Source organism: Paenibacillus sp. NPDC057967, assembly GCF_042887015.1.
In the GTDB taxonomy this organism is placed as follows: Bacteria; Bacillota; Bacilli; order Paenibacillales; family Paenibacillaceae; genus Pristimantibacillus.
On the sequence record NZ_JBHVQB010000005.1, the window covers coordinates 56,098 to 169,152 of the forward strand.

The 113,055-nt window shown below is 52.2% G+C and carries 116 protein-coding genes and 1 riboswitch (2 of these 117 cut by a window edge); of the genes, 85 read left to right on the forward strand and 31 right to left on the reverse strand.

What is annotated here, in order from left to right; genetic code table 11:
- Positions 1–1,920, reverse strand: the 5' portion of a protein-coding gene (locus ACFVSO_RS13820) for a transglycosylase domain-containing protein (RefSeq protein WP_387474413.1). Its footprint begins 1,191 nt before the window's first position; 1,920 of the gene's 3,111 nt are visible here — the first part of the coding sequence; the start codon lies at positions 1,918–1,920; its stop codon lies off the left edge, out of view.
- Positions 1,921–2,570: 650 nt separating this feature from the next.
- Between ACFVSO_RS13820 and ACFVSO_RS13825 the strand changes: the two genes are divergently transcribed.
- Both ACFVSO_RS13825 and ACFVSO_RS13830 read left to right on the forward strand, forming a co-directional pair.
- Entirely contained in the window at positions 2,571–3,104 is a 534-nt protein-coding gene (locus ACFVSO_RS13825; RefSeq protein ID WP_387474415.1) for an NfeD family membrane protein, read from the forward strand.
- A 30-nt stretch (positions 3,105–3,134) separates the two neighbouring features.
- A complete protein-coding gene (locus ACFVSO_RS13830) occupies positions 3,135–4,676 on the forward strand; it encodes a flotillin lipid rafts scaffold protein FloT (protein ID WP_387474417.1) in 1,542 nt (513 codons plus the stop codon).
- Between the two features lie 110 nt (positions 4,677–4,786).
- Here ACFVSO_RS13830 and ACFVSO_RS13835 read toward each other — a convergent pair whose 3' ends face one another.
- Positions 4,787–7,126, reverse strand: coding sequence for a helix-turn-helix domain-containing protein (locus ACFVSO_RS13835; protein ID WP_387474419.1), 2,340 nt, complete (start codon positions 7,124–7,126; stop codon positions 4,787–4,789).
- Between the two features lie 116 nt (positions 7,127–7,242).
- Between ACFVSO_RS13835 and ACFVSO_RS13840 the strand changes: the two genes are divergently transcribed.
- From ACFVSO_RS13840 to ACFVSO_RS13880, 9 genes are all read left to right on the forward strand, one after another.
- Positions 7,243–7,452, forward strand: a complete 210-nt coding sequence (locus tag ACFVSO_RS13840; protein WP_387474421.1) for a hypothetical protein — start codon at positions 7,243–7,245, stop codon at positions 7,450–7,452.
- 53 nt (positions 7,453–7,505) lie between these two features.
- Complete coding sequence (locus tag ACFVSO_RS13845; RefSeq protein ID WP_387474423.1) at positions 7,506–8,462, forward strand: ABC transporter permease; 957 nt, start codon at positions 7,506–7,508, stop codon at positions 8,460–8,462.
- Between the two features lie 11 nt (positions 8,463–8,473).
- The gene (locus ACFVSO_RS13850; protein ID WP_387474425.1) at positions 8,474–9,355 is read left to right on the forward strand and encodes a carbohydrate ABC transporter permease; all 882 of its coding nucleotides are present in this window, start codon (positions 8,474–8,476) and stop codon (positions 9,353–9,355) included.
- Between the two features lie 50 nt (positions 9,356–9,405).
- Positions 9,406–10,944, forward strand: a complete 1,539-nt coding sequence (locus ACFVSO_RS13855) for an extracellular solute-binding protein (protein ID WP_387474427.1) — start codon at positions 9,406–9,408, stop codon at positions 10,942–10,944.
- Positions 10,945–11,028: 84 nt separating this feature from the next.
- Complete coding sequence (locus tag ACFVSO_RS13860) at positions 11,029–11,847, forward strand: PIG-L deacetylase family protein (RefSeq protein ID WP_387474429.1); 819 nt, start codon at positions 11,029–11,031, stop codon at positions 11,845–11,847.
- Between the two features lie 68 nt (positions 11,848–11,915).
- Positions 11,916–12,953 carry a sugar phosphate isomerase/epimerase family protein gene (locus ACFVSO_RS13865; protein WP_387474431.1) on the forward strand — a complete coding sequence of 346 codons (1,038 nt, stop codon included), beginning with the start codon at positions 11,916–11,918 and terminating at the stop codon, positions 12,951–12,953.
- Positions 12,950–14,425 carry a chlorohydrolase family protein gene (locus tag ACFVSO_RS13870; protein WP_387474433.1) on the forward strand — a complete coding sequence of 492 codons (1,476 nt, stop codon included), beginning with the start codon at positions 12,950–12,952 and terminating at the stop codon, positions 14,423–14,425. Before ACFVSO_RS13865 ends, ACFVSO_RS13870 begins: the two co-directional genes overlap by 4 nt.
- Positions 14,426–14,456: 31 nt before the next feature.
- On the forward strand, positions 14,457–15,374 hold the full coding sequence (locus tag ACFVSO_RS13875) for an EamA family transporter (protein ID WP_387474435.1): 918 nt from the start codon (positions 14,457–14,459) through the stop codon (positions 15,372–15,374).
- Between the two features lie 19 nt (positions 15,375–15,393).
- A complete protein-coding gene (locus tag ACFVSO_RS13880; protein WP_387474437.1) occupies positions 15,394–16,377 on the forward strand; it encodes a Gfo/Idh/MocA family oxidoreductase in 984 nt (327 codons plus the stop codon).
- Between the two features lie 343 nt (positions 16,378–16,720).
- Here the strand turns inward: ACFVSO_RS13880 and rpsD are convergent, their stop codons facing one another.
- On the reverse strand, positions 16,721–17,320 hold the full coding sequence (gene rpsD / locus ACFVSO_RS13885) for a 30S ribosomal protein S4 (protein WP_119798108.1): 600 nt from the start codon (positions 17,318–17,320) through the stop codon (positions 16,721–16,723).
- A gap of 358 nt (positions 17,321–17,678) precedes the next feature.
- Between rpsD and ACFVSO_RS13890 the strand changes: the two genes are divergently transcribed.
- From ACFVSO_RS13890 to ACFVSO_RS13915, 6 genes are all read left to right on the forward strand, one after another.
- Positions 17,679–19,583 (forward strand): diguanylate cyclase, encoded by a 1,905-nt coding sequence (locus tag ACFVSO_RS13890; protein WP_387474439.1) that lies wholly within the window; start codon positions 17,679–17,681, stop codon positions 19,581–19,583.
- Between the two features lie 227 nt (positions 19,584–19,810).
- Positions 19,811–20,530 carry a hypothetical protein gene (locus ACFVSO_RS13895; protein WP_387474441.1) on the forward strand — a complete coding sequence of 240 codons (720 nt, stop codon included), beginning with the start codon at positions 19,811–19,813 and terminating at the stop codon, positions 20,528–20,530.
- A 97-nt stretch (positions 20,531–20,627) separates the two neighbouring features.
- Positions 20,628–21,743, forward strand: coding sequence for an aminopeptidase (locus ACFVSO_RS13900; protein WP_387474443.1), 1,116 nt, complete (start codon positions 20,628–20,630; stop codon positions 21,741–21,743).
- A gap of 102 nt (positions 21,744–21,845) precedes the next feature.
- Positions 21,846–22,088, forward strand: a complete 243-nt coding sequence (locus ACFVSO_RS13905; protein WP_387474445.1) for an HPr family phosphocarrier protein — start codon at positions 21,846–21,848, stop codon at positions 22,086–22,088.
- 141 nt (positions 22,089–22,229) lie between these two features.
- Complete coding sequence (locus tag ACFVSO_RS13910; RefSeq protein WP_387474447.1) at positions 22,230–22,523, forward strand: Fpa/YlaN family protein; 294 nt, start codon at positions 22,230–22,232, stop codon at positions 22,521–22,523.
- 134 nt (positions 22,524–22,657) lie between these two features.
- Positions 22,658–23,038, forward strand: a complete 381-nt coding sequence (locus tag ACFVSO_RS13915) for an Asp23/Gls24 family envelope stress response protein (protein WP_116043270.1) — start codon at positions 22,658–22,660, stop codon at positions 23,036–23,038.
- A gap of 58 nt (positions 23,039–23,096) precedes the next feature.
- On the opposite strand, the gene ftsW is transcribed toward ACFVSO_RS13915, so the two are convergent.
- Complete coding sequence (gene ftsW / locus ACFVSO_RS13920; RefSeq protein WP_387474450.1) at positions 23,097–24,257, reverse strand: putative lipid II flippase FtsW; 1,161 nt, start codon at positions 24,255–24,257, stop codon at positions 23,097–23,099.
- Between the two features lie 10 nt (positions 24,258–24,267).
- Complete coding sequence (locus tag ACFVSO_RS13925; protein ID WP_387474452.1) at positions 24,268–24,612, reverse strand: YugN family protein; 345 nt, start codon at positions 24,610–24,612, stop codon at positions 24,268–24,270.
- Positions 24,613–25,082: 470 nt separating this feature from the next.
- Between ACFVSO_RS13925 and ACFVSO_RS13930 the strand changes: the two genes are divergently transcribed.
- Positions 25,083–26,228, forward strand: a complete 1,146-nt coding sequence (locus ACFVSO_RS13930; RefSeq protein ID WP_387475329.1) for a M20 metallopeptidase family protein — start codon at positions 25,083–25,085, stop codon at positions 26,226–26,228.
- A 26-nt stretch (positions 26,229–26,254) separates the two neighbouring features.
- Here the strand turns inward: ACFVSO_RS13930 and ACFVSO_RS13935 are convergent, their stop codons facing one another.
- Positions 26,255–27,106 carry a thermonuclease family protein gene (locus ACFVSO_RS13935; protein WP_387474454.1) on the reverse strand — a complete coding sequence of 284 codons (852 nt, stop codon included), beginning with the start codon at positions 27,104–27,106 and terminating at the stop codon, positions 26,255–26,257.
- Positions 27,107–27,279: 173 nt separating this feature from the next.
- Between ACFVSO_RS13935 and ACFVSO_RS13940 the strand changes: the two genes are divergently transcribed.
- From ACFVSO_RS13940 to ACFVSO_RS13975, 8 genes are all read left to right on the forward strand, one after another.
- Positions 27,280–28,983, forward strand: coding sequence for a DNA repair helicase XPB (locus ACFVSO_RS13940; protein ID WP_387474456.1), 1,704 nt, complete (start codon positions 27,280–27,282; stop codon positions 28,981–28,983).
- Positions 28,980–30,992 (forward strand): helicase-associated domain-containing protein, encoded by a 2,013-nt coding sequence (locus ACFVSO_RS13945; RefSeq protein ID WP_387474458.1) that lies wholly within the window; start codon positions 28,980–28,982, stop codon positions 30,990–30,992. Before ACFVSO_RS13940 ends, ACFVSO_RS13945 begins: the two co-directional genes overlap by 4 nt.
- Positions 30,993–31,065: 73 nt before the next feature.
- Positions 31,066–31,554, forward strand: a complete 489-nt coding sequence (locus ACFVSO_RS13950; protein WP_387474460.1) for a YlbF/YmcA family competence regulator — start codon at positions 31,066–31,068, stop codon at positions 31,552–31,554.
- A gap of 49 nt (positions 31,555–31,603) precedes the next feature.
- Positions 31,604–31,867, forward strand: a complete 264-nt coding sequence (locus tag ACFVSO_RS13955; protein ID WP_387474462.1) for a YlbG family protein — start codon at positions 31,604–31,606, stop codon at positions 31,865–31,867.
- A 197-nt stretch (positions 31,868–32,064) separates the two neighbouring features.
- A complete protein-coding gene (locus tag ACFVSO_RS13960) occupies positions 32,065–32,502 on the forward strand; it encodes a hypothetical protein (protein WP_387474464.1) in 438 nt (145 codons plus the stop codon).
- Between the two features lie 153 nt (positions 32,503–32,655).
- Complete coding sequence (locus ACFVSO_RS13965; protein ID WP_387474466.1) at positions 32,656–33,567, forward strand: selenium metabolism-associated LysR family transcriptional regulator; 912 nt, start codon at positions 32,656–32,658, stop codon at positions 33,565–33,567.
- Positions 33,558–34,415 carry a PHP domain-containing protein gene (locus ACFVSO_RS13970; protein ID WP_387474468.1) on the forward strand — a complete coding sequence of 286 codons (858 nt, stop codon included), beginning with the start codon at positions 33,558–33,560 and terminating at the stop codon, positions 34,413–34,415. The genes ACFVSO_RS13965 and ACFVSO_RS13970 overlap by 10 nt, the downstream gene beginning before the upstream one ends.
- Before the next feature lie 165 nt (positions 34,416–34,580).
- Positions 34,581–34,904: a DeoR family transcriptional regulator gene (locus ACFVSO_RS13975; RefSeq protein WP_387474469.1), complete on the forward strand. Its 324-nt coding sequence runs from the start codon at positions 34,581–34,583 to the stop codon at positions 34,902–34,904.
- A gap of 112 nt (positions 34,905–35,016) precedes the next feature.
- Here ACFVSO_RS13975 and ACFVSO_RS13980 read toward each other — a convergent pair whose 3' ends face one another.
- Positions 35,017–36,771, reverse strand: coding sequence for an Rqc2 family fibronectin-binding protein (locus ACFVSO_RS13980; protein WP_387474471.1), 1,755 nt, complete (start codon positions 36,769–36,771; stop codon positions 35,017–35,019).
- Positions 36,772–36,925: 154 nt separating this feature from the next.
- Here ACFVSO_RS13980 and ACFVSO_RS13985 point away from each other — a divergent pair, with 154 nt between their 5' ends.
- The 21 genes from ACFVSO_RS13985 to spoVM all read left to right on the forward strand — a co-directional run bounded on the left by ACFVSO_RS13985 (position 36,926) and on the right by spoVM (position 58,787).
- Positions 36,926–39,709 carry a calcium-translocating P-type ATPase, SERCA-type gene (locus ACFVSO_RS13985; RefSeq protein ID WP_387474473.1) on the forward strand — a complete coding sequence of 928 codons (2,784 nt, stop codon included), beginning with the start codon at positions 36,926–36,928 and terminating at the stop codon, positions 39,707–39,709.
- A 118-nt stretch (positions 39,710–39,827) separates the two neighbouring features.
- Entirely contained in the window at positions 39,828–40,658 is an 831-nt protein-coding gene (gene dapF / locus ACFVSO_RS13990) for a diaminopimelate epimerase (protein WP_387474475.1), read from the forward strand.
- Positions 40,659–40,742: 84 nt separating this feature from the next.
- Positions 40,743–42,548, forward strand: a complete 1,806-nt coding sequence (locus ACFVSO_RS13995) for a bifunctional homocysteine S-methyltransferase/methylenetetrahydrofolate reductase (RefSeq protein WP_387475331.1) — start codon at positions 40,743–40,745, stop codon at positions 42,546–42,548.
- Positions 42,549–42,760: 212 nt separating this feature from the next.
- A complete protein-coding gene (gene remA, locus ACFVSO_RS14000; RefSeq protein ID WP_005548256.1) occupies positions 42,761–43,021 on the forward strand; it encodes an extracellular matrix/biofilm regulator RemA in 261 nt (86 codons plus the stop codon).
- 19 nt (positions 43,022–43,040) lie between these two features.
- Complete coding sequence (gene gmk / locus ACFVSO_RS14005) at positions 43,041–43,652, forward strand: guanylate kinase (RefSeq protein ID WP_387474485.1); 612 nt, start codon at positions 43,041–43,043, stop codon at positions 43,650–43,652.
- 16 nt (positions 43,653–43,668) lie between these two features.
- Positions 43,669–43,878 (forward strand): DNA-directed RNA polymerase subunit omega, encoded by a 210-nt coding sequence (rpoZ, locus tag ACFVSO_RS14010; protein WP_119798088.1) that lies wholly within the window; start codon positions 43,669–43,671, stop codon positions 43,876–43,878.
- Positions 43,879–44,257: 379 nt separating this feature from the next.
- Positions 44,258–44,695 (forward strand): DUF6157 family protein, encoded by a 438-nt coding sequence (locus ACFVSO_RS14015; RefSeq protein WP_387474488.1) that lies wholly within the window; start codon positions 44,258–44,260, stop codon positions 44,693–44,695.
- A gap of 261 nt (positions 44,696–44,956) precedes the next feature.
- On the forward strand, positions 44,957–45,145 hold the full coding sequence (locus ACFVSO_RS14020; RefSeq protein ID WP_387474490.1) for a hypothetical protein: 189 nt from the start codon (positions 44,957–44,959) through the stop codon (positions 45,143–45,145).
- Positions 45,146–45,454: 309 nt separating this feature from the next.
- Positions 45,455–45,979, forward strand: coding sequence for a YfiT family bacillithiol transferase (locus tag ACFVSO_RS14025; RefSeq protein WP_387474492.1), 525 nt, complete (start codon positions 45,455–45,457; stop codon positions 45,977–45,979).
- Positions 45,980–46,031: 52 nt separating this feature from the next.
- Complete coding sequence (gene coaBC, locus ACFVSO_RS14030; RefSeq protein WP_387474494.1) at positions 46,032–47,246, forward strand: bifunctional phosphopantothenoylcysteine decarboxylase/phosphopantothenate--cysteine ligase CoaBC; 1,215 nt, start codon at positions 46,032–46,034, stop codon at positions 47,244–47,246.
- The gene (gene priA / locus ACFVSO_RS14035) at positions 47,243–49,729 is read left to right on the forward strand and encodes a primosomal protein N' (protein WP_387474496.1); all 2,487 of its coding nucleotides are present in this window, start codon (positions 47,243–47,245) and stop codon (positions 49,727–49,729) included. Before coaBC ends, priA begins: the two co-directional genes overlap by 4 nt.
- Before the next feature lie 36 nt (positions 49,730–49,765).
- Positions 49,766–50,251, forward strand: coding sequence for a peptide deformylase (def, locus tag ACFVSO_RS14040; RefSeq protein ID WP_387474498.1), 486 nt, complete (start codon positions 49,766–49,768; stop codon positions 50,249–50,251).
- A gap of 3 nt (positions 50,252–50,254) precedes the next feature.
- Positions 50,255–51,202, forward strand: a complete 948-nt coding sequence (gene fmt / locus ACFVSO_RS14045) for a methionyl-tRNA formyltransferase (protein WP_387474500.1) — start codon at positions 50,255–50,257, stop codon at positions 51,200–51,202.
- Positions 51,199–52,695 (forward strand): 16S rRNA (cytosine(967)-C(5))-methyltransferase RsmB, encoded by a 1,497-nt coding sequence (gene rsmB / locus ACFVSO_RS14050; RefSeq protein ID WP_387474502.1) that lies wholly within the window; start codon positions 51,199–51,201, stop codon positions 52,693–52,695. Before fmt ends, rsmB begins: the two co-directional genes overlap by 4 nt.
- Before the next feature lie 114 nt (positions 52,696–52,809).
- Positions 52,810–53,856 (forward strand): dual-specificity RNA methyltransferase RlmN, encoded by a 1,047-nt coding sequence (gene rlmN / locus ACFVSO_RS14055; protein ID WP_387474504.1) that lies wholly within the window; start codon positions 52,810–52,812, stop codon positions 53,854–53,856.
- A gap of 7 nt (positions 53,857–53,863) precedes the next feature.
- On the forward strand, positions 53,864–54,634 hold the full coding sequence (locus tag ACFVSO_RS14060) for a Stp1/IreP family PP2C-type Ser/Thr phosphatase (protein ID WP_387474506.1): 771 nt from the start codon (positions 53,864–53,866) through the stop codon (positions 54,632–54,634).
- Positions 54,631–56,724, forward strand: a complete 2,094-nt coding sequence (pknB, locus tag ACFVSO_RS14065) for a Stk1 family PASTA domain-containing Ser/Thr kinase (RefSeq protein ID WP_387474508.1) — start codon at positions 54,631–54,633, stop codon at positions 56,722–56,724. The genes ACFVSO_RS14060 and pknB overlap by 4 nt, the downstream gene beginning before the upstream one ends.
- A complete protein-coding gene (rsgA, locus tag ACFVSO_RS14070) occupies positions 56,699–57,643 on the forward strand; it encodes a ribosome small subunit-dependent GTPase A (protein ID WP_387474510.1) in 945 nt (314 codons plus the stop codon). Before pknB ends, rsgA begins: the two co-directional genes overlap by 26 nt.
- Positions 57,644–57,648: 5 nt before the next feature.
- Positions 57,649–58,308 carry a ribulose-phosphate 3-epimerase gene (rpe, locus tag ACFVSO_RS14075; RefSeq protein WP_387474512.1) on the forward strand — a complete coding sequence of 220 codons (660 nt, stop codon included), beginning with the start codon at positions 57,649–57,651 and terminating at the stop codon, positions 58,306–58,308.
- The gene (locus ACFVSO_RS14080) at positions 58,305–58,574 is read left to right on the forward strand and encodes a hypothetical protein (RefSeq protein ID WP_387474514.1); all 270 of its coding nucleotides are present in this window, start codon (positions 58,305–58,307) and stop codon (positions 58,572–58,574) included. The genes rpe and ACFVSO_RS14080 overlap by 4 nt, the downstream gene beginning before the upstream one ends.
- 132 nt (positions 58,575–58,706) lie before the next feature.
- Complete coding sequence (spoVM, locus tag ACFVSO_RS14085; protein ID WP_010345573.1) at positions 58,707–58,787, forward strand: stage V sporulation protein SpoVM; 81 nt, start codon at positions 58,707–58,709, stop codon at positions 58,785–58,787.
- Between the two features lie 95 nt (positions 58,788–58,882).
- On the opposite strand, the gene rpmB is transcribed toward spoVM, so the two are convergent.
- A complete protein-coding gene (rpmB, locus tag ACFVSO_RS14090) occupies positions 58,883–59,071 on the reverse strand; it encodes a 50S ribosomal protein L28 (protein WP_068683988.1) in 189 nt (62 codons plus the stop codon).
- Positions 59,072–59,323: 252 nt separating this feature from the next.
- On the opposite strand from rpmB, the gene ACFVSO_RS14095 reads away from it, so the two are divergent.
- The 6 genes from ACFVSO_RS14095 (at position 59,324) to ACFVSO_RS14120 (ending at position 65,657) form a co-directional block, all read left to right on the forward strand.
- Positions 59,324–59,683 carry an Asp23/Gls24 family envelope stress response protein gene (locus tag ACFVSO_RS14095; RefSeq protein WP_116043323.1) on the forward strand — a complete coding sequence of 120 codons (360 nt, stop codon included), beginning with the start codon at positions 59,324–59,326 and terminating at the stop codon, positions 59,681–59,683.
- A 57-nt stretch (positions 59,684–59,740) separates the two neighbouring features.
- Positions 59,741–61,477, forward strand: a complete 1,737-nt coding sequence (locus ACFVSO_RS14100) for a DAK2 domain-containing protein (RefSeq protein WP_387475334.1) — start codon at positions 59,741–59,743, stop codon at positions 61,475–61,477.
- 33 nt (positions 61,478–61,510) lie between these two features.
- Positions 61,511–62,365, forward strand: a complete 855-nt coding sequence (locus tag ACFVSO_RS14105) for a DegV family protein (protein ID WP_387474517.1) — start codon at positions 61,511–61,513, stop codon at positions 62,363–62,365.
- 10 nt (positions 62,366–62,375) lie between these two features.
- Positions 62,376–64,427, forward strand: coding sequence for an ATP-dependent DNA helicase RecG (recG, locus tag ACFVSO_RS14110; RefSeq protein ID WP_387475336.1), 2,052 nt, complete (start codon positions 62,376–62,378; stop codon positions 64,425–64,427).
- 82 nt (positions 64,428–64,509) lie between these two features.
- Positions 64,510–64,797 carry a stage VI sporulation protein F gene (locus ACFVSO_RS14115; protein ID WP_387474519.1) on the forward strand — a complete coding sequence of 96 codons (288 nt, stop codon included), beginning with the start codon at positions 64,510–64,512 and terminating at the stop codon, positions 64,795–64,797.
- Between the two features lie 77 nt (positions 64,798–64,874).
- Positions 64,875–65,657 carry an SDR family NAD(P)-dependent oxidoreductase gene (locus ACFVSO_RS14120; protein ID WP_387474521.1) on the forward strand — a complete coding sequence of 261 codons (783 nt, stop codon included), beginning with the start codon at positions 64,875–64,877 and terminating at the stop codon, positions 65,655–65,657.
- 99 nt (positions 65,658–65,756) lie between these two features.
- On the opposite strand, the gene ACFVSO_RS14125 is transcribed toward ACFVSO_RS14120, so the two are convergent.
- Positions 65,757–66,350: a TetR/AcrR family transcriptional regulator gene (locus ACFVSO_RS14125; RefSeq protein ID WP_387474523.1), complete on the reverse strand. Its 594-nt coding sequence runs from the start codon at positions 66,348–66,350 to the stop codon at positions 65,757–65,759.
- A gap of 270 nt (positions 66,351–66,620) precedes the next feature.
- Between ACFVSO_RS14125 and ACFVSO_RS14130 the strand changes: the two genes are divergently transcribed.
- The 7 genes from ACFVSO_RS14130 (at position 66,621) to ACFVSO_RS14160 (ending at position 73,266) form a co-directional block, all read left to right on the forward strand.
- Positions 66,621–67,823, forward strand: a complete 1,203-nt coding sequence (locus tag ACFVSO_RS14130; protein ID WP_387474525.1) for an MFS transporter — start codon at positions 66,621–66,623, stop codon at positions 67,821–67,823.
- Positions 67,824–68,047: 224 nt separating this feature from the next.
- The gene (locus tag ACFVSO_RS14135) at positions 68,048–68,452 is read left to right on the forward strand and encodes a CBS domain-containing protein (RefSeq protein ID WP_387474527.1); all 405 of its coding nucleotides are present in this window, start codon (positions 68,048–68,050) and stop codon (positions 68,450–68,452) included.
- A gap of 196 nt (positions 68,453–68,648) precedes the next feature.
- A complete protein-coding gene (locus ACFVSO_RS14140) occupies positions 68,649–69,086 on the forward strand; it encodes a MerR family transcriptional regulator (RefSeq protein WP_387474529.1) in 438 nt (145 codons plus the stop codon).
- Complete coding sequence (locus tag ACFVSO_RS14145) at positions 69,070–69,312, forward strand: glutaredoxin (protein WP_387474531.1); 243 nt, start codon at positions 69,070–69,072, stop codon at positions 69,310–69,312. Before ACFVSO_RS14140 ends, ACFVSO_RS14145 begins: the two co-directional genes overlap by 17 nt.
- 198 nt (positions 69,313–69,510) lie before the next feature.
- Positions 69,511–71,124 carry a helix-turn-helix domain-containing protein gene (locus ACFVSO_RS14150; RefSeq protein WP_387474533.1) on the forward strand — a complete coding sequence of 538 codons (1,614 nt, stop codon included), beginning with the start codon at positions 69,511–69,513 and terminating at the stop codon, positions 71,122–71,124.
- A 124-nt stretch (positions 71,125–71,248) separates the two neighbouring features.
- Positions 71,249–72,214, forward strand: a complete 966-nt coding sequence (locus ACFVSO_RS14155) for an ABC transporter substrate-binding protein (RefSeq protein WP_387474535.1) — start codon at positions 71,249–71,251, stop codon at positions 72,212–72,214.
- 227 nt (positions 72,215–72,441) lie between these two features.
- Positions 72,442–73,266, forward strand: a complete 825-nt coding sequence (locus tag ACFVSO_RS14160) for a hypothetical protein (protein ID WP_387474537.1) — start codon at positions 72,442–72,444, stop codon at positions 73,264–73,266.
- Between the two features lie 271 nt (positions 73,267–73,537).
- Here the strand turns inward: ACFVSO_RS14160 and ACFVSO_RS14165 are convergent, their stop codons facing one another.
- The 6 genes from ACFVSO_RS14165 to ACFVSO_RS14190 form a co-directional block, all read right to left on the reverse strand.
- A complete protein-coding gene (locus ACFVSO_RS14165) occupies positions 73,538–74,905 on the reverse strand; it encodes an epoxide hydrolase family protein (RefSeq protein WP_387474539.1) in 1,368 nt (455 codons plus the stop codon).
- A 172-nt stretch (positions 74,906–75,077) separates the two neighbouring features.
- Complete coding sequence (locus tag ACFVSO_RS14170; RefSeq protein WP_387474541.1) at positions 75,078–76,193, reverse strand: GerAB/ArcD/ProY family transporter; 1,116 nt, start codon at positions 76,191–76,193, stop codon at positions 75,078–75,080.
- 18 nt (positions 76,194–76,211) lie between these two features.
- Positions 76,212–76,454, reverse strand: coding sequence for a hypothetical protein (locus ACFVSO_RS14175; protein WP_387474543.1), 243 nt, complete (start codon positions 76,452–76,454; stop codon positions 76,212–76,214).
- A 2-nt stretch (positions 76,455–76,456) separates the two neighbouring features.
- Positions 76,457–77,626 carry a Ger(x)C family spore germination protein gene (locus ACFVSO_RS14180; protein ID WP_387474545.1) on the reverse strand — a complete coding sequence of 390 codons (1,170 nt, stop codon included), beginning with the start codon at positions 77,624–77,626 and terminating at the stop codon, positions 76,457–76,459.
- On the reverse strand, positions 77,623–79,185 hold the full coding sequence (locus ACFVSO_RS14185; RefSeq protein ID WP_387474547.1) for a spore germination protein: 1,563 nt from the start codon (positions 79,183–79,185) through the stop codon (positions 77,623–77,625). Before ACFVSO_RS14185 ends, ACFVSO_RS14180 begins: the two co-directional genes overlap by 4 nt.
- Positions 79,186–79,301: 116 nt before the next feature.
- Complete coding sequence (locus tag ACFVSO_RS14190; protein WP_387474549.1) at positions 79,302–79,997, reverse strand: SOS response-associated peptidase; 696 nt, start codon at positions 79,995–79,997, stop codon at positions 79,302–79,304.
- Between the two features lie 180 nt (positions 79,998–80,177).
- On the opposite strand from ACFVSO_RS14190, the gene ACFVSO_RS14195 reads away from it, so the two are divergent.
- Entirely contained in the window at positions 80,178–81,569 is a 1,392-nt protein-coding gene (locus tag ACFVSO_RS14195) for a DUF2515 domain-containing protein (protein WP_387474551.1), read from the forward strand.
- A gap of 164 nt (positions 81,570–81,733) precedes the next feature.
- Here the strand turns inward: ACFVSO_RS14195 and ACFVSO_RS14200 are convergent, their stop codons facing one another.
- Complete coding sequence (locus ACFVSO_RS14200; RefSeq protein WP_387474553.1) at positions 81,734–82,063, reverse strand: YolD-like family protein; 330 nt, start codon at positions 82,061–82,063, stop codon at positions 81,734–81,736.
- The gene (locus ACFVSO_RS14205; RefSeq protein WP_387474555.1) at positions 82,060–83,325 is read right to left on the reverse strand and encodes a DNA polymerase IV; all 1,266 of its coding nucleotides are present in this window, start codon (positions 83,323–83,325) and stop codon (positions 82,060–82,062) included. Before ACFVSO_RS14205 ends, ACFVSO_RS14200 begins: the two co-directional genes overlap by 4 nt.
- Positions 83,326–83,640: 315 nt before the next feature.
- Here ACFVSO_RS14205 and ACFVSO_RS14210 point away from each other — a divergent pair, with 315 nt between their 5' ends.
- Positions 83,641–84,114 (forward strand): hypothetical protein, encoded by a 474-nt coding sequence (locus tag ACFVSO_RS14210; RefSeq protein WP_387474557.1) that lies wholly within the window; start codon positions 83,641–83,643, stop codon positions 84,112–84,114.
- Between the two features lie 145 nt (positions 84,115–84,259).
- Here ACFVSO_RS14210 and ACFVSO_RS14215 read toward each other — a convergent pair whose 3' ends face one another.
- Positions 84,260–85,330: a glycosyltransferase gene (locus ACFVSO_RS14215; protein WP_387474559.1), complete on the reverse strand. Its 1,071-nt coding sequence runs from the start codon at positions 85,328–85,330 to the stop codon at positions 84,260–84,262.
- A 135-nt stretch (positions 85,331–85,465) separates the two neighbouring features.
- Between ACFVSO_RS14215 and ACFVSO_RS14220 the strand changes: the two genes are divergently transcribed.
- The 11 genes from ACFVSO_RS14220 to ACFVSO_RS14270 all read left to right on the forward strand — a co-directional run bounded on the left by ACFVSO_RS14220 (position 85,466) and on the right by ACFVSO_RS14270 (position 95,866).
- The gene (locus ACFVSO_RS14220) at positions 85,466–87,001 is read left to right on the forward strand and encodes a spore germination protein (protein WP_387474561.1); all 1,536 of its coding nucleotides are present in this window, start codon (positions 85,466–85,468) and stop codon (positions 86,999–87,001) included.
- Positions 87,002–87,028: 27 nt separating this feature from the next.
- Complete coding sequence (locus ACFVSO_RS14225) at positions 87,029–88,237, forward strand: Ger(x)C family spore germination protein (RefSeq protein WP_387474563.1); 1,209 nt, start codon at positions 87,029–87,031, stop codon at positions 88,235–88,237.
- Positions 88,238–88,280: 43 nt separating this feature from the next.
- Complete coding sequence (locus tag ACFVSO_RS14230) at positions 88,281–89,396, forward strand: GerAB/ArcD/ProY family transporter (RefSeq protein ID WP_387474565.1); 1,116 nt, start codon at positions 88,281–88,283, stop codon at positions 89,394–89,396.
- Between the two features lie 62 nt (positions 89,397–89,458).
- Positions 89,459–89,566, forward strand: a riboswitch (TPP riboswitch).
- A gap of 193 nt (positions 89,567–89,759) precedes the next feature.
- Positions 89,760–90,797 carry an ABC transporter substrate-binding protein gene (locus tag ACFVSO_RS14235; RefSeq protein WP_387475338.1) on the forward strand — a complete coding sequence of 346 codons (1,038 nt, stop codon included), beginning with the start codon at positions 89,760–89,762 and terminating at the stop codon, positions 90,795–90,797.
- 93 nt (positions 90,798–90,890) lie between these two features.
- Entirely contained in the window at positions 90,891–91,193 is a 303-nt protein-coding gene (locus ACFVSO_RS14240; RefSeq protein ID WP_387474567.1) for a thiamine-binding protein, read from the forward strand.
- On the forward strand, positions 91,183–91,980 hold the full coding sequence (locus ACFVSO_RS14245; protein WP_387474569.1) for an ABC transporter permease: 798 nt from the start codon (positions 91,183–91,185) through the stop codon (positions 91,978–91,980). The genes ACFVSO_RS14240 and ACFVSO_RS14245 overlap by 11 nt, the downstream gene beginning before the upstream one ends.
- Positions 91,967–92,743 carry an ABC transporter ATP-binding protein gene (locus tag ACFVSO_RS14250; RefSeq protein WP_387474571.1) on the forward strand — a complete coding sequence of 259 codons (777 nt, stop codon included), beginning with the start codon at positions 91,967–91,969 and terminating at the stop codon, positions 92,741–92,743. Before ACFVSO_RS14245 ends, ACFVSO_RS14250 begins: the two co-directional genes overlap by 14 nt.
- Positions 92,733–93,557, forward strand: coding sequence for a TatD family hydrolase (locus ACFVSO_RS14255; RefSeq protein WP_387474573.1), 825 nt, complete (start codon positions 92,733–92,735; stop codon positions 93,555–93,557). The genes ACFVSO_RS14250 and ACFVSO_RS14255 overlap by 11 nt, the downstream gene beginning before the upstream one ends.
- 121 nt (positions 93,558–93,678) lie before the next feature.
- Positions 93,679–94,449 carry a glucosaminidase domain-containing protein gene (locus ACFVSO_RS14260; protein ID WP_387474575.1) on the forward strand — a complete coding sequence of 257 codons (771 nt, stop codon included), beginning with the start codon at positions 93,679–93,681 and terminating at the stop codon, positions 94,447–94,449.
- Between the two features lie 78 nt (positions 94,450–94,527).
- A complete protein-coding gene (locus ACFVSO_RS14265; RefSeq protein ID WP_387474577.1) occupies positions 94,528–95,193 on the forward strand; it encodes a peptidoglycan recognition protein family protein in 666 nt (221 codons plus the stop codon).
- A 280-nt stretch (positions 95,194–95,473) separates the two neighbouring features.
- Positions 95,474–95,866: a zinc ribbon domain-containing protein gene (locus ACFVSO_RS14270; protein ID WP_387474579.1), complete on the forward strand. Its 393-nt coding sequence runs from the start codon at positions 95,474–95,476 to the stop codon at positions 95,864–95,866.
- Positions 95,867–96,002: 136 nt separating this feature from the next.
- Here the strand turns inward: ACFVSO_RS14270 and ACFVSO_RS14275 are convergent, their stop codons facing one another.
- Positions 96,003–96,488 carry a hypothetical protein gene (locus tag ACFVSO_RS14275; protein ID WP_387474581.1) on the reverse strand — a complete coding sequence of 162 codons (486 nt, stop codon included), beginning with the start codon at positions 96,486–96,488 and terminating at the stop codon, positions 96,003–96,005.
- 195 nt (positions 96,489–96,683) lie between these two features.
- Between ACFVSO_RS14275 and ACFVSO_RS14280 the strand changes: the two genes are divergently transcribed.
- Genes ACFVSO_RS14280 through ACFVSO_RS14300 form a run of 5 tightly spaced genes read left to right on the forward strand, consistent with a single transcriptional unit; the run spans position 96,684 to position 98,986 of the window.
- Entirely contained in the window at positions 96,684–97,307 is a 624-nt protein-coding gene (locus tag ACFVSO_RS14280; protein WP_387474583.1) for a hypothetical protein, read from the forward strand.
- A gap of 34 nt (positions 97,308–97,341) precedes the next feature.
- The gene (locus tag ACFVSO_RS14285) at positions 97,342–97,890 is read left to right on the forward strand and encodes a hypothetical protein (protein WP_387474585.1); all 549 of its coding nucleotides are present in this window, start codon (positions 97,342–97,344) and stop codon (positions 97,888–97,890) included.
- 1 nt (position 97,891) lies between these two features.
- Entirely contained in the window at positions 97,892–98,299 is a 408-nt protein-coding gene (locus tag ACFVSO_RS14290) for a hypothetical protein (RefSeq protein WP_387474587.1), read from the forward strand.
- Between the two features lie 30 nt (positions 98,300–98,329).
- Positions 98,330–98,704, forward strand: a complete 375-nt coding sequence (locus ACFVSO_RS14295; protein ID WP_387474589.1) for a hypothetical protein — start codon at positions 98,330–98,332, stop codon at positions 98,702–98,704.
- Positions 98,705–98,737: 33 nt separating this feature from the next.
- The gene (locus ACFVSO_RS14300; RefSeq protein ID WP_387474591.1) at positions 98,738–98,986 is read left to right on the forward strand and encodes a DUF7336 domain-containing protein; all 249 of its coding nucleotides are present in this window, start codon (positions 98,738–98,740) and stop codon (positions 98,984–98,986) included.
- 91 nt (positions 98,987–99,077) lie between these two features.
- On the opposite strand, the gene ACFVSO_RS14305 is transcribed toward ACFVSO_RS14300, so the two are convergent.
- The 4 genes from ACFVSO_RS14305 to ACFVSO_RS14320 all read right to left on the reverse strand — a co-directional run bounded on the left by ACFVSO_RS14305 (position 99,078) and on the right by ACFVSO_RS14320 (position 100,945).
- Positions 99,078–99,647 (reverse strand): manganese catalase family protein, encoded by a 570-nt coding sequence (locus tag ACFVSO_RS14305; RefSeq protein ID WP_387474593.1) that lies wholly within the window; start codon positions 99,645–99,647, stop codon positions 99,078–99,080.
- A 66-nt stretch (positions 99,648–99,713) separates the two neighbouring features.
- Entirely contained in the window at positions 99,714–99,977 is a 264-nt protein-coding gene (locus tag ACFVSO_RS14310) for a spore coat protein CotJB (RefSeq protein ID WP_387474595.1), read from the reverse strand.
- A complete protein-coding gene (locus tag ACFVSO_RS14315) occupies positions 99,977–100,207 on the reverse strand; it encodes a spore coat associated protein CotJA (protein WP_387474597.1) in 231 nt (76 codons plus the stop codon). The genes ACFVSO_RS14310 and ACFVSO_RS14315 overlap by 1 nt, the downstream gene beginning before the upstream one ends.
- A gap of 126 nt (positions 100,208–100,333) precedes the next feature.
- Positions 100,334–100,945 (reverse strand): hypothetical protein, encoded by a 612-nt coding sequence (locus ACFVSO_RS14320; RefSeq protein WP_387474599.1) that lies wholly within the window; start codon positions 100,943–100,945, stop codon positions 100,334–100,336.
- Positions 100,946–101,187: 242 nt separating this feature from the next.
- Here ACFVSO_RS14320 and ACFVSO_RS14325 point away from each other — a divergent pair, with 242 nt between their 5' ends.
- Positions 101,188–102,900: a MutS-related protein gene (locus tag ACFVSO_RS14325; protein ID WP_387474601.1), complete on the forward strand. Its 1,713-nt coding sequence runs from the start codon at positions 101,188–101,190 to the stop codon at positions 102,898–102,900.
- Between the two features lie 107 nt (positions 102,901–103,007).
- Positions 103,008–103,742, forward strand: coding sequence for a suppressor of fused domain protein (locus ACFVSO_RS14330; RefSeq protein ID WP_387474602.1), 735 nt, complete (start codon positions 103,008–103,010; stop codon positions 103,740–103,742).
- Between the two features lie 53 nt (positions 103,743–103,795).
- Here ACFVSO_RS14330 and ACFVSO_RS14335 read toward each other — a convergent pair whose 3' ends face one another.
- The 4 genes from ACFVSO_RS14335 to ACFVSO_RS14350 all read right to left on the reverse strand — a co-directional run bounded on the left by ACFVSO_RS14335 (position 103,796) and on the right by ACFVSO_RS14350 (position 107,255).
- Entirely contained in the window at positions 103,796–104,311 is a 516-nt protein-coding gene (locus tag ACFVSO_RS14335; protein ID WP_387474604.1) for a hypothetical protein, read from the reverse strand.
- Between the two features lie 70 nt (positions 104,312–104,381).
- A complete protein-coding gene (locus ACFVSO_RS14340; RefSeq protein ID WP_387474606.1) occupies positions 104,382–105,287 on the reverse strand; it encodes an ATP-dependent DNA ligase in 906 nt (301 codons plus the stop codon).
- Positions 105,284–106,150 carry a non-homologous end joining protein Ku gene (gene ku / locus ACFVSO_RS14345; protein WP_387474608.1) on the reverse strand — a complete coding sequence of 289 codons (867 nt, stop codon included), beginning with the start codon at positions 106,148–106,150 and terminating at the stop codon, positions 105,284–105,286. Before ku ends, ACFVSO_RS14340 begins: the two co-directional genes overlap by 4 nt.
- A gap of 856 nt (positions 106,151–107,006) precedes the next feature.
- Positions 107,007–107,255, reverse strand: coding sequence for a DUF3951 domain-containing protein (locus ACFVSO_RS14350; RefSeq protein WP_387474610.1), 249 nt, complete (start codon positions 107,253–107,255; stop codon positions 107,007–107,009).
- A 227-nt stretch (positions 107,256–107,482) separates the two neighbouring features.
- On the opposite strand from ACFVSO_RS14350, the gene ACFVSO_RS14355 reads away from it, so the two are divergent.
- Entirely contained in the window at positions 107,483–107,713 is a 231-nt protein-coding gene (locus tag ACFVSO_RS14355; RefSeq protein ID WP_387474612.1) for a phage holin family protein, read from the forward strand.
- A gap of 336 nt (positions 107,714–108,049) precedes the next feature.
- Here ACFVSO_RS14355 and ACFVSO_RS14360 read toward each other — a convergent pair whose 3' ends face one another.
- The gene (locus ACFVSO_RS14360) at positions 108,050–108,334 is read right to left on the reverse strand and encodes a hypothetical protein (protein ID WP_387474613.1); all 285 of its coding nucleotides are present in this window, start codon (positions 108,332–108,334) and stop codon (positions 108,050–108,052) included.
- Positions 108,335–108,591: 257 nt separating this feature from the next.
- Entirely contained in the window at positions 108,592–108,849 is a 258-nt protein-coding gene (locus ACFVSO_RS14365; RefSeq protein ID WP_387474615.1) for a hypothetical protein, read from the reverse strand.
- 15 nt (positions 108,850–108,864) lie between these two features.
- Here ACFVSO_RS14365 and ACFVSO_RS14370 point away from each other — a divergent pair, with 15 nt between their 5' ends.
- A complete protein-coding gene (locus ACFVSO_RS14370) occupies positions 108,865–109,023 on the forward strand; it encodes a hypothetical protein (RefSeq protein ID WP_387474617.1) in 159 nt (52 codons plus the stop codon).
- A 145-nt stretch (positions 109,024–109,168) separates the two neighbouring features.
- Here the strand turns inward: ACFVSO_RS14370 and ACFVSO_RS14375 are convergent, their stop codons facing one another.
- Positions 109,169–109,507: a L,D-transpeptidase gene (locus tag ACFVSO_RS14375; RefSeq protein WP_387474619.1), complete on the reverse strand. Its 339-nt coding sequence runs from the start codon at positions 109,505–109,507 to the stop codon at positions 109,169–109,171.
- A 142-nt stretch (positions 109,508–109,649) separates the two neighbouring features.
- Here ACFVSO_RS14375 and rsmD point away from each other — a divergent pair, with 142 nt between their 5' ends.
- Positions 109,650–110,270 carry a 16S rRNA (guanine(966)-N(2))-methyltransferase RsmD gene (gene rsmD, locus ACFVSO_RS14380; RefSeq protein ID WP_387474621.1) on the forward strand — a complete coding sequence of 207 codons (621 nt, stop codon included), beginning with the start codon at positions 109,650–109,652 and terminating at the stop codon, positions 110,268–110,270.
- Complete coding sequence (gene coaD, locus ACFVSO_RS14385; RefSeq protein ID WP_387474623.1) at positions 110,257–110,784, forward strand: pantetheine-phosphate adenylyltransferase; 528 nt, start codon at positions 110,257–110,259, stop codon at positions 110,782–110,784. The genes rsmD and coaD overlap by 14 nt, the downstream gene beginning before the upstream one ends.
- 40 nt (positions 110,785–110,824) lie before the next feature.
- On the opposite strand, the gene ACFVSO_RS14390 is transcribed toward coaD, so the two are convergent.
- Complete coding sequence (locus ACFVSO_RS14390; protein ID WP_387474625.1) at positions 110,825–112,048, reverse strand: nucleoside recognition domain-containing protein; 1,224 nt, start codon at positions 112,046–112,048, stop codon at positions 110,825–110,827.
- 97 nt (positions 112,049–112,145) lie between these two features.
- Between ACFVSO_RS14390 and ACFVSO_RS14395 the strand changes: the two genes are divergently transcribed.
- On the forward strand, positions 112,146–113,055 hold the 5' portion of the coding sequence (locus tag ACFVSO_RS14395; protein ID WP_387474627.1) for a S16 family serine protease. 170 nt of this gene lie beyond the right edge of the window; 910 of the gene's 1,080 nt are visible here — the first part of the coding sequence; its start codon is at positions 112,146–112,148; the stop codon falls past the right edge of the window.

Below are 113,055 nucleotides of genomic sequence, written 5' to 3' on the forward strand. Positions count from 1 at the left end.
CGTGAAGCCCATGAACCATACGTCGCCATAGCTTTGGGTGGAGCCGGTTTTGCCGGCTACCGGAATCTTGCCGTATTGCTTGAATTGCTTCGATACCTGATGGCCGGAGCCGGAAGGATCGGATATAACCGTCTTCAGCATGTCAGTCATAAGGAAGGCCGTTTGCTCCGAGAAGACACGTTTCGGCTGTTCTTTGTGCTCAAAGATCATTTTGCCGTTCGCATCCGTAATTTTTTCAATCATGTAAGCGTCCTGGAAGACGCCCTGATTCGGGATAGAGCCGTAAGCGTTCGTCAACTCTTCCACAGAGACGCCAATGCGCAGACCGCCGATAACGCCCGTCTGGGAATAAGCATCCTCAGGCTGCAGCGTAGTAATGCCAAGCGATCTTACAAATTCCCATGCTTTTTCAATCGTGACATCTTCGTTAAAAATCTTAAGCGCTGGAAGGTTAAGCGAGCGGTTAAGCGCATCGCGTGCCGTCACAAGTCCTCTGAACTTGTTCGTTACGTTCATCGGGATATGGAAGCCCTTCTGGCCGTCCTTCATTACGATCGGCGCATCGTCGATAATGCTTGCCGGCTGAATGATGCCTGCGTCAATCGCGGGCAAATAAGCGGCTAGCGTCTTCATCGTGGAGCCCGGCTGACGAATCATTTGCGTCGCAAAGTTCATCTGCTCCTCGTAGAAGTCGCGACCCTCCAGCATCCCGATAATGGCGCCTGTTTTGTGATCCAGCATGACGCCTGCGATCTGCTCGATGCCTTTCTTCTCGCTGTATGGCGTGAAGTTGTCTTCATTGCTGGCAATCTCGCGCATTATGGTATAGACATCTTTATCGATCGTCGTGTAGACGTGATAGCCGCCGCGCAGCAGCTGCTCCCGCGCTTCCTCGATCAGACCGGCGTTCTCCTTCTTGCGAAGGTCGGCTTTGGTCAGTGTCGGATCGCTCTGCATAAGCAGTACTTCCGCCGCTTGACGCTCTGCTTCAAGCATCAGGTACGGATAGGTCGTATACGCCTTTTCGCTTGGCGGAGCGACAGAAGAGCGGATATCGAATTTGAGCGCTTCTTCATACTGCTGCTGATTCAGCCTTCCAGTTTCCATCATACGCTTCAGAACGAGCTGCTGGCGCTTCACGGCACGCTCGAATCCGGCTTCATTGAACTTGCCTGAGCCGGTGAAGGCGGTGTAGAGTGAAGGCAGCTGCGGTAGGCCTGCCAGGTAAGCGGATTGGGCCGTATTAAGCTTGGACAGGTCGGTAATGCCGAATATGCCCTTGGCTGCGGCTTTGATGCCGAATACTTGATAACCATTGGATCCATTGCCGAACGGCATTTTGTTCAGATAAGCTGCCAGAATTTCTTTTTTCGTCAGATAACGCTCCATGCGCAGCGACAGGAAGATCTCCTTGATTTTGCGGCTGTCGGTCTTATCCAGGCTAAGGAACACCCGGCGCGCAAGCTGCTGTGTCAGCGTACTGCCGCCGGTTTGCGTATCTTCATTAAAGAGCTTCTGTTTGACCGCGCGGCCGAGGCCGTTAATATCAACGCCGTCATGCTCGAAGAAGTTGTTGTCTTCTGTAGACAGCAGGGCGTCAATGACGGATTGCGGAATTTCGTCGTATGTAATGACGATCCGGTCCTCGTCGGTCCGCAGCTGTCCCACCAAGGAGTCATCGTTGAAGTATACATAGCCGGTCATGGAATATTCGCCAACCTTATCCTGGATGACGCTTTGCGGCCTGATTTCTTCATCCTTAACCAGAGCGGCCACGTAGCCTGTCATGACGCCGCCTGCCAGCAAGCCAAAAATTATGCCAAAATAAACAATCCATTTTACAGTAATGAATGATACCAATCCGAATAATCGCCATCTGCTGTAAGGTGCCTTCGGCGATGGTTGACGATCTTCTTGCATGCTTATAACTCCTCCTCCAAAATAGCATTACCATTATAGCACAAAACCCATTATGGTACATGCCTCGTGCCTGGATATTCCATTTCTGTCCATATGACAACTCGATGACGCTGCGCTAATTCAGCTTGGAGTGCAGCAAACAGCAGAGGGTGCTAAAGCAAGGACTGTAATTTATTCTTCATCTATAGACGAAGAAACAGGGGGAAAAGTTTTGTTAGGCTATTGCATGAAATGAAATTGTCGTTATGAAAGCAGGCTTAAAGCAATGTTTACGTAGTTTTCGCGGAACAGAGTCATTGATGCAGCTGTTGATATTCGAATCACGCTGCTGACCAGTTGTGAACATTGCCGCGGCCTGACAGATACGAATAAGAGTCTTGCCGCATTTATCGTTCAAGTGTACCATGGAGAAGGGCGACCCGCCGCCGCAACATACATCGTACAAGGGCGTTCAGAACGGATGCCATGCGATTCCACAGCGCGATAAACAAGCCTTTTTCAAGTAAATGGAAGAAGGGGCCGTATTCATCGCATCATTAGTGAATTATGTGTTGTCGTTTTTACTTAATTTTAGAAACTATTTTACAACTAAAACGTAATAAATAACGGAAGCGATAACAGGTTATGCCTTTTGAGAGAGGAGGAGGAAAATGGAGACGATCTATATGGCATGTCTCATCGGCGGTATTCTTTACGCGCTCGTCAGCGTTATATTCGGGGATTGGCTGAGCCAGGCGATGGACGGAGTGCTTGACTTCCTGTCGCTAGACGGTCCGTCCATATTCCAGCCTATGACGCTTGTAGGCGGCATTACGATCTTCGGAGGAGCCGGGCTGCTGCTGGAGAGATACAGCGGGCTTGGTATATGGGTTATTGCGCTGATTGCTCTGCTCATCGCCATTGTAGGCGCAATCGCCGTTTTCTTCCTATATGTGAAGCCGATGGAGAACAGCGAGAACTCGATTGCGTTCACGATTGGCTCGCTTGCCGGATCTCGAGGCGAAGTACTCGTTCCGATTCCGGAGAACGGTTACGGAGAGGTGCTGGTTAAGGTAGGGGCGGGCAATACGAATCAGATCGCCGCCAGTTATGACAAGAAGCCGATTGCCGGCGGAGCGCAAGTCGTTGTGATTGACGTCAGGGAAGGCGTATTGTATGTGTCGGAGCTGAACCTGTCGATCTAATAAAACCTTAGAAGAGAGAGGAGAAAGTGAATGGAACAGTACTTAACAATTCCTATTATTGTAGTTGGGGTTCTGGTCGTCCTTGGCCTCGCATTCTGGGCGCGCTACAAGACCGTAAGCCCGGATGAGGCGATGCTGGTAACAGGGTCATTCCTCGGGACCAAAAATGCCCTTGTAGACGAGTCCGGCCGCAAGGTGAAGATTATTCGAGGCGGAGGCGCATTTATCCTTCCAATCTTCCAGAAAGCAGAGTTCCTGTCGTTACTGTCGCATAAGCTGGACGTATCGACACCGGAGGTCTATACGGAGCAAGGTGTTCCCGTTATGGCTGACGGCGTTGCGATTATCAAGATCGGCGGCGCGATTGAAGACGTAGCGACGGCTGCCGAGCAGTTCCTGGGCAAGCCGACGGAAGCGCTGAAGGGTGAAGCTCAAGAGGTTCTGGAGGGTCACCTGCGGGCGATTCTGGGCTCCATGACCGTAGAAGAAGTGTATCGTAACCGCGACAAGTTTGCTCAAGAGGTGCAAGGAGTAGCGGCGAAGGACCTTAAGAAGATGGGACTGCAGATTGTCTCCTTTACGATCAAGGATCTGCGCGACAAGCATGGTTATCTGGATGCGCTGGGCAAGCCGCGTATTGCAGCGGTTAAGCGTGACGCAGAGATTGCCGAAGCGGAAGCGGTGCGGGATGCCCGTATCCAGAAGGCGCTTGCGTCTGAAGCGGGTCAGAAAGCGGAGCTGCTGCGCGACACGAATATCGCGGAAGCCGAGAAGGATAAGGAGATGAAGGTCGCTTCCTTTAAGCGCGACCAAGATACGGCGAAAGCGGAAGCAGACCAGGCGTATTCCATTCAGGAAGCGCGCGCGAAGCAAAGCGTAGTCGAGGAGCAAATGAAGGTCGAGCTCGTCCGGAAGGAAAGAGAGATCGATCTGGAGGGAAAAGAGATTCTTCGCCGCGAGAAGCAATACGATGCGGAAGTGAAGAAGAAAGCGGACGCCGATCGTTATGCCGTCGAGCAAGCGGCAGAAGCGAACAAAGCGAAGCAATTGCGTGAAGCGGATGCCATGCAGTACCGAATCGAAGCGGAAGCGAAAGCGCAAGCGGCTCAGAAGCGTCTGGACGGTCTGGCGGAAGCCGAGGCTGAACGCGCCAAAGGTACAGCAGAAGCCGAAGTTATCCGTCTGCGCGGTCTGGCAGAAGCGGAAGCGAAGGAAAAGCTGGCCGATGCGTTTGCGAAGTTCGGCGAAGCCGCCGTTCTCGATATTATCGTCAAGATGCTGCCAGAGCTGGCGGGCAAAGTGGCGGAGCCGATCAGCTCCATCGACAAGCTGACAGTAGTCGATACAGGCAATGGCGAAGGCGCAGCGCGGCTTAGCAACTATGTGACGTCGCTGATGTCAACAGCGCCAGAGATGCTTAAGAGTGTATCCGGCATCGACGTGAATCAGCTGATTCAAGGTCTGACCTCCAAGGCGATTGCGCCGAAAGCGGTGCTTACGGCTCCAGCTCCAGCGGCAGCTAGCAAGCCTGCTGCACAGGTGCCGATCAAGCCGGTAGATCCGACTGAATAATAGCTCCAAGAAGAAAAGGCCGAGACAGAGAAGACAAACTTCCCTGATCTCGGCCTTTTGCTGCGCTTATGGCATTGCTGTGGCGTAACCTAACCTGGCGCAGCGGTGCGCTAATCGCCAGGACGATGGCATCTCCGATAGTCGGTTGGTGAGATGCCTTCCTGATTTTTGAACGTGCGGATAAAGGTATTGCGGTTGTTGAAGCCCACTTGCTCCCATATCTCATGGATCGGGGCTGAGGAGGAGGTAAGCAGCTCCTTGGCTCTGTCGATGCGCAGCTGCTGCAAGTACTTGTGGAAGGTTGTGCCCAGCTCTTTCTTGAGAAGCCGCGACATGTACTTGGGTGTCGTATTGTATTTGTCCGCCAGAATGTCGAGCGTAATCTCCTCGGCATAGTGGTTGTCCAGATAGGCGCGGAACAGCTTAATATTGAAGGCGTCCGAAGGAGGTGACTCGCATAGCTCAAGCACCCGATCAAAAAACCGGTGTAAGTGCTCCGTCATTTCCTGTGTGGACCCTACATCTGCTGAGAGCAGGAATTGCGTCATATCGAGCTCTTCTTCATGATCTTCGGCGATATTTTTGCTCTTCAACGTTTGGATGCCGATCAGATACAAGTGAACGAACAGCTGCTTCATGTTAGTCCCCGTCATATAGCGATCCGTATTGGCGGATATGACACCATCCAACTGCTCCCTGAACTCCTCGCGCTTGCCTGCCACAAGCAGGTTGGCCAGTATTTTCTCGTCCGTCCGGCTTAGCACGTAACGTGGCTCATGGGGCTCATACTCCGAATATTGCACGATTCGGTTGGAATCGAAGGGAGACACCTGCCACAATGCCTTCATGGCTTCTACATAAGAAGATTGCATCCCCGTATAATTTTCATAGACCCGGCCCATGCCAACGTGAATGCGCAGCTCGGCTTCGTCTTGGCGGAACAAGCTGTCGATTTGCTCGAAGTAAGCCGAATAGGCTTCCAAGTCATCCTTCGTTGCCGGGTTAATCAGCACGGCGAACATATGGGCATCCAGCTCCAGGATATAGACGGGATGCTCTTGCGGCAATAACGCATTCAGTATGCGGAAGATCGTATCCGTCGCTTCGTTCTGGAACTTCTCTGAATACAGATCATAAAACGGCTTCCGGAAGTTACACTGAATCAAGCTGACCTGAAAATACGTATTCGGAAACCGGAAATCCAGCTTGTTCAAATACGAATCGATGACATCATGATCGTACGGGAAGTTGGATTGCAGCACCTTGGCCAAAAAATGCTTGGTTGCGATAGGCAGCGAGTAGGACAAGGTCCGGTTCAGATCATCGACATCCGTCAGAATTCGTTTGATTTCCGTATTCAGAAATTCCAGCTCGTTGAAAGGCGAATGCGATTTATCCTTTTTGGGACCGGGACCCTGCAAGGTTTGTACCAGCGAGCGGATCGGCGAGTAGAAGCGCCGGCTGAACAAGATCGACAGCAGCAGAGAAACAAGGAATAGAATGCCGGTAATCGTGAGATTCCAGCTTTTCATCTTGGTCAGGGCGGAAGTCAGGTCCGTATGGGGAACCGCCACCACCATCGTTACGTCACGGAAAAAGAAGTTGGTCGTGTACTTGATAATATGCATGTTCTCGCCCCCATGCACGGCGTCAAATTTCGTCTCCGGATTCAGCAGCAGCTCGTTCATAAAGGATTGCATCGTGACATTGATCATTCGGGTCGAAGCCAGCAGATTTCCTTCTGTATCGGCGACCATGATCAGGCTGTTCGGTGTCTGCATATAGCTTTGCAGCAAAGTGCGGACAGCCTCTGCTTTCATATTAATGACGTACAAATTATTGGAGTAATGACCGCCGACCGTCGATTGCACGACCGAGATCGTTGATTCACCCCTATTGCTATAACTGCCTGAGACGACGGAAGGAGGCAGAATCGTAAATAAATGATGGTTCGTTTTGTATTCCTGCCAGAAGGACAGCGGATATTGCTCCATCTTGTATACGCTTTCATAGAATGACCCCGGTTCATAGGTGCCGTTATCACTAATAATGACGGATTCATCGCGTTTATAGATATAGGCATTGTCAATGTAGTTGCTGCTTGCCTTGATGCGAGAGAGCGAGCGCACGGCTTGCGAATAATCCGCGTATTTGCCGATATCGTCCTCCGCATATTGGGTCGTGATAACCTTCAGAATGTTCGGATCAAGCGCCAGCAGGAAATTCGATTGATAAATGCCGTCGAACAGATTGTTCATTGTAGAGGACAGGTTGGACAAGGAGCGGTCATAATTCTCCCTGAGCTGCCCTTCCATATAGTTCATAGAAATGCTGGTGCTCAGAAACAATGCAATCTGAATGAAGGCGGACAGCGATACGAATAAAATGATTAGCCGGTAGAAAATACTCCGGAAGCCGAGCCGTGACCATCTGTGACGGATATTTCGCATGTTCTCACCTCATCGACATTCTGTACTCGTAGCTGGTTGGATTGAACAGGTCGATCCGAATAGACAAGTTTGGTTCAAATTATAGGTAACCTCCCGTGTAAAAGCAATGCGCAGCCGTGCGAATTCTGCAACAAAGTAGAATTGTGGGACATGGGGAAATATGCAACATCGGCATAGAGCTTGTCCGCACCGCTGGGGTAGCGAATGCTGTGACATGGGCGAAAAGAGTGACAACAGCCTGCGCCCGTCTGCAAAACAGCAAAGGCGAAAAGCGTGACCGGCAAGCGAACTTGGCTATTACGGGCGAACCCTACGATGTGGTTTGATGGATTCACGGACCTGACGGCCGAATTAACCGCACATGAAGGGGAGTAACGACATGAACAACGCCGCCGCATCGCCGCGATCGAATGATCCCGTACCGTACATCAAGCGTGCCAGGCGCTCATACTGGAAACGAAATTATTACTATTATGTATTGCTGGCATTGCCGCTGCTTTATTTTGCCATCTTTCGTTACGGACCGATACTTGGCAATATCCTGGCCTTTCGGAAGTACATGCCGGGCGGACCGGCTTATGGCACGGAATGGGTAGGCTTACGCTATTTCCGAATGTTCATGGAAGATCCGAACTTCTGGCTGGCTTTCAAAAATACGATCTTTCTTAGCGTGATGAACCTCAGCATCAGCTTCCCGCTTCCGATTATTTTTGCGCTGCTGATTAATGAGATCATGGGTGCGCGGCTGAAGCGATTCATTCAGATCATCTCGTATTTTCCGAACTTCATCTCCATCGTTGTCGTAGTCGGACTGATTAAGGAGCTCCTGTCGCCTACGAACGGCATCGTCAACAAGGTGCTGGGGTCGCTTGGCATTGATCCGATCTTCTTCGTGAATCAGCCGGAGTGGTTCCGCTTCATCTATATTAGCTCGGATATTTGGCAGTACATGGGCTGGAATGCCGTCATCTTCGTAGCGGCGCTGGCTTCAGTCGACACGCAATTATATGAAGCATCGGAGCTGGACGGGGCAGGCCGCTGGAAGCAGACGATCCATGTGACGATTCCGCAGATTTTGCCAACCATCTCGGTTGTATTCATTATTTCGCTCGGCTCGCTGCTCTCGCTCGGCTTTGAGAAGGTATTGCTTCTCTATACGGCAAGCAACTCCGCAACGAGCGATATTATCGATACCTTTGTATTCCGCATGGGACTTGAGAACAACAACTACAGCTACGCGACAGCAGCAGGCCTGTTCGGCGGATTAATCGGCTTCGGGCTTGTCTCGGCGGCCAATTATATCTCGCGCAAACTGTCGGGCGTATCGCTTTATTAAGGAGGGGTCGTATGTTATACCGGAAAAGCAAAGGCTATCGCGTATTTATGATCTTCAACTTTTGCATACTGAGCTTGGTCATGCTCGCCATCGCATTTCCATTTATTCATCTCATTTCGATTTCATTCAGTGAATCGGCGGCTATATTAGGCGGGAAGGTTGTCGTCTGGCCGATCGGCTTCAATATTGACGCTTACCTCAGAATCTTCGATCATCCGACGATATTGCAGGGGTTCAAAAACTCCATCTTCCAGACGCTGCTTGGCACGTCGATCGGATTGTTTATGACGGTCATATGCGCGTATCCGCTGTCCAAAACGTTCCTGAAGGGACGCAAGGCTTTTGTCTTGATCGTGATGTTCACGATGTTCTTCAGCGGCGGCTTGATTCCGACGTATCTTGTAGTGAAGAGTGTAGGCTTAATCGATACGATCTGGGCCGTGGTCATTCCATTTTGCATCACGCCTTATTACTTGCTGCTTATGATGACGTTTTTCCAGGGGATACCGGACAGCCTGGAGGAGGCGGCCATGGTCGACGGTTTGAATCCGATGCAAATTTTGTTTAAAATCGTTATTCCGTTATCCAAGCCGGTCATTGCGGCGATTACGATGTTCCTGATCGTGTATTATTGGAACAACTGGTTCAACTCCATGATCTATTTGAATTCAAGCGATATGCATCCGGTTATGATGATCGTACGAAATATTGTCGCCGGGGCCGATCTGGCCTCCATGGGGTCGGGCATTGGTCAAAATGATTTGACAACGCTCTCCTCCGCTTCGCTCAAGGCGGCTGTTATTATGGTCACGACGATTCCTGTCGTCTGCGTATTTCCCTTTGCGCAAAAGCATTTTGCCAAGGGGGTGATGCTCGGCGCGGTCAAGGGCTGATTCATCTCATATCTCACTTGTGCTACTACAAAAAAAGGGAGGATTCACCAATGAATACGAAATTTCGCAAAGGGGTCATGACGACGCTGGCGGCTTTGCTTGTGGCGCTGCCGATTAGCGCTTGCTCTCAATCACCCAAGGAGCCGAGCTCCGATTCCGCTGGTCCGACTGGACTGTCCATGATGTACAGCGATTCTTCCGCTTATCCGTTCAATAAGGAATGGGCGCTCTTCAAGCAATTGCAGACTAAAGGCAATGTGCAGATCGATGTGCAGGCCGTTCCTTCGCCTGATTATAAGAATAAGCTCAAGATCGTTCTAAGCTCGGGAACTATTCCTGATCTGGTGACAGAAGTAACGCAAGAGATCGTACTGGAATTTGCTCAAAACGGCGTACTGCTTCCGCTTAGCGACTATATGGATAAGCTGCCGAATCTCGAGAAAAAAATCAAAGAATACGAGATCGAGGATGAGCTCGACAACTGGCGTACGAAGGACGGCAAGCTGTATGTGGCTCCAGTCATGAACGAGGCGGCTCTCTATAATACAGCGCCGGTCATTCGGACGGACTTGCTGAAGAAGTATGACCTTAGCATACCAGAGACAATGGATGACTTGTACAACGTGCTGAAAGTGCTGAAGGAAAAGGATCCTGCGTCGTTCCCGATGGCGAACCTTGTCCGGGCGGAGAATATCCGCAACTTGTCTGGCGCGGCATGGGGCATCGATCCTTCCTATAACGGCTTTGTCTACGACGAACAGAAGCAATCTTATACGTACCTCTATACAAGCGAGAATTACAGGCAATATGTGACGTTCCTGAACAAGCTGGTGTCCGAGAAGCTGGCTGATCCAGAACTGTTCACCTCCAGCCTGGATTCTTGGAAGCAGAAGATGGTGACGGGCAAGAGCGTATTCACGTATACGTGGATCAGCGAGCTTGCGCAGATTAATGCAGACGGCAAGAAAAATGTCAGCCCGGATTTTGAACTGACTCCGATTCCGCCGATTGCAGGTCCTGGGGGCAAGCTGGCTGCCAGCACGCAGCGCATTCCGCATGGCATCGTCATTCCGGCTTCGGCGGCCAATAAGCCATATTTTGAAGAACTGCTGGCATTCGTGAACTACTTGTACAGCGACGAAGGCAATGAGATCGTGACATGGGGCGAGGAGAACGACTCCTTCACCGTTGTGGACGGCAAGAAGCAGTTCACGGACAAAATTACAGGCGCAACGAGCATCCAGCGCGCCCTGTGGGACAGCGGCGCTTCCAATCAGAACTACACGATGCTGTACACCTACGACTGGTTCACCAAGGTTTTGGACAATCCGCTTGTAACGTCGCTTACGGAAGAAGCGCGGGCGAACAATTGGTTCCCGGCGATTGTGAAGGTGCCGAAGCTGACCTCGGACGAGAAGGAAGAAGAGAATATGCTGCTGACGACGCTTAAGGACAGCTATGCGAAAGCGCATGACGGGTTTGTATTCGGACGGCTTGGCAATGACGCCGATTGGGACAACTATGTGAAGGATATGGAAAATAAAGGCGTGAAGAAGCTGATCGAGCTCTACAATAACTCCATGAAGTAATCGGGATACAGGGCATGCGATGCCCTGTTCTCAACCTTACCATTATGACACCTGTAATAGGGTTCTGCGAAAGGAATGGGTGAAATGAACGAAGTGTTGAATGTTTTGGTAATCGGAGCGCATCCCGACGAGCCGGATATCTATGCAGGCGGAACAGCGGCGCTATTCGTCTCTCTGGGTCACCGCGTCAAATTTCTGTCCCTGACAGACGGCTGCTGCGGTCATCCCACGATGGACCGTTCCGAACTGGTGGAGCGGCGCAAGGGGGAGGCGGAGCTGGCGAAGCAGCGGCTAGGGCTTGTCGAGTATGAAGTGCTGGATACCCACGACGGGGAATTGCTTCCAACCATTGAGCTGCGTCAAGAGGTCATACGCCAAATTCGCCGCTTCCAGGCCGATGTGGTCATCTCGTTCCATCCGGAAGGCGGCAGGCATCCTGACAACCGCTATGCCGGCCATATCGTCGGCGACGCCGCGCCGTTCATCCGTGTGCCGCTCACGGTTCAAGATACGCCTATTCCGAAGAAAAATCCGATCTATCTGCTCATGCCGGACTACTCCATGAAGGAACGATATTCAGCCGATCTTGTTGTAGACATTGGAGAAGCGGTAGAGCAGAAGCTGCTCGCCTGCGATGCCCATGCCACCCAGTTTTACGAGTTCAGTTCCTGGGGCGAAGATCATCCCGTTCCAAAGGATTGGGAGGGCAAAAAGCAATTTCTGCTCGCAGGCTGGGCTTCCTTCTTCGATGCAAGTGAAGAGATGCTGCCGGCTCTAGAGCGCGGATACGGCAAGGAGCGGGCGTCGCAAGTACGGTATGCGGAGCCGTTCGAATTCGCGCCATACGCCAGCCGTCCGACAGAGGAGCAGCTGCAGCGGCTATTCCCGATGATTCGTTCCTAGTCTCGTTGTACGATGAATCGTAGATTGCAAGATTTTGATATTAACAGGATTGGGGCAGGTGAACGTATATGAAATTAGGCATTGATATGCATCACGGTTTTTTGCAGGAAGAGCTGCCTGTTGAGCAGGCGCTTCAGAAGGCGAAGGATGAAGGCTTCGACGGCGTATATTACAAGCTGCCGCTTTCCGTATCTCCGACGCTGGATCGTTCCGAGCTTAAGGCTGCGGCCGATTGTGCAAGAGAGCTGGGTTTGTATGTGGACTTCGGCATCGGGCGCGTCAATCCGTTCAACACGAATGAAACGCCAGAGGCATGGACGATTGGCGGCGGCGATTACAAGCGTGCCGTTGAGAAAATGCTTGAAGCGGCGGCATACATGGGCGCCAAGGAGCTAATCGGGGTGACGGCCGGATGGAAAGGACAGCACTCTGGTTATCACGTCTACGACCGATTCCGGACGGATGTGACATGGGATGAGCAGCTGCAGGCGACCGCCCGGTTTTTGAAATCGCTCGCACCCGCGCTCAGAGATACCGGAACCCGGATCAACCTGGAGACGCATGAGGAAATCACGTCCTTTGAAATCTTGCGTCTGATCGAGGAAGTTGGCGAGGATGTGCTCGGCGTGGCGTTCGATACCGCGAATGTCGTGTCGCGTGCGGAGGACCCGGTCAGCGTAGCGCGCCGAACGGCTCCGTACGTGCATCAGATGCATGCCAAGGACTGCATCCTGTATTTCTCGGATACAGGATTGGTTAGACAAGTGAAGCCGGCGGGCGAGGGCTTCATCGACTTCCGCGAAATCTTCTCGATCATCTCGGCGCATCAACCGGATCTGCATATCCAGATCGAAGACCATAAAGGCCTCATGCATCTGGATCTGTATGTGCCGGAGTGGCGCAACAGCCATCCTGATCTGACGGTAGAGGAGACGGCCGAGCTCGTCAGGCACGCATGGCGCTGCCAGCAGCGCATTCAAGCCGGCTTGCTTCCTGATCCCGCCATTTACGAGGGACCTTCCTATGCGGAGCAGCGCGATCAGCGGCTGCAGCAGGCGACGAGTCATCTGGGCGGCTTGCTTCAGGAGATGGGGCTGCGCTCATGAAGACAAAGCTGAAAGGCGCTTACGTTATCGGCTATGAGGGCAATGACCACGTCGTTTATAGAAACGGCGAAGTCGTCTACGAAGGCGACACGATCCTGTACGTAGGCAAGCAATACCCCGGAGTCGTGGATGAAGAACGGGATATGGGGCTGGCCATTATCAGCCCCGGCTTCATTGATCTCGATGCGCTGGTCGATATCGACCACGGCATTCTTGATGTCGCGGTGCCGAGGACACCGGGAGACCGGTATCGGCGCAATCCGGATACCTTCCGAAGATCCGAGCTGTTCAACCGGGAGGAGCTGCGCACCAAGCATCGACTATCCTATGCCCAGCTTATTATGAATGGCATTACGACCGGCATGCCGATTGCCGGCGACGGATTCCGGGCGTGGGCGGAGACGTACGAGGAAATGGCCGACGGGGCAGAGATCGCCGCCGAGCTAGGCATGCGCATGTACCTGGGACCAAGCTACCGAATGTCGCCTTCCCCGCATGCTCCGGTCGATACGGTCAGAGGTCCCGCAAGCGTTCGGGATGCTTTCCGGTATGTGGAAGATTTCGACGGCTCGTTTGACGGACTAATCCGAGCATTCCTATCGCCCTGCCAGCTGCCGAATCTGACGGAGGATGTCTTGAAAGAGACAAAGGCATTCAGCGACAGCGCAGGGGTTCCGATTCGCCTTCATTGCGCGGAATCACCTCAGGAAGCGGCATATTTGCTGGAACGGTACGGGCTTTCGCCGATGGAATATTTGGCCCATCTGGAATTCCTGGGCGCCAGAACGCTTATTCCGCATGCTATCCTGACCGGACCGATGCTGGGAAGCGGCAAACCCAAGACGGATGAGCTGGCTTTGCTCGTGAATTCCGCTACTTCTGTGGTTCATACGCCAATCGCGGAATCGCATGGCGGCCAGGCACTCTATTCGTTCAGCCACTACCTTGCGGCTGGCGTCAATATGACGATGGGAACGGATACACATCCGGCCGATATGATCCAGAACCTTAACTTCGCTTGGAACTTGACGCGAATTATCGAACGCGGCGAGCTGTTCAATCCGTATGGCGGGGCAATCGAGGCCGCGGCGCGCAAGACGACGGAAGCGGATCTGTTCCGCGCTGCAACGACGAATGGAGCGAGGGCGCTTGGGCGCGATGATCTGGGCAAGCTGGCGCCGGGCGCCAAAGCCGATATCATCGTCGTTGAGCTGGATTCGCTGCGCGTCACGCCGATTGAGGACCCGATTCGTACGCTTATTATGAATACGACCGGCGCGAATGTCCGTGACGTCGTGATTAACGGGCGTACAGTCATGAGAAACTTTGCGCTGCCGGATCTGGATGCGGAGGAGCTTCGGGAGAAAGCCCAGCAGTGCTTCGATAAATATAAAGCCTGCTATACAGAGACCGATCAGGAGCGCCGTTCCGGCGATGTGTTGTTCCCGTCAGCTTTTCCCATTATCGATTAGCATCTATGTATAGTTGAAGGAGTTTGTTTCCGTGGTCTTATTATTGCCTTTTGCGGCAGCTTCCTTGTTCTTGCTTCAATCGCTTCTGCTCAAGAGGCTGGGCGGCAGAGGGCAGGATACATTAACGGTTCACGCCGCTTACATGTTTCTTGTTGCAGCTGGTTGTCTGGCGGCATGGGCGCTGACGGACAGCAGTCTGCAAGTCAGCCCGGCATCGATCGGGACGGGTCTGCTGTACGGCATCGACTTCGCCCTGACGATGATCTTGTACGCCAAGGCGTTGTCATGCGGGCCGTTATCTTATTCTTCATTCTGTTTCTCGGCAAGCATGCTCATTCCGGTAGCCGCAAGCAGCGTGCTATGGGGAGAACAGCTTAGTTTTCTCCAAGCGATCGGCCTTGTGTTGTTCTTGTTGTCCTTCTATTTCATTCTGGTTGTGGATGCCGGGAGGAAGGGAGCGTCTGCGCGTCCTGAGAAACGCTGGTACGGCTATGCGCTTGGTGCATTTGTATTGAACGGGCTGCTGTCTGTATTCGGCAAGCTTCAGCAGATTGCGGTTGGCGGAGAGACGGCCGCATTTCTCGGCATCGGATTCCTGTCGGCTGCTGCTGTGGCGCTGCTGGCAGCGCTAATCATTGCAGGGCGGAAGCGGAGAACGGGCTTAGCCCCAGAGAGGGTGGCTCAAAGGATCGCTCCATGGCATACACCGCCTAGCAGCTTCCCGTGGCTGGTCATCATTGCCCTGGCGGCGACGACAGGCATTGGCAACGGATTGGTGGTATGGCTAACGCCGAAGCTTGCCGGAGCTTATTTATTTCCAACGGTCAACGGAAGCGTAATCGTCGGGTTGCTGTTCGCTTCCAGAGCGGTGTACGGAGAGCGTCTGACCGCCGCAGGCTGGACAGGGGCATTGATCGGGGTTGCGGCTGTTATTCTAGTCAGCTTATAAAGATAGAAGGAGTGGCGAGATGATTCAATTAGGAGTGTTAGGCAGTTGGAACGGATTTCATGTGAAGGAATATGCGGCTATGCTGTCGGGGAAGGGCGAGGCACAGCTTGTATCGATTAGCGATGACCGTCAGGAGCTGGCCGTTGCAGCAGCGGAGGGACTGAATCTTGCAGTCAAGTCGCATGAGGAGCTGCTCGCCGATCCCGCTATTGCGGGCGTCATTGTGACAGCTGCGCCCGATCGCGCAGCCGCTTTAATCGCGGATGCCGTGGCAGCGGGTAAAGCAGTGCTGGCCGACAAGCTGATCGCGGTGAATGGCACGGATGCGGAGCGGGTGGCGGAGGCAATCCGCGCGGGAGGGGTTCCATTCGCTCTTGATCTTCCCCTTGCCCAGAAGCCGGTATGTCTAGCAGCTAAGCAAATTGTGGATTCGGAACGTCTGGGGCGGCTAACCGGCGTGCGTATCCGCAATGCCCATGGCGGGCTGCTGAAAGGCATGCTGCCGCCGCATTTTGTTGAAGATCCAACAGGCTTGCTAACGGACATCGGGCTGCACGGCATCTATATGGCTTGTCTGCTGCTGGGGCAGCCGGTAGCGGTCACGGCCCTGTCTGCCGGCGCTTCGGCTTCTCGTACACCTGAGACGGCTGTCTGCGTGCTGGAATTTAAGGATGGGCTGCTTGTAACGGTGGAGATGGGCTACGTATCCCCGGTATCTCCGTTCACGCTGGAGCTGTTCGGGACAGAGGGCATGTTCACCGGGGGCGGTTATGCGGGTTCGGCGCGGATCAAGGGGCTGAGCGACGAAGACTGGACGGATCTGCCGCTCCTGCAGGAGAGCGATCGTCCGCTCACGATGCTGGAGCAGTGGCTTCACGATATCGAGGCTGGAGGAAACGATAGAGGGGCCTGGAATTTAAGTCAGGGCATTGTTATCGGGCGCGTGCTGGAAGCGATCACACGCTCGCTGAAGCAAGGCGGAAGCGTATCCGTACAAGCTTGATTTCCGAGAGGGTACAGAGCGGTCTTGAAGGAGGAGGGCTCACAGCAGCCTTCCTCCTTTTTATTGAACCCTGACTCTGGGGCAACTCCGGTTGGAATTGACCGTCGTCAAGCCCGCATGTCCGCAGCAGCCTCTCCTGACGTTGCCAGCGTCGCTTATTGGCTTTTGGAAAGTCTTACAATGGCGGCACAATGACAGGAATGCATAATTCAAACGTAAAAGCCCTTTCGTACTCCGCAATGGAGACGAAAGGGCTTCAAGTGTTGTTGTTTTTCATGAACAACCGCCGCAGTAGACGAATAAAGAAAAGAGAGGCCAAGCGGCCTCTCCCTCATCCCAACTATTAACGGCTGTAGAATTCGACGATTTGTTTCTCATCGATTTCTTGGCTCAGCTCAGCGCGCTCAGGCAGGCGAATGTACTTGCCTTCCATTGCTTGCTCGTTGAATTCCACGTAGTTCGGAAGGTGATGACGGCCTTCCAGAGCTTCTTTGATCGATTTCTGACCGCGGCTGCGCTCGCGCAGACCGATTACGTCGCCAATAGCAACCGTGTAGGAAGCGATGTCGACTTTCTTGCCGTTTACTGTCACGTGGCCGTGAGCTACCAGCTGACGAGCGCCAGCGCGGGAGTTCGCGAATGCCAGACGGTAAACAAGGTTGTCCAGACGGCTTTCAAGCAAAGCCATGAAGTTTTCACCGGCTTTACCTTTTTGCTTAGCCGCTTTGTCGTACAGGTTGCGGAATTGCTTCTCGTTCAAACCGTACATGTGGCGAAGCTTTTGTTTTTCTTGCAATTGAACGCCGTAGCCACTCATCTTTCTGCGTTGGTTAGGGCCGTGCTGTCCTGGTGGGAAAGGGCGTTTCAAGTCTTTGCCAGTTCCGCTCAGGGAGATGCCCAGGCGGCGGCTTAGTTTAAATTTAGGTCCTGTATAACGTGCCATGTGTCGTGTTAACTCCTTCATCAAATGTAATTTTGAGAATGGGGTTGTGTTGCGCGGATAAACGTTCTATGGATGAATGCCATCCCTGTCAAGCACTTCAGCCGCAGGCTTGTCAGTGAACGAATGTCCTGAGGGTGACACAAAACCGTACGCCCATGTTTTCATCAATTAATATTATATGAAATTGGAGCGAAAAGTCAAGATTGTTCCTCGAATGATTATAAAGGCCTGATTCGTGATAAAAGCGTCTAAAGTCCTATAAATTTTGGGAACGATAGTGCAAAATTCTTAAAAATAAAGTATGATATTGTTAATGAGTGAGCTGTCCCTTGCATTCACGGAAAGGGTTAGGTGCTGCATGGTTAATGAAAGAAAGGCGGAACTTCCCGTTTGGTTTGCCAATGAAGATATTCATGATGCGGACGAGCCCTATCTCCCATCTCTATTAGAAGAGAGTTTTTTTCGATGGAGACAGGAGGCTTCGGGGCTGGTTTCTTTGCGTATGGGCCAATTCGGGATTTATACGAGAGATGTCCTGTGCCATGCCTTCACTGATTTCACTGACCCAGCCCATCAGCCGGACACAGTCATACGTGACCGGTTGGCAAGAGAAGCTGTACCGGAGGCGTTCAGCGAAGGCGTAACCAGCAAGATTAGCGCTGAGGGCTGTCATGCGATCTCCATTCCGTTTCGCCGCCGTTCGGACGATGCGGTATTCGCTGTACTGCTGTACACATACGCGGGCGAACCGGATGCTCCCCATACAGGCGAACTTGAATCCGCCGCGCTTCATATGAGAAGCTGCTTCTATTATGCGTTCGAGCAGCTGTATGTGCGGGACTTGATTCAGCAGCAGCACCGCAAGGATCGCGAAGCGAACCACAGGGATGCGTTGTTTCTTGCGGCCAAGCGTCTCTATGACCAGATTGACGTCTCTTCTGTACTGTCGGAGATGCTGGCGAGCCTGGAGTCGCTATACCCAAATTCCGAGATACATCTCTATCTTTCACAGGATTATGTAGATGGAGACCCTAGAATAAAGCCCCTGGCCTTCAAGAATACTGCGCATGACATTGTCGCCCAGGCGTTCCTGGAGAGTAAGCCGGCCATGGAGCATGAGCGCGACGGCACGATGCGGCTTGCGGTCCCGATGACCGGCAAGCAAGCGGCATACGGCGTGTTATGCATGACGTTAGGGCGGGGCAAATGGGATGAGTCGGACATGCCGGCATTCCTACTGCTTGCAGACACGGCGGGGTCCGCGTTCGAGAACGCAAAGCTGTACGAGCAGTCCAATCTGCTGATTAATGAACTGCGTTTGATCAATGAAATGACCAAGAGACTGAACCAATCTCTTCGGTTGAAGGAGATCTTTCAATTTGCGACTAGCGAGCTTCTGACGATATTCGATGCCGACTACTGCTGTGTGCTTCAGCTTGACAAGGTAAGCAACGAATTTGTAGTGAAGTCCAGCAATATCCCCGCCATGGCAAGCGAGCACTTCTCGCCGGAATACGGATTTTGCGGAATGATCTATCGGACGAAGGAACCGCTTATTATATCGGACTACTGGAATACGCGCGTCGTGACATCCAAGCTAATGGACAATACGGGATCGCGGTCTCTTATTGCCGCTCCGATCTTCGTCGACGGCGAAGTGGTCGGCGTTATCCTGGTGACTCACAAGGTTGCCAATTTTTTCTCTTATGACAACTATAAGCTGCTTCAAGTTATGAGCACGCATATTGGGCTTGCTGTTGCGAACGCTTCCCTGCATGCGGAGGTGCGAAGAATGGTCATTACCGACACGCTGACCGGACTTCACGCTCGTCATTATCTGAATGAGCAAATCCAGAGCAGGCAGCGGAAGGATCCTTTCGGCTCGTTGATTCTGGTCGATATTGATTATTTCAAGCGCATCAACGATACGTACGGCCATCAGGTCGGCGATCGCATCCTGATCCAGGTCAGCAGCATCATCTCTGCGTCGATTCGCCAAGGAGACATTGCGGCAAGATGGGGCGGGGAAGAGCTTGCGGTCTATTTGCCGGGCATTCGGACGGAGCAAGCGCTTCGCATAGCCGAGCGGATACGCAATCAGGTAGCCGAAGAGACGGACCCCACTGTGACTGTCTCATGCGGTGTGTCGGAGTGGACGTTCGACAATGAGAAGATTAGTGTAGAGTCGTTGTTTTATCGGGCGGATATGGCACTGTACGAGGCCAAGAACAAGGGCCGCAACTGTATCATTGTTGGCGAATGACAATAATAGCTATTCAAAAAGCGTCTCCTGCGGAGGCGCTTTTTTCTATGCCGTCCTCATGGAGGGCAGCTTTTTGCAGGGGTCCTTTTTTGACCATAAAGGAAGAGGGTTCGTACACCAAAAGGCGGTTTGGAATAATCCAGAGGAGAATAAGAGACGCTAGTGGCAAAGAGAACGGCAGAATGCGCTAGAAGCGTCTGTGCCATGGTTAGACAGGAGGAGATATCATGTATGGACGTCACAAGATAGGGGCTCTAATCGCTGCGCTGCTGCTTGCTGCAGGACTAACCGGCTGTTCTGTCTCTGATAGGAACAGAACGCCGGAGGAGTGGCTGAGCTTATCGTATGCGGGCCTCGCGGCAATGGATCAATATGCATTTAGCGGATCGATGAGCATGGGGCTGGAGGAAGGCGTCATGTTCAAGCCGCAAATGTTCGAAGGCAAGGTGGTGAATCATCATCAGCTCACCATTCAGTCCGACAAGCAAGATCCGCTGTACTGGAATCCGGTCGAGGTGCTGGATTCACTCAAGCGTTCCCATGAATCGGTGGAAATCGCCGAAAATGGCGTGCGGGATGCAAGCGGAGCGGATACACTGGTGCTGCGTGCCGTCGAGAAACGGGATGCGGCCAAAAACCGCTGGACCGGCGTGCTGAAGCAGGAGCTGGAGCAAGTGACGGGAGAGGTAATAATTGAGAGCGGGTCAACCAGCGCAAAGCGCAAGGAAGTGGCCGAGCAAGCGGAGCGGGAGCTGGATGCGATGCTGCGCTCGCTTGAGGTGCGCACGGAGTATGAGATCGTGGTAGACAAGCAGAGAATGCTTCCGCTTAAGATGGAGGAGAAAACAACCTTTAACTATGAACGCGATGGGCGAAAAAGGAGGGAAAACCGGCATACATCCGTCCGTTTTCAGGCATTTGACAGCACTGCCGCGCGAACGGACTAAAGTGCGCAAAGAGGCCGATCATGATACGATAATGAGAGATACAGACTCATTTTTTTCGTTATGAGGCAACATGACAAGAAGGAGTAGATGAAACACGATGCGTGATCCAAGATTGAAGAAGCTGGCACAAAATTTGGTGCAATATTCGGTAGACGTTCAGCCAGGAGAGAACGTTCTGATTGATATGATCGGATCTGAAAGCGAGCTGGCCAAGTGCTTGATTGAAGAGGTCGCTGCACGCGGCGGCAGACCGTTCCTGGAGATGAGCGACCGCTCTGTTCTGCGTACTATGCTGATGCATGCGACGAAGGAGCAAATTGAGCTGTGGGCGAAGCTGGATCTGGAGCGGATGAAAAATATGCAGGCCTACATCGCGGTGCGCTCCGGCGACAACGTGAATGAGCTGGCGGATGTGCCGGACGACAAGATGCGTCTGTATGAGCAAGTCTACCGCAACCCTGTACATATGGAACAACGCGTGAAAAAAACAAGATGGGTCATCCTGCGCTACCCGACGCCATCGATGGCTCAACTGGCCAATATGAGCACAGAGGCGTTCGAGGACTTCTACTTCGATGTCTGCAATCTGGATTACAGCAAAATGGAAAAAGCGATGGACCCGCTCAAAGCGCTTATGGACCGTACGGACAAGGTGCGCATCGTATCGCCGGGAACGGATATTGCATTCTCGATCAAAGACATCGGCTCAAAGAAGTGCTCCGGTCACCGGAACATTCCAGACGGCGAAGTATTCTCCGCTCCCGTGCGCGATTCCGTCAACGGAACGATTACGTACAACGCGCCTAGCGTATACTCCGGCACGACGTTCCAGAATATCTCCTTTACCTTCGAGAACGGCAAGATCGTGAAGGCAGAGAGCAACGACAATGCGCGGCTGAACGAAATTCTGGATATGGACGAAGGCGCCCGTTATATTGGTGAGTTCGCAATCGGCTTCAATCCGTATATTCTTCATCCGATGAACGACATTCTGTTCGACGAGAAGATTGCGGGGAGCCTGCACTTCACGCCTGGTCAGGCGTATGAGGATACCGACAACGGCAACCGCTCTTCGGTGCATTGGGATCTGGTGCTTATTCAGCGTCCGGAATACGGCGGCGGCGAAATCTATTTTGACGACGTTCTGATCCGCAAAGATGGCATCTTTGTGCTCCCCGAGCTGGAAGGTCTAAATCCAGAGCACTTGAAATAATGGAATAGACTGCGTTTTTTTCGCCAAACCTCTTGATGGATGTAAGGTTTCAGGGTATCATGGTGACAGGAAAGCTTTACTAATCATATGGAGGGATTCCCCATGTCCAATAACGCAGCAATTGTAGAAATTTCTCAGGCGGCTAGCCAATTCACTTCTTCCATCGTACTGCAAGCCGACAGCAAATATATCGATGTAAAGAGCATCCTTGGGCTGTTCACGACATTGGTGGGAGGCCACGCCTACGAACTGCATGTGCATGGTCCTGACGCTGAAGAAGCGAAGAAAGCAATGGCGGAAGTATTTTCCAAGCACAACCTGAACGTAACCGTAATCGGCGGTTAATATTGTTTGATCAAGGATAAGAATGGCGTCTCTTTCAATTGGAAGAGGCGCTTTTCTGTTTTGTCCTTGTGTATTCCCTACTTTTCGTCTAATATAAAGGGTATAGAGTTTGACAGGTTACGCGCATAGGAGGGGAGAAGAATGTCTGCACCGGAAGTTACGGATCTATTGCATGAACGAGCGCTTCGTCTTCTTCAGGAGGACGCGAGTAAGATAGAGAAACTGATCGAAGTACAGATGGAGAATTTGACGACTCGTCAATGTCCCTTGTATGAAGAGGTCTTGGATACACAGATATACGGTTTTTCCAAAGAGGTTGATTTCGCCATTCGGGCGGGCTTGATTACCGAACCGGCGGGCAAAGATATCGTTAACCGGCTGGAACGTAATTTGGCTGTATTATATGAAGCTTTGGATCGCAAAGCGAAGGGGTAGCCCCCATATACGGGCTGCCTTTTTTTATGTCCGCCTATGCCGTTAGACCTAACGCAGAATATAGGGGCAATCCTTGCTTCATGTCGTCTGTTCTATTACAATGAACATATATGGCAAATTGAGGAGTGGATGACATGACCGAGAACCTTCAAACTGGATTAATCCGTATTTCTGACGATGTAGTAGCTACGATAGCGGGACTTGCAGCACTCGAGACGCCAGGCATTGCGGCGATGTCTGGCGGTATATCTGAAGGGCTTGCCAAGAGATTAAGCGGCAAGAACGTGCAAAAGGGCGTGTCGGTCGAGGTAGGTCAACTGGAAGCAGCCATTGATCTGCGAATCATCGTTCATTATGGCATTCCGATTCAAGAGGTTAGCCGCCAGCTGCAGTTGAATGTGCGCGAGTCGGTGGAGAATATGACCGGACTGCAAGTGGTCGAAGTGAACGTGAAGGTGGAAGGCGTTGCGTTCAAGGAAGAAGAGCCGGATGAACCACAGCAACGATTGAAATAATCGATCATACGCAATACGGCACTTTCCGATTATCGGAAAGTGCCGTATTTTTGTTGAATTAGTGTTTAACCTTCTCCGGCCTATTGTACTCTCTGGATATGCTGAGCAAGACGCCCATGCACATGAGACAGACAAGCAGCGATGATCCGCCGTAGCTGATGAAGGGGAGCGTAACGCCAGTAAGCGGTATCGTTGCCGTAACGCCTCCAATATTGATAAAGGCTTGTACGGCGAATAAGCTTACAATGCCAACACCGACCACCGTGCCGTATAGATCCGGGCATCTGAGTGCTACAATTAGCCCTCGCCAGAGGAACAGCAGGTAGAAGAGCAGGAAGATGGCGCTCCCGATAAATCCGAGCTCTTCCGCGATGACCGCAAAGATAAAGTCATTATAGGGATAAGTCAAATAATGCAGCTTTTGTACGCTTTCCCCAAAGCCCGCTCCGGTTAGCCCGCCGTGGCTCATCGCTTGCAGCGAGGAGATCAACTGGAAGGCGCCGTCCTGTGAGTTGGATATGGGATCCATGTAAGAGGTAAAGCGCGCGACTCGGTATTGCCACGGATCCGGATTAATCGCCATAGAGATGCTGACCATCACCGTTACAGCAAGTATCGCGAGCGTCGCTGCAAGAAACACATGCTTCAGATTGGAGCCTCCTGCCAAAATCATAATCGAAGCGCAAGCGGCCAGAATCATGCAAGAACCCAGATCGGGCTGGAGCATGATAAGTCCGCAGACCAGGCAGACCACGATAATGACAGGGAGCAGGCCTTTCTTGAAGTCACGGAACTTCTCGCCCTTCTTCGTAATCAGCGCGCCCAGATACAAAATAATGGCCAGCTTCGCAGGTTCGGTAGGCTGAATGCCCCGTGATCCGACGCCGAACCAGCTCTTCGCGCCGTTGATCTCAACACCGATGAAAGGAACGAGTACGAGCATGATCAGCACGGGCAGAAAGAGGAGCATATACGCTTTCTTGAACACCTGGTAACGTAGATTCATCATGAAGAACATGATGAATATGCCGAATACGGCCCAAGCAAGCTGAAGCTTGGTGAAATAAAAGGCGTCGTTACCGTATCTAGGCGATACGACAGCGACGCCGGAGCTGGCGCTAAACACCATGACGAGCCCGAAGCCAACCATCAGCAACGTCATGATGAGAAGCAGGAAGTCCGGCCTTCCACGACTGACGTTCTGCGAGGCCTTCTTCATAGAAGCCCCGTTACACGAGCTGTTGCTTTAACTGCCCGAGTCGTTGTGTAGCCGTCTCCAGGATATGCTTTGGAATCGGCGATTCGTATTCCATTCCGTGCGGGAACGTAGCGCGGCCGATGTATACGGCTTCAATATGAAGTACGGCGTGGGGATTCTCAAGCTTGCCTTCAACCGCGCGTGTATTCATGCGAAGGAAGTATTCGCTGCCGCTCGTGCGGTCTATCAATTTCAAATCGTATGTAGCGCGATAATATTCCCATTGCCAACGCACAAAGCCGACTTTCTCAGCGGCTTCGTCCAAATGGCCAAGTTCGCTCTGAACGCCATTCAAACCGGAGTTTTCAATAATCATTTCAGTTCCTCCCAAATTCACAAGACATAGTTGTAGTTCGTGTTCAATAAGTCCGGTTTTCAGCACCGAGAAGATTGGATGAAGCTGGGAAGTGAGGAGCGAAGCGTAGTGGAAGCTACGTGAGCACCCGGAAGTTCCCGCTGAATGCAATATTCGATGAAAAGGCGTCCTGATCCCCTTCGTGATCAAAAATGGACTTCTTGAACAACCTCTTGTACATTCTTTTCTCATGATAGTATGTTTCCCCAGTCAGCGCAAGCCTTACTCCTAATCGTCAAGGCAAAGTTTCGTGACATTTTTGAGAACGAAGACCTCGCATTGCGCCATTATACGGGCAAGGCTCCACAAAGCAACGGGCATCTGATACACTATACCAAACAGGAAAAAACGATCATGCAAATAGATAGGAGGTTTGCGATTTGCGGCTTGAATCGATTGCGGAGAAATGGCTAAGCGAACGTTATCCGGACATGGTTCGCTGGCGCAGGCATCTCCATCAGCACCCTGAATTGTCATTCAGGGAGAAGGAAACCTCGCAATGGATCGCGGACCGATTGGAAGAGCTGGGCTGCGAGGTGCGGGGGAACGTAGGCGGCCATGGTTTGATTGCGACGATTAAGGGAGAGCGACCTGGCCCGGCCGTCGCCCTGCGGGCGGATATCGACGGTCTGCCTATTCAGGATGAGAAGGAATGCGAATACGCTTCCAAGGTGCCAGGTGTCATGCATGCTTGCGGGCATGATGGTCATACGGCAGCTTTGCTGGCTGTTGCGGACTTCTACAGCAGGAATCGGGATCACTTGGCAGGGGAGCGGAGGCTCTTGTTCCAGCCGGCTGAGGAAGTGACGCCAGGCGGAGCGATCGAGATGATCAAGGACGGCGCGCTTGAAGGAGTTGACGTCATCTACGGCGTTCATCTATGGACGCCGCTCCCGTACGGCAGCGCAGCAAGCCGTCCAGGACCATTCATGAGCTCAGCCGACGAGTTCATAATCGATATCGAAGGCAAGGGCGGCCATGGCGGCCTGCCGCATGGAACGATTGATGCGATTGTGGCGGGTTCGGCGCTTGTCCAAGGCGTTCAGTCGATCGTCAGCCGCAATGTCAATCCGCTGCATCCTGCGGTCGTCACAATTGGCTCCTTCCAGGCAGGGACGACCAACAATGTCATTGCGGAGCGCTGCCAGCTGAAAGGCACGGTCCGTGCTTTCGACGAAGGGACCCGATTCTTGATTCATGACCGGCTGGAATCGCTGGTACGGCATACGTGCGAGATGTACGGCGCCAAACATGTTTATCATATGCGCGTGGGTTATCCGCCTGTTGTGAATGATGAGACAGAGGCGGAGCGCTTCTTCAAAATTGCAAGGCCGATCTTTGGAGACGAGCAAGTCCTAGAAGCAGAGGCCATTACGGTAGCCGAGGACTTCTCTTATTATTTGAACCAGAAGCCGGGCTGCTTCATGTTCGTGGGCGCCGGCAATCCGGAACTCGGCGCGGTATATTCGCATCATCATCCCAAATTCGATATGGACGAGAGGGCTATGCTGCATTCGGCAAGATTGCTCATTGGCATGGCCGAGGGATACGCCGACGATTATCCAGACAGACAATGAGCTTGCCGCTTTGCGGAGGAGGACGATTATTCGTCCTCCCACAAGGCGACAAGCTCATTGTTTTCATTATATAGCTCCGCAGGATCGGGCTCCGTATTGTTCCACACATTATCGACTTCCCATAAGAGAACGAGTGAGTCCTTGTCCTTGACATGGCTTTCTCCGGAAGAGACCAGCAGCTTGCTCTGCGCAGGCAATTCAATTTCCGGGAACGTATACGTCTGATTGCCCCGCACGCTCACGAGCTTCCAGCCATCCATATCGATAGGCAGTCTCGTCGTATTCGTAATGGTAACCAGCTCTCCCCGCTTATCTACTTCAATGACAAGTCCCATTTGATACGACTTCTGAACCGATATTTCCGCTTGGCTTGTCTCCTTGCCGGAGCTCCAGAGCCCTACTTTGTTCTGCTTCGCGGTTTGTTCAAGCTGCTTGTATACATTCTCCATCTTCACATTAGGCTCTACGATAAGCACCTTGGCCAGTCCTTCCTGAAGCAGAAGCTCGTTCAGAATGCGGCCGTCCTTCAGCTCGACAATGGCAAGTGTCCGATCGTAGCGGTCCTTGTTTTCCTTATCGAATGTAAGCTTGACCTCGCCGGATTCCTTCAGCAACTCCTCCGTGAAAGCGGAGGCTTCAGGCCCGTATGCCTGTACCGGTGTATTCGCCTTTTTGGTCTCGGGCGTATCAATATAGAGCATACGAATCGTGTTGTTCGTATCTCCGACTTTGATTTTGAACGTATCGCCGTCTACGTAACCAGATACCGGATACCATGTATCCGATTTCACATTTTTGTCCGCAGATATGGAAATGGCAGAGCAGCCTGCCAGCATGATGGAGAGCATCAGAAGTAGCAATTGCAATGAACGTCTCATAGAAGTATAGCCTCCAGCTCCGTTTAAAAGGTTGCATTCAAATAAATCCTTTTCTACTATACCACAGATTGGCCTTAATAATCGATGAAGGAAAAGCAGGTTACAGGGATAAAATCCTACGGAAACTTTCATACTGTGGAGAGAGAAAGCGCAAAATGGGAGGCGGATGCCCGTTGAAAACCGAAGGAGCAATCATTGTACAGTCTGATTTGACTGTATTGCTGGATGAAAGAAGTCTATCCGCACATGCGGCTCGCGAGCAGCTTCACCGGTTCGCAGAGGCGCGCAAACGGGCGGGCACTATCCATACCTATCGCATCACGCCGATGACGTTATGGCATGCCCTTGATGAAGGATGGACCGGCGAGCAGGTAGTCGAGGCGTTAAAGACGCATGCCAAATACGATGTGCCTCTTCAAGCGGAGGGGTTCATTCGGCTGTGGGCGAGTCGTTACGGGAAGCTAAGGCTGTATGCCGAAGATGCGGTGCTATTTTTGAATGGCGATGCCGACATACTGGAGTCGCTAGGGCGGATTCCAAGCGTAATGGCTTGGGTGCAGACGGTCAGAAGCCCGGAAATATGGCAGCTGGCGCCGGATTGCCGTGGACTGCTGAAGCAGGAGCTGGCCAAGCAGGGATATCCCGTTATGGATCAGGCCGGCTATCATGCGGGCGAGTCCCTGTCTCTTCGTTTGAGAGAGCAGACTGTAAGGGGAACTTTATTCGCTTTGCGAGATTATCAGGAGCGGGCTGTAGGCTCCTTCATCCAGGACGGCGCAGCAAGAGGCGGGAGCGGCGTTGTTGTGCTCCCCTGCGGAACAGGGAAGACGGTTGTCGGCATAGCGGCGCTTGCCCGGCTTTGCACCGCGACGCTTATTCTGACCTCCAGTCGCACCTCGGCTGAGCAATGGAGGGAAGAATTATTAGATAAGACGACGCTTGCGCCAGACAGCGTCGGACTGTACAACGGGAAAGTCAAGGAAGTGAAGCCGGTGACCATCGCGACGTATCAGCTGCTGACCCGCCGCAAGTCCAAGGCTGGAGACTTTACTCATATGGGGCTGTTCAACGAAAGAGATTGGGGGCTCATCATCTACGACGAAGTACATCTTCTGCCGGCCCCTGTATTCCGCATGACCGCATCCATTCAGGCGACGCGCCGCTTGGGACTCACGGCTACACTTGTGCGCGAGGATGGATGTGCGGAAGATGTCTATTCCCTGATCGGGCCCAAGCAATACGATATGCAATGGAAGGAAGCGGAGAAGGGAGCTTATATCGCATCGGTCAGTTGCGCTGAAATCCGGATACCGCTGGATGCCTCCCAGCATCACAGCTATTCGGCGGCTGCGGCGCGCAGCCGGTTGCGCATCGCAGCGGAGAATCCCGGCAAGCTGCCCGTCGTTAGAGAGCTGCTGGAGCGTTACCGGGACAAGCAGACGCTAGTCATCGGCCAATACCTGGGCCAGCTTCGCAAGGTAGCCAGTGAGCTAGGAGCCCCGCTCTTGACTGGTGAGACGCCGCATGAGGAGCGGCTGCGGCTGTATGATCAATTCAGGAGCGGAAGAATAAATGTGCTGGTCGTATCCAAGGTGGCTAATTTGGCTATCGATCTGCCGGATGCCTCAGTAGCGATTCAGTTGTCGGGCAGCTTCGGCTCCAGACAGGAGGAAGCCCAGCGCGTAGGACGGCTGCTCAGGCCGAAGCAGGGTGATAATCGGGCATGGTTTTATACGCTGGTAACGGAAGGGACGAAGGAAACAGAATTTGCTCTTAAGCGGCAGCTGTTCCTGCTGGAGCAAGGGTATGAATACATGCAACTGTCGGGGGCGGAAGCCTGCGGCAGCGGATTGCGATCGGAGGCGGCTAACGGATGAACCTGGCACAAGCAAGCGTCAAGCTATCGGATGAACGCATGAAGCAATTTGCAAGATCGGCTGTATGGGTGGAAGCCTCTGCGCAAGAAATGTCCTGGCGAGAAGCCATGCTGGACAGACGTGCAGTGAATGCGGCGTCGAACCGTCTGTCTTCGCTTGCCAAGGCATCGCTGGTTTCCTTGATATTGCGATTTGGAGCTGCGCCGGTTGAGGAAGAACGGCTTTTGGCCGAACTTCGGGAGCATACGACACTTTCGGGGGCGGAGGCCCGTATGGGGTTAAGCCAGCTTCAGGAAGCAGGCATCGTACTCTTCGCAGCCAAAATGTGGGGGGATCGGAGCTGCTTCATACCGTTAGACTCTTTCATGATCTGGCAGCAAAGTCTATTCCCTTGCCCATGGGCGGGATCGGCAGCCCCCGTTCAGCCGCTGATGGATGGCTCCGGCGGTTTTCTCGGCGTGAAGGAGCCGTTTGGCCGCAGAGTGTTGTACATGCTGGCAGCACTAATGAAGTCAGAGACGGCCTTCACGTCCAAGGGCGTTTTGTCCAAAAAAACGCTCCAGCGTCTGCAGGCTGCGCTGGAGCTGGAGGAGGGGCCTCTCAAAGCTCTTTCATGGCGTGTTGCGCGCGGAGAGAGCTACCCTGTCCCGGTTGCCGTTGGCTTGGCTGCTGCCGCCGCGCTCGGATTGCAGAGACGGGAAGAGAAGGGTATCAACGTTGATCAGGAAAGGCTGCAGAGCTGGTGCGCTATGAGCGATTGCGAACGGGAGCAAGGGTTGTTTCATTGGATTTGCGGATATTTGCTGAGAGGCTCCAGAGAAGACGCGCATATTGGCTCTGCATTGGCAAACGCTCCATCAGGCGAGTGGCTCTCAGCGAGCGAAGTGGCGGAATGGGGTACGTTATTAATAGAGAGAAGCGGGATAGTTGATGTGAATGGCTCCATGCGGAATCAGGTTGAGCGCTGGCTGTTTCTCATGCAGGAGCTAGGCTGGATGGAGCTGGCCGAGCGGCAGCACCCAAGCAAAGGGGCAGAGCTTATGTTCCGCCGGCGCGGCTTCTCGTCTGTTCTGGAGGGCCAGCTCATCCTGCAGCCGACCGGAGAGCTGCTTGCTGCGCCGGGAAGCTCCTTCGGGATGAGATGGGAGCTGGAATTGATTGCGGAGCGAATCCACCGCGAAGAGCCGGTCTTGTATCGATTGACGGCTGCCTCCGTCGCAGCGGCATTGGAGCAGGGACGAACTAAGGAAGGGATTTCCAGATTTTTGAGGGAGGCCAGCAGAGAGCAGGAATTGCCAGTGCAGCTCAGATCGATGCTGGATCAATGGGCGAGTCGAGCTTGCCGGTATACATTCGAGCAGGCTACACTTCTGCGATGCGATACGGCCGAGCTGGCGGAGGAAGCGATGAAGCTGTCCGGATCTGCCCCGGATCTGCTCGTTCGAATCAGCGAAAAGGATTTTATCATACATCCCTCTGCGGTTGGCGAGATCAGGCTGCTTCTGAATAAGGCGGGATATCCGCCTCGCAAGAAGATCATTGAATCATTTGAGGACAAGTGTGCGGTTTATCCGGCTCTGAATGTTCTCAGCGCAGAGCTTCAGTCCTATCCGGAATTTGCCGCTGACCGGTACTTTGAGTCCGGCGAGTGGCTCTATGAATCGATGTCATTACGGCATCACGAACTGGAGCAGGCGATGGAAGCCAAAGCTGTTAAGCTTCTTTCGGGATTAGATCAGGTACCCGCTGCATGGTGGAGACAGCTGCGCAGCTACCACGCCTCTACACGCAAAGAGCTGATGCAGCAGGCAGTTGCCATGGAAACGGCTGTACAGCTTAAGCTGGAGGGGCAATTACGGCATTTCATACCGGAGCAGATCGACCTTCGCGGCGAACAATGGTCAGTTACAGGCAAGCTGGTTGACGACGATCAATCGGAGCGAAGCCGCCTGACTCCCGATATGTGGGAAGAGATGAAGCTGATGCTGCCAAGCGGTGTAATCCTTTAACCTCCTCTTTCTATTGGCTTAGGGGCTATGATATGATAAATTAATAGCAAGCGAATTGAAAAGAGGTGGATCAATGCCTGTTGCCGAATCATGGACAGCTCAGTCGGTGCAAGAAGATGGCGTCAGATCTTCGCTCGATATGGCGTCGCTGCTTTTGTCCGCTTACGAGCTGGGGGACTGGATTAATCAATCGGCGGAAGTGTCCGATTATTTATATTGGAAGTCGGTAGTGAATGAGAACGATGAAGTGAAGAGCTTGCAGATCAAATTCGCCAAGGCGAAGGAACTGTTCGAGGAATGCCAGCGCTTCGGACGTTTCCATCCGAATTACCACGAAGCGAAAGACAAGGTAAAGGAAATTGAGAAGCAGCTTGCGGACCTGGAATGCGTTAGCAAATTCAAGGCGTCCGAGCAAGCTGTGGACGATATGCTGTATGAGGTATCCCGCATGATTGCGGAGTCGGTATCCGATTTGATTAAGGTGCCGGGCAACGAGAGGAACAAGGGAGGCGGTTGCGGCAGCGGCGGATCATGCGGCTGCGGCAGCGGCGGGTGCGGATAACTAGCCGCACCATGAAAGCTTCGGGAGGTTATGGAGGAGGAGCAAGCTGATGTTACCGGATCGAACGGGGTTTATCGTATGGGTGAGCGATTTGAAGGCAGCTAGGGCTTTGGAGCGGTTCGGGACGATTCACTTCATGTCGCGGAAGCTTCATTATGTCGTGCTGTATATGAATGCCGACAAGACAGAGGAATCCTTGAAGCAGATGAGCCGTTTGTCCTTCGTGCGGAAGGTAGAGCGTTCCTACCGCACCGAGATTCCAACGGAGTACAGCAAGGAGAACGAAGATAAAACAAGATTTTACAGCCTGTAATTCGGGAATACAACAGAAGTAACCGCTTCTTGGCGCATAATTAGCGCTGAGAGGCGGTTTTTTTATGTGCTAATTTACATATTAAGACATATATGGCCTGAGTTTATTTTATTGTTGAAAAATCGGACAATCATGGTAGAATGGAAGTAAATAAATAGGATAAAAGCCCTGGTTCCTTGGAAGGAGTAGGTTGCGAGATGAAGGATAAAATGACGAGAAGATGGAGTACCTATGAGTCGTTTTATGTCGAACTTGGCGACAAAAAGGTGGTTGACGTCATTATTACCAACCATGCCAAAAGTCGCTGGCTAGATCGGATCGAGAGCGAAAAGACCGGATACGAAGATATTGCCGAGTATTTGTGGGAATGCTTGAAGAAGGGCCGGATCGTACCTTACTATCGCAATGAGCAGGATGTTTATTTAATTGACGAGGATCTCGTGTTTGTCGCGGAATTCGCGGATTCGCTTACGGAGCTTGATTTGCTGGGCAACCCGCTCCATAAGATGATCATCGTTACCTTCCTGGGCAGAATGTCGGAGACCATTGAGCTTCGAGACCTAAAGTCCTATTATTCCTGGCTGAGGCATTCCAGAAGAATGACGCTTGTGAAAAACAGCCGGAAACGCAAATGACGATTTACTTTTCAAAAAATAATCGGTACATAATACAAATATTGGAATTAGGGCGCGATCCACAGGGTTCGCGTTTCTTCATTTTCCCATAATCATGTCGCTTCTTTCAGGGACACTAGTATATAATAAGGCCAAAGAAAGGACGGATTGCATATGGCGCTTAACTTTCATCAATTGCATATATTTTATACCGTTGCAGAGCGCGGAAGCTTCTCTGCCGCAGCGCAAGCCCTTCATATGACCCAGCCTGCGGTTACGATGCAGGTACAGTCGCTTGAGGATTATTTTGGCACAAAGCTGCTGCTTCGCTCTACGAAGAGGATCGATCTGACGGAAGCCGGGAGGGCGCTTTTGCCTTACGCGAAAAACAGCATTGATCTGATTCGGGACACGGATCAAGCGATGTCCACTTTTACCAAGCAATTGAAGGGACGTTTGCAGCTCGGCTCTAGTCTGACGATCGGCGAATATGTGCTGCCTCGTCTGCTGGGGCCTTTCGGCCAGGAATATCCCCATATCTCCATAAGCATGAAAGTGATGAATACCGCACAGATTATGGAAGATATTTTGAACCATCAATTGAACTTCGGGCTGATCGAAGCGCCCGTCAATCATCCCGATATGCATATGGAAGCGGTCATGAGCGACGAGCTGATGCTTGTTGTTCCAAGCGGCCATCCATTGGCCGAGAACAAGTCCGTCACGCTTGCTGAGGCGATGCAATATGCTTTTGTCCTGCGCGAGCAAGGTTCAGGCACCCGACTCGTGATGGAAGAGCAGCTAAAGAAGAAGAAAATCGACCCGGCTTCCATGAAGATCGTGATGGAGCTTGGCAGTACGGGGGCAGTGAAATCCGCGGTGGAAGCGGGGCTCGGCATCTCCTTTCTGTCGGCGTCTTCGGTGAAGCATGAGGTTGCCTTAGGGCTGATTAAGGTCGTCAAGGTGTCGGATACCAAGTTCTTGAGGCATTTTTATTCCATCTATCTAAAATCTGCTTTGCTTCCGATCTCAGCTGTCACCTTCTTGACTTTCCTGAGAGAGAGGGATCTTCAGCAATGGCTGTAACAGGCAGAGCAGACCTGCATGCCCACACCACGGCGTCGGACGGCATGTATGCGCCCGCGGAAGTCGTCAGAAGAGCGAAGCTTGCGGGATTGTCCGCTATCGCGATTACGGATCATGACACGGTTGCCGGCGTAGAAGAGGCAATAGCGGAGGGTGATAGAATCGGCATGATGGTCATACCGGGAGTGGAGATTAGTACGGTCACTGACCATACAGACATCCATGTGCTGGCTTATTATACCGATAACGCGGATCCCGTCTGGCAGAACAGGCTTGCTTGGATCGGAAGCGCCCGCGACCGGCGCAATGACGAGATGCTCCATAAGCTGCAAGAGCTTGGTATTGACATCTCCATAGAGGATGTTCGCGAAGCAGCTAAAGGCAAGAAGGGGAGCATCGGTCGTCCGCATATTGCGGAGGCGTTAATCCGGATGGGTGTCGTCGCCGATATGAAGGAAGCGTTCGCGCGTTATCTGGGCTCGGGAGCGGCAGCTTATGTACAAGTGCAGAGTGTCACGACGACCGAGGCGCTGAGCTGGATTCGCGAGGCGGGAGGCGTTAGCGTGATTGCCCATCCGGGACTGTACGGACGGGACGAGCTGCTAGGCCGCTGGGCAGCAGAAGGCGCCCACGGCATAGAAGCGTTCCACTCTGATCATAGTGCGGAGGACGCGGAGCGATACCAGACATTCGCGGCGAATCATGAGTTAATCATCACGGGAGGCTCAGACTTTCACGGTGAACGGGAAGGCGAGAGCTATCATGGGCCGCTCGGGAGCAGCGGGGTAGAGCTTGTCGTTGCGGAGCAGCTTCGACGTATGGCGGCGAGCATGAGCTCTTCCAATTGATTCATCCATCCCTATCGTTCTCTGGATAATCTGCATGGGAAACTTGCCTTCAACCCCTTTATCGTCATGAATACGTTTCCAATTTATAGAATTTGTTCTACATGATTCCATATATGAGTATGGATGTTAATGTGACAAATTTATATAAATATTGGAGGGAAATTCATGCCACAGGAATTGGTAACAAGCATCAGATCGGAGAAAGCGCCGTTAAGCGGACAAAAGCATCGTTCCAGCGGAAATTTCAGTACGGAGGTTCTTCCACCTGGAACCAAGCGATTGAGATGGGAAGTGGAAGGTGGAGGAGTAGACCAGTATGACATCACTTTCGATGTGAAACGGGATGTATCAGCAGGTACGGACCCCACTGAATTGGATGATGTCATTAGCGGGAATACATCGAAGGTCATCTCGGCAAGATCGCTTTACATTGCCAATCCAAGCGGTGCACAGACTTCTTTCCTGGTAAAAGTGTACGCTATCTATTAAGAGTGGCGGAATTTTGAGGTCACCATAAATCATACACCCCCTGGAATTTCATGATTGGGCTTGTCAGCCGATCCATGATCATTCAGGGGGTGTTTATTATGGGGTGAACCTTTTATTTCACTACGGATGGCAGCGCTTTGAGACGATTGGTGTCAGGTGTGATGAACAGCGTCTTCTGATGGTCATAAATAACAAAGCCTGGCTTCGCTCCGCTTGGCTTCCGAACATGCCGGATGAAGGTATAGTCGACCGGAACCATGCTTGAATCCTTGGCTTGGCTGTAATGAGCGGCAAGCATCGCCGCTTCCTCCAGCGTAGCATCCCCGAAGTCTCCTCCCCGGATGACGACATGGGAGCCCGGTATATCCTTCGTATGCAGCCATGTATCCGTAGGAGAAGCTAGCCGGTTGGTCAAATATTCGTTTTGCATATTGTTTTTCCCGACGTAGATCGGGACGTTCTCCGAGGAAGTATAGCAAAGCAGCGACGGATGCTGCGCCTTCTTCCGCTTCGGTCCCCGCGTCTTGCGTTCGCGAAGGTAGCCTTGCTGGACAAGCTCCTCCCGAATTTCTTCAATATCGGACAGCGCCGCGTCGTTGAGCTGCTGAATCAGCGTCTCGAAGTAAGTAATCTCAGCTTCCGCCAATTTCATCTGCTGTGCGACGACCGTCAAGCTGTTGCGGTATTTCGTATATCGCCGGAAGTAGCGCTGGGCGTTCTCCGACGGCGTCAGCTGCGGGTCCAGCGCAATCTTGACCGTCGCCTGATCCTCGTCATAGAAGTTGACCAGCTCGATCGACTCCTCGCCTCGATTGAACTGATGCATATAGGCGGTCAGAAGCTCGCCAAGCACTCTGTACTTTTCGGCGTCTTTCGCTTCTTCCAGCGCATCTTCCAGCTTTTTGATTTTGGACGTATTTTTGCTCTTCTCGTTCTGAACGAAGCGGATCAGATCCGCTGCACGCTGCTTCACGGTATCCCGTTCGGCCTTATCACCGTAGAAGGCCTCCAGACATTCGCTGACGGAGCCGAAGGAGACGCTTGTCCCATGGATATGGGTAAGCTGCGTCACGGAGAAGCTAGCTTTGCCGCTCGTTGTATCGGTGACGATAACAGGCTCATATCGGTTCTCGCGGAAGGCGTCCATTAATGCGGAGAAGCTGCTCCATAACGGAGGAATCGCGGCTGCCTCTTCCGAGCTTTGGGTTTTGGCTCGGTTGACGATTTCCTTTGCCAGAAGCGGGCTGAGTCCGCTGAAGGCGCCGACTAGCGACTGGTGGAGCGGGATGGGTGCTTCCTCAACAGACTGGGTCAGCAATGCTCGGAATTGATCCTCATCTGCGACGGCTAGCGGATCGATTTTGCCTTGATCCGGCGGCGAGGCATAGGCTACGCCCGGCATGACGATCCGGAAGGAGCTGATGGCAGGCGTGACGTGGTGAATGCCGTCATGGATGGCGCCGGTGGCCGTGTCGATCAGGATGATGTTGCTGTGCCGGCCCATGATTTCAATGACAATCGTTTTGAAATTCAGATCACCCAGCTCGTCCCGCTGCCGGATATCGATATGGATGATGCGCTCTCGCCCGATTTGCCGAACAGATTCAATAACGCCGCCTTCGCAATGCTTGCGCATGAGCATGCAGAACATGGGTGCTTCCAGCGGGTTGACGTATGTTGCCGAAGTGAAGTGTGTTCTAGGATAAGTAGGATTCGCAGACAACAGAAGCTTCGAATTCAGTCCGCCTCCGCGCACGGACAATACGAGGTCATGCTCGGTGGGCTGATGAATTTTATGAATACGCGCGCCGACGCAGCGCTGCAGTTCTGCGGCGACCGCTCCGACGACCATGCCGTCTAATGCCATAATTAGTGTACCTCTCTTTTACAGTATGACTCTATCATGCCATATTCGGGACAAAAACTTAAGCCTCTCTGGGATATTTTATAGGCTGTCCGAATACATTTAGCGTAAGTATGGGCTGTCCGCTGGAACGGCAACCAACGGGAGGGAATCATGGATGGAACAGTTGAAATGGCATCAGATGGGGACAAGCGAGCTTCTTGAAGCGCTCGGCAGCTCGCAAGATGGCGGTCTTAAGCCATCTGCAGCTGCGGAGAGGCTCGAAAAGCACGGACACAATGAGCTGTCGGAAGGAGAGCGAATCTCGCCGATTGTGCTTTTCCTGAATCAGTTCAAAGATTTCATGGTGCTCGTTCTGATGGGCGCCACCTTAATATCGGGATTGCTTGGCGAATACCTGGACGCCATTACGATTGTGGCCATTATTGTGTTGAACGCGGTCCTTGGCTTCTTGCAGGAATTCAGGGCAGAGCGCTCGCTTAGGGCGCTCAAGGAGCTGTCGGCGCCCTCGGCCAAGGTCATTCGGGGCGGCGAGCTGGTTACAGTAGCGGCCAAGGATCTGGTGAACGGGGATATCGTCTATCTTGAAAGCGGGGACCGCGTGCCTGCCGATCTCCGGTTTATCGAAGCCAATAGCTGCTACATCGAGGAATCGGCTTTAACAGGAGAATCCGTTCCGGTCGGGAAGCATGCTGCGGTCATTGGGGATGAGGATCTGCCGCTCGGCGACCAGCGGAATATCGGATTTATGGGCACGATGGTTACGCGCGGCACAGCCAGAGGCGTCGTCGTTCGGACGGGCATGGCGACGGAGATGGGCAAGATTGCCGGTCTGATCCAAGCAACGGAGTCGATGGAGACGCCGCTGCAACACCGGCTGGAACAGCTCGGCAAGCTGCTTATCGTCGTAGCGATCGGCTTGACGGTTATGGTCGTAGTGGCAGGCATCCTGCACGGACAGCCGGCATACGGCATGTTTCTCGCAGGCGTCAGCCTCGCGGTGGCGGCTATACCGGAGGGCTTGCCTGCTATTGTGACGATCGCGCTGGCGCTAGGCGTCCAGCGGATGATCAAGCGCAAAGCGATCGTTCGCAAGCTTCCTTCGGTGGAGACGCTCGGCTGCGCTTCCGTCATCTGTTCGGACAAAACAGGGACGCTGACGCAGAATAAGATGACGGTCACTCATGTCTGGATAGGCGGCCGCAAGCTGGAGGTCAGCGGCGAAGGCTATGATCCGACGGGAGCTATCTATGAAGACGGCAAAGCGCTTGATCTCAAAAATGACCAGTCCATCAAACGGCTCTTGCAAATTAGCGCTCTCTGCAACAACGCATTGCTTGTCAGGTCGGAGCCGGCGGAGCAGAAGCGCCGCAAGAGCAAGGAGCCGCAGCCGGAGTGGACGCTGAAAGGCGATCCGACAGAGGGCGCGCTTGCGGTACTGGCGACCAAGCTGGGCTCGTCGGCCAAGTCGCTGGAGGCGCTCTACCAGCGGGTCAAGGAGTTTCCGTTCGATTCGGAGCGGAAGCGGATGTCGGTGCTGCTCTCCCATCAAGGCGGACGACTCCTGTGCACCAAAGGAGCGCCGGATATGCTGATGGAGCAATGCGCCTATGTCCTGTGGGATGGCAAGGTTGTTCCATTCACCAACACGTTGAAGCGGAAATGCGCGGAGGCGGGAGAAGTAATGGCGCAGTCCGCGCTTCGCGTGCTTGGCTTCGCTTATCGGGATTTGCGGTCCACGGAGCGGTGTGAGACGGAAGAAGAGGCAGAAAACAATCTGATCTTCGTAGGGTTGTCCGGCATGATCGATCCGCCGCGCCGCGAAGTGAAGGATGCGATTGCGACTTGCCGCAGAGCCGGAATTAAGACAGTCATGATTACGGGGGATCATCAGTTGACGGCGGAAGCGATCGCCAGCCAGCTCGGCATTATGCCACGCGGCGGCATCGCAATGAGCGGAAGGCAGCTGGAGGGGATGGACGATGAGCAGCTTGATCGACTGGTCGACAATACGTACGTCTATGCGCGCGTATCCCCGGAGCATAAGCTGCGTATCGTCAAAGCGCTTCAGCGCAAAGGGCATGTCGTGGCGATGACGGGCGACGGAGTCAACGACGCGCCTGCAATCAAGGCTGCCGATATCGGCATCTCCATGGGGATAACCGGAACTGATGTATCGAAGGAGGCGTCCGCGCTTGTTCTAAGCGACGACAACTTCTCGACGATCGTAGCGGCGATTGAAGAAGGCAGAGGCATCTACGAGAATATCAGGAAGTTCATTCGTTATCTGCTTGCCTCCAATGTAGGTGAAATACTGGTCATGTTCCTTGCCATGATGGCAGGCTTGCCGCTCCCGCTCGTACCCATCCAGATTTTATGGGTGAATTTGGTTACGGACGGCCTTCCGGCGATGGCGCTTGGCGTAGACCAAGCAGAGAAGGATCTGATGCAGCAGAAACCGCGTTCGGCGAAAGAGAATATTTTTGCCCGCAGGCTGGGGTGGAAAATTATTAGCCGGGGCGTGCTGATCGGCATCTGTACGCTTGGCGCCTTCTGGATTACGCTGCGAGAGGGTGCGGGTACGGCCGACGGCTTGATGAAAGCCCAGACCGTCGCATTCGCGACACTCGTCATGGCGCAGCTGATCCATGTGTTCGATTGCCGCAGCTCACGCTCGATTTTCCATCGCAATCCGTTCCAGAACAAATATTTGGTGCTGGCGGTTCTCTCTTCGCTGCTGCTAATGCTCGGCGTTCTATATATTGAAGCGCTGCAGCCGATCTTCAAGACGGTGCCGATCGGCCTCCGCGAATGGTGCCTTGTATTCGTAGCCGCGGGAATTCCAACCTTCGTAATGGGTATTGGCAGCGTGCTAGGCAAATCCGGCAAAACAAAGACGAATTCCAAATGGCCGCTAGGTCCGCAAACCGCTGCCAGATAACGTGGAAAAGTGCAAATGTTGATGCAAATTATGAATAGCGTTTCTCTCTCCTTTGCGGTATGCTAATAGGAATCATGATAGATTAGCATACATTGGGGCTATAAGGAGAGATCGATAGATGAACTTCACGAAAATGCATGGTCTTGGCAATGATTTTATCATTGTCGCGGGAGAGAAGGCGCTGCCTGACAATGTCGCGGAGCTGGCAGAATCGCTCTGCAACAGGTTCTTCGGCATCGGCGCAGACGGACTGGTCTATATTCTTCCTTCGGAGAACGCAGACTTCCGTATGCGGATTATCAATTCCGACGGTTCCGAAGCGGAGCAATGCGGTAACGCAATCCGCTGCGTGGCGAAGTACGTCTATGACAACGGATTGACGAATCAGGAAGAGATTACGGTCGAGACACTTGGTGCGGGCGTACAGAAGGTGCAGCTGACCATCAATGGCGGCAAAGTGCAAACCGTGCGCGTCGATATGGGCGAGCCGATTCTGGCCGGTCTGCAAGTGCCGACTACCGTAGACGCAGATCGCGTTATTGAGCATCCGATTGAAGTGGATGGCCGCAAGTTTGCTTTCACGGCTGTATCGATGGGCAATCCGCACTGCGTCATCTATGTGGATGACGCAGTCGGTTTCGATCTGGAGACGTGGGGACCGAAGCTGGAGACGCATCCGATGTTCCCGCGCAAAATCAACGTTGAATTTGTAACGGTCAATTCGCGTTCGCAAGCGGACATGCGTGTATGGGAGCGCGGCGCAGGACCGACGCTTGCATGCGGCACAGGAGCATGCGCTACGCTTGTCGCATCCGTGCTGACAGGAGCGACAGATCGTACGGCAACGATCTCCCTGAAGGGTGGAGACTTGCTGATCGAATGGAACGAGAGCGATAATCACGTCTATATGACAGGGCCTGCCGCGGAAGTATTCCGCGGAGTGTTGTAGGTGGCTGCTATGGGGGCGGAACAATTGAGAAGACCGAATCTGCGGGAAGCGCTGGCAGAGCGCATCCTGGTCGGCGACGGAGCCATGGGAACCTATCTTTATCAGATGGGGTTCCCTGTCGGCGTTTCCTATGAAGAATTTAATGTACTAAAGCCTGAAGTCATCGAAAGCGTGCACCGCCATTATTATGAAGCGGGCGCAAGGCTAATCGAGACGAACACCTACTCGGCCAACCTGGAGAAGCTGTCAAGGCACGGGCTGGAGGGCGAGATGGAGGCCATTAATCGTGCAGGGGTACGAATTGCCCGCTCAGCGGTTGGTGCGGATGCTTATGTCGTGGGATCGATAGGCTCGATTCGCGACGGCAAGCGGAAGAACCTGAGGACCAAGCGCGTGGTGGGCGCTTATGAGAAGCAGATGAAGATACTTGTCGAGGAAGGCGTCGACGGATTGTTGTTCGAGACGTTCTATGATCTGGAAGAGATGAAGCTTGCGGTTCGCATTGCACGCGAGCTGACGGATATTCCGATTATTTGTCAGTTTGCTGTAGAAGACGCCGGACGTACAGCGGACGGGATTACGCTGGCGGACGCATTCAACCAGCTGCAGATGTTAGGCGCCGATGTGGTCGGCTTCAACTGCCGCAGCGGTCCTAACGGCATTATGCGTTCGATGGACTCTATCAACGCGCCGGTTGCTTTGCCGTTCTCCGTGTACCCGAATGCCGGTATCCCGGATTATGTAGACGGCAAATATACGTATTCCGCCGGACCGGAATACTTCGCGGAATGCGCCCGTAAGTTTGCAGACCGCGGCGCCCGCATTATCGGCGGCTGCTGCGGCACAACGCCGGAGCATGTGGCTGCCATGGCGGCTTCGCTTGCGAATTATGTTCCTCAGCCTGGAGCGGCCGCCGCGGCGAAGCGCCAGTCGGAGCTTGTCCGCGAGAATGCGCCGAAGCCGGCTGAACAAGCTTCCTACGGGGATATCCATCAAGAGCCGACTTTGGTTGATCTGGTGAAGGAGCGCCATACGGTGATCGTCGAGCTTGACCCGCCGCGCGATCTCGATATCCGCAAGTTTATGGAGGGCGCAGCGGCGCTGAGAGAAGCGAAGGCAGACGCCGTGACGATGGCGGACAATTCGCTGGCCGTGACGCGCATGAGCAACATTGCGCTTGCTGCGCTGCTGCAAGAGCGGCTCGATATTCGTCCGCTTGTCCATATCGCGGCACGCGATCGCAATCTGATCGGCACACAGTCGCATATGATGGGGCTGGACGCGCTTGGCATCGATCACGTGCTCGCAGTTACAGGCGATCCTGCCAGATTCGGCGACTTGCCGGATTCCAGCTCAGTGTACGATCTGACATCCTTCGAGATGATCCGGATGATCAAGCAGCTCAATGATGGCGTAGCCTTCTCTGGCAAGCCGCTGAAGCAGAAAGCGAAGTTTGTCGTGGGCGCAGCCTTCAATCCGAACGTCAAGCATCTGGACAAAGCGGTTCAGCGACTTGAGCGGAAAATCGCTTCCGGCGCGGATTACATTATGACGCAGCCTGTCTACGATACGGGACTGATCGAGAGAATCGCAGAATCGACCAAACATCTCAGCGTGCCTGTTTTTATCGGCATTATGCCGCTTGCGAACGGACGGAATGCGGAATATTTGCATAACGAAGTTCCAGGCATTCAGCTGTCGGATGACGTTCGCGCCCGCATGGCAGGATTGGAAGGTCCGGCAGGCCGAGCTGAAGGCGTGCAGATCGGCAAGGAACTGCTGGATTGCGCTTTGCAGCACTTCAACGGCATTTATCTCATTACACCATTTATGTTCTATGACATGGCTGTACAACTCACTCAATACGTATGGGAAAAAACAAAACGCTAGCTCAAAATCATCCAAAAAATGGATGCCACCTAACTTTTGCTTGTTCCAAGGGAAGAAATCAATTAGAATAAGGCATAAGTTGGAGCGGACGGCAGTAGACGAACGTATGCTCATTCATTTTTTCGTCAACAATAGAGCAATGGTCTGTCGTTTTTTGGTAATCGGCACCTATCATTGCGCATAGAAGGACCGTAGGCGGAGGGGGACCTGGCTTGGCTATTAAGCTCATTAATATCGGATTCGGGAATATTGTATCTGCGAATCGCATTATCTCGATCGTGAGCCCGGAATCGGCTCCAATCAAGCGAATCATTCAAGAAGCACGGGATCGCCATATGCTGATCGACGCGACATACGGCCGCCGGACTCGCGCGGTTATTATTACGGACAGCGATCATGTGATCTTATCTGCGGTTCAACCGGAGACGGTTGCCCATCGATTATCCACCAAGGATGACGATAACGACGAATAGTACGGGGAGTATGGAACAAATGGGATTGTTGATTGTTTTGTCCGGTCCTGCCGGAGTGGGAAAAGGAACGGTATGCACTGCGCTTCGCGCAAGAATGCCGGAGATTGTCTATTCCGTATCGGCCACAACCAGGCAACCGAGACAGGGCGAGGTTGAAGGCGTTAATTACTTTTTCAAGTCTAGAGAGCAATTCCAGGATATGATCGCGCGTGACGCGCTGCTTGAACACGCAGAATATGTGGGCAATTATTACGGGACTCCCCGTGATTTTGTCGACCGTACGCTTGCGGGGGGCAAGGATGTCATTCTGGAGATTGAAGTGCAGGGAGCGCTCAAGGTGAAGAAGAACTTCCCGGAAGCGATTTTTATATTCCTGCTGCCGCCGTCGCTAGATGTGCTTAAGCAGCGCATTACGGGGCGCGGTACGGAGACGCAGGATATCATCGATACCCGTATGAATGTCGCCGTTGAGGAAATGAACCTCCTAAGCCATTATGATTATGCCGTTATTAATGATGAGATAGATGCGGCTTGCGATCGGATTCGCAGTATTGTGATCGCCGAGCATTGCCGCAGGGAACGCTTCATGCCTTATGTAACGGGAATGAAGACCACAATCGAGAAAGCCTGAGTGAGGAGAATGTCTAATGTTGTATCCATCCATTGATGAAATGGTGAAGAAGGTAGACAGCAAATACACGCTTGTCGTAGCCGCTTCCAGAAGAGCGCGCATGCTGCGCAACGGGGAGAAGTCCGAACTGGTCAACCCGCGTTCGCATAAGTATGTTGGCGTAGCTCTTGAGGAGATTTACGGCGATGTGATTCAAGTGGAATCGCTTGGAGCGAAAGACGAATAGCACGGCAGATTAATCAAAGCATGAGGTGTGAACTGGCGACAGGGATACACCTCTTTTTTTGTCTGGATAGTCATCTATGTATGGCGTAAGTTCTGTAGGAGAAGGACAATATGTAGTCGGGGATCAGCCGTGGAAGGATGCATATTTGTGATGGTTTTGGTTGCATTATTTTTCCTGATTTTAAGTTTGGTCATTCGTGGTGCAATAGACAACTCTGTTATGTCGAGGAAAATCGATAGTCTGATCTCGGAAATCACAGAACTTCGGAAAGAGGTTCATGAGAACAAAAGACATATTATAGATAAACGAGTGTAACCAGGCAAAAGATCCATTTGTTCAACTTCGTCTACCAATCGATTTCTGACAGGAGCTGATCGTTATGATTCGACATTGGACCAATATGTTTGTGGCTGTGGCGCCGGACTGTCCGGTTGAGATGGGAGTTGAGCCGGTATCGAAGCGGGAGAGCAAGCCGGCGCATGTGATTCAGTATGAGTTATTGGCCGCTCAGCCCTATCGATTTACTTTCGAGGAGCAGCTGTTCGAGGTGTACTTCCGGCACAAGGGCTTTGATCCGGATATGCCTGAGGACGAGAGATCCCAGTTGCGGGATGAGCTGCTGGCGAAGAACCATCCTTGCATGAGAGCCTCCCAGCTGCCGAAAAAGTTCGGCTGGGGTGTTCATTATAATGATCAAGGAAAGATCGCGATCTACGGAATGGAGTCCGAAGCGTACCAGAAGCTGCTGGATGCGGCTAAGAACGACGAACATATGGAACTCCAGACGGCCGTAAGAAGCAGCAGAAAAACGAAGTAGGTTTACAAATTGCGATCGCGGTGTAAAGATTCTAATCATCAAGGCTAGTGTAATAGACGGATTAGTGTTGTGAGAAACGACTAATCCTCCTGGCGCGCAGCTGACGAGAGGTATAAGCCGGTTTACACTTTTCCTGGGGTTCACATAAATGGAGTTAAGTGAAATGAAGATCAAAAAGTCAACTTGTCTCTCAGACCGAACGTCTTTATGAAATATCGGTATAGATGGGTCAATTTATTTCTGGCAGGGGGCGGCGGTCAAATGTCTGAGGAGAAACGCGATATCCAGGAGCTGAAGCAGCAGATTCATGCGCTAGAGAAGCAAGTTCAGACCTTGAAGAATACGAGCAAGGGACGTTCTTCTGTACAAAATTTCTTCCTGGCCTTTGTAATCGTATTCGTAGTCGTCCTGATATCGATTGGTGTTGTTCATTTCATAAATCAACAATAAGTAATGATCATCGGCTGCCAATACGCTGTCTAGTTTTTGGCTCGCATTATGATATGATAAAGAAAGAATGCAACTTTTCCGCTGTTGCTCCGCCAATCGCAATAATCGCACTATGCAACGCTACCCATCTTGCCCCATACAAGTGCATCCGCTATCTTACACATAAACAGAAGCTGCAGATGATGATGCCAGTTTTGTATCACAAAACGTTTGGTCCTAAGCTTATGAAGTCCGTTGTGACTCACAGTACTTTAAGTTTGGACTTGCGAAGTCAGTTTTGTATCACAAAACGTTAAGGAGGAGTTTATCATGGAGCAATTGCGTTATCCCAATGGCAGGTTTTTGTTCGAGGGTATGTCACCCGTACAAATGGAGAAGTGGATCAGCGAAGTAGAGAAGCTGCCTGGCGAGCTGAGGGCGGCAATCGAAGGACTGAACGATGTGCAGCTCGATACTTATTATCGGACGGGAGGCTGGACGGTCAGGCAAATCGTGCATCATCTTGCGGATGCCAGCATGAACATGTTCTCCCGATTCAAGCTTGCATTGACTGAATCCAACCCGACGATTAAGCCGTTCAACGAGGAAAAATGGGTGAACACGGCGGATTCCCTGAGTACAGCACCGGATTCAAGCTTGCTTATTATTGACGGAGTGCATACGAGAACCTCGCTGCTGCTTCGATCGTTGGAACGAGCTGATTTTGAGAAGGAATTTTATCATCCCGAGAAGGGAAGCCAAATGAAATTATCCTTCTTACTCGCTTATATGGCTTGGCACGGCAGGCATCATGTCGCTCATGTTATGAGCTTGAGAGAACGAATGGAATGGTAACCAACTATCCGCCTTGCAGAAGGCGGATGTTTGATGAATAGGAGTTGGCAGCATGATAGCAGGAAAACGAATTATATTAGGCATCACCGGAGGCATCGCAGCCTATAAAGGCGCCGCGTTATGCAGCAAGCTGGTTCAGGCTGGAGCGATCGTGCATGTCATCATGACGAAGTCCGCTACTGAATTTATTACGCCGCTGACGCTGCAAACACTGTCACGCAATCCGGTTCATATCGATACATTCGATGAGCGCAATCCGGAGGTGGTTACGCATATTCATTTGGCCGACCATGCGGATCTGATCGTGATTGCGCCTGCCACTGCGAATTTCATGGCTAAGCTTGCTAATGGGCATGCGGACGATATGCTGAGCACGACGCTGCTTGCGGCGACTTGTCCGATCCTGGTTGCACCGGCTATGAATGTGCATATGTATGAGCATCCTGCAGTCGTGGATAACATGGAGCGGCTGGCTGCGCGCGGGGTCATGTTCGTGGAGCCTGGAACAGGCCAGTTGGCTTGCGGATATGTCGCAAAGGGGAGATTGGCCGAGCCGGAAGATATCGTGACGGCCGTTGGCGCTTGGTTCTCGCAGAACCAAAAGCTGAAAGGGAAAAAAGTAGTCGTGACGGCAGGCGGCACGATGGAGCGTCTGGACCCCGTTCGTTACTTGACGAACGACTCCTCGGGCAAGATGGGCTTCGCGATTGCGGAAGCCGCCCGATTGATGGGCGCCGACGTAACGCTAATCGCCGGACGTACGACAGAGCCGCCGCCGCAGGGCGTCAAGGTAGTGCGGACGGAATCTGCGGCAGATATGCTGGATGCTGTTACGGTACAATTCCAAGAGGCGGATATCGTGGTGAAAGCAGCGGCTGTCGCGGATTACAGGCCCGTCTTGGTTCATGAGCAGAAGCTGAAGAAAGTCGGTGAGCGGCTGGTGCTTGAGCTAGAGCGCACAACGGATATTCTGGCGACGATCGGCGAGCAAAAAACGCATCAGTTTCTGGTTGGTTTTGCTGCGGAGACCGAGCATCTGGCACAATACGCCATGGATAAGCTGCGCAGAAAGCATTGTGATTTGATTATTGCGAACGATGTCAGCCGGGAAGGTGTCGGCTTCAATGGTGATACGAATGCAGTGGAAGTGTATGGGCCGGAGGGGCTGATCGAGTCTTTGCCGCTTATGTCGAAGCGGGCGACTGCGGTCAGGCTGATGGAACTGATCATCGAACGGATAGCTGCAGGCGGTGGAAGCCGGTTATGATTGCCAAAGTGATTGTTGACGTGCCGAGCCGCCAGACGGATCGGCCGTTTGATTATGAGGTGCCTATGGAGATGCAGCCATGGATCGAAGTGGGCAGCCGGGTAGGCGTTCCCTTCGGCGGACGTGTGCTGCAAGGCTTCGTCATAGACATAGCGGAATCTGCTTCGGTAGACAGGTCTCGCTTGAAGCCGGTAGCGGAGCTGCTGGACGCCGTTCCGCCCCTGCTGCCGGATATGATTGAGCTGTCCAGGTGGATGAGCGACAAGTATTGCTGCTCATGGACACAAGCGCTGCAAGCGATGATACCGGCGGCATTGAAGGGTAAGGAAGAGAAGAAAATCGGCTTGGCTGATCCAGCGGACGTCGGCAGGCTGCCTGACGAGCTTGTAGAGTGGATGGGAAAGAGCGACGGCCTTGTGAAGCTGGATGCTCTTCTTGCCCGTTTCCCGGAGCATACGATTTCCGTGAAGCAAGCGCTCAGCGACGGAACGCTGCTCCAGCAATCTTCTATAAAGGACAGGCTGTCGGTCAAAAAAGTGCTGACGGTTTCCTTGCCGGAATCAAGACTCGGCTTGGAGCAGGCGCTAGAGCTCGTTCCCGCACGCGCGGCCAAGCAGCGCGAGGCGCTGACCTTCATGTATGTTCATGGCGTGGCGATGCCGCTGCAGGACATGGTTCAGGCGTCGGGTGCTTCGGCGGCAAGCATAAAGGCGCTGGTCGAAAAAGAACTGGTTGAGCTTCGCGAGGTGGAGAGCGGCCGCGATCCTTACGCCGACCGGAACTTCAACCGCACGAAGCCGCTGCCGCTTATGGATGGGCAGCAAGCCGTGTTTGACCGCATCATAGGTTCGCTGAATGAAGGCGAGGGCCGGACGATGCTGCTGCACGGCGTAACGGGAAGCGGCAAGACAGAGGTCTACCTGCAATCGATTCAATATTGTCTGGAGCAGGGACGGCAAGCGATCGTGCTGGTGCCGGAAATCTCGCTCACACCCCAGATGGTGGAGCGTTTCAAGGGACGCTTCGGCGATGCCGTCGCCGTATTGCATAGCCGCTTGTCTAGCGGCGAGCGGTTCGACGAGTGGCGCAAAATCCGAAGCAAGCGGGCAGAAGTGGCCATCGGCGCAAGGTCGGCGATTTTTGCCCCGTTCGACCGTATCGGCCTCATTATTATTGATGAAGAACATGAGTCATCCTATAAGCAGGAGGAAAGCCCCAAATACCATGCGCGTGATGTGGCTGTAAGAAGAGCAAAGCACCATGGCGCGACTGTCATTCTAGGCTCGGCTACGCCATCTATGGAGTCTTATGCGGCAGCGAAACGCCCTATCTCTCAGTCAAGCGGAGCGGCTTCGGCGCTCTTGCCAATGCCGGAGCGGGTCGGAGGACGTCCGATGCCGGAGGTTGAGATCGTTGACATGCGTGAGGAGCTAAGGGGCGGGAATCGCTCCATGTTCAGCCGCAAGCTGCATGCCAAGCTTCAGGATAGGTTGGAGCGCGGCGAGCAGGCGGTGCTGCTGCTTAACCGCAGAGGTTATTCGACCTTCGTCATGTGTCGTTCTTGCGGGCATACGGCATCTTGTCCTCATTGTGATATCTCGCTTACTTATCATCAGAAAACTAGAGTGTTGCGCTGCCACTACTGCGGTCATGCGGAGCAAGCGCCTGCGGAATGTCCGGCTTGCAGCAGCGAGCATATTCGTTACTTCGGCACAGGCACACAGCGGGTGGAAGAGGAGCTGGCCAAGCTGTTCCCCGGCATTCGGGTCATCCGCATGGACGTCGATACGACGACAGAGAAGCATGCGCATGAGAAATTGCTGAAGCGGTTCGGAGAACGGCAAGCTGATGTGCTGCTAGGCACGCAAATGGTAGCTAAAGGGCTCGATTTCCCATATGTTACGTTAGTAGGCGTTATTGCGGCGGATACGTCGCTACATCTTCCCGATTTTCGCGCGGCAGAGAAGACATTCCAGCTGTTGACACAGGTCGCCGGAAGGGCGGGCAGGCATGAGCTGGAGGGCGAAGTGGTCATTCAAACCTACACGCCTGAGCATTATGCGATTACGACAGCACAGCAGCATGATTATGTGGCCTTCATCAGCGAGGAACTGCGGCACCGCTCAGTGATGGGATATCCGCCGTATTGCCGGCTGGTGCTGGTGACGATGTCGCATGAGCAGCTTCCGCTGCTGGTATCGGTAAGCAGCCGGTTTGCGGCCGAGCTGAAGGAGCTGGCCGAGCATGAGGGCTTGCTTGCACCGCTTGGAAGCGGGCTCCCGAGGGCGCTTGAAGTGCTCGGTCCCGTAGCTTCTCCAATTGCGAGAATGAAAGATCGCTACCGCTTTCAATGTGTGATAAAATATCGTGGTAGCATCGACGCATCCGCGCTCGTCCGCCGCGCTCTCCAGCCGTTCACGGAAGGGGCGCCGCAGAAAAACGTGATGTTCAGCGTCGACGTTGATCCCCAGGTCATTTTATAAAAAATCGATAGATAATGAGTAAAGGAAGGGAACAACATGAGTATTCGTTTGATCGTAAAGGAACCGGATCCGGTATTGCGCGAAGTAGCCAAGGAGGTTACGAAGTTCAATGACAATCTGAAGAAGCTGCTGAAGGATATGGCGGAGACAATGTACGACGCCCAAGGCGTCGGCCTTGCGGCGCCGCAGATCGGTATCTCCAAGCGTGTTATTGTCGTGGATGTAGGAGATGAGAACGGGCTGGTGGAGATGGTTAACCCGGTGATCGTGGAGCAAGAAGGCGAGCAGCTTGGTCCGGAAGGCTGCCTGAGCATTCCGAATCTGAACGGCGAGGTGCGCCGGGCGGATCGTATCGTAGTTGAAGGGCAGAACAGCAGCGGCGAGAAGCTCACCGTGAATGCGAGCGGATACTTCGCGCGCGCGTTCCAGCATGAGATCGACCACTTGAACGGCATCTTGTTCACGGATTTGGCCGAGAGCGTCTATGATATTTCGGAGATCCCGAGAAAAGGCGGCGAGTAATTGATGCGTATCGTATTTATGGGGACGCCGGACTTCGCCGTCCCTTCCTTACAACTGCTCGTTTCAGGCGGCTATGAAGTGGTCGCTGTCGTAACGCAACCGGATCGGCCGAAGGGCCGCAAAAAAACGTTGACGCCGCCCCCTGTCAAGGAAGCGGCGTTATCGTTTGGTATACCCGTATTGCAGCCTGAACGGATGAGAAATCCAGAGGCTGTTGCCCAATTAGCGGAATATAAGCCGGATTTGATCGTGACGGCCGCATACGGACAGATTCTGCCGAAAGCTGTACTGGAGCTGCCGCGTCTCGGCTGTATCAACGTGCATGGCTCGCTGCTGCCGAAGTATCGCGGAGGAGCGCCGATTCAGCGCTCGATTATAAACGGGGAGCCTGAGACGGGCGTAACGATCATGTATATGGCGGAGGGACTGGATACGGGCGATATGATCAGCAGAGTCGCGCTGCCGATTCTGGATGAAGATACGTCGGGGACCCTATTCGAGAAGCTGAGCGCTGCTGGCGCCAAGCTGCTGGGCGAGACGCTGCCGTCCATTATAGACGGTACGGCCAAGGCTGTGCCGCAGGCGGAGGAAGAAGCTACATATGCGCCGAACTTGAGCCGCGAGGACGAGCGGCTTGATTGGAGCAAGCCGGCAAGAGCGTTGTTCAACCAGGTCAGAGGCTTGTCGCCGATGGCGGGAGCCTTTACCTACTTGAACGGCGAGGTGTTTAAGGTTCGCGCATGCGAGGCCTTGCAGGGACGAAGCGGGAATGCGGAGCCGGGCGAAATCGTATCTGCCGACGCGGAAGGCATCGTAGTGCAGACTGGCGAAGGCAGGCTGCTGCTGAAGGAGATTCAGCCGGCAGGCAAGCGCGTAATGGCTGTATCAGAGTGGATCAAGGGAGCGCGGATGGAACCGGGCACCAGATTCGGTGAAGGAGAAGCGCAATGAGCGGCGGCGATAACGGGCGTCCGGCAGGCAAAGGCGGCCACGCTCCAAGCAGAACGTCACATGGCAGACGCCCCCGCAATGGGCAGAATGGAAACCAGCCGAAGACAGACGCGCCGAAGCGCAAAGCCGTAACGCCTAGAGAGCTAGCGCTCAACATCTTGGTGAAGGTCGCAGAATCCGGCGCTTACAGCAACATTCAGTTGAACCGGTCGCTGCAGGATTCCGGCTTGTCCAGGCAAGATGCGGGCCTTGCGACGGAGCTGATGTACGGCACGATCAGCCGGCAAGCTACACTGGATCATTGGTTGTCCAAATTCGTGTCCAAGGGTCTTCACAAGCTGGACAAGTGGGTGCATCAACTGCTGAGGATGAGTGCCTACCAGCTATTGTTCCTGGATCGAATTCCGACGCATGCAGCCGTGAACGAAGCGGTGGCTATCGCCAAACGAAGAGGGCATACAGGGATATCCGGTATGGTGAACGGCGTACTTCGCAGCATGGACCGGAGCCGTGCGGATCTGGTGTTGTCTGCGATTCAGGAGAAGACGCCGGTCGCTACAATTGCGCTTAGACATTCCTACCCGGAGTGGCTTGTGGCGAGATGGGTGGCAGCATACGGAGCCGAGACAGCCGAGGCAATATGCGCAGCGGGCAATGAGCAGCCCCATGCCAGCATTCGGGTGAATCCTTTAATGGGCAATCAGGAAGAACGGCTGAAGCAGCTTCAGGACAGCGGGGTACATGCGGAGCCTTCCGCCATTGCGCCTTCAGGGATCGTGGTATCCGGCGGGGGCAACCTGGCCGATACGGAGGATTTCCGGCAAGGCTTATGGTCCTTGCAGGATGAAAGCTCCATGCTCGTCGCAGAGGTTGTCGCCCCCAAGGCGGGAATGAAGGTGCTGGACTGCTGCGCTGCGCCTGGCGGCAAGAGCTCGCATATGGCTGAGCTAATGGATGGCAAAGGCAAGGTATGGGCCAACGATCTTCATGCGCATAAGCGGGAGCTGATCACTTCGCAGACCGAGCGGCTGAAGCTGCGCAACGTGGAAGCGGTCGTCGGCGATGCGATGGCGCTTTCCGAGCGATTCGCTCCGGAGTCGATGGACGCTGTCTTGTTGGATGCGCCTTGCTCCGGCTTTGGCGTTATCCGCAGAAAGCCAGAGATTAAGTGGACGAAGACGGAAGGCGATATCTCGGAGATTGCTGGGCTGCAGCGCCAGCTTCTGCATCGCGTGAGCGGATTGGTTCGTCCTGGCGGCACGCTGGTTTACAGCACATGCACGATGGAGAAAGAGGAGAACGAGAGCCAGATTGAAGTTTTCCTGAGGGAGCATCCCGAATTCAGGCTGGATGCGGACTGGCCGGATGCCATTCTGTCCAATCTGCGGGCTGCAGGCGTGATTGGTGATGAGTTTGACGGTCAATTGCAGCTGCTTCCGCAGCATTTTGGCAGCGATGGGTTCTATATTGCGCGCATGGTTAAGGCACACTGACGCGGCTTCTGGCTGAGGTTGGGCGTTTGTGGTAAAATAAATCGACAACGGCCCTCGTGAAGCTGGAGTAGTCATAGTTGAGGCCGTTCTACAATAAAATACAGGTGTGATGAGATGAAACCGATTATTTATGATTATACGCTGGACGGATTGAGAGATTGGATGAAGGAGAATGGCGAGCCTGCTTTCCGCGGGGACCAGCTGTTCGACTGGATCTACGTCAAGCGCGTGAAGAGCTTCGAGGAGATGACCAATCTGCCGAAGCCGCTTCGCGAGAAGCTAGACGAGCAGTTCCAATTCGTCACGCTTACGGAAATTACAAAATTTGAATCCAGAGACGGAACGGTTAAATTCCTGTTCGGCTTGCATGACAATCATGCCATCGAGACGGTTATTATGCGCCACAATTACGGCAACAGCGTCTGTGTAACGACACAGGTCGGCTGCCGGATCGGCTGCACGTTCTGCGCCTCCACGCTGGGCGGGCTGAAGCGCAATCTGACCGCTGGCGAGATTGTCGCTCAAGTCGTGACTGCCCAGCAGATGCTGGATGCGAGCGGCGAGCGGGTATCGAGCATCGTCATCATGGGCTCAGGCGAGCCGTTCGAGAATTACGACGCTACGATGACATTCCTTCGGAACATGATTCACGAGAAGGGGCTGAACATCGGCCAGCGCCATATTACGGTATCGACGAGCGGCATCGTGCCAAGCATGTACAAGTTCGCCGATGAGAATACGCAGATCAACCTGGCGCTGTCGATCCATGCGCCGAATGACAAGCTGCGCTCCAAGCTGATGCCGGTCAACAGAAGATTCCCGTTTGAAGATGTTATCGAGGCTTGCCACTACTATATTGCCAAGACGGGCAGAAGAATCACGTTCGAGTACGCGCTGATCGGCGGAGTCAATGATCAAGCCGAGCATGCGCAGGAGCTGGCGGATGTGCTGAAGGACATGCTATGCCATGTCAACCTGATTCCAGTTAACCATGTGCCGGAGCGTAATTACGTTCGAACACCGCGCGAGGATATCTTCGAATTCCAGCGCATACTTGAGCGCAACAAGATCAACGTGACGATTCGCAGGGAGCAAGGCCATGATATCGCTGCCGCTTGCGGCCAATTGAGAGCGAAACATATGGAGTCCACGACGAGGTGATGAACCATTGTTAACGGCAAACCGCAGTAATGTCGGACGAGTCAGGCATGTCAACGAAGACCAGTCTTGGGTGGGTCAACTGGATAATGGCGTAACGCTGGCTATCGTTGCTGACGGCATGGGCGGCCATCAGGCCGGCGATGTCGCCAGCGAAATGGCGGTGGGCGCCTTTCGCAGCGTGCTGGAGCAGCATGCCGCGAAGCCTGACTTAACCGAGCAGGAAGGGAAGATGTTGATCCGTCAGGCGATAAGCGAGGCGAACGAGACGATCTACGCCATGGCGGCCAGCAATGAACAATATCATAATATGGGCACGACCATTGTAGCCGCATTGCTTCATGCCAATAGCGCCATTATTGGGCATGTCGGCGACAGCAGAGCCTACAAGGTGACCAAGGATGCGATTCAGTTGCTTACGATGGATCATTCGTTGGTCAATGAGCTGGTGAAGTCCGGCCAGCTTACGGATGAAGAAGCCGCCAATCACCCGCGTCGCAATGTGCTGACCCGGGCCATCGGGACCGATCCCCAGGTGGAGATCGAAGTCCAATCGCTGGCATGGTCTCCGGAGAACGTGCTGCTGCTGTGCAGCGACGGATTGACCAATATGGTTAGCGAACAAGAGATGCATGCTGTTGTTGCCGGCGAGGATAAAGGGCTCGAAGGCAAAGCGGATCATCTCATAGGGCTGGCGCTCGAAGCAGGTGGGGACGACAATGTGACAGTCGTGCTCCTGCAGGAAGCTGCCGGTGCTAAGCGGGAGGAGGGCTCACTATGATCGGACATGATTTAGGCGGCCGTTATGAGATATTATCAAGAATCGGCGGCGGCGGAATGGCGCTTGTATATAAGGCCCATGACGTCCTGCTTAACCGGAATGTCGCCGTCAAGGTGCTGCGCCAGCAATTCGTGAATGACGAAGAGTTCATTCGCCGATTCCGCAGGGAGGCGCAGTCTGCAGCAGCCCTGTCCCATCCCAATGTCGTTAGTATCTATGATGTCGGGCAAGAGGAAGATACGCACTACATTGTGATGGAATACGTGGAAGGCAGCAACCTGAACGAAATCATTCAGGAGCGCGCGCCCCTTCAGGCTGAAGAGGCTGTCAGAGTCGCCGTCCAAATCTGCGATGCGCTGGATCATGCGCATCAGAATCATATTATACATCGTGATATTAAGCCTCATAACATACTTATTGGCAACAACGGGCGGGTGAAGGTAACCGACTTCGGCATTGCCCGCGCGGTCACCTCGACGACCATTACGCAGACAGGCTCTGTCCTCGGGTCCGTTCACTATTTCTCGCCGGAGCATGCGAAAGGCATTAATACGGGAGAGAAGTCTGACTTGTATTCGCTTGGCATCGTCTTGTACCAGATGCTGACGGGCAAGCTGCCGTTCCTGGGCGAAAGCCCGATCAGCGTAGCGCTGAAACATCTGCAAGAGACGTTCGAGGACCCGCGTGAAGTTAATCCTCATATTCCGCAAAGTGTGGAGAACGTGATTCTCAAGGCGATGCGTAAAAATCCGAGCGAGCGGTACGACTCCGCTCATGAAATGCTGCTTGATCTGGATACTTGTCTGCGGCCGGATCGTCTGAACGAGCCGAAGGCTACGTTCTCGCATTTCAGCGACATGGAGGAGACGCGCGTCATGCCGGCTATCCGAGGAGGCGAGCTGTCTGTGACTAATCATTCGTATAACGATCGCAAAGAACCGAAGCCAAGCGCAACAGACACGAGTGCGAATTGGCAGGAAGAAGGCGTGCGCAAAGGAAAAGGGTGGAAAAAGCCGCTGATTGTCGTCGGCGTCACCTTGGCTCTGCTGGCGCTTATTATCATTGGCTTTATGTGGGTGCTTGACAAATTCGAGACGGAAGAAGTCGATGTGCCTTACGTGGTCGGCGATATGCTGGAGGATGCCAGAGTCAAGCTTCAGGAAAAGGGCCTGCGCGTGGAAGACCCAGTGACAAGGGAGCCTAGCCGGGATGTGCCGAAGGACCAGGTTATGGAACAAAGCAAGAGGAATATGAAGGTTAAGTCGGGAACATCAATCGCATTGACCGTCAGCGATGGTCCGGAGATGTCGACGTTAAGAAATTACGTCGGCCAGTCCATCAAGATCGCCAAAGAGGAATTAAATGCACTAGGCGTCACGGATGACCGCATCCGAATCAAGGAACAGAACAGCGAGGAAGCTGCTGATACGATTCTGGAGCAGACGCCGGCTAATGGAGAACAATTCGATCCGGAAAAGGCGGAGATTTCGTTCACAGTCAGCATCGGCCGCGAGACGGTCGAGATGATTGATCTGACCGATTACAAGCTGTCGGCAGCGCGGCAATGGCTGAAGTCGATGGAGCTTGAGCTTAAGGAAGAAGATATCTTATATCTCCCGAGCTTCATTCACGCAAAGGATCATATTATTAAGGTCAATAACGCCGATCCGTCTGACAAAATACCGAAGGGTTCTGAAATAAAGTTGACCGTTAGCACCGGCTTTCCAGCGGATGCCAAGCAGGGCTCCTACAATGTCACCATCTCGCCAGCAAGCCTGGATAAGCCGAGCGAAATCCGAATCGATTATTCGGACGCACGAGGTGATGTGAAGGGCGAGACGCGTTCCATTAACGGAACGGTTACGATTCCGGTAACGCTGGTGCTGTCGCCGGATACGGTCGCGACAGTCTCGGTATACCGCGACGGACATTTCGTGGATACCGTCAATATCAATTACAATCAGCTGGAAGGAGCGCCGGGCATGAATATCCCTGGCGCAACGCCGCCTCCAGTTGAAACCAACAATCCTGAGGAACCGGCAAATGCGGAGGTAGACCAATTCAATGGCGAAAGTGAAGGAGAGCATTAAGACAGAGCAGGCTTCGGGCAGAATCGTCAAGGCGCTTAGCGGCTATTACTACGTCAGGGCTGAGGGGGATTCCCCTGATTCTCAGACTGTGCAGTGCCGTGCGCGGGGTGTATTCAAGAAACGGGGACTGACGCCGCTTGTAGGCGATGAAGTGCGTTTCAGCTTGACGGAGAATGGGGAAGGAACAGTAGAGGAGCTGCTTCCCCGCTCTTCAGAGCTGATCCGTCCTCCGGTCGTGAATATCGACCTGGCTATTCTTGTTTTTTCGGTAACGGAGCCTGTCTTGAACTTGCAGCTGCTGGACAAGTTTCTTGTGCATATTGAACATGCGGGCATTCCTGCGGTCCTCTGCTTAAGCAAGCAGGATTTGGAGACGGAAGGCGGATTTGCGGAGGAAGCTGCTTCTGCCGCTTCTGCCGTCAACCGTATTTATCGCAAGCTCGGCTACGAGGTATACGGGACAAGCTCCCGCAAAGGAGCTGGCATTCAGGAGCTGAAGGAACGTCTGAGGGGCCATCTGGCCGTATTCGCCGGCCAGTCTGGCGTCGGCAAGTCCTCACTTCTCAATGCTCTTGTGCCCGGTCTGACGCTGGAGACGAATGAGATCAGCAATCGATTGGGACGGGGCAAGCATACGACAAGACATGTCGAGCTTATCAACGTCGCAGGCGGCTATGTCGCAGATACGCCAGGCTTCAGCCAATTGGACTTCTGTGAGCTTGGCATTGATGATCTAAGCTATTGCTTCATCGAGATGCGAGAGTTGTCGCCGGATTGCAAGTTCCGCGGCTGCACGCATGTCCATGAGCCAGGCTGCGCCGTGCTCGCCGCCCTGGAGGCGGGCGAAATCGAGCAAAGCCGATACGATCATTACGTTCTGTTCCAGACAGAGATGAAAGAGATGAAACGGAGGTACTGACAACTATGACTATTATCGCTCCTTCTATACTATCAGCGGATTTTGCGCGACTGGGCGAGGAGATTCAGGCAGTGGAAAAGGCCGGTGCCGACTGGATTCATGTGGATGTGATGGATGGCCACTTCGTACCCAACCTGACCTTCGGCCCGCCTGTCATCGGGGCTGTTCGTTCGGTAACAACTTTGCCCTTCGACGTTCATCTGATGATTGAGCGTCCGGAGCTGTCTCTGGCCGATTATATCGCAGCCGGGGCGGACCGGATTACGGTTCACGCAGAGGCGTGCGTCCATCTTCATCGTACGATTCATGCCATTAAGGAGAAGGGCTTGCCTGCGGGAGTCGCGATTAATCCCGCCACGCCGGTCTCTGTGCTAGAGCCGATTATCCATGATCTGGACCTGGTTTTGATCATGACAGTAAACCCGGGCTTCGGCGGACAATCATTTATTCCTTATTCGCTGGTGAAGCTTCGTCAAGTTCGGGAAATGCTTCAGGAGCGCGGCTTGCAAGGCGTTGATCTGCAAGTAGACGGCGGCGTCAACCGCCAGACGGCTGGAGCAATTGTTGAAGCGGGCGCCAATGTGCTGGTAGCTGGCAACGCCGTATTCGGAGAAGTGGACCGTGCGGCTGCCATAGCAGCGCTGAGGCCAGGGGGACAGGCATGAATGAGACCGTAAAGACCAGTCTGGTCGTTATGTTCTATTCGCTGCTGACGGGCATTTGTATGGCGCTGTTCACGCAGATTGACGGCTTTGTGAAATTTTTGTTTTCATTGCTCGCCCTTTATATCGGCATTCGTTATTTCCGTCGGTTCGAGACGGTCGGCATGCGCGTTCTCTATATTGTGCTTGCACTGGTCTTTACCTTTATTACGATTCTCAGCTTTGTCGTGTATACGTTCCAACAACAGAACCCCGAGCTTTTTCAATAGGACAATTCATAATCCCCTCCCTTAGAGCGCTTGCAATGGAATAGGACAATGATCCTTCGCATAGGATGGTTACATGAGCGCAGGATGTGTCACGGAACCATTTCATGAGCGTGTCTGAGGAGGGATGAAGGCATGAAATTTTATACGATCAAGCTGCCGAAATTTCTGGGCGGGTTTGTTAAAGCGATTTTGAACACGTTCCAAAAAAATTGATCCCGACGCCGACGCCCACGGAATAGGCCAGGGTGGCAGGAAAAAAATAAAAGCACCTGAGATTCAGGTGCTTTTGTCTATGGCGCGAGCCATTCTTATACGCGAGTTACTTTACCGGATTTCAGAGCGCGAGCGCTCACGTATACGCGCTTAGGCTTGCCATCAACGAGGATGCGAACCTTTTGCACGTTAACGCCCCAAGAACGACGAGTTTTGTTGTTAGCGTGGGATACGTTATTGCCTTGACGCGGCGATTTGCCAGTCAGATAACATTTGCGGGACATGACTACACCTCCTTCAAAATTTGTGAAGCAAACTTCGCTGCATTAGCGTTAGTTTTAGAAATTGGATTCCAACGTTCGTTTCACATACACATGTATCATTAAACACACTCGAATATCGTATCATAAACATAGCGCCTATTCAACCCAATTCTAAGGATTGTTCGTCATTTTTCATGTACAGACTTCAATAACGGACATGTTTATAGTACAATGGTACATAGTCCATAATATACTGTAAGGGAGTGTATTGCCATGACATTACAACTGAATACGGAATTAGGCGCTATTCATGTAACAGACCATTGCATCGCCGTCCTGGCTGGCTCCGCAGCCATGGATTGTTATGGACTTGTCGGCATGGCTTCTCGCAAAGGCTTGAAAGACGGCATTGCAGAGCTGCTAGGCAGGGAGAACATGTCCCGCGGCGTAGAGGTTCGGCGCGAGCATGACAAGCTGCATATTGACCTCCACATCATTGTAAGCTACGGAACGAAGATTTCTGAAGTGGCGCATAACATTCAATCCAAAGTTACTTATGTGCTCAATAGCGTGATTGGCTTGCAGGTGGATGAAGTCCATATATTTGTACAAGACGTAAGGGTATCCAGGTAGCAGGAAGGGGAATTTTCATTGGGTAAGCGCTCGATTAACGGATCGGATTTTGCCGCTATGGCGTTGCTGGGGGCAGAGCTGTTGCAGCACAACGCGGAACGCGTAAATGCACTTAACGTGTTCCCTGTGCCGGACGGCGATACTGGCACGAACATGAATTTGACGATGAGCTCCGGCATCAGAGAGCTTCGCAGCAAGCCTTCTGAGCATGTGGGCAAAGCGGCGGAAGCATTGTCCAAGGGACTCCTTATGGGCGCGCGAGGCAACTCAGGCGTTATTTTGTCTCAGTTGTTCCGCGGTTTTTCGAAATCGCTTTCGACGCTTAGCGAAGCGTCGGCAGTGGAGGTTGCTGCAGCGTTCCAGCATGGCGTCGATATGGCGTACAAGGCTGTAGTCAAGCCTGTTGAAGGGACGATTCTGACCGTTGCAAGAGAAGCGGCCAAGCATGCCGTTCAATATGCTAGACGGGCAACAGATGTGACCGATCTGATGGTTGAAGTCCATCGGAAGGCGCATGAAGCGCTGCAACGCACGCCGGATCAACTGCCGGTGCTGAAGCAGGTTGGAGTTGTCGATTCCGGAGGACAAGGGCTTGTATACATCTATGAAGGCTTCGTACGCAGTCTGACGGAGAGCGAATCCGGCGGCTACCAGGAGCTGTTCCAATTGCCGTCCGAGGCAGCCTTGCCGGAAGAGGTGGCTGTACCGTCCGCAGCGAAAGTGGAGCGCAGAGGCGAGCCTAGCACCGCGCAAGCCCTGTTGTCTACGGAAGATATCGAGTTTTTATATGATATGGAATTTTTTATTAATCGTACACGTTCTGGTTCCACTGCGATGTTTTTTGATGAATCCGCTTACAAAAAGATATTGGAGCGAGACGGCGACTCCATTCTCGTTATTACCGATGATGATATTATCAAGGTTCATGTCCATTCCCGCAAACCGGGCGATGTGCTTAACGCCTCTCTGCCGTACGGCGAGCTGACGGATATCCACATCCTGAACATGCGCGAGCAGCATCGCGATATTGTGGCGCACGATACCGGCGCTTCCGTCAGCGGCGCCGACCTGTCCTCCGCAGAGCTGCTGGCGGGACAAGCGCTTACGGGAGTTTCGCCGGGCCAGGTATTCGAGCAAGCGCCTTATGGCATCATCGCAGTAGCGATGGGCGACGGCATTGCCGATCTGTTCCTGGGCAGCGATGTCGATACGGTGTTGTCGGGTGGACAGACGATGAATCCAAGCACAGAAGACTTCTTGATGGCAATTGATGCGCTGTCGGCCGAGCATATCTTCTTGCTTCCGAATAACGGCAACATCATTCTGGCAGCCGAGCAAGCAGCAGAGCTAAGCGACCGCAATATTACAGTAATTCCCACACGTACGATTCCGCAAGGACTTGCAGCGGTATTGGCGTTCAAGGAAGACGAGATGCCGGAGCGCAACGGCACATGGATGAAGAGTGCGGCGGAAGGCGTCATCTCAGGACAAGTGACGAAGGCGGTACGTGATACTTCCATCGATGGCGTAACGATTCGCGAAGGCGATTATATCGGCATCAAGGAGAAGGCGATTGTCGTATCCCATATGGACCTGCTGGCTTCTTGCCAAGGTTTGCTGGGCAGCATGCTGGCAGACGGAGGGGATCTGCTGACGGTGTTGACTGGAGACGAGTCGACAGACGAGCTGACTTCCGCTATATGCGAGTGGGCAGAGGAGCAATACCCGGAGCTTGAAATTGAGGTTCAGCATGGCGGACAGCCGCTTTATCCTTATTTGTTCGCTGTAGAATAGGTGACCTATCATCGATGTTTGGGAGGGGATTAGATGGGTAAAGTACGCATTGTGGCAGACAGCACATCGGATATACCGGCAGAGGTTCGCGAGCGTCTCGGTATTTCCATGGTTCCGCTGAAGGTGCTGTTCGGGGAAGAGACGTATACGGACTCCATTACCATCCAGGCTGACGAGTTCTACGAGAAGCTGAAGGCGTCGCCGATTCTGCCGACGACTTCTCAGCCTTCACCGGCCGAATTCTCGGAGCTTTACGAGCGTCTGCTCGACGAGGACCCGGATTCGCCGATCATCTCGATTCATCTGGCTTCGATCCTAAGCGGCACTTATCAATCCGCGTTTATTGCGGAATCCATGCTGGAACGTGAGGCTGATGTGACGGTCGTCGATTCCAAATCCGCGTCGTACGGTATCGGTCTTCAAGTGGTGAAAGCGGCCGAGATGGCGCAAGCCGGAGAAAGCAAGGAACGGATTTTGGAGGAAATTGAGCGCATCCAGAAGGATCTGCAAATTTATTTCCTCGTAGACAGTCTTGAATTCCTGCATAAGGGAGGCCGTATCGGCAGAGCTTCGGCGCTGATCGGCTCGATCTTGAATATTAAGCCGATACTCTCGCTCGACGAGAACGGCGGCGTCTACTCTGTGGATAAGGTGCGCGGCAGCAAGAAAGCGATGGCGCGTATTGCAGAGATGCTGAAGGAGAAGTTCGGCGATGAGCCGGTCGGTCTCATTCTGGCGAAGACGGATAATAAGGAAATAGCGGACGAGCTAGGTAATCGGGTGAAAGAAGCGATCAATGTGAAGCAGGTTGGCTATACGACAGTCGGCTCGGTCATTGGCGTACATACGGGTCCGGGCACATCTGCCGTATTCGTCTACAGGGTGTGAATGAGGCATGATGAAGCTGGATCAAATTTCAGTTCGACAACTCAAAGGCGTGAGCGCTCTGAAAGAAGGGGAGCTTCACGCCTTTGGCGTTCGCACAATAGCCGATCTGCTGGGGTACTTCCCATTTCGATATGAGGATTACCGTGTTCGTGAATTATCTGAGGTGAAAAACGGGGAGAAAGCAACCGTGCTGGGCATTATTCGCGGCAACGGCATGTTGCAGCGCTATGGCAGAAGCAAGTCTCGCCTCACTTGTAAGATTGAGGTGGGCGGTATGCTTGTGACCGCAGTATGGTTCAATCGCCACTTCTTGAAGGAGCAGCTGACGCCAGGCCGTGAAATTATGCTGACCGGCAAGTGGGAGCAGCACCGGCTGCAGATGACCGTATCGGATTCTGAATTCCCCGACAGCGCCAAAAACTCGAAGTCGGGCTCGCTCCAGCCCGTCTATTCCATCGGGGGCAACATTACACAGTCATGGATTCAGAAGATGATTGCAGCGGCACTGGAGCAGTATGGGCCGATGGTGGAAGAAGTGCTCCCGTATGAGCTGGTAGAGAAGCACGGACTGATGACTCGCGCGGAAGCGTTCAAGCTGCTGCATATGCCCGGCGACTTCCGCAAGGGTCAGGAAGCACGCAGACGGATGGTCTATGAGGAGCTTTTTCTCTTTCAGCTGAAATTACAGGCCTATCGCTCGCTGAATCGAGTCCGAAATGACGGCATCGCTTTCCGTATTGAGAGTGAGACCATACGCTCCTTCGCCGCGACACTGCCATTCGAGCTGACGGACGCGCAGAAGAAGGTCGTCAACGAGATCCTGACGGATATGCGCCGGGGTTACAGCATGAACCGCCTGCTGCAAGGGGATGTCGGCTCGGGCAAAACGGTCGTGGCAGCGATTGCGCTGTACGGCGCGGTAAAGGCTGGGCATCAAGGTGCGCTTATGGTGCCGACGGAGATCCTGGCAGAGCAGCATTCGAAGTCACTCCAGCGTCTGTATGACGGCCTCGGCTTGCAGGTTGGCTTGCTGACGGGCAGCTTGACGGAGCGGAAGCGCAGAGACCTGCTGGCGAGCTTGCAGATGGGGCTCATCGATGTCGTAGTAGGCACGCATGCGCTCATTCAGGAAGGTGTGTTTTTCCGCAGCCTTGGTCTTGTCGTGACGGACGAGCAGCACCGTTTTGGCGTCAATCAGCGCAGTATTCTGAGGCAGAAGGGGATGAATCCCGATGTGTTGACGATGACAGCTACGCCGATCCCGAGGACACTTGCCATTACGGCTTACGGCGATATGGACGTCTCGACGCTGAAGGAGATGCCGCGCGGACGGAAGCCGATCAAGACGTATTGGGTCAAGCATGGCTCCATGGAGCGTGTGCTGGGATTCATTCGCAAAGAGGTCGATTCCGGACGGCAGGTGTATGTCATCTGTCCGCTTATTGAGGAATCGGAAAAGCTGGATGTGCAAAATGCGATTGATCAGTATGTCCAGCTCCAGCAAGCCTTCCCCGACCTGAAGATCGGCTTGCTGCATGGCCGTCTGACGGCAGCGGAGAAGGATGCGGTCATGTCTGAATTCGGCGCCAACGAGTCTCAGGTGCTTGTCGCGACGACAGTTGTAGAGGTAGGCGTCGATGTGCCGAACGCTACGCTGATGGTCATTATGGATGCGGAGCGCTTCGGCTTGTCGCAGCTTCATCAGCTGCGCGGCCGGGTTGGCCGGAGCGAGCACCAGTCGTATTGCGTGCTCGTAGCCGATCCGAAGTCGGAGAACGGGCGCGAGCGGATGAAGGTCATGGCGGATACGACCGATGGCTTCGAGGTTGCAAGGCGTGACCTGGAGCTGCGCGGTCCCGGCGACTTCTTCGGCACGAAGCAGAGCGGCTTGCCGGAATTCCGCGTTGCGGATATGGTGGCCGATTACGAGGTGCTGGAGATTGCGCGCGAGGATGCGGGAAGGCTGACGGAACGGGAAGACTTCTGGAGCAATGAATCTTTCTCGCGGCTATGGAGCATTCTCCGGCAGGATCAATTATTTCAGGGCGAGCAGCTGGACTAGGCAATTATTGCGCCCCTTCGGCATATAGTTAGTTCATGTGGAACTATGGAGAAGGAATGCGGAAGCGGAGGTGCGTCAGCCGGTGAGCTACCAGAATTACGGCATTAAGCCGCAGTTAGTCGAGCGCGTGAAGCTGAAGATGAAAAATCCTGTCGTGAAGGACCGGATCAGGCAATTGCTTGGGCATGTGACCAAATACGATTTGCAGGACCGCGTCAAAGTACGCAAGCTGGTGAAATCAGCCGCCGTCATATTGCAAGAGAAATTATCGGATACACAAGAGGATCAGGTCATTAATTTTGTGCTTGCGCAAAAGATCGATCCCAATAATACGTTCCATTTGCTGAAGCTATGGGGCATGTTCCGCTGACCTTAAGGGGTCAGCTTTTTTTTTGTGATATGATTAGGGTGGCATATATACTTTGCGATGGATAAGGAGATGTGTTCATGGATCTCGGATTAAGGGATAAAGTAGCGATGGTAACGGGCGGCAGCAAGGGCATCGGGCTGGAGACGGCGCTGACGTTGGCTGCGGAAGGCGCGAAGGTTGCTATTGTGGCGCGTAACCTGGAATCGCTGCAAGCAGCGGCTGAGCGGATTAAAGAAGCGACAGGAGCCGAGACGCTGATTATCTCAGCGGATATCTCTGTGGAAGCGGAAGCGCTGGCGGCTGTAGAGCGCACGGCAGAACATTTTGGCGCTATCGACATTCTGGTCAATAACGCAGGCACATCCGCAGCGAAGCCATTCGAAGAGGTAGACTCGGAGAGCTGGGACACGGATCTGGATCTGAAGCTGCTTGGTCCGGTACATAGCTCCAAAGCCGCTATACCGCATATGCGCCGCCAGGGAGGCGGGGCGATTCTGAACGTGACGGCGATTAAAGGAAAAGCGCCATCCGCATCATCGCTTCCGACCTCCGTCAGCCGTGCAGCGGGACTCGCGCTGACCAAGGCGATGAGCAAGGATCTGGCAGCGGACAATATCCGGGTCAACGCGGTATGTATCGGACTGATCCGCAGCGACCAGATCGAGAAGCATTGGAAGGCATCGGCACCGGAGCTTACGTGGGACGAGTTCGCAGCTGATCCTCGCCATAACATTCCGCTGGGGCGGATTGGGCAGACGAAGGAAGCTGCTAAAGTCATCACGTTCCTTGTCTCGGGGGCGGCTTCTTATGTGACGGGTACAGCTGTTAATATTGATGGCGGGGCGTCGGCTGTGTTGTAAGCCGAGTTATTTAACTAAACCATATCATCTCGCAGCCAAACGACCGTTCTTCGATATCGCTATCGAGGACGGTCGTTTTGGTTTGTCTTTGACCAAGTCTTACTTTCCTTCATCCAATAAGGATAAGGTCATAGCTATACTTTGCCTAATGAACGCATCGTCCGGCTTTGACTTGACCATGACCGTAAGTCCGATCATGGAAACGACCAGGGATTGGGCCAGTGCTTCGGCATGAAGGGTCTCAGAGACCTCCCCTGTCTGCTGCCCATGTTCAATGACTTCTTGAAATATAGCGGCCAAATACATTTGATGCTCGCGCGTCAGAACGGCAAATTTGGAATCATGCGGAGCAAGCTCGACCATCGTATTGATGCAAAAGCAACCCCGATGAATATCGGACCTCTTATTCTCCTCTACACCAATCAGTTCAAATAACTCCCGGAATGCGGCCTTAACGGAAGCGCCTCGTTGAAGCTGCGACCTTACCTGAGAGGCATGCCAAGCGTTGTACCGGCGCAACGCAGCTTCGAACAACTCCTGCTTGTCCCCAAACGCACTATATAGGCTAGGCCTCTGAATCCCCATCCCGCTAGTCAAATCACGGAGCGAGGAGGCTTCAAATCCCTTTTCCCAGAAAATGCGCATCGCTGCATCGAGTGCCTTCTCTGTATCAAATTCACGTTGTCTCACCATTAGAATCACCTTTTTGTATCAATCAGTATTGATTATAGCGTAAATCCAGACGACCGAACTGTCAAGTTTGGTATGAACGTTATATTGGGTGATCGCGGAGAAAACCAATAGAATAGGGGATAGGAAACATGCCGATTCAGTTTCGTCTTTAAAGTTCACTTTATTCCTGTTGACATAACATTGAATAATGGCGTAATCTACATAACATATAACATACCGATCGGTACAAAATGAAATGCCAACTCTCTCTTTAGAAAGGTGTTAGTCCGTATGAATGCATCTCCTCAAGTTCAGGGCGTCCCATCTACTCACGCTGGATTGGCTCGTTCTGTTATTCTCTTATTGGCCGTATGCAGCGGACTTTCTGTCGCTAATGTTTACTATGCGCATCCGCTGCTTGATTCTATCGCGCATGACTTTCGGATTTCGCCAGCCTCAATTGGCATCGTGGTAACGGTCACCCAGATTTTTTATGCGGCAGGCTTATTGCTATTAGTTCCCATGGGGGACTTGTTCAATCGGCGCAAGCTCATTGCGATACAGATGTTATTATCTGTTGCAGCTTTATTGACGGTAGCCGTATCGTCATCCGTACCCGTTCTGTTCACTGGAATCGCGATCGTCGGTTTGTTGGCTGTAGTCGCTCAGACGATGGTGGCCGCTGCCGCCGCATTCAGCGCTCCAACAGACCGGGGACGCACGGTTGGGCTAGTCACTAGCGGTATTGTAATCGGGATATTGCTGGCGCGAACGATTGCGGGTACTTTGAACGACTGGCTGGGGTGGCGCTCCGTCTATATGTTTTCGGCTAGTCTTACCATGCTGGGCAGTATAGCGTTGTATCTGCTGCTACCAAAACAAGAATCAAAACGTGCCGGGCTTAGCTATGTCCGCATTGTTTTATCCGTATTTCAACTGTACCGCGATCTGCCGATTCTGCGAATCCGCGCTTTATTGGCTATGCTCATATTTGCCGCCTTCAGTATATTGTGGACAGCTATGGTTTTCCCATTAAGCAGCGCGCCTTTGTCCAGGTCTCATACCGCGATTGGCGCTTTTGGGCTTGCCGGTGTAGCGGGGGCGCTCGCAGCCTCCTTCTCTGGCAGATTGGCAGATCTCGGGTATGCCCGACGGGTCAGCGGCATCTCATTGGCAATTCTGTTAATCGCGTGGGTGCCAATCGGACTCCTATACCGCTCTATCGGTTTTCTTGTGATTGGGGTTATTCTGCTTGATCTGGCGGTACAAGCGGTGCATGTGACGAACCAAAGCTTAATCTACAAGTCTCGTCCCGAGGCGCAAAGCCGCTTGACTGCAGCTTATATGATTTTCTACTCCATTGGCAGCGCGTCAGGCTCGATCGCTTCAACCGCTGTGTATGCCTGGACAGGTTGGACGGGAGTATGCTGGTTAGGGGCAGCGGTAAGTGGAGTTGCATTACTGCTATGGGCGTATGATTCCTATAGAAAATGAAAGACACAGATAATAGCTGTGGATAACTAAAAGGCCGAAACGAGTTCCGAGTTCCATCCCTTTGAGCCCGATCAAGCTCGGCGTTTATAGGGTATATGTATGCTGAACAGCATATTTCCCAGATGGGGTTTTTATTGACTGCCGGGGTATGCTAAACTAGATACATACACATCTATCTTTCGACACTCAAGATGTTGGGATTCGGCAGAAGGGAGCAGCGTTCGATGCAAATATCCGATTTTTTATTTCCCAAAAACAAAGTGGCCTATATTCATTCTACCGACCACCTGCAGACGGCCCTCGAAATATTAGAAAAGACACAATATACGGCTATTCCTGTGATCGACGGGGATGGGAAGTATGTGTTCACGCTTTCTGAAGGCGACTTGTTGTGGAAGATGAAGTATACAGAAGGTCTCGGATTTCATAACCTCGATAACGTTAAAGTTAATCAAATCAAATGCCGGACGCGCAATGAATGCGTAGCGATCGAAGCAGATTTCGAAGACATGCTGGAGCTGGCTGCCGATCAGAACTTTGTTCCGGTGATCGACGAGAATCAGGTTTTTATCGGCATTATCCGCCGGAAAGACATAATAGAATATTATACAAGCACCATTACCGATTGATCGGTAATGCAAGCCAAGACAGCCCGTGTCCTTTCTGGATACGGGTTGTTTTTATAGGAAAGAAACGTTATTAAGCGTTGGACTTCTTGTTAGTGTATCGGGTGATCATTTTCGAGAAATGTAACTTTTGCAGCGGAAGAGGTGTTGACTCTGTATCAAGGTACAGACTTTATACTGGCAAAGGGGAGGGGAATGGATGGAGCGATTAACGGTTAGCCAGCTTGCTGGCGCGTGCAAGGTTCATATCGAGACGGTCAGATATTATGAAAAACGGGGGCTGATCCCGGAACCTTCGCGCGGGAACAACGGATACCGGGTGTATACGCATGCTACGGTGAAGGATATTCAGTTCATTAAGCGGGCGCAGGAAATCGGGTTTACGCTGGAGGAGATCAAGCGGCTGCTGTCCATTTATAAGAATGAGAAATCGATTCCGGCAGAAGAGATGCAGCAATACGCTGTAGAGAAAATTCAAGAGATTAAAGCGCGCATTAACCAATTGCTGCAGTTCAAGATTTTGCTGGAATCGGTGGGGAATCGTCCTATATCAAGCGGTACGCATCCAGTCGAATCATGCCCCGTTATTCAGAAATGTTCAGGAGAGGAGGATGGTTACAATGGGCGCGAAAATTGAGATTTTTGCGAATGACAGCGCGGAGGGAAAAGCGTTTATTGAGCGTGTGGAAAGTCTTGCTTGTTCCAAGTGCGAGGTCACGATTTATAATTTGAATGTTACGAAGGAAGAGGTTGAGGCTAAAGGGAAGCAGTATGGAATTACTGTTTATCCGGCGGTTGTTATGAATGGGAAAGTGATGGAGGTTGAGAAGTTTCAGAAAAAGGATGTTCTAGGGGAGCATTAGGGATGATCGGCAAAAAACAATAACGAAATAACAGATCTGACAAAGCCGGAAAGAGAACTCGCCTCAGAAAAATTGGAATAGAACAAGCTGGAGCACGGATTGAGCCTGTGTTCCGGCTTGTTTTTATTTTGTTAAGCATGTACGCTACAATATGTTTAGCTGGTACTAGGACGGTGAGCATGCGTGGATGATGATACGTTGGAGAAGAAACAAAAGGAATATGCCATACTTGATGAACTGAGCTTCAAGCTTAAGGATATAGAGTACATCAATAATCAACACAATAGATGGAATTTAAGATTGCAGTTTCTCGAGTCTCATCTTGTTCTCGTAGCGGCTAGCGGTCAGGGGCAACTAACGATTGATGGAAGGTTTATCGAGCTCCGTCAAGGAAGTATGTATGTCTGTGTTCCTGGTCAGCTTGTTGAAGCAGCTGTACATACATTGGATGAGCGGGGCTTTTATCATATGCGATTTGATATTATAGATAGCGATAAGGCCACTACGCAATCCTTAGGAAAAAGCAGGTTTCCGGTAAAGGGAGAGATTCCCGCGAAATCTCCGGTTGCTATTCTTTCTTTATGCCAACAGATCCGTCAATGTTTTCAGAAGCAGGATTATTTGACTCAATTTAGAAGTCAAATTTTATTTCAGGAGCTGTTATTTAACCTGATGCAAGACGCTCAGTCTATACAAGGCCATGGTTCTGAATCTGCGCTTGAGCATGTAAAAAGTTATATTGAGCAGCATTACCAACAAGAGATGACAATCGATCAGTTGGCTAAGGTGGCTGGTATTAGTACCCGTCACTTTATGAGATTATTTAAGAAAAAGTATGGTTACAGTGCTATTGATTATTTGGCTGTCTACCGAATTGAACAAGCGCAACGTCTGATGCGGTCAGGCGTGTCTAATCGGCTGAAGGATATTGCGCGTTATGTTGGTTATCAGGATGATCTTTATTTTCGGCGCAAATTCAAACAAATATCGGGTGTTCCGCCAGCGGAATTTATGAAAAATAGCAGAAGAAAAATCGTTGCCTACAATTTTCCAAACATTGGACAGCTTATTGCCCTGCAAATCATTCCATATGCTGCACCAGCGAATCATCCATGGACGGATTACTACAAGCGGAAGTATCAGGTGGATGCTTTATTGCCCTTAAGCTCTGATTCTTTGACCAAAAGAGAAGAAATTGGACAAGCTGAGCCGGATTTTATTATAGGAATTGATTCCATGGTGCCGCTTGAGGAACAAAACAAACTCAATGCAATTGCACCTTCTTATTTCTTGCCTTGGGGGAATCATGATTGGCGCACACATCTACGTTTACTTGCACACTTTCTAGACAAGATAGTGGCGGCTGAGACATGGCTTAAAAAGTATGCGCGAAAAGCTCTTTTTGTACGAGAACAGGTGAAGCCTGCGATTCAGGATGATCGGTTGCTCATTGTAAGAATAACGGCGGATCGTTTTTATGCTTTGGGAAATCGTAGCGTGGGTACGGTGTTTTTCGATGATTTGCAAATACTGCCGGCGCAAGACGTCACTCGGTTAAGCTTGGACGAAGAGATCTCGCTCAATGATCTGGTGGATTTGGATGCGGATCGCTTATTATTCATTATAGATGAGGATTTACAATCTCAATCAAGCTGGAGAACACTGCTCAATGCGAAAGAATGGAGTCATCTAAAGGCAGTTCAAACCTTTAAAACAGATGTGCTTCCATCCTATCCTTGGATCGAGTATACAGCGTTTACGCATGACCTTCTGTTGGATGAGGTATTAAAGCTATGGCGTGATCGTGCATAAAAAAATGTCGGTATTGTCAATGTTTTATGGATGCAAATTCATCTATACTCCTATTAACAGAGAATGATAATCATTTTTAATTGAGGTTATCATTGATGATTCACATTCAGGAGGACTATAGAAAATGAAGCAGCACCGAAGTTTATTGGTAGTGATGATCGTACTAGTAATGATGGTAAGCGCAGGGTGCGGAGCATCAAATGTTCCGAAAAATAACACAGGCGGGACAGATGAAGGCTCCGATCCCAAACAGCGTGTGCTGCAAACCTTGAAAGGTGACGTTAGTATACCAGTAGATCCTAAAAGAGTCGTTGGACTATCCGTGGTGTATCCCGATTTTCTGTATGCGCTTGGTGTTACACCAATTGCTGTTCAAAACTATCATGCAGAGTTTCCCGAATATTTGAAGAAACCCTTGAAGGATACATTAAAGATGGGAATTGCCCAAACGCCTGATTTCGAGATGATTCTGGCCTCTCAGCCTGATCTTATTATTGCTCCTGCTTGGTGGGCCGAAAAGGATTATGAGCAGCTTTCGAAGATCACATCCACTGTGTTATTGCCTCAGCGAGAGGATTGGAGAGAAGAACTGAGGGATATAGCTGACGTATTGGGCAAATCAGAGCAGGCTGAGACCGTGATTGCAGAATTACAGACGAAAAAAAAGGAAGCGAAAGAAAAGCTTCATTCCTTAGTTGGGGATGAGACTGTGATGTACATGATGATTAGATCCAAAGAGATTATCATTTATGGAGAAAACATTGACCGTGGCAGCTTCATTCATAAAACGTTAGGCCTTAAGCCAGTCAAAGAGTTCCCGCAAAATGAACTCAGTCTTACAATTTCATTGGAGAAGATACCCGAATATAATCCAGATCATATCATTGTGCAGCTCAACGATGACAGTGTTGAAGTGAAAAACCGATATGAAGAAATGATCCGTACTTCCCTATGGAAAAACATGACCGCTGTTAAGAAAAATCAGGTGTACATGGTCGGCGGTAAAGAATGGTTTAACCTGGGGATGTCTCCGCTAGCTGATCTGTATGCTATTGATGACGTTATACGTGCTTTTGAGCAAAAAAAATAATGAGGGATATAGAGTGGGTATGGTGCCGTCCATTATAATTTCGAATGATAAATTTGAAGATGTTCTCTCGAAGCAAAGGGATACTCTTATGACTGGGCGTATTCAAAGATCTGCTTAGTATGCAATTGCGTGTGGCCAAAATACCCGCTATTGCACACCCTCCGTACACTCGTCGGACACATCATCTCTGTATACTTCCGAGTATAAACCACTTGGAGGTATCCTTTATGACAAACACGAACATGAAAAAAGCCGCTGTCATTATTAGCATCACAGCCGTACTAGCATCCTTTTCCGGGCAAGCTTGGGCTGCGCAAAGCAGCCATGCGGTAGCAGCTACTTCCGTCACGGTATCGGACAGCAAGAATCCTTATTATGTTGCCGGCATAGACAATCCAGCAGAATTCACGCGTTATTTTGCCCAATTGCAGAAAGCCGTTAAGGATAACAAACCAGAGGACGTAGCCAAGCTGATGGCTTATCCGATGAATTGGAATCACGACAATAAACAAGCTGTCATTCACAACAAGGATGAGTTTATCAAAAGTTACGATCAAATCTTCACTTCCCGTGTGCGTGAACAGCTGCTGGCGCAAGCTGCGGACAAGGTGTTTGTGAACTGGAAAGGCATTATGGTGGGCGAAGGAGATCTGTGGATCGGCAAGCAGAACAATAAGCTTGGCGTGATTGCGGTCAATATCATCAACAACCCGTACGAGGTTGCCGGGATTAAGAGCGCAGCGGAACTTGAGTATTTCCTGACCAAGCTTCAAGATGACGTTCGCAAAGGCAATAAATTCGAAGTGGCAGGCAGCATGACATATCCGCTCAAAGTGAACAGCAAGGGCAAAACCGTTGAAATCACATCCAAAAGAGATTTCATCTCCAAATATGATAAAATCATGACCGCTAATGTGAAGGAGAAGCTGTTGACTCAAAAAATCGAAGCCGATCAACTCTTCGTCAATTGGAAAGGCGTTATGGTTGGCGACGGAGCGTTGTGGATGGGACAGACCGGGGAAGCAATTGGAGTATTGGCTATTAACCAGTAATGGGAGTCATGTAAAACAATTAACGCTAAGTCCTGAAAAGTCGCCTTTAACAGGCGGCTTTTTTTGTACGTTCTTATGTGCACAATGAAAATTAAGATGGCCGCGGCATTACTCAAATGACGAATAAGGCAGCTATATAATTTTTGACCAGTATCTAAAAGAGGAACATGTGGATTTTAGAAACTTGCTCATAACGGGTCAGGCCGCAGATGGGACGCCGGCGCTATACCGACGAATCATCTGTGGCCCTGTAGGGTGAGGTTTCGAAGCTTTAGGCGCGGAACTGCCGGAATGCCTCGACCATCTCTCGGGTGAAGATCTCCGGCTCCTCGAACGCAGCGAAGTGGCCGCCGGCCTCAACGTGGTTCCAGTAGAAGAGTTTCTCCCACGCCTGCTCCGCCCACTCGCGCGGCGGGATATAAGTCTCAGCCGGGAACAGGCTTGCACCCATCGGCACGGTGATGCGACCGCCGCCGGAGCGGGCCGCCGAGAAGAACTCCGGACCTTGGATGGTAGCGCCCACGCCTTCCCAGTACAGACGAGAAGCAGACGGGCCGCTGCTGGTGAACCAGTAAAGAGAGATGTCGTTCAACATTTGGTCGCGGGTCAGCGCGTCCTCGGGACGGCCGTCGTTGTCGGTCCACTCGTGGAACTTCTCATACATCCAGGCCGCGAGCGCGACCGGCGAGTCGTTGAGCGCATAACCGATGGTCTGCGGACGGGTGTTCATCTCATCCGCGTAACCCGTTTTGTTCGTGACGAACAGGTTGATGCGAGCAAGGGCGTGCGCCTCCTCTTCGTTCGGGTTCACCGGGATCTCGGCAGGCACGACCATCGGCAGGTTCACATGCGCAGCCAGCAGCCCTTTGGGCGCTTGTGAAGCGAGGGCTGTGGTGACAGCCGATCCCCAGTCGCCGCCCTGCGCGACGTAACGATCGTAACCAAGGCGTTCCATCAGTTGCGCCCATGCGGCTGCGATGCGGCCGGGGTTCCAACCGAGATCACGCGGCTTGTCGGAGAAGCCGTAGCCAGGCATAGAGGGGATGACTACATGGAAAGCATCCTCTGCGCTGCCGCCGAAGCGCTCTGGGTCAGTAAGACGCTCTGCCGCATCGAGAAACTCGATGATCGAGCCCGGCCAGCCGTGGCTAAGCAGAAGCGGCATAGCATTATCGTGCTTCGAACGCAGGTGGATGAAGTAGATGCCGACACCGTCGATCCTCGTGCGGAACTGCGGGAACGTATTCAGGCGCTTCTCAAATACGCGCCAGTCGTATTCGTTCTTCCAGTACGCGATGAGCTCCTGCGCCGCGGCAAGCGGGACGCCCTGCGTCCAGTCGTCGACCAGTTCACGGTCCGGCCAGCGCACCAAGCTCAGGCGCAGCTTCAAGTCGTCGATCGCCTCCTGTGGAATATGGACCTCGAACGGCGTGATCTCTTCAGTCGCTTCTCTGTCGTGCTTGTCGTCCTCGAAGCCAGTGATTGTTCCGTCATCACTGATAGCCTGCATCGATTGCAATCGATGATGCTCTCCGGCAAGATCTTCAATTGCCTGCAGGGTATGCTTCGCTTGAAGGAGTAAATCTTTCTGATGTTGTTCTACTAATCTTTGTTCAAGCTTCTCAAGTTTTTCAATCATGAGCAGTCATTCCCTTCGTCTATTCCTTTGGCTTAAAGTTTCAGGGCACAAAAATACTCTACAGCTTCGAGTAAGGTCTAAGTCAAGCATCTTGCAAGGTACTTTTTGGAGTATGAAAGCTAAAGTGCTGTCACATCATACATGCCAAGTTAATAGTAGAATCGGCAGTTTCTTACATTCCTTGTTTCTTGTTCTTGCCGAACTGCGACCGAATCACAGCCACAATCAAAATAAGCAGAACCGGTAGCACGTAGGTAATGTTGTTGATCAGCGGCCAGGAGAGGTTCACCAGCTCCTCCAGCTCGGCTTCCTTGGTGTATGTGGTGACTGATAGCAGCAGGCAGATAAAGGAGACGGGGAATACCAGGTAGCGCTCGTTGTCCAGCTTGAGCAGCTCCTTCAGCAGCTTCATCAGGATCAACAGGAGGATGGACGCCTTAAAGTAAAAGCCCACGATTAGCGAGAAGCCGATAACGGACTCGATGCGCTCAATCAGCTCTTGAAAATAGATTAACCGCGCTAGTTGGTACAGCGAATATTTTAGATCGCCTGAGAGCGGACCCAGCACCATAATGCTGCTGATGACGGATAGAATGAGCGTTGACGTGTTGACGATAAGTGCGGCATACATATGTTTGCCCAGCTTGGTATTGTCCTTGCGCCGTACGAAAGGCAGGATGACGGCGAAGACAACCAGCTCGGAATAGGGGAATCCGTAGACGACATAAGCGGCATTCAGGATTGGACCGAATCCGTCAGGCATGACGGGGAGCAGATATTCAGGATGGTACAGGCTACCGACCAACAGCCAGATTAAGACGATAAAGGCAAACATCAGCGCCAATAGCACTGCCGCCATGCGGGCCATCACTTCAATCCCAGCCAAAGCCGTAAGCGCGATGGTGACAAAAAACAGTGAATTCACGGCATATGTTGGCGTTTCCTTCAGCATCGTGTTTTTGAAAAAAGTGCCAATCTCGATGACAATGCCTGCGATGTTCCAGAACATAACGCATGTGAGGGGAAGGAGCAGGATGAGCGTAAGCGTATTGCCCAGCAAGGCGCGGCTTTGTCCGATTAGGGAAAGCTCGGGGGACTTCCGGTGCAGGTATAGAATGCCCGCCAACAGCAGTGCGCCCATAACCGCAGCAATGATAAGAGAGATCCATGCGCCGTTGCCGCCCAGATTGGTCAAGGGAGCGGGCACAATGACGATCGAGGAGCCGGTCATGAAGAAGAGGAGCAGCATGGACATTTGGATGGAGCTGATATATTCTTGCTTGTTCATGCGTTCCTCTCCTTTCCCTTAAGATTGTGCCGGATTCAGCCAGTGAACGATCTGCTGCGCCGGCTTGTTGAACAGATTGAAAATGGTGTCCACATTCGGCCAAGGCTTGGCGGTGATGAAGAGAAAGGCCAGATACAGCATAGGCAGCATCAGAATGCCGTAGACCATCCGGTCATGCTTAGTGCACTTCTTCAGTCTCGGGATGTCATAACTCAGCATCGCGGCAGCTAATATGAGAATGCAGATCAACTTCCCCAGCATCGTTATTTCTCCTTTGTTCCGAATAAGGTGCCAGCATTCATGCCCGTGCTGAGCACGCTCACATCCACATGAACTTCGAATTGGCTCTCGGCAATCAAGCTATCCCATTCCGGCTCGAGCTGTCTCCATAGCTTCGGGTGTTTTCGAAAAATTTGATTGCCGATCCCTAGCGCGTCTAGCTTCTTTTTTTGCAAGAGGGCCAGGAGATGCTGGATTTGCTTCTCGACCTGCTGCGTGATAGCCTCCTCGAACTGCTCCACATCTTTGCTGGTTTTCAGATGGGAGCAGCGCAGCTCGCCGATCGTGCCCTCAATTGCGATGTCCGCGATAACATGGATGGCATCTCCCTTGATTGTGGGGCTTAGCCTGCTGTTGAAGCTCAACACTTCCAGCGATTCTTTGTCCTGTATGCGATGGTTGACATTGTTCAAGCACGGAAACTCTAACACCCCGTATTTGTATTTATTCGTCAGCATCATGAACGCTTCGGTGTCCGGCTCCTTAAGCACGCCGACCATTCGCCCGTCGCGAATTAAAGCGACGCCTGAGATGATGGCTTTGGGTTCTGTGCCGTCGTTATGCAGATATGGAATGGTGGATGTTTTGGACGGGCTGCTTAATTGAATCGCCAAGTCGTATAACGGAATGCTCGATGTCTCGGCGGAAAATTGCGTGCCGCTCATCTCCATTCGTTTGAACTGTTGGCCGATGGTCTGCTCGATAAACGGTTTGATGTCGAGATAATGTCCCGCTGAATGCTGAGCGATAATGGGAAGGATGGTGCCTCGCGGTTCGTGGTCCCGGGAGAAGAAATCAAGCACTTCCCGTATGTTCAGCGATCTGGCGAGCTGTTCGCCCAGCAGAATGACGCGCATGTGATCCCACTTGGCTTTCCGACCGAACTTCGATGGAATCTCCCTCATCGCATCAAAAAAGGTTTCGCCGGTGGTCACGATGTTAATTCCTTTCGGCGCGGGGTTTCCGACATTGCCCATCTCGATATTGCTGGACGGGTTATAGAAGTGGGTTGTAATTTGAATTTGATGCTCGTCAATCATATCGATCGCGATCGCTTGGACATAGCCGTATTCATCCAGCTCCTTGTTATCCCAGCATCCGCAGAGCAGGCTGAGAGCAAGCAGCAGAGCGAGCAAGGAGAGAGGGCGCTTCACGATGTTTTTTTCCTCCCTGATGATTTTCGGTAGAGGTGCCGGTTCCGGGGCGAATGGAGCAGCAGCCTCGGCAGCACCACAACAGCATCCCGCAATCTCTCGATATCCAGCGGTGCGAGGGAGGTGAGATATGGCACGCCTAGCGAACGCAAGGTAGCCAGATGGAGGTAGATCAGAATAATGCCGACCATGATGCCAAGCCCGCCGAAGGTCGCTGCGAGGAACATCAGCGGAAACCGCAAGATCCGCAGCGCAATCGCCATATTGTAGTGAGGCAGGGCGAACGATGCGATGCCTGTCAAAGCGACGACAATGACCATAACCGGCGAGGCAATCTGCGATTGAATGGCGGCTTGGCCGATGACGAGCGCTCCAACAATGCTGACGGCGGAGCCGATGGGCCGCGGCAACCGGATTCCCGCTTCCCTCAGCAGCTCAAAGAAAAACTCCATGATCAAAGCCTCGACCAATGCCGGGAACGGGATGCCCTCTCGCGTGTTCAGGATTGCAAGCAAAAGAACGGTCGGAATCAATTCGGAGTGAAAGGTAGACAGCGCAATATAGGTGCTGGGCAGCAGCAGAGCAATGACGAAAGCGGCTATCCGTAAAATCCGAATCAAGGATGAGAAGATCGAGCGATAATAATAATCCTCGCTGTTGGTGAAAAATTCAATAAAGCTGCCTGGACATATGAGCACGGATGGGCTTCCGTTCACCATGGCGATAATCTTGCCCTCCAGCAAGGCGGCAATAACCGTATCGGGACGCTCCGTATACCTGACCTGCGGGAAAGGGGAATACAGAGATTCGCCGATCCATTCCTCCAGATAGGACACTTCTACGATTTCTTCATTGCCGATTTGGCCTACTCTTTTTTTGAATTCGTCCAATATCTCTGGTTTCACGACGCCATCCAAATAACCGTAGGATACCGTCCGCTGGACATGCTCGCCGGATATGAAGCGCTCGAATTTGAGATGAGGCGACTTCAACAGACTGCGAATGACGCCGATATTGCGTTCCAGACTTTCGATAAAGCTGACGTGAGGGCCTTGAACAGTAGGCTCGGTAATCGGCTCTGATGCCTGGCGCTGCTCGACGTCGAAGGCGGAATAAGTCAGAGCCTTGGGCCATCCGTCAAAAAACAAAACGACCTTGCCGTCCAGAATGGCTGCGATTACAGCAGAGATCTCCGCAAGCAGTTCAACATGGGGAGAGGCGATGCCTTGCTGCTCGAAAAAACGGCTGACATCCTGCACGGTCAACTCGGAAGCAGGCCCAAGCTCGTGCGACACCAGGTTCTGCAGCGTATCCTTTACATAGTGGGTGGGCGTGGATTTGGTAAGGGTATCAAAATAAACGGAAGAGGCCGAATATGCCAAGCCGGGGCCGTAGGTCCAGGTCGTGATTTTGAGATCAGTACATTGGGCAAATACGGTTTCCAGCACTTCACGGTTATCGGCGAGTGATGCGGCAATGAGCTGCTCTCCCGCTTGTTTCCCGGAATTCTCTGACGAGTGGTTGGGCGGGAGGTCTTTATTATTCGGCGATTTCCTCATGCGGTTCTCCTCCCAGGATTGAGATGTCAAAAGTATTTACATCTTTTCCCTGAGGGAGTGATTGTATGCGGAATTCGGGGGTGAGAGGGGATAATCTGATGATGAACGATCCTTTATTACCATAGCTCCAACTGTCCGCCTGGCTCATGCCGTTCGATCAGCGACGGGTCGTCGTTGCGTACATTGCCTACGGCGGGGCTGACGGGATAGGCTTCAAGCTGATCCGAAGGATAGGGCTTCAGCAGCGAGGTTAGCAAAGCGATGTTCTGCTTCTCGCGACCCAGCCAGACCGCTTCCTGCTCCGGAGTCAGGATGACGGGCATCCGGTCGTGGATAGGCGCGACGACTTCATTGGGCGTAGTGGTCAGAATGGTGCAGGTGCTGATCCGCTCGCCGCCCGGGGATGTCCATGTCTCGTATAGGCCGGCGAGGCTGAATACAGATCCGGTTTTGAGCCTGATACGCATAGGCTGCTTGCCGCGTGCGGTCGCTTGCCACTCGTAGAAGCTGTCTGCGGGGAGAAGGCATCTTTTTTTCTGAAAAGCGCTCTTGTACGCCGGCTTCGAAGCGGCTGTCTCGGCACGCGCATTGATCATCGTATAGCCGACCTTTGGATCATCCGCCCATGAAGGGACGAAGCCCCACTTCAGCTCGCCCAGCCGGTTGCGGCTGCCGTCGTTAATAATCGCCAGCACATGCTGGCCTGGGGCGACATTGTATTTGGGCTTATGAAAGGGGACGTTCGTCTCCTCGATCATGTACCTCACCATTAATTCCTCCAGCGTAATGGTTACCGTATAGCGTCCGCACATGTCTGTGTCCTCCTTGGAACGGAACTTGTCCTCTTCATTATATCTTTCTCATTCGGCTCTTGCGAGAAGCAAGCCGTCACTCTCGCGCATACGGTACGGTATGTGTGTTCCGCTCGGTATGAGGTGCCAATCATTCGCGGATAATGGTAAGAGCGGTTTTTTTGGAAGGAGGAGCAGTGGATGGAGGAGGAGAAGAAGCCCGGGAGCGAAGATCGGGATGAGCGAGCCGGGCTCGGCGGATGGCTCGGGCATCTGCTGTCGCTGCCCGGCGAAGCGCTGGCTTATGCGACGGGAAAGTGGAAGGCGATGAGCGCGTCCAGCGATATGCTGGAATCGGCGGAGCCGCTAAAGCTATCGCCTGCTGCTGTCGCCCGGTTGAAGGAAGTATGGACGAAGCAGCTTGCATCCGGGCATGCCGACGGCGAGAAGGGACATGGCGCTGTAGACGGCACTCCTTGGACAGCCGATGAGCAGATGCTTATTGAGCGGATTCGGACAGAGACGGCAGAGGCGAACCGCAACAATGTGACGAGGACGGAAGCTTACCGTAATATGTACTTCCGTACCCCGGAGCTGCATTGGGCGCTGCTGGCTCATCTCGTATCCCGCAACGGCGGGTGGAATATGACCGACCTTCAAGGGGAATGGCTGCCGCGGCTGCTCACGGAGGAGCAGCGGCGCGACGTCTTCCTCTTCCTGGAGCGCGCGAACGCGCTGATCTTCCAGGATGCGTATCCGCAGCTTCTCCTGTACCAGTGGAGCCGGGTCTTGGGACGCAGCCTGTTCCATCTGCTGCCGGCCTTTGGCGTATCGAAGTTTATGCTTCCGGTATGGAAGCTGTTTTGGCGTGAAAAGGATTCTGCTTTGCTGACCACAGCCCTTATTGTGAATGAGCAGCATTATATCGAGAGCCGCGTCGTACGGAACGAATATTACGAGAAGCGCGTGCTTCATACGTTGTTCTTCGGCCTTCAGTCGTTGCTGCAGCTGAACGGCGTGCTCTTTCCTTACGGGAGCGGCGGCGGGAAAGAGGCTTGCGATGGGGAGAATGGCGATGGGCTCCAGCTTGCGGGGCTTATTCTGGAGGACTTCCGCGACATTCAGGAGCGTATTGAATTCGGGAAACGCCTCTATGCAATGCTCTTCGGCGTTCCCCGCGTCTTCGACGGGGCCAGATGCTTCGCGGCTGCGGTGAAGCATAGCGGCTCGCGCAGCGACTATGCCGCCTTGCTGTATGAGGATGTGCGGCATGAACCGCCCCGCCGCATCTATGAGGAGAAGCTGCTGGGCGGGCGGCTGAAGAAGGGCGCTTCGCGTATCTATAGCCCTTCGTTGCAAGCAGCTTGGAAGGATCATCCCGTCGAACCTGCGGAGCAGGGGGACTGGTTTCATAGCGTGGATGCGGTCCTTCCTTACTTCCGCGAGCTTCCGTTGCCCCGCAACTTCGAGCTCACAAATGAATACGGGCTGATGCTGAGCAAGCTGGAGCTTGCTGTTCTGGCGGTTCAGCGGGGTGAATCGCCTGTGCCAGGCGAAGGAATTAGCAAGGAAGGTACGCAGCCGTCTTCATAATGGTGCAGCCGCGGTCCGGTGGGATCGCGGCTGCTTGGTTTTTAGATTTATTGGTGTACGGCAAGGGGTTTTGTGCGGATTCATGGCACATAGTCGAACACGTGACATGCTTGCTCTTATGTTGTGGGTTGCAGTTGCATTTCGATGCCGCCATGCAATGGAGCCTACTGCTTCTCCAGCGCGGCACCCTCGATATCTCCAATCGGGAACCACTCGCCGTCAACCATGAAACGGCACTTCAGCTCGTCGACGCGGTCGACGATGCCGATGACGGTCAGCAGCTCGACGGGGTGGAACAGCCGCACGGCAATAGGCTGCCGTCTGAGCAGTGATTCCGAGACGACCCGCGAGACATGCTCCCACTCCTGTTCGTCCAGCTCGATTCGCTGGCGCCGCTTGAGTGATTCCGAATGGTCGTTGATTGCCGTCTTATGCTCCGGCAGCATCATGCGGCTGGATTCCCATAGTCCGTTGCCTTCAAGCTTCTTCCTCATTTGTAATGTCCTCCGATCTTTCTGGAACGATCCTTCGCTTGGCCGACGTCAGTGGCCGAGACCGCCCTTACGATACTGGCATCGCCATACTTGCGTTTGATGGCGTCCGTTGCCTTCTCCAGCGCCATCCATTTCTCGCGGTCTGGCTCGAACAGCGACAGCTGGTATTCATCGTCCGCGGCGAATTGGGACAGGCTGATGCCTACCTTGCGGACGGGCAGTCCGTCCCAGTGCCGCTTCAGCAGCTGGACGGCATAGCGGTATACCTGATTCGTCACGTTAGTTGGATCGTCCATCTTCATCTGGCGGCTGAAGCCGCTTGGCTTGCTGTAATCGGCGCCCATACAGGCGACTGATACGACATGTCCCATGTAGCTCTTGCTGCGGCAGCGCTGGCAGACAAGCTCAGTCAGCTCCAGCAGCACGACTTTGATCTCCTCCAGGCTTCCGTAGTCCCGCGGAAGAGTCATCATATGACCGATCGTTGTCGGGGCTGTCTCATGCGTGCCAGGCGTAACGGGGCTGTCATCGAGACCGTTCGCGATCCGCCAGTACAGCTCCGCGTTAATATCGGAGTTGCGGCCGAATTTGCGGCGCATAAGCGTCTTCAGCTTCTCCAGCGGCGTCGCGGCGAGCTGGCCGATCGTCTCCAGCCCCATCGCGTTGAAATGCCGGGTCATGCGGCTTCCCGCCATAAACATCTTTGCTACGGGCAGTGTCCACAGCGTGGTGGCGAGCTTATCTGATGTAAGCGTGTAGATGCCTGAATCGTTCTTCTTGGCGTAATTGTCGCAGGCCGTCTTTGCCAGAATCTTGTTCGGCCCGATGCCGAAGCGGGTGTAGATGCCCGTCTCCTCCTGGATACGCTTCTGGATGAGTGCGGCCAGCTCGTCGGCGGAGCCGTACAGATGGAGGGAGCCGGTCACGTCTAGAAATTGCTCGTCGACGGAATAAGGCTCGACGAGGTCTGTGTACGATTGATAAATGCGTGTAATCATGAGCGAAATGTCAATATACAGCGCCATGCGCGGCTGTACGATGACCAGGTCCGGGCACTTGGCGAGTGAATCGCCCAGCCTCTCGGCCGTTGTGACACCGTACTTCTTGGCGATGGGGCAGGCTGCCAATATGATGCCGGAGCGACGCTTCGGGTCACCCGCTACGACGAGCGGCCGGTCAAGGTATTCCGGATGCTCCGCCTTCTCGACGGAAGCGTAGAATGATTGGCAGTCGGCCAGCATGATTACTCTGTCGCGAGCCATGCTTGTTGCCTCCCTATCCCTTAATAATGCGAATGTATGTTCTCTATATGATATGCTTATTATATACAGAACATACGATCGTGTGCTATCTTTTTTTAAGTGGTTATTATTGACAACGACGCAAAGCGGCGTCCCCTCTGCATTGGAGAAGAATTGCGCAGCATGCAGCCCGTAAAGGTGCATACGGCAGGCTTTCCAACTAATCTCATAGATTTGTATTCATAATCCAGCGGAGTATAATTAAGGGTGGGAAACGTCATTACGAAGGAGCCAGACTGCTGCAGGCGGGCTGATCGGCTGGAGTGAGGTTGTGGGATGAAGCCTTTAAAAAGAACACTTATCGGGGCAGTTATATTATTTTTTATTCTTGTCGCGGGATTGAATTATTGGGATGTGCTGTATGGGCGATATGTCGCGCATTCCTTTTTCAGCAATCTTACAGCTGGCAGTCTGGAGGCAGCTTCGACGAACATACACTTTGGTGAGGAAAATGGGGAGAACAAGCGGGAGCAGAGTGAGGCTAACACGGCTTGGGCCCAGAAAGTCCGGGATCTGCAGGAACAAGGGGTCCACGCTGTTTCTTATAAAAATCTGAGGGTACGAAATGATGACAGCTTGCCGGTCGGGAGAGTCACGCTGACATTTGAGGAGCAGGGGGAACTAAGGGAGTATCAAGTTGTATTTTTCTTCAAAGGAAGTCTGGCCGATTTTGGCATCACAAGGTTTCAGCAAATCGATGAGCCGGCTCAAAGTCCGGAATGGCAAGAAGCGCTCTCAGGCATGTACTAGTATCAAAAAGGCGGCGTTCCCTAAGGAGGACGCCGCCTTTTTGGTATGGCCAGCCCCCTGGCCTGTCCGATAAAAGAAATACAGAGCGGCGCCCCCCTGCGACAGGGAGGACGCCGCTTTTTTCACGAATAGTTCGCGCCGTGTATCAGGTCTTTGCGCTGCTGAAAAACTTCTCGTTGTACACGATGCTGGGATGCTTCGGATTGTAGCTCTGGGCGATGCGGTGATGCTCGATGGCCTTGTCGCGATCACCAAGCCGGTCGTAGCAGACGGTCAGCTGCAGATGGGGCAGCCAGGTCCATGTGGCATTATCCGTGGAGCCCATCATATCCTTCGGCTTCTCCAGTCGCGTCGCCTGCGTGAACCAGTAGATGGCCTGCTGGTAACGTTTCTGCTCCAGGAAGACAGCTCCGAGCTGGCAGCAAAATTCGGCGCGAGGAAGGTCATAATTCAGCGTGCGCAGCAGCGACGCAATATGCCGATCCGGCTGTCCCAGCCGTCCGAAGCAATCGGCTTGTTTCATGCAGGCAGCGATCTCGTCTTCCACCCAGCCAAGTCCCGATACCAGAAACTTCTCATACCAGTCGGCTGACTCCTGAAGACGGCCATGATCGCGAAGCTCATTGGCAAAATAATACTGATCGCGCGGGGAGAACTCCTCTCCGCCCTCCAGACGCTTTAAGTAGATGCGAAGATTGCGGTCGGTATGGCGCCGCTCCTTCCGGTGCGTCACCGCGATATCGCTATGGTAGGTATAGCCCGATACGGCTAGGTATTCATGCACGGGACCGATCCAGCGGAAGCCGCGGCTGCGGCGGACCAGACGGTTTCTTTTCAGGCTGAAGACAGGATTGCCGTTATGGTCAAAGGTCAAATTGTAGTTCATCGTCACGCTGTCATACGGAAGCTCTTCCTTCTCCTTCAGCGCCTTCAGGCGGGCGAGATCCTCCGGCTCTATCACGTCATCGGCATCCAGCCACAGGATGAACGTCTTAGTTGCCTGCTCGAAGCTGTAGTTGCGGGCTGCCGCGAAATTGTCAATCCATTCAAAATCATAAATAAAGGCTCCGAACGAAGCTGCGATCTCCTTGGTCTTGTCTGTCGAGCCGGTATCTACGATGACGATCTCATCCACCGCATCCTTGACGGATGCCAGACAGCGCCCCAGGCTGTCTTCTTCATTGCGGACGATCATGCACAAGCTGATGCTGTTCAAGCTGTCACAACCTTTCCCTCTCTGTTCTTGCTTTTTCGTCAGTACATTGTATTAGCCCGCGCCAGAGTTGGTTACATACATATTCCAAGGGGAATCGAGCCAAAATAGAGGCAACTTGGAAACAGAGGGTGCGACATGACACAAACGAAAAAAACGGCTTTGACGCCGCTTAGTCCTTCGCTGCGGGCCAACGTTCAAGCCGTGAATGCCCGGTTCGGCGGCAGCAGCGATCTCGTCGTCCGCTTGTTCCGCAGCGATGCCGCCCCGGAACGGGAGCTGGGGATGCTGTATATCGAAGGCCTCGTTGACACGGATGTGATTAACGACAGCCTCCTAGCTCCTTTGATGTCGATGAAGCTTCCGCCTCATATGGAGAGAAAAAGCGACCGTCTGGTTGAGGCGCTGCGCACAAGCGTTGTGTCGATAGGCGGCGTGAAGGAAGCCGTAGCGCTGGAGGAAGGACTCCAGCAATTGACGGAGGGCTGGTGCTTGATCTTCATAGATGGAAGCACGGTTGCGCTGATGGCTGCGGTGGGCGGTGCCAAAGAGAGGGCGATCGGCATCCCGCAGACGCAGACGGTCATCCGGGGGCCGCAGCGCGGGTTCGTGGAGGAATTGGGTACAAATATTAGCTTGATCAGACGGATTATCCGCTCGCCGGATCTCCATGTGCAGACGCATAAGATCGGCACGCAGACGCATTCCAACGTAGCTGTACTGTATCTTCATGGGGTTGCGGATCAAGGCATTGTGAAGGAAGTGTACCGGAGGCTTGCCGCAATTGATCTTGACGGCATTCTGGAGAGCGGCTATATCGAAGAGTACATTCAGGACGAGACCTTCACGATGTTCCCGACGCTGCTGAATTCAGAGCGGCCGGATTCCGTTGCGGCAGGGCTGCTGGAGGGAAGAGTGGCCGTTCTCGTCGATGGGACCCCTATTGCACTGGTTGCTCCGACCACGTTCTTCAGCTTCTTTCAGTCTCCAGAAGACTACTACCAGCGGTTCGACATCGCTTCATTCGTGCGCATGATCCGCTATGCGGCCTATGTCATGTCCATGCTGCTGCCTGCCCTGTATATCGCGGTTACAACCTTTCATCAGGAGATGCTGCCGACGACACTGCTGATCAGCCTCGCTGCGCAGCGGGAGGGGGTGCCGTTCCCTGGACTTGTCGAAGCGCTGATTATGGAAATGACTTTCGAGGTGCTGAGGGAGGCGGGGCTTCGCATGCCCCGCGCGATCGGCCCCGCGATCTCGATCGTCGGAGCGCTCGTGCTGGGACAGTCGGCGGTGCAGGCGGGAATCGTCTCTGCGGGCATGGTCATCGTGGTATCGTTCACCGCGATCTCCAACTTCGTGATGCCGGAGAACAATATGGCGGCAACCTCCCGCATTATCCGCTTCGGCATTATGATTATGGCGGGCATGCTCGGCTTCTTCGGCATCTTTATTTCAGTGTTGTTCGTGCTGGTCCATCTGGTGTCGCTGCGTTCTTTCGGTGTTCCCTACATGTCGCCGATTGCTCCGGGAGCCAAGAACAGCGGCTTGTGGCGGGACGTATTCGTCCGTGTGCCATGGTGGTCCATCGTACTGAGGCCGCTTGATATGAAGCTGCGCAATCCGAGGCGGCAGAAAAGCGGGAGAAGGCCTCCCGCCCAGCGCCATTGAAGGAAAACCTTGACGGGAGGCAGACGGATGAAAGCAATTCGGATTCTGCTGTTAGGCTCGCTGCTTCTGCTCCAGACGGGCTGCTGGAATAGAGTCGAGCTGAACGATATTGCCATCATATCCGCCACGGGAGTGGACTGGGAGAACGGGAAGTGGGTGCTGACCAACCAGGTTGTTATCCCCAAGGCCATCTCTGGCCAGGCAGGCGGCGGGCGGACGGCAACGGTGAATGTGTTTTCTTCGACAGGAGACAACTTCCGCATTGCAATTAGCAAGGCGAGCCAGGAGTCGTCCAGGCGGCTGTATTTCTCGCATAATCAGATTGTGATTATCGGTCAGGAAGCGGCGAGAAAAGGAATCGGACCGCTTCTGGAGGCTTATCTGCGCAATCACGACTCCCGGGAGACGGTGGATGTGTTTCTCTCCAAAAGCACGGCCAGGCTGATGCTGGAGCAGCTTATTCCGCTGGAGCAAATTCCGGGAGCGGCCATTCAGCGGATGATTGTCAATGAAGAGATAAACAGCTCGTCCTACAGGCAAATGACGATCCATCACGTGCTCATGGACTTGCTCGGGCATACCAAAGCGACAAGCATACCGGGTCTTGCGCTGGCTGGCTCCGGAGAGAGCACGGACAGGGTTGATACGCTGAGCCAGACATCGACGCCATCTAAGGTGCGGCTCAGCGAGCTTGGCCTTGTCTACGGGGACAAGCTTGTAGGGTGGATTAACGACGAACAAAGCAAAGGCGTCATGTGGCTGACCAACCATGTAGACAAGACAACGGTTTCGTTCGCCTGCTCTGTCGGGGGCAAGGGCAGGGAGGGCTCTTCAGCGAGAATCCTCCACTCCTCTACCAAATTTAAGCCGCTGCAGCGGGGCGACAAATGGGTCATGAAGATAGATATTGCGGCGCAAGGCACGCTGCTGGAATACGATTGTGGCGGCGACTTGATGAAGCCGGTGGAAGTGTGGGAGGTCGAGCGGCTTGTCGAGGAGCGAATCGCTGCGATTGTAATGAATGGCTGGGAAGCGGTTCGCAAGCACAAGGTAGATGTGCTCGGCTTCGGTACACAGATTTATAAGCAGCATCCTAAAGCTTGGAAACCCTTGGAGAGCCGCTGGAAGGAAGAATTTCCGCGAATGGAGGTTGAACTGAACGTGAACATGAAGCTGAGCTCTACAGGCATGAGCGGCAAAAGCTTCAAGGAAGCGCAGAAGAAGCCGGGGGCATAATCCGCGACATATGTCTTGATTGCGAAGGAGGGGAAGATTCGTTATGCAGCAGCAACAGCAACAGTTCGGCAAATACCAGCTGGCGATTCTCATTATCGTATTTCTGATCGGCAGTACGCCGCTCTTCGAATTGGGCATCACGGCGAAGCAGGATGCCTGGATCGCTATGCTGGTTGCAGCCTTCGCGGGGCTGCTGCTGACCGTTATCTATCTTCGTATTCATAAACGCGCTCCGAACGCCGGACTCGGAGATTTGTACAAATATCATTTTGGTCGCTATATTGGCGGCTTCATTGCAATTGTCCATGCGATCTGGCTCTCCTACGAATCGATGCGGAATGTCCGCGACGTAGGCGAGCTGACGACGATGGCGCTGCTCAACTTTACGCCCAAATGGATCGTTATGCTGCTCATATTGGCGGTGGCGGCTTATACGGCAAGCAAAGGAGTCGAAGTGCTGGTCCGCATCATCCAACTGCTGTTTCCAGTTGTCCTGTTCAGCTATTTCCTTGTCATCTTGCTTGTTTTCTTCAGTGGACTGGTCAAGGTGAACCAGTTGTTGCCGATTATGGAGAACGGGCCGATGCCCATTCTAAAAGCGGCTTTTCCGAATCTGCTGTCGTTTCCCTTTGCCCAGATGGTCGTCTTCCTGGTGCTGTTCGGCCATGTAAGCGAGAAGAAATCGATCAGCAAGGTGACCTACTGGTCCCAGATCGGCGTCTCGATCTTTCTGGTATTCATGAATGCCCTCATTCTGTGTGTGCTCGGTCCGGAGCTGGCGGAGCTGACCGCGCTGCCGCTGCTGCATGTGTTGCAGCTTGTCAGGCTCGCTAATTTCCTGGAACGGCTCGATGTCGTGGTGACGCTCCTGTTGTTCATTGGACTATTCGTGAAAATTGCAACCCTATATATTGCCTCCATTCTGATGGCGAGTGAGGCGACGGGGTGGTCTTACCGTACGCTTGTATTCCCGATTGGCGCCCTGATTTATGCCGCTTCTTTCCTGGAGCCGAACAACACCTATCATATCTGGATCGGACTGGACATCACGCTGAAGATTGCGCCATTCTTCCAGATTGCGCTGCCGCTCGCTTTGCTGATGGTAGGAATCCGTAAGAAGTACCGTGGAGCGGCGCTTGGCGGGTCGCAGGGCACATAAGGGAAAAAAAGTCTGGCATTCTGATCGGAGTTTGCTATAATGGATACGTAATTGACGTAACCGAATACGCTCTGGGGAGCTGGATTAGCCGGCTGAGAGGGAATGATCGCATTCCGACCCATATACCTGATCCGGATAATGCCGGCGTAGGAATAGAAGCTATGCTTCTTTTGCAAGACATTCGCTATCATACCTTGTGGTTTTGTAGCGGAGGGGTTTGCGGGGGAAGTGAAGAAATTAGCCGACAACACGACGTCTTCCGATTCCGGGAGGCGTCTTTCTTTTATTCACACGCAGGAGCAGGGACCGGACAAGGCCGAACGTCAATGGGCAAAAAGAGAGCAAGAGGAGAGGGGAAACATCATGTACAGCAGCAAAAAGAAACGTTGGAGCCTTGCGCTCGCGATCCTCGCGATGACGGTGGCGCTTGCCGCATGCGGGGGCGGCAATGGGGGAACGAAGAACAAAAATGCCGATGAAGGCGGAAGCGAAGGAGACAAGCAGCTGCAGAAGGTGCAGGTCGTGCTGGACTGGTCGCCGAATACGAATCATACAGGCCTGTACGTTGCCAGGGATAAAGGTTTCTTCAAGGAGCAGGGCCTCGATGTCGAGATTATTCAGCCAGGCCAGGACGGCGCGGACAAAATGGTCGCTTCCGGCAACGTGCAATTCGGTGTGAGCTATCAGGAGTCCGTCACGATGGCCCGCATTGCGGGCGTGCCGCTTGTGTCCGTCGCGGCGGTTATTCAGCATAACACGTCGGGCTTTGCATCGCCGAAGGAGAAGGGCATCGACTCGCCGAAGAAGTTCGAAGGCAAGCGCTACGGCGGCTGGGGCGCACCTGTGGAGGAAGCGGTGATTGACTCCATCATGCGCGAGGAAGGCGCGGATGTCGGCAAAGTCGACATCATGAGCATTGGCGACAGCGACTTCTTCACGGCTGTCAAACGCGACATCGATTTTGCGTGGATCTACTATGCTTGGACTGGCGTAGAATCAGAGCTGCGCGGCGAAGAGATCAATATGGTGTATTTGACCGATTATAGTGACAAGCTGGACTACTATACGCCGGTATTGGTGACGAGCGAAGAGCTGGTATCGAAGCAGCCGGAGCTGGTCAAGGCGTTCACGGCCGGAGCAGCAGCAGGTTACCAATATACGATCGACAATCCGGAGGACGCAGCGGAAATTCTGATCAAGGCGGAGCCGGACCTTAATCCAGATCTGGTCAGAGCCAGCCAGAAGTGGCTGAGCCCGCGCTATCAGGATGATGCACCGCGCTGGGGCGAGCAGAAGCTGAGCGTATGGAAAAACTATGCCGACTGGATGTTCGAGCGCGGATTGCTGGAGTCGGAGTTGGAAGCGGAGAAGGCGTTCACGAACGAATTTTTGCCAGAGTAAGCGGTATTGAAAGAAAGCTAAGTGAAGGATACAGTTTGAAGTAGATCACTCGCTAAAGCGAAATAGTTGATGACGAAAGGAAAGAGGGATCATATGGCTAACGCACTCGTAAGCATTCAAATCTTGCCGACAACACCTGGAGGAGCCAGCGTGCTTCCTTATGTAGACCGGGCAATCGATATTATAAAAGAATCGGGCGTACCTTATCGCGTCGCTCCATTGGAGACGACGATGGAGGGCGAGCTGAGCAATCTGCTGGCTATCGTGCAGCGCATGAGCGAGGCCATGGCTGAGATGGGTTGCCCGTCGGTCATTTCCCAAGTGAAGATTTATTATAATCCGGAGAACGGCGCCTCCATGGGCCGCTTGCTGGAGAAATATCCAGATGGACAATAAACGGAATCTGTGGTCGCGCGTATGGCCGCCGGCGCTTGTGCTGGGGATTTTAGTTGCCTGCTGGCAGGCAGCGGTTTCCTTTGCACTTGTAAAGGACTGGATGATTCCGTCTCCGGTTGAAGTGGTCAAAGCGGCGTTCTCAAGCAACGTCTGGCCAAGGCTGATGGAGCATACAGGCGCGACGCTTGGCCTTACAGCCATCGGATTCGCAGGGGGAACGGCGGCGGGCTTCGTGCTCGCCGCTTTGCTGCATCTGCTGCCGGGGGTGCGCCGGGGCATTTATCCTCTGCTGATCCTGTCCCAGAACGTGCCGATTGTCATCTTGGGCCCGATTATGACGATGCTGTTCGGCTATGGCCTGCTGCCCAAGGCGCTGCTGGTTATGCTCGTCTGCTTCTTCCCGGTCTGCATTGCGATGCTGGGCGGATTGACGGGTACGGATGAGAGCCTTCGCAATTATATGCGCATGATCGGTAGCGGCAAGTGGACGCTGTTCTGGCGGCTAGAGCTGCCGAGCGCGCTCCAAAGCCTGTTCTCGGGGCTGAAGATCGCAGCCTCTTACAGTGTGCTAAGCGCAACCTTTGCGGAGATGCTGTCGCCTAAGATGGGGCTGGGCGGCTATATGGTACTGTCGACGAGGGGGTATATGCCGGAGCGGGCATTCGCTTCCGCTATTCTGATCGTTATGATTAGCTTAACCTTGTTTGGACTGATTGCGCTTGTAGAGCGGGCGGTTATCCGCTGGCGGCCAGGAAAGGGGGAGGCAGGACGTCATGCTGGAAGTTAAAAATGTAAGCAAGAGCTTTGCCGATGCTCGCGGGACGAAAGACGTGCTGCGGCAGCTGTCTCTTCAAGTGGCTGATGGCGAATTCGTCTCCGTCGTAGGGCCGTCCGGCAGCGGCAAGACGACGCTGTTCGGCGTTATCGGAGGTTTGCAGCAGCCTACGGAAGGCGAAGTGCGAATCGGCGGACAAGCGACGACGGGCGAGACCGGTCATGTCGCCTATATGCCGCAGCAAGCGTCGCTGCTGCCGTGGCGGACAGTCGCGGGCAATATTGAGCTGTCGCTAACGATTGCAGGCGTGGAGAAGCGGAAAGCGAGGGCGGAAGCGCTAGTCTGGCTGGAGCGGATCGGCCTTGCCGAATATGCGGGCGCCTATCCGCATGTGCTGTCCGGCGGCATGCAGCAGCGCGTGTCGTTTCTCAGGGCACTGCTGTCTCCGCAACGACTGATGCTGCTCGACGAGCCGTTCGGCGCGCTTGACGCCTTGACGCGGGAGCATATGCAGAAGTGGCTCTTGTCGATCTGGGAGCAGAATCGCCGCTCCGTGCTGCTGGTTACCCACAGCATCGAGGAAGCCCTGTACCTGTCTGATCGTATTATTGTGCTGTCGGCGTCTCCCGCTGTTATTTTGGATGAAATTACGGTTCCGTTCGACCGCCCGCGCAGGGAAGAGCTGCGCGAGGATGCCAGGTTCATGGAGCTGAGAAGCCGCATCTACCGTCATCTGGCGGAAGGAACGAAGGAGGCGAGCGGGAATGGAAGATAGAGCGAAGCAGGAGCGCGGGAGCAGCGTGATTGATGCGCATATCCATCTCGATCTGTATGAGCCGTCCGAGCTTCATCCCATGCTGGAGGAAGCCTTTCGCAGCGGCGTAGAAGCGGTCGTCGCCGTCTCGATGCATATGGCCTCCTGCAAGGCGAATGAGGAGCTGGCGCGTCAGTATCCGGGTCGTGTGCATCCGGCTTACGGCTTCCATCCGGAGCAGGAGCTGCCGGGGGATGATGAGCGGGAGCTGTTATTGGATGGGATACGTGCTCGGCATGAACGCGGCGAAGCGTTCGCCATCGGTGAAGTAGGCTTGCCCTATTATATGCGTACCGAGAGGGAAGCTGCGGGCGAGAGCTTCGATGAGACGCCGTATATGGAATGGCTGGAGTCGTTCGTGAAGCTGGCTGCCGAGCTTGACAGGCCGATTGTGCTGCATGCTGTCTATGAGGATGCGGATAAGGCTTGCGATTTGCTGCAGCGCCACGGGGTAAGGAAAGCACATTTTCACTGGTTCAAGGGGAGCGCGGAGACGATTGCCCGCATGATCGCATCCGGCTATTACGTCTCGATTACGCCTGATGTGGCATACGAATCAGAGATCATCGAGCTGGTGGAGCGCTATCCGATGGGGCGGCTGATGGCAGAGACAGACGGTCCGTGGCCGTTTGAGGGGCCATATAGCGGGCGTATGACCATACCGGGAATGGCACGAGATGCCGCAGCTGACATTGCCCGAATCAAGGGTTTGGCGTTAGAAGAAGCTGAGGCTATATTGCTCCGCAACACCAAGGAGTTTTACGGAATCGTATAAAGATTGAAGAACGGCCCTTTGTCCATGGCGGACAAAGGGCCGTTTCCTTATGCCAAGCTGTCGCATACACCGTAAAGAGGAGATTGTGCGCATGTGATACGGCGAAAAAGGAGTGACAAGCATGGCAAAGCTAACGAGAGATCAATTTTTTGCGGCTATCGCCCCGGCCGTCATATTCGTTCATCTGGAAGGTTCTTCAATGTTTCCGTCGGTAAGACTGGCTCAGAGCTTACTGGAATCCGGGGGAGATATTCACGCATGGAACAATCTGGGCGGCATTAAAGTGGGCAGCGGCCGAACGAATGCTTATTGGCAGGGCGAAGCTGTCGTGAAGGGGACATGGGAGTATGTGGACGGGCGCTCCGTCATATCGAAGGCGGCATTCCGCGCGTATAAGAGCATCTATCATTTCTACAAAGACCTTGATCTGCTGCTGAATACATCCAGATACGATAGAGTGCGTCATGCCGCGACACCGGAGCGACAGACACAGATGCTGCTGGCCTGCGGCTATGCGACAGACCCTGCCTACCCGTCGAAGCTGATGGCGATTATTCGCCAGTATGGATTGCTCCGTTATGATGAGATGGCGAAGCCTGTTCCCTTGCCGAAAGGGTTCGAGGCGGCTTCCGTTGTGCCTATCATCAATCAAGGCCAAGTATTGGGAGGCGGGTACTTGCAAGGCGGCACGACCTGGATACCTGCAAGGCGGATCGGTGAGGCGCTGGGAGCGAAGATCGGCTGGACCGGCAGCCAGGTAACCGTCAACGGCCTGGAGCTGGAATCGATGCTGTCTGCATCAACCGGGTATGTGAAGGTTAGGGATATGGCTGGCGTGCTGGGTCTTCCGATATCCTGGGACGACCGGGCAAGGGCGGTTTTGTTCGAATAGCCCTTCCGCTCATTCTGCTGAAGAATATATTAAGTAATATAATCGATTATCATCAAGCTTATGAGGGGAGCAGTTGGAATGTATGCGTACGTGGTAGATCATATTCCGAAGTCGACGCCGCATAACAGGCGGCCCGGTTACGCATTGAACGCTACGACCATCACGATACACAACACGGCAAACCCAACCAGCACGGCACGAAACGAACGAAACTGGCTGACGAATCCATCTAATACAGTAACGGCATCTTTCCATATCGTCATCGACGAGAAAGAAGCCATCGAATGTCTACCGCTGCAGGAAGTGGCTTGGCATGCAGGAGACGGCAGCAGCTCGGGCAGCGGCAACCGGACTTCAATCGGCATCGAAATTACGGAAAGCGGCAATTACGCCCAGACGCTGGATCATGCGGCGACCCTTGTCGCGTCGATGCTCAGAGAGAGAGGGTGGGGGACGAATCGTCTGCGAAGACATTATGACTGGAGCGGCAAAAACTGCCCCCGCCTCATGAACGATGAAGGCGATTGGAGCGGCTGGAGAGCATTCGTAGCAAGCGTCGACGCCAAGCTGAAGGACGACGGCGGGGAGGTAGAAGAGCCGATGCTGAAACCGGAGGATGCGAACGCCATTATTCTGTTTTTGAGCGCAGCCTATATGTCCACGAAAGTACCGGAAGCCCGCAGGGAATTCAACCGGCTGGCGAACGAGCTGCGCCGAGTCAGCGGTCAGGACCCTCAGCCGTAAGGCGGTCTGATCATTTTGCTCAGGCCATCCCAAAGTTAATTATTGCTATCATTGGCTAAAAGAACTCCCGGCACGACTATGGCGTGTCTACAGCTATCTGCCCGCATGCTAGGCGCATGCGGGAATTTTTTTTGCTCATAGGAAAATCGTTGCTGTGGGAGTACATACGGGAAAATGATTGAATAAAAGGATTGCAGGAGAATTTGGCGAATACAGTTAATAACAAGTAAGGGCTATCACTGTTGACGAAATCAAATCAATCAATGGGAGGGCTGCGGATATGGAGGAAGTTAATTGCCCGTGGTGCGGCGAGCAAGTTATCTTGGACAGTACGATCTGCCCATTATGCAAGCATGAGGTGCTGCCGGAGCATCTCAGCGGAAAGGAAAGCTCCGCGGTTGCAGAGGAAGGGCTACAAGATGAGCTGGAAGAAGAGGCTACAGCCTCTCAATTGATGAATAATTATACATGCGCGCGCTGCGGACATGAGGAGTGCAACGTCCAAGAAGTGGCGATGACGGGCACGGGCATTAGCAAGCTGCTGGATATCCAGCATCATCATTATTTCTTCGTATCTTGTCTGCAGTGCGGCAAGGTGGATGTGTATGATCCGAATGTGCTTGAAGCTCGCAAGAGAGGGCTGCTGGGTACCGGGATGGATTTATTTTTATAGCGGGAAAGTATAGAGGGTTAGAATATGAGATGATATGCAAGCGGAGAAGTGAGCATTTCATGATGAAATAGCGTACGCTGTGCGGGACGCCAAAACAGGCTGTTCACTCATGTGATTAGCCTGTTAATCATTTGTTCTATTTAGCAGCTTTCTTCCGACCAGACCGGCGATTGCGGGTCTTTCGTTGTGCATGCTTGTTCACTTGTGGATATAGGGCTCTGAATGTTCGCAGGAGCAAGTGACTAATTAAAGCCCAAATAGCGACTGATCCCACAAGGGCAATAATGAGAACAATTCCGCCATACTCCTCAATGAGATCAGTAACGGAGAGTATAGTTGTGCCCATGATTACTACTAATGAAAGGCTATGCGGACCAAGATTTGATTGATACAGCGTAATAATAACAAGGAACACATACTCCCAGTACGCAGGCGGCTCTTTACCTCGAAACATATCCGTGCAGTTTTTACGGTCTTTCAACACTTTTATAACGGAGGCAATCAAGGAATAAATCGAATAAACAACAAAATGAAAAAATAATGCTACCAGAAAGGAGCCTAGCACCTCTAATAAAAGCAAGTAACAGCCTAGCCATATCAGGGCGAAAATCGTAAGCCACATGCGCCATCTCAATTTGTGTCACACCTTATGTCTATTATGTATGAGTTAGTTTCTCACTGTTGACTCACGTACAATTAAAAAAATATTCCTAAGAACTAATTATAGTTTATATTTTGTAAAAGAAAATGTTTTTTTGTAAAAAGATGTAGATTACTAGGTGCTTTATATAAGTGTTGCATTAAATGGAGGTTGGTGATGATTAGCTGGTTGCAGGGAGGGCCCTTTCTTGAGCTTAGTTTTGTTACTACAAATTGTACAAAACTTGAAACGATCATTAATCAGATTCAAAATATGGATGTAAAAATAACTGTTGAAAATCAAATAGAATCGCTTCAGGAATTTTATAGGGGATATTCGTACGACGTTGATGATCCAAATAGCAAGATCATGCATTCAATCACGCTAAACATAACCGTTCATACCATTCGTCAACGAAGAGCACTTCTTATTGTAGAAAAGTTTGGATCAGACTTGCTGTTTTTCTCAATGTGTTTTTTTGGGGATTTAGAGGATGCTCCAGAATGGAGTCAGCCAGGTATACGGTGTGATGAGGTATATGAATTTAGAAGCTTGTTAATTTTGCTTTTTAAGGAGTTGAAGTTTAGTGTTGGCGGATTGGCTATAGAGGAAGATGTGAAGACATTATTTGAAACTGAGGGAGAATGGCCGTATGAACAATGCACCTTATCAAACGTTAAATTGGGAGACAATCTCTCTAAGTTTTTGACCGTAATAGTGGATGAATTATTGAAGGATGTTTTAACGGAAATAAACTATAAGCACCTAGATAACTCAGGCATACTTATCGAAGTTAATTAGGTTTTATTTTCACTAATAGAGTGGGGTTGCGACAATGGGAAATATAATACATATCAATCATCATAAAAATGGACATGCAGTGGACTCTGTAAGTATGTCAAACGGAGGTACTGCTGTATTTCTCGACGTGCTTGCGCTTAGCGGCTCGGACCTGGCGGTCACGGACAGGGAGAAGGAATTCATCATATGGCTGAATCAAAGAGATCAATCCATAGTTGGCATCGGGACTGTTGGATTTAATATCAATGAGATGCCTTGGACCAAAGAAGGTTTTGCGGTCCATAAAAAGTTTCTGTTGTCTGTCATAGACAGTGCGGCTAATAGACAGAGATGGCATGTATTGAGCTATAGGCCGAACTATGAAATCATTTATAGTAATCTCACGCAGTTTCGTGATTTGATCTCTGCGTTTCAAGAAGAACAAGTAGATGAGAGCGAATACGATTACTGGTCATCGAAGGAAGAAGATGAAATCAATCCTACCATTCCAGATGGTTTTCCGAAATGTGAAAGCCATTCTGTCTTGTTGTCTTGCCATGGTTGTTTGATTTGCAATTTTGAAAAAACAGAAGGCAAATGCTGATATGTCAATTTGGAAGCCTTATGAAGATCTTAAGGGACATCCGCCAGATTTCAGAGTAACGTATAGATTTTATGCAGAATCAGAGGGCAGGATTACAAGGCCTGCATACCAGGGGCTTCGCTCAGATTTTTTGTATGATGGTGATGATATTAAGAAGATTGGTATTTTCTGTATACATACGCAATTTGAAGACATGTCGGGAAATGTAATAATGGATAAACACTTGCCTGTACCTACACAAGGTACCGCAACAATGTGGATTCTATTTCCTGAAATGCGACGTCTAGTACATGTGAATAGAATCAAGACAGGAATTAAAGGTTACTTTATGGCAGGAGGAACAAGACTTGGCGAAGTTGAGGTAACTGAAGTGCTGGGACTACACAAGAATGCGGAAACGTTAAGATAGCAGAGGGATTTTATGGAAAAGAGGCACCCGATGAACACTGAGCAATTGGAGAGATTCGCTAAGGAACATCAATCATTCAAAAAAGCGGAAGAAGGCTTTTGGGAATATGTAAATACATGGCGTGTTGAAGAGCCGGAGGAATATGCCGAAGCATTTGAAGATACGGATATCACCAATTGTACAGAGCTGCTGAGAGCAAAAATAGCATTAGTTGTGAATTATAGATGGGATCAGACCATCAGATTCGTACAAACTACACTTGATGTTAAAATTAACAATAGAAAAGTTGCCCAATATCATTTCTGCAGACCCTTGATGGTGAAGACATGGATGACGGGCTTAGTTTTGCAAATGTCTATTACCTTCCTAGAAATCGGGACTGAATTTATAGATCGTTGTTTATGACTTTAACGTATACCCCAAAGAGGTGGGTTGAAAATGGAAGCAGTTTTTTTAGTGCAGCACTCTTATGGAGTGGGAGAAGACGGGAAGTATGATGAAACTAAGACTATCGGCATCTATTCATCGCTAGAGAAAGCAGAGTTGGTAGTTGAAAGATACAAGGTACTCCCAGGTTTTAAGGATTACGCAGAACATTTTTACATTGATACATATGAAATTGACAAAGATCATTGGGAGGAAGGATTCGTAACAGTGCATGGGGGAGATACCGATGAGGAATATTAAGGTTTTTCTGAAATGGAAAAAAATTCATCAATATCAATAACCCAGCCGCGCTGTTCCAGTCGGCTGGGTTATTTCGTTTTGATAATAAACACTAAAAATAAATCCGCTGATCCTGCTTCTCCTTAAGTATTTCAACCGCCTCGCGGAAACGAAGGGAATGCACGATCTCCCGCTCACGAAGATACTTCAAGCTGTCTTGCAGGTCCACGTCATCCGTCATGTCGATGAGCCATTGATAGGTTGCCCTCGCTTTTTCCTCGGCAGCAATATCCTCATACAAATCCGCGATGGGATCGCCTTTCGCAGCAATATAAGAAGCCGTCCAAGGAACCCCCGCCGCATTTGTATAGAACAGCGCGCTGTCATGCGCCGCGTAATGATCCCCGAGTCCCGCCGCTTTCAACTGCGCTGGCGTCGCATCTTTGGTCAGCTTGTAGACCATGGTGGCGATCATTTCCAAGTGCGCAAATTCCTCCGTGCCGATATCCGTCAACAGCCCAACTACTTTATCCGGGATCGTATACCGCTGATTCAGATAACGCAGCGCAGCCGCCAATTCGCCATCGGCTCCACCATATTGCTCCATAAGAAATTTAGCCATCAACGGATCGCATTTGCTCACCCTTACGGGATATTGAAGTTTCTTCTCGTATGCCCACATTGGCGCGCATTCCCCCGCTTTCCTCGTCATTATGACCGAAGGTGAAACCTCCGGGTTGCTGCTCCCTTACACTTGCCACGGCCAAGGCGCTTCCTTCCATTGCCAAGGGGCTTTGGAGAGGCTGTGACCGAAGTTCATCAAGGGACCATACTGCGATTCGAATTGCTCGGCAATCCGCTTGCGCAGCTCCGCGAATTGATTGAACTGTGCAATTGCGGCTTCATCGCCAGGGTGAGTATCCAGGTATAGGTTCAATTCCACCAGCACAAAATCGACGGCCTGCAAGTCGTGCAGCTGCTTGTAATAAGCCTCATCAAGCACGTGAGACATCAATCACCACCTGCTTCCTCGCGTGATGGGTCCGGATAGGGAGCATACAGGGCTGGCCAAAGCGTTCCATATTTCAAAGCTTCATAAGGTGAGAATTGCGGCAGATTGGGGGGCTGGAATGTAATAAACAGCTGCGGCGGCACATTGTAGCTCTTTTCGGTGATGGGCGGGCAAGGGTCGAACGGCCCGATAAACGGCCGGTACGTTCGAAACTGATCGCTTGCACTCATGGGGGTCGCGCTCCTTTCCATATCATTCCTTGCCCAACTATATGTGTGAAGGGTTGGACGATATGCCCGATAGGAAAGAATGCATGCGACCCGGATTCCATGGAGTTTCATATCTTGGTGTGCGCTTCAAAAAATATCCGAAGAAGTGGCCTTCAATAGCTTCTCCAGATGCGAATTGTAATGATCGGCTATAGCTTGTTTGATCTCTTGAATATGATAGTCGACCTTTTGCTCGTCCGGAACATAACCAGGAAGATTAGCCATCTTATAAGCTTCATAAATATTAAGATGGTCGGAGAATGTTAATTGCATCACGTCTCGTTTGAAATCATGTATAGCGTCAACAGACTTGGCATTCATTAAGTTTTCCATAAGTATAAAGTTACTTATCAATCTATTCTGAATGTCCTCTGTTTTTGCGGCTTTTTCATATAGAACAGGAGACAGGGATTTCAATTCCTCTTGCAGCGCGTAGTAATCCTTAGAGGAATGTCCATACCCTCCCATTCTCTCATTTTCTAAAATATTGAGCTCTAGTCTGTCGATAGTAGCCGCTCGATAATCCTGCAATAGGGAGACTTGCGCTTCGAATAGCTTGATCTTATAATCCCTTTCTTTTTCGTTGGATTGCAACGTAGTTTGAATTCCCCAGAAGGCGAAGCTGAGAATTGCGGCAATCATTGCGGGAATGAGAGCTTTTTTAAATTCGATCTTCCAATTAAAGGGGGTATTTGTCATAAGATTCCTCCATCTCAAGGTTAGTAATAATTACAAGCCTATACGACTATAGAAGATTATGGTTCCAATACAAGAGCCATAGGAGGTGTAGCGGACGGGGCTGAACAAACCAGATCCGAACTATCTATTGGATATAATATCAATATTTTACAAAATAAATAGAGGTCAGTATGATAGAAGGAAGAAAACTTCCAGCTATTAGCATCGTGTTAATTGATTTTACACATGAAAGGATGAATCACATGGCCGTCTCTTCATCAGAACCGTTCCATCTCCTATTTCCATCCAGCACTCATCAAGCAGCGATCCGCCTCTCCGATCAGGAGCTGAAAGAACTGGAATGCATGCCTCTAATTCATGCGATAGCCGGAGACCGAAAGTATGATAAACACGTGAAAAACATGGTGCAGCAATTCACTCCCGATTTCAGTGTAATTGCTTACAGGCTCGACATTATAGATGATTTCATCGACCATCCCGAATTGCTTCGCCATGTGGAAAAGAGCAATGCGATTATCGATGAGATGCGGTTTGCAACCAGCAAAAGCCACTCTCACGATAGCGAATTGCTTCAGACAGTTTCTCGACTGAGAGAATTCACGATTTATGTTGACTTTATTGCTCAAATGCAGGAGGCTTTTGCAAGCGGGGAGACGGTGAAATCTGCTGGTTTACGCCGATTGCGGGATCGAATCCTGCGTATCTATGATAGTACAGATTACAAAAACCTGGCGACTCAACTTCCCACATTACAGCAAGGGCTCGATTCCATCGCAAGCGTAACCATTGGCATCAATCTGGATGCGCAGCTAAATCCCGTACAAGCCACATTGGTATCCATCAATGACAAGCGTTTTTCCGGGGAGTCCTTATTTGGCAAGTTGTTCGCGGGAGGCAATGAGTATCAAGGGATATCGGAGCTGTATAAGGACCCTGACGTCACCGAATCGGTCGTCCATAACACGGAGAAGATCCAGATCAGCATCGCAGCGGAAGAAGAGGCTTCTTTGCGCAGAGTGCTGTTCCGGGATTTGAGGAAGCTGCTGAAAAATGTGCTGAAGCCTGTCTATCCTATCATCGATCAGTACCTGCATATTCGCTGCAAATGGATATTGGAGCTGGAAGCGGAATTCGCCTTCTATATCGGCGCCGTTAAATTCATTCAGCGCATGCGTGGCTATGGATTGCCCATGTGCAGGCCAACTGTTCTTCCGATGGAGCAGAAGGAGATCCGATTGGACGATAACTTCAATGTTAATTTGGCAATGCGCATGTCCTATAAGGTGGAAGACGGCGATTTGAAGGAGCATATTGTGCTGAATGATGTCTGTTTTGATGGGGAAGGACGCATCTTTATTTTGACGGGACCTAACTCTGGCGGCAAAACGACGTACGCGCAGGCGATCGGATTAACCCAGGTGCTGATGCAATGCGGACTCTATGTCCCATGCAGCCGGGCGGAGATGAGTCCGGTGGATTCTCTCCATGTTTATTTCAACGTAGAAGAACAAGCATCGCTGGAAACGGGCCGTCTTGGCGTAGAGTCGAAGCGGATTGGAGAGATTATTGGCGCAGCTACGCCTAACAGCATGGTACTGCTCAATGAATCTTTTTCCTCGACCAGTCCGGGGGAAAGCTTCTATTTGATGAAGGATATTGTCAGCGCGCTTAGGCTATTGGGAGTTAGAGCAGTAGTGGCTACGCATCTTCACGATCTGGCTGAGAGCAGCAATCAGATTAATGAAGAGGTAGACGGAAGCAGCAAGCTGATCAGTATGGTTGCCGGTATAAAAGAGGATACAGAGCATGACGGCACGTTATCGAACCGTTCCTATAAAGTTCGGCCTGGACGGCCGCAAGGCAAGAGCTTTGCCATGGATATCGCCAGGCAATACGGTATCAGCTTCGATCAGCTAGCGAAAACCATTCGTGAACGGAATACCGGTTCCAAATGACGATTTGGCGATTTATGACAAATAAAGTCGAATACAGGCAGGGATAGTGAAGGTACGGGTGGAATGATTAAAGGGAGACATTATTCCACATGAGGAGCGGAACGAATATGAGCCAAACGGAATATTCTGCATCAGGACATCCCATTCACAGGCACAAGGAACGAGAAGACTCTTTTCAACCTGCATATGGCGATGAAGAAACGATTGAGAAGGTAACTGCCCACGTCGAGAAGCATATCGGCGAAGTTGATTTTGTCTTTCATGAAATCCTATCCGATAAGGTTCATATCGATGTACTGCGCGTACCGCCAACGAAAGGTAGAAATTATTATACGTTAGTTACATGCGGCATGAGCGCGCTGCCCATGACGGTACCGCAAGGAGCCGAGCAATTCCGCTTCGCGGAACTGCTGCTATGTCTGCCTTCTGATTGGCCGCTGACGGAAGAAGCTATGCAAGATGATAAGAACTATTGGCCGATTCGCTGGTTGAAGACATTGGCTAGATTGCCGCATGACTATAACAGCTGGTTATATGCAGGCCACACCATTCCGAATGGCGATCCGGCGGAGCCTTTTGCGCCGAATACGAAGCTGTCGGGCATGTTGCTTTCCCTGCCAACAATTGCGGAAGATCCGAATGGATTTTTTACACTCCAGATGTCCGAGGAGAAGGAAGTGCACTTTTTCTCCTTGCTGCCTATATATAAAGAAGAGATGGACTTTAAGCTTAAGCATGGTGCGGAGGAATTGTTCCAGAAGCTGGACGAAGCGAGAATTAACGAGTTCCTGCAAGTTCAACGCAAAAACGTATGTAAAAAATCATGGTTTGGTTTTCGTTAAGCTCTAATATACATAAGAAACCCGCTAATCTGCCCAGATCAGCGGGTTTCTTATTAACTCTTGAAGTGATCTCTCATTTTCTCATACGTTTCTTGCATCTCGTCGCTATTATTTTCATTGAAGAAGGCGAAGGTTACTTTGGAATCCATGACTAGAACAATAATTTCACGATTGTCATCCGCAGTAATTAACGTCAATGTCCCTTTGGCGCCATTCTCGCCCTTGAAGTCGACGGTTTCGGCGACGGTTGGGTTTTTAAATTTTTCTTCTTCCTTGCGTATAGACGCTGTGCCTAACAGAAAGAGCGAGGCTACTTCCGGATTGACGCTTTCTTCCACATATTTTTGCTTCTCCGCCACGTCGCTGCCGTTCAAGTAGATATTGACGTGATCGAGAGCCAGCTTCTGGGCTTCTACCCATTCTTTTTTTGGTTTTTTGGTCGGCTCCGGCTTCGTGGAGCCTTCTGTTTGTCCGTTCGGCGATGCGGATGGATTTGCTTGATTTTGGCTGCAGCCCGCTACTAATAAGGATAACGCGAGTGCTGCCGCTGCTAGTGCTTTTTTGTTCATGTTCGATAACCTCCTGCATAGATCATGCTGATCAGTGGCGCTATGTAAGGTCTTTCCTTCTTGCTTGCAATCAAACGTCGCCATCTCCAAAACCAATCAGCTTGGGCTGGCGGAGAAGGCCGCTGTCTGTAAATTCCAGCGCGGAGACGCGGCAAGGGAAGGGGACGCTTAGCCAGGCCACTTCGGATTTTTTCATACCGGGCGTCAGTACCGGGAAGGGGCATTCCCCGGGATAGTCCCGCATGAACTGCTCCAGAATGCGTTTCGACGCATAATCCAGCCCCGATACATGTCCGACATATTGACCTTCATATCGTAGCACAAGACTGGACACTTGTCCTTCCCTTAATTTGATGCCGACCACCTCAGCGTGAAGGTACAGCTCCTTGCGTTTCTTATACCACGATTGATGATATTTGCCTTCCGTATAAGGACTGTCCAGCTTCTTGGAGACAAGGCCTTCCCAGCCGCGTTCATGCAGCCATTCCCATAATGCTTGCCCATCGTCAAATAAATCCGAAACCATCAATCGGGGCGTCTTTTCCGGGAATTTGGAGGCCAGCCGCGCAAATCGTTCACGGAACGGAAGCGGGCGAAGGTCTTCGTCCCCGTCATGCAGCAGATCGAACAGGACGAGCAGCAGCTCGTCCCGTCCGTTGCCGTTGCGTATGCCAAGCCGTCCTCTTTGGAAATTAGGCCTCACGCCGTCAAAATAAATAATTTCCCCATCCGCGACACACGCGCCGACTTGTAAGGTTGTCAGATGCTCTACAATTTCCGGGAACGTCTTGTTCCGTCGTTCCATCCGTTTGGAGAACAGTTCCACCCCGCCTGATCCGTCCAGTCTGACAATCGTGCGGACCCCGTCCCATTTGATCTGATAGCACCACTCGGGTCCTTCCGGAATATCCGGCGCCAGAATCGGGGACATCGGAACAGACGGCAGAGGCATCCTGCTGCTGGATGAACCTGTCATGAAGCTGTGCCTTTCGTTGTTTTCTTCGGCTTCTTCTCTTTGGTGGCGGCGGGTTTGCGTTTTGCTCCGGCTTTGCCGGTATCGGTCGGGATTTTGGCTGCGTCGAGACTGGCCTGCAACGCAGCCATCAGGTCGATGACCTTGGTCGAATCGGTGGCCGGTGCCGCTACGACATCGACGCCTTCGCCAGCCATCTTGGATTCAATCGCCTGCAGCAGCGAGTTGCGGTAGTCGTCTCTATATTTCTCCGGGTCGAACCCCGCTGAGAGCTGGTCAATGAGCAGCTTGGCAATCTCCAGCTCCTTGTCGTTGACGGAGACTTGCTCCGGCAAGTTAGGCACATGGGTAATGGAGCGGATCTCATCGGGGAAGTGCATCGTCTCCAGGCACAAGCAATTGTCTACGACACGGATTGCCGCGAGACGGCTTTTGCTGCGGATAGAAATTTTGGCAATGCCGATTTTCCCCGTTTGACGAATGGCTTCAAGCAGCAGGCCATAAGCGCCGGAGCCCGACATATCGGGGGACAGGTAGTAGGCTTTTTCGAAATAGATGGGGTCGATATCGGTCAGGTTGACGAAATCCAGAATTTGAATCGTTCTAGCCGACTCCGGGCGCAGCGCATCCAGCTCCTCTTCGGTGAACAGGACGAACTTGCCTCTTTCGTATTCAAAGCCTTTTGCGATTTCGTCATTTTCAATTTCCCGGTCGCAGTGGGCGCAGACGCGCTTCTGGGAGATGGGCGTGCCGCATTCCTTGTGGATGCTGCGGAATCGAACATCCTTATCCTCCGTAGCGGTGAACATTTTGATGGGGACGTGGACGAGACCAAAGCTGATGGCGCCTTTCCATACGGTATGCATGAACGAATAACCTCCATAGATTTATTTGGGACAATCGCAATGGCTTGCAAGCTGCTTTATTGAATAATTACTTTCAGCATTCCCATTCTGGACGCTATATTATTTTTGCCTGCGATGTATATTCGTGGCGAAACCGGACAAGATAAAATCATCGGCGTCGGAAGATGCCGTAGACAACCGCGGAGAAGACTTACGTTTCCCCATAAGTTCTTCGTCCGGTTTCTCCTCTCCCATGAAAGAGGCCCCCGAAAGGGGGCCTCGATTATTTTTGTAAGACGACATCGCCTGGAAAATGTAACTTAGGAGGCGGTTTTGAGCGGATCTTTTATCCAAACGGGCGTTAGGACCCTCTCATTCCTTTCATAACGCAAGTATGTGCAAGGTATGTTTCTCCCCTATGAACATGGCCTCGAAATAAGGTTTAATTCTCCTTGTGACTTGAAAACAATAATTGTTCTTCGATGTAACTTCAAAGATCAGTTTCGACAAGATACTTTCCCAATAACCATGAATGTGCCCCGCGTTGTTGTTTACTTGAACCGGAAAGAGGAAATATGGATCAGGAACATGATGCAAGATGGCAGCAATTATTGCGATTCCCCGCTCAGAGATGAGGTCACGAAGAAATGAACATATTTATTGGTTAATAATGCATACTGCAAAGTGGCGTTTTGCCAGCAGAAAATACCCAGGAATGGTGTATAAACGCTGTAAGGATTTATTGAATCGAAGAAGAAAACAGAACAATGAGACTATACTTGGGTTAAGCGGATGGGTAATGGGGGAATGTTTTATGAGGCTCCCGTTGACACTGGGATGATTTATGGCAGCAGAGTAGCAGTTGAACCATGTTGTATTAGGGACGAGAAGAACGTTTTGATAACGAAATAATGTTTTTGTTCTTATCATCACCTTGATCCTCATTTTCTTCTTTCTCTTGTTTCTCATCGTGAAACTCAACATGAGAATGGGCCGAGATGTAGTCAAATGGAGTGTAATTATTACTCGGTAGTCCTTTTTTAATGAGCATCTTGCCAATGACGAACGCTAATGAGAGAAAGAAAATACCGCATACTCCAATCGACATGTATAGTACAAAGTTCATTATAAACACCGCCTTTGTTTGATTTTATACTTAAATGTTAATATTTACAATAAATTGGGTTGCTAAGTTCTATTTGACCGAAGAGGCTACAAAAAATGGATGAAGAATAGAATCGCTGAAAAGCGCGGGAACAAGCATGGCGAAATTGAATGGGGTTGTATTCGGAGGGTAATGGAAGCCACAGTATTGTATTCTGTTCCGGCAGGAGTAGAGCGCGTAATCTGTTCATGAAGAACACGCCAAAGGTGTCAGACTGGACATTCCCATGGTTGCTGCTGGTTCTCGGCATTGCCAGTGGTATCCTGCTCGTTGGAGACTTGCTGCAAGGTACTATTCAAGGCGTGCTTGTGACTGGTACGACAGTTCTAGCACATCAGCTCGTTAAGCCAAACATTAAATCAATGGGCACAACTAAGCCCGCTGTCCATTGCGGTCCGCGGGCTTTTTTTATTTTGTAGAAACCACATTCCAGCAACATCAATCAACGGATTGAGATCATCTTTCGTTACCTCCAGTTGTTAACTGATAAGGCTTCACCGGAGCTCGATTTGTCAACATTAACGGTAATATCCGACAATAGGAATTCGTGATTCACTGACGGCGACGGATTATATTCAATCCAACCTTTACAACATCTTGAGCTTCTTTACTGCGAATGGTTTTATTCAACGTTATAGATACATCAAAGTTCTTCTTATCTGCACTGGTTATAGCGAAAAACTGTTCAACCGAAAATGAGTGTATTTTTCTATAGGAACAGGATTACTCCAGGTGCCAACAAGTTTTTCGATGGATTATTTCTTCCCGCTTTGACTCACAGCTGCTCGCGTATCCCCGTTTGTACTGCTTGATCCATCGAAGGTGGAGAGGAATACTACAACAAGGAGAGTGCCAAATATAACGATGCCGCCAAAACAAATAGCGACTATCCCAATAATTTTTGCTGCAGAAGATTTCTTTTTTACAATGATTGGCGGATAGGTTGTGCTTAGCATCCAATGCCCGCATCTAATACAATTGTTTGCTGATTGATCGTTATGAGTCCTGCACGCAGGGCAAATGTAGATATAATCGCTCATCGTGTTACTCCTTCCGGAAGTGGATAAATCCCTCTACAGTCTACTACATACCTCCAAGCGTGCCTATCGGTTTTATGAAAAAGAAAAGAAGTGCGATCTGCATTGCTTTTTTATCGACAACAATATGCTCCAGAATGTTGGGAACATCCTTAACTGCACGGGCCTCGTCCTTTGTGTGCATCGTCTTTATGCAGAGGTAATTGTCAACGGCACCGCGGCCACTCGGTGCTTGCTCAGAATCGTCACTCTAACGATCCCTATTTTGCCGAATTGACTGATGGACTCAATAGTAGATTATGGGTATTGGAGCCAGCCAAGTCTGGGGACAGGTAGTAGGCTTTATCGAGAGTCACTGGTAATTTCACCCGCTGTATGTTGACCGTTGTTGACCAATTGTTGACCAAACCATCACCAAAGTACAAAAAACGCCAACTATTCACTACATACAAGTAAAGATACCCCATAATACCAAAGGACACACAAGTAAACTGAAGGGCATATCTGTCTTCTTCCATGAAAGAGGCCCCCGAATGGGGGCCTTGATTATTTTTGGCCGCATTTTTGAAGCGGCATTTTTTGTAGGGGATGAGAATTTTTCCGTTCAATCGGAAATTGAATGGAGTCATCATCGCTTACGAGAAAACGATCGTCTGGTCAAGGAGACCAATGTCGCCATTACCGCACAATAATTAACGCTAAGAATACTACGTTTCAAAATGTGTTCGATATTCGTAAATCACTTGGCGGTGCCTAAGCTGCTCAGCTTTACAGTAAAAACAGGGCCCTCTTATATGGAGAGCCCTGTTTTGTCATGAATGGATCATTCGTATGCACCTAAGGCCGAATCGTCACTCTTGTTCCGATAGGCACTAGCGATTGCAGCTCCAGAACATCTTGATTATACATGCGGATGCAGCCATGCGAGACTTCTCCGCCGATCGATGAGGGATCATTGGTACCGTGTATGCCGTAAGACGGCTTGGAGAGGCCCATCCAGAATGCGCCGAACGGACCTCCCGGATGCGGCTGTTTGTTAATGATCGTAAATTCTCCATGAGGGGTCTGGGTTACCATTCTCCCGATGCCGACGGGGTAGGCGCGAACAACGATATTGCCGTCGAGCAAATAAAGCTGGCGATCGGACAAATCTACAATAATGCGATAGTTGGGCATGAGCTTCCTCCTTTTTTGTATACTATGGCGCTGCGGGCTGGAGTGGTTGGGTGGAGGAAAAAAGGCTAAATCGGTTGACGGCCGATTCAAGTATTCATCTTTATTCTCCGTGGGAATGTATGGTACGATAGGCGGGGAATGATTGCGAAAGGGGCAAAAAGCAGTGAGAATCATCGCAGGCGCGGCGAAAGGGCGCGCGCTGAAGGCCGTGCCGGGCATGAATACAAGGCCCACAACGGACAAGGTAAAGGAAGCGATCTTCAGCATGATCGGTCCTTACTTCGACGGAGGCATCGCGCTGGATTTGTTCGCGGGTACAGGCGGACTTGGCCTTGAGGCATGGAGCCGGGGCGCGGAGAAAGTAATATTTGTCGATAAGGATAAGATAAGTGTGGATATTATTCGTCACAATGTGCGAACCGCGGGGGCGGAGAGCGATGCTGAAATTTACCGCAATGATGCCGATCGCGCCTTGAAAGCGTTGGCAAAGCGGGATCTCAGCTTTACACTCGTGTTCCTGGACCCGCCTTACCGGATGACAGAGATGAATGAAGTGATGGGGGAGTTGGCCGAAAAGGGCATGCTGGAGCCGGACGCTACTATTGTCGTGGAGCATGACGCGACCATTGCATATCCGGATGACGTGCCAGGCTTCGAGCAGACCAGAACCGCAAAATACGGCGATATAGCCGTTACCATATATCGATACATAGAAGCAATTACGGAAGATACGAATAGGAGCGAATCGGATGTCAACGAATGAGAATAAAGCAGCAGGACAACCCCGGAAGGAACGCATCGCCGTATATCCAGGCAGCTTTGATCCCGTTACCTATGGCCATCTGGACATCATTCAGCGCTCGGCAAAACAATTCGACCGTCTGATCGTCGCAGTCTTGAACAACACGAGCAAAAATCCGCTTTTTAGTGTCGAGGAGCGCAAGGAGCTGCTTCGCGAAGTGACTAAGGATTTGCCGAATGTAGAAATTGACAGCTTCCGCGACTTGCTGGTGCGATTCATGCGCAGTAAAGAAGCGGATGTTATTATCCGCGGCATCCGCTCGGTAACCGATTTCGAATATGAGCTTCAACTGGCTTCGACGAATCATTTGCTAGATGGCGAGATCGACACGATGTTCATGATGACGAATCCGAAATATTCCTATCTCAGCTCCAGCATTGTAAAGGAGATCGCTCAATTCAAAGGGGAAGTGAAAGAATTGGTGCCGCCTGTCGTCGAAGCACGCCTCAAAGAGATATACGAAGCCCGCTCCTGATTGCATTCGGATAAGCGGAACAATCCGCCAATACGAATCGCTAGCGATGGATGCGAGCCGGTCCCGACTTTCCCGGTATAAATGCGTATAGAATGAGCATCACTGCGAATACAATAGCTGCCGAAGCGACGGAGTATAGCCATAGGACAGGCAAGTCGCTTGCTGTCAAGGCGGTCATCGGCATGCTGACATCTATCGCGGATGTATAATAGTGGCCGGATAACATAACCGGAAATCCGCCTTCCGGCGCGAGTTTTCCGGCAAGCCAGCTTAGTGGACGCCAAAGCAATAAGGTTAGCAAAAAAGCATGCAGCGCATGGTTTAGCCGATGGGCGACAAAAGGAAGCATTTTGAGATCAGTTCCTGCAATGGCGTAGCCGGTCTGTAATATGCCGGCGAGGCCGCTCCAGGCTAATATGGCCGCAATAACGGCGCAGCCGAAAGCGGCGCTGCCGCCCGGCGCATTCCAGATGGCGGCGGCGTATGATCCCAGATGGCTCTCGAAGAAGGCGGCGCCGATGAAGGAGAAGCCCTTCTTTTGAAGCGGGGCAAGCAAGGGCTCCGACAGCTTGGCCAGCACGGCGGCGAAGATCATGAAGCCTCCTACGACCATCAGCTTTTGCACGCTGCCGGAGACGGCATCGCCAAGCACCTTGCCGAAGCTGCGGCCGTCTTGTTCCCGGCCGGCTTGGAGGCCATGCGCGAATGCCGACAGCCAGCCGACAGGGCGTGTCTGATCTTTGGCTGCCGGAGTTTGCTTCCGCTGGCGAAATATCGAAGTCATCAGCAGCAGCCACAGGGCGGACACCCAGACGGCTGCTGCTATCATCATGCCTGCAATCGGCTTGTGAAGGAAGCCCGCTCCAATTACGACAAGCATAAAGAGCGGGTTCGGCATATGGGCGAAGGATAGCAGACGCTGTCCTTGTGCCCGGTCGAGCAGCTCACGCTTGCGTAAGGAAGCGACAGCCTCCGAGCCTGCGGGATAACCGCCTGCCCAGCCAAATACGAGGGCCAGAGCCGCTTCGCCGGGCAAACCGAGCGCGCGCTGCATGAGAGGCTGCAGGGTCGTTCCGATCGCATGAGCCAGGCCGAAGGCCAGCATGATCTCATATAAGACGAGAAACGGGAGCAATCCCGGAAACACGATATTCCACCATACGGTAAGGCCTTGCAGCGAAGCCTGGAACGAGGCATCGGGCTGTACGATGATGGAGCCCACCAGCAGGATAGACAAGACGGCAAGAATGATGGTTTTGGGCATGCCGATCAACTCCTTTGGGACAAACCATTTACGTTTATTCTTACGTTGTACGAAGTGAAGATAGACCAAATAAGCATGCATCGATGGGAGGGAGCCTATGCGAAGAGGACTAACTGCTGTGCGGCGCATCTTTATTACGGCGGCGATTACCGCGCTTGTGATGTGGGGGCTTCTGTATGCTCCTACACCTTATCTGGTATACGAACCGGGCATTGCTGTGCCGGTGGAGCCAATGATCTCGCTGGAATCCGGTGTGCCTGCGGACGGAGGGCAGTTTTTGCTGACGGCAGTCAAGCTAATTGAACCTAACTTGTGGGGGGTCATGAAGGCGTCGGTAAATCGGGATCGGGATGTTTATCAGAAAAGCTCCGTATTCGGCAATTACACGAAGGAACAGTACGCCGAACGGCTGACAGTAATTATGGAAGGTTCGCAATACGACGCGGTTGAGGCGGCTTACCGGTATTTGAAAGTGCCCTACGAAGTGAAGACGGAGGCCATCGTCATTACCGATATCATCCGAATTGCCGATCAGCCGGTCGGGAGGCTGCGCGCAGGGGATAAGCTGCTGCGGTTGGAAGGCGGAGAGCCGTTTGAAAGCGTCGAGGATGCCGCAGATCAAGTCATTGAGGCGCTTGAAAAGAAGGCGAGAGGCGCGCTAGAATCGGTCATGATGGAGATCGAACGAGAGGGCAAGCAGATGATGATGGAGCTGGAGCCTTCGGCTACTTATACGGATGGTGCTGCTGAATCGGATGAGAAGCGGTTGGCGTTGTTGCTGGGCGCGAAGAGCTTTGTCGAGCTGCGAACAGTTGAAGCGACTCATAAGGAGCAGAGACTCTCAATTTCCGCAGGGGAGATTGGCGGGCCATCCGCCGGGCTAGTTTTTACGCTGGGCGCTATCGACTTGCTCACGGAAGGCGATCTGACGCAGGGAGCGCGGATCGCAGCCACAGGTACGATTAGCCCGGAAGGCAAGGTAGGTGCGATAGGCGGAATTAAGCAGA

What these genes read in the sequence shown, in the direction of transcription:
- ACFVSO_RS13825 (WP_387474415.1), top strand. Translation starts at nt 2,571, where the DNA reads ATGGAGACGATCTATATGGCATGTCTCATCGGCGGTATTCTTTACGCG.
- ACFVSO_RS13830 (WP_387474417.1), top strand. Translation starts at nt 3,135, where the DNA reads ATGGAACAGTACTTAACAATTCCTATTATTGTAGTTGGGGTTCTGGTC.
- ACFVSO_RS13835 (WP_387474419.1), bottom strand. Translation starts at nt 7,126, where the DNA reads ATGCGAAATATCCGTCACAGATGGTCACGGCTCGGCTTCCGGAGTATT.
- ACFVSO_RS13845 (WP_387474423.1), top strand. Translation starts at nt 7,506, where the DNA reads ATGAACAACGCCGCCGCATCGCCGCGATCGAATGATCCCGTACCGTAC.
- ACFVSO_RS13850 (WP_387474425.1), top strand. Translation starts at nt 8,474, where the DNA reads ATGTTATACCGGAAAAGCAAAGGCTATCGCGTATTTATGATCTTCAAC.
- ACFVSO_RS13855 (WP_387474427.1), top strand. Translation starts at nt 9,406, where the DNA reads ATGAATACGAAATTTCGCAAAGGGGTCATGACGACGCTGGCGGCTTTG.
- ACFVSO_RS13860 (WP_387474429.1), top strand. Translation starts at nt 11,029, where the DNA reads ATGAACGAAGTGTTGAATGTTTTGGTAATCGGAGCGCATCCCGACGAG.
- ACFVSO_RS13865 (WP_387474431.1), top strand. Translation starts at nt 11,916, where the DNA reads ATGAAATTAGGCATTGATATGCATCACGGTTTTTTGCAGGAAGAGCTG.
- ACFVSO_RS13870 (WP_387474433.1), top strand. Translation starts at nt 12,950, where the DNA reads ATGAAGACAAAGCTGAAAGGCGCTTACGTTATCGGCTATGAGGGCAAT.
- ACFVSO_RS13880 (WP_387474437.1), top strand. Translation starts at nt 15,394, where the DNA reads ATGATTCAATTAGGAGTGTTAGGCAGTTGGAACGGATTTCATGTGAAG.
- rpsD (WP_119798108.1), bottom strand. Translation starts at nt 17,320, where the DNA reads ATGGCACGTTATACAGGACCTAAATTTAAACTAAGCCGCCGCCTGGGC.
- ACFVSO_RS13890 (WP_387474439.1), top strand. Translation starts at nt 17,679, where the DNA reads ATGGTTAATGAAAGAAAGGCGGAACTTCCCGTTTGGTTTGCCAATGAA.
- ACFVSO_RS13895 (WP_387474441.1), top strand. Translation starts at nt 19,811, where the DNA reads ATGTATGGACGTCACAAGATAGGGGCTCTAATCGCTGCGCTGCTGCTT.
- ACFVSO_RS13900 (WP_387474443.1), top strand. Translation starts at nt 20,628, where the DNA reads ATGCGTGATCCAAGATTGAAGAAGCTGGCACAAAATTTGGTGCAATAT.
- ACFVSO_RS13905 (WP_387474445.1), top strand. Translation starts at nt 21,846, where the DNA reads ATGTCCAATAACGCAGCAATTGTAGAAATTTCTCAGGCGGCTAGCCAA.
- ACFVSO_RS13910 (WP_387474447.1), top strand. Translation starts at nt 22,230, where the DNA reads ATGTCTGCACCGGAAGTTACGGATCTATTGCATGAACGAGCGCTTCGT.
- ACFVSO_RS13915 (WP_116043270.1), top strand. Translation starts at nt 22,658, where the DNA reads ATGACCGAGAACCTTCAAACTGGATTAATCCGTATTTCTGACGATGTA.
- ftsW (WP_387474450.1), bottom strand. Translation starts at nt 24,257, where the DNA reads ATGAAGAAGGCCTCGCAGAACGTCAGTCGTGGAAGGCCGGACTTCCTG.
- ACFVSO_RS13925 (WP_387474452.1), bottom strand. Translation starts at nt 24,612, where the DNA reads ATGATTATTGAAAACTCCGGTTTGAATGGCGTTCAGAGCGAACTTGGC.
- ACFVSO_RS13930 (WP_387475329.1), top strand. Translation starts at nt 25,083, where the DNA reads ATGGTTCGCTGGCGCAGGCATCTCCATCAGCACCCTGAATTGTCATTC.
- ACFVSO_RS13935 (WP_387474454.1), bottom strand. Translation starts at nt 27,106, where the DNA reads ATGAGACGTTCATTGCAATTGCTACTTCTGATGCTCTCCATCATGCTG.
- ACFVSO_RS13945 (WP_387474458.1), top strand. Translation starts at nt 28,980, where the DNA reads ATGAACCTGGCACAAGCAAGCGTCAAGCTATCGGATGAACGCATGAAG.
- ACFVSO_RS13950 (WP_387474460.1), top strand. Translation starts at nt 31,066, where the DNA reads ATGCCTGTTGCCGAATCATGGACAGCTCAGTCGGTGCAAGAAGATGGC.
- ACFVSO_RS13955 (WP_387474462.1), top strand. Translation starts at nt 31,604, where the DNA reads ATGTTACCGGATCGAACGGGGTTTATCGTATGGGTGAGCGATTTGAAG.
- ACFVSO_RS13960 (WP_387474464.1), top strand. Translation starts at nt 32,065, where the DNA reads ATGAAGGATAAAATGACGAGAAGATGGAGTACCTATGAGTCGTTTTAT.
- ACFVSO_RS13965 (WP_387474466.1), top strand. Translation starts at nt 32,656, where the DNA reads ATGGCGCTTAACTTTCATCAATTGCATATATTTTATACCGTTGCAGAG.
- ACFVSO_RS13970 (WP_387474468.1), top strand. Translation starts at nt 33,558, where the DNA reads ATGGCTGTAACAGGCAGAGCAGACCTGCATGCCCACACCACGGCGTCG.
- ACFVSO_RS13975 (WP_387474469.1), top strand. Translation starts at nt 34,581, where the DNA reads ATGCCACAGGAATTGGTAACAAGCATCAGATCGGAGAAAGCGCCGTTA.
- ACFVSO_RS13980 (WP_387474471.1), bottom strand. Translation starts at nt 36,771, where the DNA reads ATGGCATTAGACGGCATGGTCGTCGGAGCGGTCGCCGCAGAACTGCAG.
- ACFVSO_RS13985 (WP_387474473.1), top strand. Translation starts at nt 36,926, where the DNA reads ATGGAACAGTTGAAATGGCATCAGATGGGGACAAGCGAGCTTCTTGAA.
- dapF (WP_387474475.1), top strand. Translation starts at nt 39,828, where the DNA reads ATGAACTTCACGAAAATGCATGGTCTTGGCAATGATTTTATCATTGTC.
- ACFVSO_RS13995 (WP_387475331.1), top strand. Translation starts at nt 40,743, where the DNA reads ATGGGAACCTATCTTTATCAGATGGGGTTCCCTGTCGGCGTTTCCTAT.
- gmk (WP_387474485.1), top strand. Translation starts at nt 43,041, where the DNA reads ATGGGATTGTTGATTGTTTTGTCCGGTCCTGCCGGAGTGGGAAAAGGA.
- rpoZ (WP_119798088.1), top strand. Translation starts at nt 43,669, where the DNA reads ATGTTGTATCCATCCATTGATGAAATGGTGAAGAAGGTAGACAGCAAA.
- ACFVSO_RS14015 (WP_387474488.1), top strand. Translation starts at nt 44,258, where the DNA reads ATGATTCGACATTGGACCAATATGTTTGTGGCTGTGGCGCCGGACTGT.
- ACFVSO_RS14020 (WP_387474490.1), top strand. Translation starts at nt 44,957, where the DNA reads ATGTCTGAGGAGAAACGCGATATCCAGGAGCTGAAGCAGCAGATTCAT.
- ACFVSO_RS14025 (WP_387474492.1), top strand. Translation starts at nt 45,455, where the DNA reads ATGGAGCAATTGCGTTATCCCAATGGCAGGTTTTTGTTCGAGGGTATG.
- coaBC (WP_387474494.1), top strand. Translation starts at nt 46,032, where the DNA reads ATGATAGCAGGAAAACGAATTATATTAGGCATCACCGGAGGCATCGCA.
- priA (WP_387474496.1), top strand. Translation starts at nt 47,243, where the DNA reads ATGATTGCCAAAGTGATTGTTGACGTGCCGAGCCGCCAGACGGATCGG.
- def (WP_387474498.1), top strand. Translation starts at nt 49,766, where the DNA reads ATGAGTATTCGTTTGATCGTAAAGGAACCGGATCCGGTATTGCGCGAA.
- fmt (WP_387474500.1), top strand. Translation starts at nt 50,255, where the DNA reads ATGCGTATCGTATTTATGGGGACGCCGGACTTCGCCGTCCCTTCCTTA.
- rsmB (WP_387474502.1), top strand. Translation starts at nt 51,199, where the DNA reads ATGAGCGGCGGCGATAACGGGCGTCCGGCAGGCAAAGGCGGCCACGCT.
- rlmN (WP_387474504.1), top strand. Translation starts at nt 52,810, where the DNA reads ATGAAACCGATTATTTATGATTATACGCTGGACGGATTGAGAGATTGG.
- pknB (WP_387474508.1), top strand. Translation starts at nt 54,631, where the DNA reads ATGATCGGACATGATTTAGGCGGCCGTTATGAGATATTATCAAGAATC.
- rsgA (WP_387474510.1), top strand. Translation starts at nt 56,699, where the DNA reads ATGGCGAAAGTGAAGGAGAGCATTAAGACAGAGCAGGCTTCGGGCAGA.
- rpe (WP_387474512.1), top strand. Translation starts at nt 57,649, where the DNA reads ATGACTATTATCGCTCCTTCTATACTATCAGCGGATTTTGCGCGACTG.
- ACFVSO_RS14080 (WP_387474514.1), top strand. Translation starts at nt 58,305, where the DNA reads ATGAATGAGACCGTAAAGACCAGTCTGGTCGTTATGTTCTATTCGCTG.
- spoVM (WP_010345573.1), top strand. Translation starts at nt 58,707, where the DNA reads ATGAAATTTTATACGATCAAGCTGCCGAAATTTCTGGGCGGGTTTGTT.
- rpmB (WP_068683988.1), bottom strand. Translation starts at nt 59,071, where the DNA reads ATGTCCCGCAAATGTTATCTGACTGGCAAATCGCCGCGTCAAGGCAAT.
- ACFVSO_RS14095 (WP_116043323.1), top strand. Translation starts at nt 59,324, where the DNA reads ATGACATTACAACTGAATACGGAATTAGGCGCTATTCATGTAACAGAC.
- ACFVSO_RS14100 (WP_387475334.1), top strand. Translation starts at nt 59,741, where the DNA reads ATGGCGTTGCTGGGGGCAGAGCTGTTGCAGCACAACGCGGAACGCGTA.
- ACFVSO_RS14105 (WP_387474517.1), top strand. Translation starts at nt 61,511, where the DNA reads ATGGGTAAAGTACGCATTGTGGCAGACAGCACATCGGATATACCGGCA.
- recG (WP_387475336.1), top strand. Translation starts at nt 62,376, where the DNA reads ATGAAGCTGGATCAAATTTCAGTTCGACAACTCAAAGGCGTGAGCGCT.
- ACFVSO_RS14120 (WP_387474521.1), top strand. Translation starts at nt 64,875, where the DNA reads ATGGATCTCGGATTAAGGGATAAAGTAGCGATGGTAACGGGCGGCAGC.
- ACFVSO_RS14125 (WP_387474523.1), bottom strand. Translation starts at nt 66,350, where the DNA reads ATGGTGAGACAACGTGAATTTGATACAGAGAAGGCACTCGATGCAGCG.
- ACFVSO_RS14130 (WP_387474525.1), top strand. Translation starts at nt 66,621, where the DNA reads ATGAATGCATCTCCTCAAGTTCAGGGCGTCCCATCTACTCACGCTGGA.
- ACFVSO_RS14135 (WP_387474527.1), top strand. Translation starts at nt 68,048, where the DNA reads ATGCAAATATCCGATTTTTTATTTCCCAAAAACAAAGTGGCCTATATT.
- ACFVSO_RS14140 (WP_387474529.1), top strand. Translation starts at nt 68,649, where the DNA reads ATGGAGCGATTAACGGTTAGCCAGCTTGCTGGCGCGTGCAAGGTTCAT.
- ACFVSO_RS14145 (WP_387474531.1), top strand. Translation starts at nt 69,070, where the DNA reads ATGGGCGCGAAAATTGAGATTTTTGCGAATGACAGCGCGGAGGGAAAA.
- ACFVSO_RS14155 (WP_387474535.1), top strand. Translation starts at nt 71,249, where the DNA reads ATGAAGCAGCACCGAAGTTTATTGGTAGTGATGATCGTACTAGTAATG.
- ACFVSO_RS14160 (WP_387474537.1), top strand. Translation starts at nt 72,442, where the DNA reads ATGACAAACACGAACATGAAAAAAGCCGCTGTCATTATTAGCATCACA.
- ACFVSO_RS14165 (WP_387474539.1), bottom strand. Translation starts at nt 74,905, where the DNA reads ATGATTGAAAAACTTGAGAAGCTTGAACAAAGATTAGTAGAACAACAT.
- ACFVSO_RS14170 (WP_387474541.1), bottom strand. Translation starts at nt 76,193, where the DNA reads ATGAACAAGCAAGAATATATCAGCTCCATCCAAATGTCCATGCTGCTC.
- ACFVSO_RS14175 (WP_387474543.1), bottom strand. Translation starts at nt 76,454, where the DNA reads ATGCTGGGGAAGTTGATCTGCATTCTCATATTAGCTGCCGCGATGCTG.
- ACFVSO_RS14185 (WP_387474547.1), bottom strand. Translation starts at nt 79,185, where the DNA reads ATGAGGAAATCGCCGAATAATAAAGACCTCCCGCCCAACCACTCGTCA.
- ACFVSO_RS14190 (WP_387474549.1), bottom strand. Translation starts at nt 79,997, where the DNA reads ATGTGCGGACGCTATACGGTAACCATTACGCTGGAGGAATTAATGGTG.
- ACFVSO_RS14195 (WP_387474551.1), top strand. Translation starts at nt 80,178, where the DNA reads ATGGAGGAGGAGAAGAAGCCCGGGAGCGAAGATCGGGATGAGCGAGCC.
- ACFVSO_RS14200 (WP_387474553.1), bottom strand. Translation starts at nt 82,063, where the DNA reads ATGAGGAAGAAGCTTGAAGGCAACGGACTATGGGAATCCAGCCGCATG.
- ACFVSO_RS14205 (WP_387474555.1), bottom strand. Translation starts at nt 83,325, where the DNA reads ATGGCTCGCGACAGAGTAATCATGCTGGCCGACTGCCAATCATTCTAC.
- ACFVSO_RS14210 (WP_387474557.1), top strand. Translation starts at nt 83,641, where the DNA reads ATGAAGCCTTTAAAAAGAACACTTATCGGGGCAGTTATATTATTTTTT.
- ACFVSO_RS14220 (WP_387474561.1), top strand. Translation starts at nt 85,466, where the DNA reads ATGACACAAACGAAAAAAACGGCTTTGACGCCGCTTAGTCCTTCGCTG.
- ACFVSO_RS14225 (WP_387474563.1), top strand. Translation starts at nt 87,029, where the DNA reads ATGAAAGCAATTCGGATTCTGCTGTTAGGCTCGCTGCTTCTGCTCCAG.
- ACFVSO_RS14230 (WP_387474565.1), top strand. Translation starts at nt 88,281, where the DNA reads ATGCAGCAGCAACAGCAACAGTTCGGCAAATACCAGCTGGCGATTCTC.
- ACFVSO_RS14235 (WP_387475338.1), top strand. Translation starts at nt 89,760, where the DNA reads ATGTACAGCAGCAAAAAGAAACGTTGGAGCCTTGCGCTCGCGATCCTC.
- ACFVSO_RS14240 (WP_387474567.1), top strand. Translation starts at nt 90,891, where the DNA reads ATGGCTAACGCACTCGTAAGCATTCAAATCTTGCCGACAACACCTGGA.
- ACFVSO_RS14245 (WP_387474569.1), top strand. Translation starts at nt 91,183, where the DNA reads ATGGACAATAAACGGAATCTGTGGTCGCGCGTATGGCCGCCGGCGCTT.
- ACFVSO_RS14250 (WP_387474571.1), top strand. Translation starts at nt 91,967, where the DNA reads ATGCTGGAAGTTAAAAATGTAAGCAAGAGCTTTGCCGATGCTCGCGGG.
- ACFVSO_RS14255 (WP_387474573.1), top strand. Translation starts at nt 92,733, where the DNA reads ATGGAAGATAGAGCGAAGCAGGAGCGCGGGAGCAGCGTGATTGATGCG.
- ACFVSO_RS14260 (WP_387474575.1), top strand. Translation starts at nt 93,679, where the DNA reads ATGGCAAAGCTAACGAGAGATCAATTTTTTGCGGCTATCGCCCCGGCC.
- ACFVSO_RS14265 (WP_387474577.1), top strand. Translation starts at nt 94,528, where the DNA reads ATGTATGCGTACGTGGTAGATCATATTCCGAAGTCGACGCCGCATAAC.
- ACFVSO_RS14270 (WP_387474579.1), top strand. Translation starts at nt 95,474, where the DNA reads ATGGAGGAAGTTAATTGCCCGTGGTGCGGCGAGCAAGTTATCTTGGAC.
- ACFVSO_RS14275 (WP_387474581.1), bottom strand. Translation starts at nt 96,488, where the DNA reads ATGTGGCTTACGATTTTCGCCCTGATATGGCTAGGCTGTTACTTGCTT.
- ACFVSO_RS14280 (WP_387474583.1), top strand. Translation starts at nt 96,684, where the DNA reads ATGATTAGCTGGTTGCAGGGAGGGCCCTTTCTTGAGCTTAGTTTTGTT.
- ACFVSO_RS14285 (WP_387474585.1), top strand. Translation starts at nt 97,342, where the DNA reads ATGGGAAATATAATACATATCAATCATCATAAAAATGGACATGCAGTG.
- ACFVSO_RS14290 (WP_387474587.1), top strand. Translation starts at nt 97,892, where the DNA reads ATGTCAATTTGGAAGCCTTATGAAGATCTTAAGGGACATCCGCCAGAT.
- ACFVSO_RS14295 (WP_387474589.1), top strand. Translation starts at nt 98,330, where the DNA reads ATGAACACTGAGCAATTGGAGAGATTCGCTAAGGAACATCAATCATTC.
- ACFVSO_RS14300 (WP_387474591.1), top strand. Translation starts at nt 98,738, where the DNA reads ATGGAAGCAGTTTTTTTAGTGCAGCACTCTTATGGAGTGGGAGAAGAC.
- ACFVSO_RS14305 (WP_387474593.1), bottom strand. Translation starts at nt 99,647, where the DNA reads ATGTGGGCATACGAGAAGAAACTTCAATATCCCGTAAGGGTGAGCAAA.
- ACFVSO_RS14310 (WP_387474595.1), bottom strand. Translation starts at nt 99,977, where the DNA reads ATGTCTCACGTGCTTGATGAGGCTTATTACAAGCAGCTGCACGACTTG.
- ACFVSO_RS14315 (WP_387474597.1), bottom strand. Translation starts at nt 100,207, where the DNA reads ATGAGTGCAAGCGATCAGTTTCGAACGTACCGGCCGTTTATCGGGCCG.
- ACFVSO_RS14320 (WP_387474599.1), bottom strand. Translation starts at nt 100,945, where the DNA reads ATGACAAATACCCCCTTTAATTGGAAGATCGAATTTAAAAAAGCTCTC.
- ACFVSO_RS14325 (WP_387474601.1), top strand. Translation starts at nt 101,188, where the DNA reads ATGGCCGTCTCTTCATCAGAACCGTTCCATCTCCTATTTCCATCCAGC.
- ACFVSO_RS14330 (WP_387474602.1), top strand. Translation starts at nt 103,008, where the DNA reads ATGAGCCAAACGGAATATTCTGCATCAGGACATCCCATTCACAGGCAC.
- ACFVSO_RS14335 (WP_387474604.1), bottom strand. Translation starts at nt 104,311, where the DNA reads ATGAACAAAAAAGCACTAGCAGCGGCAGCACTCGCGTTATCCTTATTA.
- ACFVSO_RS14340 (WP_387474606.1), bottom strand. Translation starts at nt 105,287, where the DNA reads ATGACAGGTTCATCCAGCAGCAGGATGCCTCTGCCGTCTGTTCCGATG.
- ku (WP_387474608.1), bottom strand. Translation starts at nt 106,150, where the DNA reads ATGCATACCGTATGGAAAGGCGCCATCAGCTTTGGTCTCGTCCACGTC.
- ACFVSO_RS14350 (WP_387474610.1), bottom strand. Translation starts at nt 107,255, where the DNA reads ATGAACTTTGTACTATACATGTCGATTGGAGTATGCGGTATTTTCTTT.
- ACFVSO_RS14355 (WP_387474612.1), top strand. Translation starts at nt 107,483, where the DNA reads ATGAAGAACACGCCAAAGGTGTCAGACTGGACATTCCCATGGTTGCTG.
- ACFVSO_RS14360 (WP_387474613.1), bottom strand. Translation starts at nt 108,334, where the DNA reads ATGAGCGATTATATCTACATTTGCCCTGCGTGCAGGACTCATAACGAT.
- ACFVSO_RS14365 (WP_387474615.1), bottom strand. Translation starts at nt 108,849, where the DNA reads ATGGAAGAAGACAGATATGCCCTTCAGTTTACTTGTGTGTCCTTTGGT.
- ACFVSO_RS14370 (WP_387474617.1), top strand. Translation starts at nt 108,865, where the DNA reads ATGGGGGCCTTGATTATTTTTGGCCGCATTTTTGAAGCGGCATTTTTT.
- ACFVSO_RS14375 (WP_387474619.1), bottom strand. Translation starts at nt 109,507, where the DNA reads ATGCCCAACTATCGCATTATTGTAGATTTGTCCGATCGCCAGCTTTAT.
- coaD (WP_387474623.1), top strand. Translation starts at nt 110,257, where the DNA reads ATGTCAACGAATGAGAATAAAGCAGCAGGACAACCCCGGAAGGAACGC.
- ACFVSO_RS14390 (WP_387474625.1), bottom strand. Translation starts at nt 112,048, where the DNA reads ATGCCCAAAACCATCATTCTTGCCGTCTTGTCTATCCTGCTGGTGGGC.